At 40.6% G+C, this 96,817-nt stretch carries 109 protein-coding genes, 2 pseudogenes and 1 other annotated feature; of the genes and pseudogenes, 26 read left to right on the top strand and 85 right to left on the bottom strand.

Translation table 11 applies throughout. The features are described 5' to 3' along the window. Window positions 1-172: 172 nt before the first annotated feature. The 14 genes from BMZ58_RS07830 to BMZ58_RS07765 form a co-directional block, all read right to left on the bottom strand. Entirely contained in the window at window positions 173-1,000 is an 828-nt protein-coding gene (locus BMZ58_RS07830) for a CPBP family intramembrane glutamic endopeptidase (protein ID WP_075035988.1), read from the bottom strand. Between the two features lie 208 nt (window positions 1,001-1,208). Continuing rightward, window positions 1,209-1,844: an alpha/beta hydrolase gene (locus BMZ58_RS07825; protein WP_075035987.1), complete on the bottom strand. Its 636-nt coding sequence runs from the start codon at window positions 1,842-1,844 to the stop codon at window positions 1,209-1,211. Window positions 1,845-2,043: 199 nt separating this feature from the next. Next, the gene (locus BMZ58_RS07820; protein ID WP_075035986.1) at window positions 2,044-2,556 is read right to left on the bottom strand and encodes an RDD family protein; all 513 of its coding nucleotides are present in this window, start codon (window positions 2,554-2,556) and stop codon (window positions 2,044-2,046) included. 126 nt (window positions 2,557-2,682) lie between these two features. Continuing rightward, complete coding sequence (locus tag BMZ58_RS07815) at window positions 2,683-2,964, bottom strand: hypothetical protein (protein ID WP_075035985.1); 282 nt, start codon at window positions 2,962-2,964, stop codon at window positions 2,683-2,685. Between the two features lie 287 nt (window positions 2,965-3,251). Continuing rightward, window positions 3,252-3,719: an NUDIX hydrolase gene (locus tag BMZ58_RS07810; protein WP_075035984.1), complete on the bottom strand. Its 468-nt coding sequence runs from the start codon at window positions 3,717-3,719 to the stop codon at window positions 3,252-3,254. A gap of 107 nt (window positions 3,720-3,826) precedes the next feature. Next, the gene (locus BMZ58_RS07805) at window positions 3,827-4,234 is read right to left on the bottom strand and encodes an NUDIX hydrolase (protein ID WP_075035983.1); all 408 of its coding nucleotides are present in this window, start codon (window positions 4,232-4,234) and stop codon (window positions 3,827-3,829) included. A 24-nt stretch (window positions 4,235-4,258) separates the two neighbouring features. Next, window positions 4,259-5,260, bottom strand: coding sequence for a serine hydrolase domain-containing protein (locus tag BMZ58_RS07800; RefSeq protein ID WP_139207312.1), 1,002 nt, complete (start codon window positions 5,258-5,260; stop codon window positions 4,259-4,261). Window positions 5,261-5,423: 163 nt separating this feature from the next. Then, window positions 5,424-5,834, bottom strand: coding sequence for an NUDIX hydrolase (locus BMZ58_RS07795; RefSeq protein ID WP_075035981.1), 411 nt, complete (start codon window positions 5,832-5,834; stop codon window positions 5,424-5,426). Between the two features lie 244 nt (window positions 5,835-6,078). Continuing rightward, window positions 6,079-6,258: a hypothetical protein gene (locus BMZ58_RS07790; protein WP_075035980.1), complete on the bottom strand. Its 180-nt coding sequence runs from the start codon at window positions 6,256-6,258 to the stop codon at window positions 6,079-6,081. 183 nt (window positions 6,259-6,441) lie between these two features. Next, window positions 6,442-7,140, bottom strand: coding sequence for a SurA N-terminal domain-containing protein (locus tag BMZ58_RS07785; protein ID WP_075035979.1), 699 nt, complete (start codon window positions 7,138-7,140; stop codon window positions 6,442-6,444). Between the two features lie 18 nt (window positions 7,141-7,158). Then, complete coding sequence (locus BMZ58_RS07780) at window positions 7,159-7,572, bottom strand: hypothetical protein (protein WP_167360049.1); 414 nt, start codon at window positions 7,570-7,572, stop codon at window positions 7,159-7,161. Between the two features lie 324 nt (window positions 7,573-7,896). Next, window positions 7,897-8,364 carry a hypothetical protein gene (locus BMZ58_RS07775; RefSeq protein WP_075035977.1) on the bottom strand — a complete coding sequence of 156 codons (468 nt, stop codon included), beginning with the start codon at window positions 8,362-8,364 and terminating at the stop codon, window positions 7,897-7,899. Window positions 8,365-9,054: 690 nt separating this feature from the next. Beyond that, window positions 9,055-9,417 (bottom strand): hypothetical protein, encoded by a 363-nt coding sequence (locus BMZ58_RS07770; RefSeq protein ID WP_075035976.1) that lies wholly within the window; start codon window positions 9,415-9,417, stop codon window positions 9,055-9,057. A gap of 207 nt (window positions 9,418-9,624) precedes the next feature. Beyond that, window positions 9,625-10,500 carry an aminoglycoside 6-adenylyltransferase gene (locus BMZ58_RS07765; protein WP_075035975.1) on the bottom strand — a complete coding sequence of 292 codons (876 nt, stop codon included), beginning with the start codon at window positions 10,498-10,500 and terminating at the stop codon, window positions 9,625-9,627. A gap of 217 nt (window positions 10,501-10,717) precedes the next feature. On the opposite strand from BMZ58_RS07765, the gene BMZ58_RS07760 reads away from it, so the two are divergent. Continuing rightward, entirely contained in the window at window positions 10,718-11,101 is a 384-nt protein-coding gene (locus tag BMZ58_RS07760) for a nuclear transport factor 2 family protein (RefSeq protein ID WP_075035974.1), read from the top strand. Window positions 11,102-11,171: 70 nt separating this feature from the next. Here the strand turns inward: BMZ58_RS07760 and BMZ58_RS07755 are convergent, their stop codons facing one another. The 6 genes from BMZ58_RS07755 to BMZ58_RS07735 form a co-directional block, all read right to left on the bottom strand. Further along, a complete protein-coding gene (locus BMZ58_RS07755) occupies window positions 11,172-11,792 on the bottom strand; it encodes a nucleotidyltransferase domain-containing protein (RefSeq protein WP_075035973.1) in 621 nt (206 codons plus the stop codon). 239 nt (window positions 11,793-12,031) lie between these two features. Further along, window positions 12,032-13,282: a tyrosine--tRNA ligase gene (gene tyrS, locus BMZ58_RS07750; RefSeq protein ID WP_075035972.1), complete on the bottom strand. Its 1,251-nt coding sequence runs from the start codon at window positions 13,280-13,282 to the stop codon at window positions 12,032-12,034. A 284-nt stretch (window positions 13,283-13,566) separates the two neighbouring features. Then, window positions 13,567-13,792: a binding site (T-box leader), on the bottom strand. 68 nt (window positions 13,793-13,860) lie between these two features. Further along, window positions 13,861-14,361 carry a GNAT family N-acetyltransferase gene (locus BMZ58_RS07745; protein WP_075035971.1) on the bottom strand — a complete coding sequence of 167 codons (501 nt, stop codon included), beginning with the start codon at window positions 14,359-14,361 and terminating at the stop codon, window positions 13,861-13,863. Between the two features lie 3 nt (window positions 14,362-14,364). Further along, window positions 14,365-14,829, bottom strand: coding sequence for a VOC family protein (locus BMZ58_RS07740; RefSeq protein WP_075035970.1), 465 nt, complete (start codon window positions 14,827-14,829; stop codon window positions 14,365-14,367). Next, window positions 14,822-14,983 carry an alpha/beta fold hydrolase gene (locus tag BMZ58_RS21050; protein ID WP_167360048.1) on the bottom strand — a complete coding sequence of 54 codons (162 nt, stop codon included), beginning with the start codon at window positions 14,981-14,983 and terminating at the stop codon, window positions 14,822-14,824. Before BMZ58_RS21050 ends, BMZ58_RS07740 begins: the two co-directional genes overlap by 8 nt. Window positions 14,984-15,006: 23 nt before the next feature. Further along, the gene (locus tag BMZ58_RS07735) at window positions 15,007-15,228 is read right to left on the bottom strand and encodes a hypothetical protein (protein WP_075035969.1); all 222 of its coding nucleotides are present in this window, start codon (window positions 15,226-15,228) and stop codon (window positions 15,007-15,009) included. Window positions 15,229-15,382: 154 nt separating this feature from the next. Between BMZ58_RS07735 and BMZ58_RS07730 the strand changes: the two genes are divergently transcribed. Then, on the top strand, window positions 15,383-15,805 hold the full coding sequence (locus BMZ58_RS07730) for an RDD family protein (protein ID WP_075035968.1): 423 nt from the start codon (window positions 15,383-15,385) through the stop codon (window positions 15,803-15,805). 46 nt (window positions 15,806-15,851) lie between these two features. Here the strand turns inward: BMZ58_RS07730 and BMZ58_RS07725 are convergent, their stop codons facing one another. From BMZ58_RS07725 to BMZ58_RS20660, 3 genes and pseudogenes are all read right to left on the bottom strand, one after another. Further along, a complete protein-coding gene (locus tag BMZ58_RS07725; protein WP_075035967.1) occupies window positions 15,852-16,046 on the bottom strand; it encodes a hypothetical protein in 195 nt (64 codons plus the stop codon). Window positions 16,047-16,262: 216 nt separating this feature from the next. Next, complete coding sequence (locus BMZ58_RS07720) at window positions 16,263-16,499, bottom strand: hypothetical protein (RefSeq protein WP_075035966.1); 237 nt, start codon at window positions 16,497-16,499, stop codon at window positions 16,263-16,265. Continuing rightward, a pseudogene (locus BMZ58_RS20660) lies at window positions 16,496-16,897 on the bottom strand (transposase); the annotation flags it as partial. The gene BMZ58_RS07720 and the pseudogene BMZ58_RS20660, both read right to left, overlap by 4 nt. Before the next feature lie 86 nt (window positions 16,898-16,983). Here BMZ58_RS20660 and BMZ58_RS07715 point away from each other — a divergent pair. Continuing rightward, window positions 16,984-17,427 carry a hypothetical protein gene (locus BMZ58_RS07715; RefSeq protein WP_075035965.1) on the top strand — a complete coding sequence of 148 codons (444 nt, stop codon included), beginning with the start codon at window positions 16,984-16,986 and terminating at the stop codon, window positions 17,425-17,427. A 68-nt stretch (window positions 17,428-17,495) separates the two neighbouring features. Here the strand turns inward: BMZ58_RS07715 and dnaN are convergent, their stop codons facing one another. The 4 genes from dnaN to BMZ58_RS07695 all read right to left on the bottom strand — a co-directional run bounded on the left by dnaN (window position 17,496) and on the right by BMZ58_RS07695 (window position 21,148). Then, window positions 17,496-18,614 carry a DNA polymerase III subunit beta gene (gene dnaN / locus BMZ58_RS07710; RefSeq protein ID WP_075035964.1) on the bottom strand — a complete coding sequence of 373 codons (1,119 nt, stop codon included), beginning with the start codon at window positions 18,612-18,614 and terminating at the stop codon, window positions 17,496-17,498. A 148-nt stretch (window positions 18,615-18,762) separates the two neighbouring features. Further along, entirely contained in the window at window positions 18,763-19,017 is a 255-nt protein-coding gene (locus BMZ58_RS07705) for a hypothetical protein (protein WP_075035963.1), read from the bottom strand. 15 nt (window positions 19,018-19,032) lie between these two features. Beyond that, complete coding sequence (locus BMZ58_RS07700) at window positions 19,033-19,713, bottom strand: VOC family protein (RefSeq protein ID WP_075035962.1); 681 nt, start codon at window positions 19,711-19,713, stop codon at window positions 19,033-19,035. 148 nt (window positions 19,714-19,861) lie between these two features. After that, complete coding sequence (locus BMZ58_RS07695) at window positions 19,862-21,148, bottom strand: histidine--tRNA ligase (RefSeq protein ID WP_075035961.1); 1,287 nt, start codon at window positions 21,146-21,148, stop codon at window positions 19,862-19,864. Between the two features lie 562 nt (window positions 21,149-21,710). Here BMZ58_RS07695 and BMZ58_RS07690 point away from each other — a divergent pair. The 7 genes from BMZ58_RS07690 (at window position 21,711) to BMZ58_RS07660 (ending at window position 32,203) form a co-directional block, all read left to right on the top strand. After that, window positions 21,711-23,078 carry a TrkH family potassium uptake protein gene (locus BMZ58_RS07690; RefSeq protein WP_075035960.1) on the top strand — a complete coding sequence of 456 codons (1,368 nt, stop codon included), beginning with the start codon at window positions 21,711-21,713 and terminating at the stop codon, window positions 23,076-23,078. A gap of 798 nt (window positions 23,079-23,876) precedes the next feature. Next, window positions 23,877-24,902 (top strand): hypothetical protein, encoded by a 1,026-nt coding sequence (locus tag BMZ58_RS07685; RefSeq protein ID WP_075035959.1) that lies wholly within the window; start codon window positions 23,877-23,879, stop codon window positions 24,900-24,902. A 38-nt stretch (window positions 24,903-24,940) separates the two neighbouring features. Continuing rightward, window positions 24,941-28,684: an RHS repeat-associated core domain-containing protein gene (locus BMZ58_RS07680; protein ID WP_244151514.1), complete on the top strand. Its 3,744-nt coding sequence runs from the start codon at window positions 24,941-24,943 to the stop codon at window positions 28,682-28,684. Between the two features lie 16 nt (window positions 28,685-28,700). Further along, window positions 28,701-29,147: a hypothetical protein gene (locus tag BMZ58_RS07675; protein WP_075035957.1), complete on the top strand. Its 447-nt coding sequence runs from the start codon at window positions 28,701-28,703 to the stop codon at window positions 29,145-29,147. A 208-nt stretch (window positions 29,148-29,355) separates the two neighbouring features. Beyond that, window positions 29,356-29,916 (top strand): recombinase family protein, encoded by a 561-nt coding sequence (locus BMZ58_RS07670; RefSeq protein ID WP_075035956.1) that lies wholly within the window; start codon window positions 29,356-29,358, stop codon window positions 29,914-29,916. Between the two features lie 36 nt (window positions 29,917-29,952). Next, complete coding sequence (locus tag BMZ58_RS07665; protein WP_075035955.1) at window positions 29,953-31,398, top strand: Mu transposase C-terminal domain-containing protein; 1,446 nt, start codon at window positions 29,953-29,955, stop codon at window positions 31,396-31,398. Further along, window positions 31,391-32,203: an AAA family ATPase gene (locus BMZ58_RS07660; protein WP_075035954.1), complete on the top strand. Its 813-nt coding sequence runs from the start codon at window positions 31,391-31,393 to the stop codon at window positions 32,201-32,203. The genes BMZ58_RS07665 and BMZ58_RS07660 overlap by 8 nt, the downstream gene beginning before the upstream one ends. A 244-nt stretch (window positions 32,204-32,447) precedes the next feature. On the opposite strand, the gene BMZ58_RS07655 is transcribed toward BMZ58_RS07660, so the two are convergent. The 8 genes from BMZ58_RS07655 to BMZ58_RS07615 all read right to left on the bottom strand — a co-directional run bounded on the left by BMZ58_RS07655 (window position 32,448) and on the right by BMZ58_RS07615 (window position 38,083). Continuing rightward, the gene (locus BMZ58_RS07655) at window positions 32,448-32,981 is read right to left on the bottom strand and encodes a 2'-5' RNA ligase family protein (protein ID WP_208601408.1); all 534 of its coding nucleotides are present in this window, start codon (window positions 32,979-32,981) and stop codon (window positions 32,448-32,450) included. Window positions 32,982-33,000: 19 nt separating this feature from the next. After that, entirely contained in the window at window positions 33,001-33,375 is a 375-nt protein-coding gene (locus BMZ58_RS07650) for a hypothetical protein (RefSeq protein WP_075035952.1), read from the bottom strand. A 288-nt stretch (window positions 33,376-33,663) separates the two neighbouring features. After that, window positions 33,664-33,921 carry a hypothetical protein gene (locus BMZ58_RS07645; RefSeq protein WP_075035951.1) on the bottom strand — a complete coding sequence of 86 codons (258 nt, stop codon included), beginning with the start codon at window positions 33,919-33,921 and terminating at the stop codon, window positions 33,664-33,666. A 60-nt stretch (window positions 33,922-33,981) separates the two neighbouring features. Then, window positions 33,982-34,386, bottom strand: coding sequence for a DUF2268 domain-containing putative Zn-dependent protease (locus tag BMZ58_RS07640; RefSeq protein ID WP_167360047.1), 405 nt, complete (start codon window positions 34,384-34,386; stop codon window positions 33,982-33,984). A gap of 563 nt (window positions 34,387-34,949) precedes the next feature. Further along, window positions 34,950-35,483 carry a DUF4269 domain-containing protein gene (locus tag BMZ58_RS07630; RefSeq protein ID WP_075035948.1) on the bottom strand — a complete coding sequence of 178 codons (534 nt, stop codon included), beginning with the start codon at window positions 35,481-35,483 and terminating at the stop codon, window positions 34,950-34,952. Then, the gene (locus tag BMZ58_RS07625) at window positions 35,476-36,354 is read right to left on the bottom strand and encodes a DUF4097 family beta strand repeat-containing protein (protein WP_075035947.1); all 879 of its coding nucleotides are present in this window, start codon (window positions 36,352-36,354) and stop codon (window positions 35,476-35,478) included. The genes BMZ58_RS07630 and BMZ58_RS07625 overlap by 8 nt, the downstream gene beginning before the upstream one ends. Window positions 36,355-36,539: 185 nt before the next feature. Continuing rightward, a complete protein-coding gene (locus tag BMZ58_RS07620) occupies window positions 36,540-36,983 on the bottom strand; it encodes a glycosyl-4,4'-diaponeurosporenoate acyltransferase CrtO family protein (RefSeq protein ID WP_083412606.1) in 444 nt (147 codons plus the stop codon). Next, window positions 36,983-38,083: a glycosyltransferase family 2 protein gene (locus tag BMZ58_RS07615; protein ID WP_075035945.1), complete on the bottom strand. Its 1,101-nt coding sequence runs from the start codon at window positions 38,081-38,083 to the stop codon at window positions 36,983-36,985. Before BMZ58_RS07615 ends, BMZ58_RS07620 begins: the two co-directional genes overlap by 1 nt. Before the next feature lie 74 nt (window positions 38,084-38,157). On the opposite strand from BMZ58_RS07615, the gene BMZ58_RS07610 reads away from it, so the two are divergent. The 5 genes from BMZ58_RS07610 to BMZ58_RS07595 all read left to right on the top strand — a co-directional run bounded on the left by BMZ58_RS07610 (window position 38,158) and on the right by BMZ58_RS07595 (window position 41,945). Beyond that, complete coding sequence (locus tag BMZ58_RS07610; protein WP_075035944.1) at window positions 38,158-39,036, top strand: alpha/beta hydrolase; 879 nt, start codon at window positions 38,158-38,160, stop codon at window positions 39,034-39,036. A gap of 102 nt (window positions 39,037-39,138) precedes the next feature. Next, window positions 39,139-39,963 carry an alpha/beta fold hydrolase gene (locus BMZ58_RS07605; RefSeq protein WP_075035943.1) on the top strand — a complete coding sequence of 275 codons (825 nt, stop codon included), beginning with the start codon at window positions 39,139-39,141 and terminating at the stop codon, window positions 39,961-39,963. A gap of 336 nt (window positions 39,964-40,299) precedes the next feature. Further along, on the top strand, window positions 40,300-40,443 hold the full coding sequence (locus tag BMZ58_RS21045; RefSeq protein WP_167360046.1) for a hypothetical protein: 144 nt from the start codon (window positions 40,300-40,302) through the stop codon (window positions 40,441-40,443). 72 nt (window positions 40,444-40,515) lie between these two features. Beyond that, window positions 40,516-40,821, top strand: coding sequence for a hypothetical protein (locus BMZ58_RS07600; protein ID WP_075035942.1), 306 nt, complete (start codon window positions 40,516-40,518; stop codon window positions 40,819-40,821). A gap of 266 nt (window positions 40,822-41,087) precedes the next feature. Then, window positions 41,088-41,945: a manganese catalase gene (locus BMZ58_RS07595; protein ID WP_075035941.1), complete on the top strand. Its 858-nt coding sequence runs from the start codon at window positions 41,088-41,090 to the stop codon at window positions 41,943-41,945. A 62-nt stretch (window positions 41,946-42,007) separates the two neighbouring features. Here BMZ58_RS07595 and BMZ58_RS07590 read toward each other — a convergent pair whose 3' ends face one another. Further along, window positions 42,008-42,517, bottom strand: coding sequence for a GNAT family N-acetyltransferase (locus BMZ58_RS07590; RefSeq protein ID WP_075036008.1), 510 nt, complete (start codon window positions 42,515-42,517; stop codon window positions 42,008-42,010). A 112-nt stretch (window positions 42,518-42,629) separates the two neighbouring features. Here BMZ58_RS07590 and BMZ58_RS07585 point away from each other — a divergent pair, with 112 nt between their 5' ends. Next, complete coding sequence (locus BMZ58_RS07585; RefSeq protein WP_075035940.1) at window positions 42,630-44,042, top strand: glycoside hydrolase family 18 protein; 1,413 nt, start codon at window positions 42,630-42,632, stop codon at window positions 44,040-44,042. A 93-nt stretch (window positions 44,043-44,135) separates the two neighbouring features. Here the strand turns inward: BMZ58_RS07585 and BMZ58_RS21040 are convergent, their stop codons facing one another. From BMZ58_RS21040 to BMZ58_RS07485, 21 genes are all read right to left on the bottom strand, one after another. Further along, a complete protein-coding gene (locus BMZ58_RS21040) occupies window positions 44,136-44,288 on the bottom strand; it encodes a hypothetical protein (RefSeq protein WP_167360045.1) in 153 nt (50 codons plus the stop codon). 79 nt (window positions 44,289-44,367) lie between these two features. Further along, complete coding sequence (locus BMZ58_RS07580; protein ID WP_075035939.1) at window positions 44,368-44,787, bottom strand: VOC family protein; 420 nt, start codon at window positions 44,785-44,787, stop codon at window positions 44,368-44,370. Between the two features lie 11 nt (window positions 44,788-44,798). Next, window positions 44,799-45,344, bottom strand: coding sequence for an AAA family ATPase (locus BMZ58_RS07575; protein WP_075035938.1), 546 nt, complete (start codon window positions 45,342-45,344; stop codon window positions 44,799-44,801). Beyond that, on the bottom strand, window positions 45,341-45,871 hold the full coding sequence (locus BMZ58_RS07570) for a GNAT family N-acetyltransferase (RefSeq protein ID WP_075035937.1): 531 nt from the start codon (window positions 45,869-45,871) through the stop codon (window positions 45,341-45,343). The genes BMZ58_RS07575 and BMZ58_RS07570 overlap by 4 nt, the downstream gene beginning before the upstream one ends. Before the next feature lie 15 nt (window positions 45,872-45,886). Continuing rightward, complete coding sequence (locus BMZ58_RS07565) at window positions 45,887-46,159, bottom strand: VOC family protein (protein WP_075035936.1); 273 nt, start codon at window positions 46,157-46,159, stop codon at window positions 45,887-45,889. A gap of 102 nt (window positions 46,160-46,261) precedes the next feature. After that, on the bottom strand, window positions 46,262-46,426 hold the full coding sequence (locus BMZ58_RS21035) for a hypothetical protein (protein ID WP_167360044.1): 165 nt from the start codon (window positions 46,424-46,426) through the stop codon (window positions 46,262-46,264). Window positions 46,427-46,471: 45 nt separating this feature from the next. Further along, window positions 46,472-47,212: an ABC transporter permease gene (locus tag BMZ58_RS07560; protein ID WP_075035935.1), complete on the bottom strand. Its 741-nt coding sequence runs from the start codon at window positions 47,210-47,212 to the stop codon at window positions 46,472-46,474. Next, the gene (locus BMZ58_RS07555; protein ID WP_075035934.1) at window positions 47,209-48,120 is read right to left on the bottom strand and encodes an ABC transporter ATP-binding protein; all 912 of its coding nucleotides are present in this window, start codon (window positions 48,118-48,120) and stop codon (window positions 47,209-47,211) included. Before BMZ58_RS07555 ends, BMZ58_RS07560 begins: the two co-directional genes overlap by 4 nt. Window positions 48,121-48,358: 238 nt before the next feature. Continuing rightward, window positions 48,359-48,619: a hypothetical protein gene (locus BMZ58_RS07550; protein ID WP_075035933.1), complete on the bottom strand. Its 261-nt coding sequence runs from the start codon at window positions 48,617-48,619 to the stop codon at window positions 48,359-48,361. A gap of 349 nt (window positions 48,620-48,968) precedes the next feature. Then, a complete protein-coding gene (locus BMZ58_RS07540; protein WP_208601413.1) occupies window positions 48,969-49,721 on the bottom strand; it encodes an AAA family ATPase in 753 nt (250 codons plus the stop codon). 118 nt (window positions 49,722-49,839) lie between these two features. Next, window positions 49,840-50,037 (bottom strand): PspC domain-containing protein, encoded by a 198-nt coding sequence (locus tag BMZ58_RS07535; protein ID WP_075035930.1) that lies wholly within the window; start codon window positions 50,035-50,037, stop codon window positions 49,840-49,842. A 232-nt stretch (window positions 50,038-50,269) separates the two neighbouring features. Beyond that, on the bottom strand, window positions 50,270-51,916 hold the full coding sequence (locus BMZ58_RS07530; RefSeq protein WP_075035929.1) for a glycoside hydrolase family 13 protein: 1,647 nt from the start codon (window positions 51,914-51,916) through the stop codon (window positions 50,270-50,272). Window positions 51,917-52,076: 160 nt separating this feature from the next. After that, window positions 52,077-53,360, bottom strand: a complete 1,284-nt coding sequence (locus tag BMZ58_RS07525) for an ABC transporter substrate-binding protein (RefSeq protein WP_075035928.1) — start codon at window positions 53,358-53,360, stop codon at window positions 52,077-52,079. 226 nt (window positions 53,361-53,586) lie between these two features. Then, window positions 53,587-54,579, bottom strand: a complete 993-nt coding sequence (locus BMZ58_RS07520) for a LacI family DNA-binding transcriptional regulator (protein ID WP_075035927.1) — start codon at window positions 54,577-54,579, stop codon at window positions 53,587-53,589. Window positions 54,580-54,715: 136 nt separating this feature from the next. Then, window positions 54,716-55,372 carry a response regulator gene (locus BMZ58_RS07515; protein ID WP_075035926.1) on the bottom strand — a complete coding sequence of 219 codons (657 nt, stop codon included), beginning with the start codon at window positions 55,370-55,372 and terminating at the stop codon, window positions 54,716-54,718. Then, window positions 55,369-56,952: a GAF domain-containing sensor histidine kinase gene (locus tag BMZ58_RS07510; RefSeq protein ID WP_075035925.1), complete on the bottom strand. Its 1,584-nt coding sequence runs from the start codon at window positions 56,950-56,952 to the stop codon at window positions 55,369-55,371. The genes BMZ58_RS07515 and BMZ58_RS07510 overlap by 4 nt, the downstream gene beginning before the upstream one ends. 157 nt (window positions 56,953-57,109) lie before the next feature. Then, a complete protein-coding gene (locus BMZ58_RS07505; RefSeq protein WP_075035924.1) occupies window positions 57,110-57,613 on the bottom strand; it encodes an NADPH-dependent FMN reductase in 504 nt (167 codons plus the stop codon). Window positions 57,614-57,728: 115 nt separating this feature from the next. Continuing rightward, the gene (locus BMZ58_RS07500; RefSeq protein WP_139207308.1) at window positions 57,729-58,232 is read right to left on the bottom strand and encodes a hypothetical protein; all 504 of its coding nucleotides are present in this window, start codon (window positions 58,230-58,232) and stop codon (window positions 57,729-57,731) included. Window positions 58,233-58,307: 75 nt separating this feature from the next. Next, window positions 58,308-59,015 carry a MerR family transcriptional regulator gene (locus BMZ58_RS07495; RefSeq protein ID WP_075035922.1) on the bottom strand — a complete coding sequence of 236 codons (708 nt, stop codon included), beginning with the start codon at window positions 59,013-59,015 and terminating at the stop codon, window positions 58,308-58,310. Between the two features lie 91 nt (window positions 59,016-59,106). After that, complete coding sequence (locus BMZ58_RS07490; protein ID WP_075035921.1) at window positions 59,107-59,592, bottom strand: GNAT family N-acetyltransferase; 486 nt, start codon at window positions 59,590-59,592, stop codon at window positions 59,107-59,109. A gap of 11 nt (window positions 59,593-59,603) precedes the next feature. Further along, on the bottom strand, window positions 59,604-60,125 hold the full coding sequence (locus BMZ58_RS07485; protein WP_075035920.1) for a GNAT family N-acetyltransferase: 522 nt from the start codon (window positions 60,123-60,125) through the stop codon (window positions 59,604-59,606). A gap of 294 nt (window positions 60,126-60,419) precedes the next feature. Here BMZ58_RS07485 and BMZ58_RS07480 point away from each other — a divergent pair, with 294 nt between their 5' ends. From BMZ58_RS07480 to BMZ58_RS07470, 3 genes are read left to right on the top strand one after another with little or no spacing between them, the layout of a single operon-like run. Continuing rightward, window positions 60,420-60,623 carry a hypothetical protein gene (locus BMZ58_RS07480; protein WP_075035919.1) on the top strand — a complete coding sequence of 68 codons (204 nt, stop codon included), beginning with the start codon at window positions 60,420-60,422 and terminating at the stop codon, window positions 60,621-60,623. After that, window positions 60,599-61,012, top strand: a complete 414-nt coding sequence (locus tag BMZ58_RS07475) for a hypothetical protein (protein WP_075035918.1) — start codon at window positions 60,599-60,601, stop codon at window positions 61,010-61,012. The genes BMZ58_RS07480 and BMZ58_RS07475 overlap by 25 nt, the downstream gene beginning before the upstream one ends. Then, window positions 61,002-61,295 (top strand): hypothetical protein, encoded by a 294-nt coding sequence (locus BMZ58_RS07470; RefSeq protein ID WP_075035917.1) that lies wholly within the window; start codon window positions 61,002-61,004, stop codon window positions 61,293-61,295. The genes BMZ58_RS07475 and BMZ58_RS07470 overlap by 11 nt, the downstream gene beginning before the upstream one ends. An 83-nt stretch (window positions 61,296-61,378) precedes the next feature. On the opposite strand, the gene BMZ58_RS07465 is transcribed toward BMZ58_RS07470, so the two are convergent. Then, on the bottom strand, window positions 61,379-62,362 hold the full coding sequence (locus BMZ58_RS07465; protein WP_075035916.1) for a DMT family transporter: 984 nt from the start codon (window positions 62,360-62,362) through the stop codon (window positions 61,379-61,381). Between the two features lie 114 nt (window positions 62,363-62,476). Here BMZ58_RS07465 and BMZ58_RS07460 point away from each other — a divergent pair, with 114 nt between their 5' ends. Continuing rightward, window positions 62,477-63,058, top strand: coding sequence for a helix-turn-helix domain-containing protein (locus tag BMZ58_RS07460; RefSeq protein ID WP_075035915.1), 582 nt, complete (start codon window positions 62,477-62,479; stop codon window positions 63,056-63,058). Window positions 63,059-63,238: 180 nt separating this feature from the next. On the opposite strand, the gene BMZ58_RS07455 is transcribed toward BMZ58_RS07460, so the two are convergent. The 14 genes from BMZ58_RS07455 to BMZ58_RS07400 all read right to left on the bottom strand — a co-directional run bounded on the left by BMZ58_RS07455 (window position 63,239) and on the right by BMZ58_RS07400 (window position 78,348). Next, window positions 63,239-63,805 (bottom strand): DUF4256 domain-containing protein, encoded by a 567-nt coding sequence (locus BMZ58_RS07455; protein ID WP_075035914.1) that lies wholly within the window; start codon window positions 63,803-63,805, stop codon window positions 63,239-63,241. 179 nt (window positions 63,806-63,984) lie between these two features. After that, entirely contained in the window at window positions 63,985-64,590 is a 606-nt protein-coding gene (locus BMZ58_RS07450) for a lysozyme inhibitor LprI family protein (protein ID WP_075035913.1), read from the bottom strand. 273 nt (window positions 64,591-64,863) lie between these two features. Continuing rightward, entirely contained in the window at window positions 64,864-65,115 is a 252-nt protein-coding gene (locus BMZ58_RS07445; protein ID WP_075035912.1) for a hypothetical protein, read from the bottom strand. 247 nt (window positions 65,116-65,362) lie between these two features. Further along, on the bottom strand, window positions 65,363-65,671 hold the full coding sequence (locus BMZ58_RS07440) for a hypothetical protein (protein ID WP_075035911.1): 309 nt from the start codon (window positions 65,669-65,671) through the stop codon (window positions 65,363-65,365). 247 nt (window positions 65,672-65,918) lie between these two features. Beyond that, on the bottom strand, window positions 65,919-66,290 hold the full coding sequence (locus BMZ58_RS07435) for a VOC family protein (RefSeq protein WP_075035910.1): 372 nt from the start codon (window positions 66,288-66,290) through the stop codon (window positions 65,919-65,921). A 211-nt stretch (window positions 66,291-66,501) separates the two neighbouring features. Then, entirely contained in the window at window positions 66,502-69,933 is a 3,432-nt protein-coding gene (locus BMZ58_RS07430) for a hypothetical protein (RefSeq protein WP_075035909.1), read from the bottom strand. Window positions 69,934-70,299: 366 nt separating this feature from the next. Further along, window positions 70,300-71,187, bottom strand: a complete 888-nt coding sequence (locus BMZ58_RS07425) for a TIGR01777 family oxidoreductase (RefSeq protein ID WP_075035908.1) — start codon at window positions 71,185-71,187, stop codon at window positions 70,300-70,302. A 205-nt stretch (window positions 71,188-71,392) separates the two neighbouring features. Next, complete coding sequence (locus BMZ58_RS07420; RefSeq protein ID WP_244151513.1) at window positions 71,393-71,827, bottom strand: lysozyme family protein; 435 nt, start codon at window positions 71,825-71,827, stop codon at window positions 71,393-71,395. Further along, on the bottom strand, window positions 71,803-72,036 hold the full coding sequence (locus BMZ58_RS21325; RefSeq protein ID WP_208601407.1) for a hypothetical protein: 234 nt from the start codon (window positions 72,034-72,036) through the stop codon (window positions 71,803-71,805). Before BMZ58_RS21325 ends, BMZ58_RS07420 begins: the two co-directional genes overlap by 25 nt. Before the next feature lie 64 nt (window positions 72,037-72,100). After that, window positions 72,101-73,123 carry an SLAC1 family transporter gene (locus BMZ58_RS07415; protein WP_075035907.1) on the bottom strand — a complete coding sequence of 341 codons (1,023 nt, stop codon included), beginning with the start codon at window positions 73,121-73,123 and terminating at the stop codon, window positions 72,101-72,103. Between the two features lie 241 nt (window positions 73,124-73,364). After that, window positions 73,365-73,670 carry a type III PLP-dependent enzyme domain-containing protein gene (locus tag BMZ58_RS21430; protein WP_244151508.1) on the bottom strand — a complete coding sequence of 102 codons (306 nt, stop codon included), beginning with the start codon at window positions 73,668-73,670 and terminating at the stop codon, window positions 73,365-73,367. Beyond that, window positions 73,670-74,533 (bottom strand): alanine racemase, encoded by an 864-nt coding sequence (locus BMZ58_RS07410; RefSeq protein WP_244151507.1) that lies wholly within the window; start codon window positions 74,531-74,533, stop codon window positions 73,670-73,672. The genes BMZ58_RS21430 and BMZ58_RS07410 overlap by 1 nt, the downstream gene beginning before the upstream one ends. A gap of 21 nt (window positions 74,534-74,554) precedes the next feature. Continuing rightward, entirely contained in the window at window positions 74,555-76,519 is a 1,965-nt protein-coding gene (locus BMZ58_RS07405) for an IucA/IucC family protein (RefSeq protein WP_075035906.1), read from the bottom strand. Then, a complete protein-coding gene (locus tag BMZ58_RS07400; protein WP_075035905.1) occupies window positions 76,516-78,348 on the bottom strand; it encodes an IucA/IucC family protein in 1,833 nt (610 codons plus the stop codon). The genes BMZ58_RS07405 and BMZ58_RS07400 overlap by 4 nt, the downstream gene beginning before the upstream one ends. 198 nt (window positions 78,349-78,546) lie before the next feature. Between BMZ58_RS07400 and BMZ58_RS07395 the strand changes: the two genes are divergently transcribed. The 3 genes from BMZ58_RS07395 to BMZ58_RS07385 all read left to right on the top strand — a co-directional run bounded on the left by BMZ58_RS07395 (window position 78,547) and on the right by BMZ58_RS07385 (window position 82,593). After that, entirely contained in the window at window positions 78,547-79,293 is a 747-nt protein-coding gene (locus BMZ58_RS07395) for an IucA/IucC family C-terminal-domain containing protein (RefSeq protein ID WP_075035904.1), read from the top strand. Window positions 79,294-79,515: 222 nt separating this feature from the next. Further along, window positions 79,516-81,150 (top strand): acetolactate synthase large subunit, encoded by a 1,635-nt coding sequence (locus tag BMZ58_RS07390; RefSeq protein WP_075035903.1) that lies wholly within the window; start codon window positions 79,516-79,518, stop codon window positions 81,148-81,150. A gap of 9 nt (window positions 81,151-81,159) precedes the next feature. Then, complete coding sequence (locus tag BMZ58_RS07385; protein ID WP_075035902.1) at window positions 81,160-82,593, top strand: aldehyde dehydrogenase family protein; 1,434 nt, start codon at window positions 81,160-81,162, stop codon at window positions 82,591-82,593. Window positions 82,594-82,702: 109 nt separating this feature from the next. Here BMZ58_RS07385 and BMZ58_RS07380 read toward each other — a convergent pair whose 3' ends face one another. The 3 genes and pseudogenes from BMZ58_RS07380 to BMZ58_RS07370 form a co-directional block, all read right to left on the bottom strand. After that, complete coding sequence (locus BMZ58_RS07380; RefSeq protein ID WP_279626122.1) at window positions 82,703-84,010, bottom strand: Glu/Leu/Phe/Val family dehydrogenase; 1,308 nt, start codon at window positions 84,008-84,010, stop codon at window positions 82,703-82,705. Window positions 84,011-84,136: 126 nt separating this feature from the next. Beyond that, a pseudogene (locus tag BMZ58_RS07375) lies at window positions 84,137-85,118 on the bottom strand (cation diffusion facilitator family transporter). 190 nt (window positions 85,119-85,308) lie between these two features. Next, complete coding sequence (locus BMZ58_RS07370) at window positions 85,309-85,935, bottom strand: FMN-dependent NADH-azoreductase (RefSeq protein WP_075035901.1); 627 nt, start codon at window positions 85,933-85,935, stop codon at window positions 85,309-85,311. 296 nt (window positions 85,936-86,231) lie between these two features. Between BMZ58_RS07370 and BMZ58_RS07365 the strand changes: the two genes are divergently transcribed. Then, on the top strand, window positions 86,232-86,417 hold the full coding sequence (locus BMZ58_RS07365; protein ID WP_075035900.1) for a YjzC family protein: 186 nt from the start codon (window positions 86,232-86,234) through the stop codon (window positions 86,415-86,417). A 50-nt stretch (window positions 86,418-86,467) separates the two neighbouring features. Here the strand turns inward: BMZ58_RS07365 and BMZ58_RS07360 are convergent, their stop codons facing one another. Continuing rightward, complete coding sequence (locus BMZ58_RS07360) at window positions 86,468-86,692, bottom strand: hypothetical protein (protein ID WP_075035899.1); 225 nt, start codon at window positions 86,690-86,692, stop codon at window positions 86,468-86,470. Window positions 86,693-86,975: 283 nt separating this feature from the next. Next, window positions 86,976-87,950 carry an aminoglycoside phosphotransferase family protein gene (locus BMZ58_RS07355; RefSeq protein ID WP_075035898.1) on the bottom strand — a complete coding sequence of 325 codons (975 nt, stop codon included), beginning with the start codon at window positions 87,948-87,950 and terminating at the stop codon, window positions 86,976-86,978. Window positions 87,951-88,116: 166 nt separating this feature from the next. On the opposite strand from BMZ58_RS07355, the gene BMZ58_RS07350 reads away from it, so the two are divergent. Continuing rightward, entirely contained in the window at window positions 88,117-89,352 is a 1,236-nt protein-coding gene (locus BMZ58_RS07350; RefSeq protein ID WP_075035897.1) for a Zn-dependent hydrolase, read from the top strand. Window positions 89,353-89,442: 90 nt separating this feature from the next. Here the strand turns inward: BMZ58_RS07350 and BMZ58_RS21030 are convergent, their stop codons facing one another. The 4 genes from BMZ58_RS21030 to panF form a co-directional block, all read right to left on the bottom strand. Beyond that, a complete protein-coding gene (locus BMZ58_RS21030) occupies window positions 89,443-89,586 on the bottom strand; it encodes a hypothetical protein (protein WP_167360043.1) in 144 nt (47 codons plus the stop codon). 44 nt (window positions 89,587-89,630) lie between these two features. After that, the gene (locus BMZ58_RS07345; RefSeq protein WP_075035896.1) at window positions 89,631-90,032 is read right to left on the bottom strand and encodes a hypothetical protein; all 402 of its coding nucleotides are present in this window, start codon (window positions 90,030-90,032) and stop codon (window positions 89,631-89,633) included. A gap of 255 nt (window positions 90,033-90,287) precedes the next feature. Then, window positions 90,288-91,055: an alpha/beta hydrolase gene (locus BMZ58_RS07340; RefSeq protein WP_075035895.1), complete on the bottom strand. Its 768-nt coding sequence runs from the start codon at window positions 91,053-91,055 to the stop codon at window positions 90,288-90,290. A 135-nt stretch (window positions 91,056-91,190) separates the two neighbouring features. After that, window positions 91,191-92,942 carry a sodium/pantothenate symporter gene (panF, locus tag BMZ58_RS07335; RefSeq protein ID WP_083412598.1) on the bottom strand — a complete coding sequence of 584 codons (1,752 nt, stop codon included), beginning with the start codon at window positions 92,940-92,942 and terminating at the stop codon, window positions 91,191-91,193. Between the two features lie 223 nt (window positions 92,943-93,165). On the opposite strand from panF, the gene BMZ58_RS07325 reads away from it, so the two are divergent. Next, the gene (locus tag BMZ58_RS07325; RefSeq protein WP_075035894.1) at window positions 93,166-93,468 is read left to right on the top strand and encodes a hypothetical protein; all 303 of its coding nucleotides are present in this window, start codon (window positions 93,166-93,168) and stop codon (window positions 93,466-93,468) included. Window positions 93,469-93,735: 267 nt separating this feature from the next. Here the strand turns inward: BMZ58_RS07325 and BMZ58_RS07320 are convergent, their stop codons facing one another. The 4 genes from BMZ58_RS07320 to BMZ58_RS21320 all read right to left on the bottom strand — a co-directional run. After that, entirely contained in the window at window positions 93,736-94,446 is a 711-nt protein-coding gene (locus BMZ58_RS07320; RefSeq protein WP_075035893.1) for a polysaccharide deacetylase family protein, read from the bottom strand. 83 nt (window positions 94,447-94,529) lie between these two features. Next, window positions 94,530-94,958: a DUF1801 domain-containing protein gene (locus BMZ58_RS07315; RefSeq protein ID WP_075035892.1), complete on the bottom strand. Its 429-nt coding sequence runs from the start codon at window positions 94,956-94,958 to the stop codon at window positions 94,530-94,532. A 425-nt stretch (window positions 94,959-95,383) separates the two neighbouring features. Then, window positions 95,384-96,505, bottom strand: coding sequence for a D-alanyl-D-alanine carboxypeptidase family protein (locus tag BMZ58_RS07310; RefSeq protein WP_075035891.1), 1,122 nt, complete (start codon window positions 96,503-96,505; stop codon window positions 95,384-95,386). A 124-nt stretch (window positions 96,506-96,629) separates the two neighbouring features. Further along, window positions 96,630-96,817, bottom strand: a 188-nt coding sequence (locus tag BMZ58_RS21320; RefSeq protein WP_208601406.1) for a hypothetical protein, incomplete at its 5' end; no start/stop codon positions are given.

Genomic DNA, 96,817 nt, shown 5'->3' with positions numbered 1-96,817 from the left:
AAAAGGACGCAACGTTCGTAAAGTTGCGTCCTTTTACTTCCCAGCTAATGAACTATTTGATTAGTGTCAAATATTAAAGATTAGCCCCCGTTTCTTTAAGACTCCGTTTCAAGATAAGTTGAACTTAGAAATGTTTTTAAACTAATTATTCAGTTATCTAGAAAAAACTCTCCTAAAGTTGAAGGTGAAATCCTTTTTCCCTTGGATAAAGTTTGATTAATCCAAAAACCGTCGCAAAAAGTAATATACCAGCAATGATAACAATAACAATCAAATCCATTTGGGTAGGTAATGATTGAGTTTCCTCACTCCCCATTAACATAGGTGAAAGGTAGAGTTCATTCATTAAAGCTAAGAGATTCCCAAAAGAGTGTAAGATAATCGGAACATATATTTTACCGGTTTTCAGATAAGCTATTGAGAACAATATAGACATCAAGAAAGCACTAAAGAAACTAAAGGGGTGACCAGTTGTAAATAAGATTGCAGTAAATACCACACCTTTGATACGGCCGTATTTTATAACAAACTTGTTAAGCATCATTCCCCTAAAAAATAGCTCTTCTATAACTGGAGCTAATACAACAGCTAAAGTAATTTTCATCAGAATATTAGAAGGCAACGCTTGGTTCTGCAGTCTTTGATCTGCTAAAGGGACATCACCTATGTCAGGAAATGCAAAAAGAATGGAAACTCCAAGAGTCATAATTAAGGCTGCTGCCGTAATTTTTACTAATGGAACAAAGGAAAGCATTCTAATCCAAGGAATCTTGACATCATTTTTAGTGCTTAATTTTGAAAACCTCATCCCTCTTTTGGATAGCTCAAGGCAAATCCATAAAAAAATAAATATGTATAAAGTAATATCTGCTATCTCAGTAGTTGATTCACTGGGATCGAAACCAATTGAAAATAGCGCATAAGATACTTCCCAAACTAATACGAAAGGTATGATTGGCCATAGTTTTACATTTCTAAAACCTATCTTCTTTTGATTCATCTGTTCCTCCTTTCAAATCTAAAATTATATATAGACTAATGCTTATTATTTCAAAACCCCTTGATATACTCAAGGTAAGATTAAAGGATTATAGTAACGTTTGATTCTCCCTAACCAAGCTTTTCTACTTCTCAAAAATAAAGAAAAGGCGACTATCTTATATTAGATAATCGCCCCCTTTTCTTTAAGACTCGAATTCAAGACAAATTCACTTTAAGTACTCATTTATGGCGTGTATAGCATCACTTAAAACAGAAATAGATCCTATCGTGTTAAATGGTTCAACATCTAAAGAATGGTTAGCTCCTTCAAATTCCTTTACCATAATATTTTCTCTTTGGTTCAAAGCTTCAACTTTTTCTGCAAAATAATGGTGGTCGTTTTTCCCTGTAATCACTAGAAAATTACGGGGACTATCTAGTAAGATTTCCATAACAATGTCGTATTTTAGCAGGGGGGTCAGCAATACAAATTTTGATCCTGAGAATTCATCTAATAATTGATAGACAATGGGGATAGTTCCCAGGGACTTACCCAAAAATACGATTTCTTCATACTCATGACTTGCGAGAACATCCTTAACTATTGGATATACATCATTTATAATGATCTTTGCTAATTTCGTTATAGGGAGATTTAATATATTTTTTGAGTAATTGTAATGGACATGGACTATGTCGACTTTATCTTCTATAAATTTCATAGTTGAATAATAAAATAAAGGCTTGTCATATGTATATCCAGCTCCAGAAAACATGAAGCAAACTTTGTTAGAGTTATTCTGAATATGGGTATATTTATGCTTCTTGTCCCCAATTAAATTTTCTTTTTCCTCTACTTTCAATATTCAGGTCCTCCTCAATATCTTTCCTTTATTTTACTATTCAACTCCACTTATATAAATAACGAAAGGACGATTTCCTCTTGTTAGATAATCGCCCCCTATAACGGAAGACTTGGTTTCGAGATATTGAAGCAGATATCTTCAACAAGTGCTCCCGTTGGTGCAATAAAAAATTTTAAATATCACATAGATATGTTAGTTAGACCTTAACCACATGTGTTTTTGCCACTATATCGTATAGGGATTGTTTCTTTCTCGTAAAAACGGCTGTTAATATGTATGCAAATATAAGTACATAGATAAGCCCCGCTAGCAAATATTGGGTGAACGGTACTTCGCCATCACCTATATAAATGAGTCGATATACAAAGAAATGTGACAACTCCCAAGGCAAAAACTTTAGGATGGTCCGAAAAGTTGCATGTGGCATTGTTAATGCCTCCTCTTTGTTTCCAACAACACGTATACCAACTTTCCTCTTTCCAAAAGACTGTTCAACAACGTTCGAATCACTAATAATAAAATAAAGTGATACAGGTAAAGTTACCAATAAAAAACCTGTTACCTGAGCTACAATTAGTGAACCGGTGAAGAATTTCTGTAAGAATGGAGATAGAAATACACTGAAAATAAAAAGTCCGACTAAATAAATGAGAATAAGTATGTAATCAATTATGAAAGCTTTGAAGCGAAGTGAAAATGAAGCATTCATTAACACGCCCTCTTTCGTTTGGGTTTATAAGTTTACTAAACTGCTACGTTAGAATAATAAGCGATAGCCGCTGTACAGCTATCGCCTCGATAAAGTAAGACCTTTTAAACAATAGCCCCCGTTTGTTTAATTAGCTACCATTATTTTAGAATAAACAAAAGTAAGTAGTAGAGTTAATAAACCAAGAAGAACGATTCCCCCGCCAAAGAATAAAGAGATACCCATCCCTTCCCATTCTCCTACGTACAGACCCCAGTAATGAATTCCTCCCCCTAAGAGGAGGAATACAAATCCAATTAAATATTTTCTTTTTTTCAAGACACTCCAAACAATCCCGACACAAGCAAAGACTAAAACAATAATTGGAACGCTCGAAAGCAAGCTATCCACCATTCCAGAATTCATCATAACAACTCCCCCTCTTTGTTAGGTGAAATCTCTGTTTTGCGTTGATGATCTTTATTTAACTATACCATTATTCATCCAAATAATTCCATAACCGAACAATGCAATCATTTTTGTAATTATCTCGAAACTGAGTCTTACACAATCCTGCCCAAAACATTAAAAATAGGGCAATTCTTCTGTTTCAGAATTGCCCCCGTTTCTGTAAGACTCGAAATTGAGATAAAAACAAAATTCAGCGCTTTTTTCCTTTTCCCCTCGTGTACTAGCTGGATATTATTTCTCTATGTTTACAGCAAGTATCTATCTATGATCAATTCTGCTCTTTCATCAATATTTATTGGTAATTTATCCATAGCGAAGTATTTTAAATTTAAACTCTCTCCGTCAACCATCACTAATTCTCCGTATGTATCCAGTGCTTCATAAATACTTATCACGTTATAAACCTCATCACCATTCGGGTATTTAAAATAAAGTCCCTCACCAGATAGTATATCAATAAACTTAAAGTGCTCAGCTCTAAGTCCTGTCTCTTCAAAAAGTTCCCTAGCAGCTGTTTGTTCCAAATTTTCTCCAGGCTCCATAGCCCCTCCAGGTAACCCCCATTCTTCGGTATCTGAACGTTGCTGTAGTAACAGTTTTTTAGAATTGTTAAATACCAACACTGTGGATCCTGTCACTATTAAGGGTCTACTGCCAACCAATTTCCTAATCTCCATTGTGTAATCTGAGATATAAATCACCTTTCCCTTCATTGATAAATTTTTTAAGGATTAATAATCAATTACTTTATAATGTAGAATGCCCCCGTTACTTGAAGACTCGAATTCGAGGTAACTTTATGTAACTAATAAATCTTTCTCTAATTCCAATATGTAGATTCAAGCTTAATTTTTGGATCTTCGAACAAGTATTTAACACTTTCCAATAACTCTTCAGGAAATTCAGCTTGATTATAGTCCTTTACGAATCGAATCCCCTTAATTTTATTCATTTCATTCAAAGAAGGTGTTCCACTCACTGAATTAGCTATAAAGAAGTGGCCGGTCCACTTAATTCCAGAAAAATAGTATGTTCCTTGGTGTATTTCAAAAAGTTGATTAACTCGAATTCCTACCTCTTCTTTAACTTCCCTTTTGGCACATTGTCTAGGTGTTTCACCTTCTTCTCTTTTCCCACCAGGAAGATTCCATAAGTTATCTCTGTCTTGAACTACTAAGACATCACCATCACTATCTTTGATTAACGTCCTTGAAAAGGACTTGTCCATAAAAGCTCCCCCGTTTAAACTTCTTTACTTATAAGTATCAGATACTATGTTGCTAAATTCTTTTAGATAGTATAGATAGTCCTCATTTCCATAGTTATATCTCTTGTTGTACATTTTTGCGACTACAACATTGTATTTTGGAATGACTAACAAAGTTGGCCCTGTAATTCCTAAGATTTGAAAAGATCCACTTGATACTCGCTCACCTAATTCACTCAATTCTCTAGGAATATCCTGCACAAACCAAAACATACCGTTACGTGGATATTCCTTTGCTAGGCGATCTGGTGTATGTATGCTAATCGCTAGTTCAATTACTTCCTTAGGCACAATTTGCTTGCCGTTTATCTCCCCTTTATTTAAGAAGAGGTTCCCCCAAAGAGCAAATTCACGAGCAGAAACAAACAGGTTGGATTCCATTCCATCTTCAGTAGATCCTGTAGTATCTTCTCCACTCTTATTAGGATCAATTATTACTTTTACTAATTCATCACTGTCTTTAGATTCCCACCATGTTTCCCTCATCCCCATTGGTAAGAACACTTTTTGATACAGAAGTTCTGGAAAGGATAGACCGAATATTTTATGAATTAGTTGAGTTATCAGTTTGATATTGATTCCTCTGTAGGCCCACTTTTCTCCAGGATTAAACTCTCTAATAATCTCTCCTTCTGAATTTTCGTCCAAACCATGTGTATGAGTAACTAAATGGCGAATTGTGGTGTCTTTAAGTATGTATGGGTTTATGTCTTTAAAATACTCACTAGCATAATCATCAAGGCTATGTATTTTCCCTTCATATAAAGCAAAGGCGATACACAACCCTAAATAACTCTTTCTTGCAGAAGCTACATTGAATCTGGATTTATCATTTACAGGTAGTGAGCTTTCCGTATTTGAATGAGATCCACTATAGTGTTCTAAAACAATCTCATTGTCTTTAATTACAGTTAGGGCAGCAGCTGAACTGTTATTTTTCTCTTTTATGGCTTCTACCCAAGATAGCATATTATCGTAATTTGAAATCATTTTAAGCCACTCCCTAAATCATTCCTTACAACTAATTATCCCATACATTCCAGAATCGTTTGCATTGTATAAAGTTAACTGGTCCTTATTTTGGATAAGTCACCGTTTCTGTAAGACTCGATTTCAAGATACTTTCTCTGAACTACTACCAACCGAACTCTTAACCTTGGAATGTATATGGAGCAGATGATCTAAGTAAACTCTCTACCCCACCTTCATGGTAAGGCATTAGCTTGTTTGCGGTATTTTTATCTAGCCACTTAATTTCATCTATCTCATCTTTATGTAATATTTGTAGAGTACCTTCTACAATCTTCGCTTTGTAAGTAATGAACAGAGCATGATGGCCCTTATTTTCAAAGAACGCTTCATTTACAGCAACTATGTTTACAGTTTCTATTGTTAAATTAGTTTCTTCCTTGCTTTCCCGAATTGCTGCCTGTTCAAATGTTTCATCTCTTTCAACAGCACCACCAGGAAGAGACCAACTACTCCCCTTATTATTCACCATTAAAACCTTCTCTTTAATTTCATCAAAAATAAAGACGTAAGCTACATCAACTCGATCCACCTTAAATCACTCCTCCATAATGGTTGTATTTATTTGCTTCATGATAATTAATTATTGCTTATATCAAGCAAACGCCCCCGTTTATGTAAGACTTGATTTCGAGATATCTTGAAGCAGATTTAAACTAAAACACCCATCCTCTATATAATGACAAAAGCCAAACGCCTCCTACCAAGGTTTATGGTTTCACTTATTTTAAGTGGGCTGAAATGAGGAATTTTCACCCCCATTTGATATGTATGCTTTAGTTGGCTATAAATATACCGAATACCCCTATAACTACAGTCAATATGAAACTCCCGAATAAAATGTAACCTAATAATTTAATAGGAAGAGGAAGCTTCCCTCTACTTGTACCAGGATAACCCTCAACATTTTGCTTATGGGCTATGACATCATTAAATGGTTTATCTGTTCCTTTCATGTTAATACCCCCTTTTAAAAAATCACCTAATTAACAAGATACCTTTTCGTTTTGTGATACATTAAGATGCAAATTATTATCTAAGAATTCCCAACTATTATGATAATTTCCTAATATAAACCTAAAAAGCCAGTAATAGCTACTGGCTTTTTAGGTTTTGATCTCTGAACCATTTCAGAGTAATTATTCAATTCCTTGTTCTGAGTCAAATTCTTTTATTTTATTTTTGTTGCCCTCTTTATAATCTTTAATTTCTTCTTGGAGTTTTTTCTGCCATTTTTCTGATTTTTTCACTTTACCACCTGTTTCTTGTTCATAAAGCTTTCTAACAGTTAACTCATGGACCACTTGATCATATTTATAATCAGACCAGAACTCCTCTTTTGTAAGTTCTAAACCATCTAATAATTGATCAAACTTCTCTCCATAATCAACATTTAGTCTTCTTTCAATTTCTTGATTAATTTCTTCCTCACTTACAGTGATTCCTGCTTTTTTTGCTGCTTTATAAGTGGCTTTTCTCTCGATCAGAATGTCTCTTGCGACTTTTTTACTCTCTTTTTTACTCAGTCCTTCATGATGTTGCAATGAGTATGTTAAAATTTTGAATTCATTTTTCTTTATAAGATTATCGGTTTTTTCAGATTTATCGGTTTTTTCGGAATGCTTACCTGAGTTAGTAGATGAAAGTTTGTTGTTCTTTCCTTCTACCAATGCATCATCGTGCACTTCCAAAAGCTCTTGTTTACTATCGGTTAAACTCTTAATATACTTTCCGTAAGCCTCCATTTCACTATCTTTCTGAGAAGCCGCTGTTGTGACAGCTAACACACTTAACAGTAAGACCACTAAGGAAGCTATACTAAATACTTTTTTCTTCATAAATATCTCCTTTCTTTATTACCAATAAAGTGTTACAGGGTAAATATATGTATCTGTGGCGTCATCTGCCCCATACTGCCCAAGAATGAAATCGAGATGATAAACGGATTTGTAAGTTGAGTCTGTCCCTCTATCATAGTGGTTAACTTTTTTTCTAGTATCATTAGAATCAACATCATACCAATCATCCCAAGGTGCGATCTTTTTGTCTTTAGAGCCATTTGTATAGTTGACTGAATCCCAGAATTGATCTCTAGTGGTTGGAGTATAGTAACGCATTTCTGCAGATGCGTATCGAGCTGTCACCATATTATAGGAACCTTCATCACTATAAATATCGGTAAAAGTTACGTCAATTTCCCATTGGTGTGGCGTATCTCCTACATAACCAATGTCAGAATAATAATTTGTATCACTCTTACTACCAGCCATTACAGTGGTTGGTATAATAGTAAGAAAAAATGTTGCGAATAGAAGTGATAATATAATTTTTGACTTATCCACTTTGCTTTCCTCCCATTGTTTTTTGTGGATGTGATCGATCACATCCACAAAATTAACATATATTACACAAACTAGGAAACCCTGTGAGGAAATCGATTCTAAAAATCATACATTCTAGTCTATTATACCTAAAAAATAATAAATATATTATAAATAAAAATTCTTACAGAATATCTTTACCAATCACATGTATACTGTTCTAAAAAATAAAAAAACCTACGGAACTACCGCAGGTTTTGATTCATCAAGTATTTATTTATTCAATGCCTCTTTTAATTCTCCAGCTTGGTTCGAACTAATGTTGTAGTATTCTCCCGAACCATCACTAAGAACAGCGCTTCCATCTTCGTGATACCATACAAACCTTTTTTCTTCTGGAGTATCCTTTTTAGTCCCCTCTGATTTTGTAATCGTGAAAAAGAGGTCAGGGTCTCCATTAACTTTATTTTGGGGTTTCTCAATTTTCTCTGCTGTTCCGATTATCTCTTCAACTTTATCGATTGTTTTTGAATCACTGATTTCTTGATCCATATCCACGCTGGATCCTTCTCCATTTAAATTAGGAGTGCCGACTAAAATTATATTATTTCCCTCATCCGTATTTTCTTCGCTATTTTGAGAAGATGTTTCTTGATCTGTTGACTCTCCATTACTCTCTTCACAACCTAATATGATTACGGACATACTGATAAACAAAATTACCAAAAATAGTTTCTTCAAAAAATCACTCCATTCTTAAGGGTTCGATTCGATATCATTGTGGCATGATAAAATTAGAGAAATCAATAATAAAGCAAGGAAATGATTCTTAGTATCCACTTCATCTGGTAAAATAGACAACCTTTTCTATTTAATAGACATTCATGTGAACTTATCCCTATACAACTATCTTCAATCCTAAATTTGCCTTACAAGTGCTTTGGAATCCTGGAAGTAAATATATATATACAATATTTATTAGTATCTAATAGAGTGAGTACAAAAAAGAAAGTCCTCTGTAAAACTATTAATATGTTTTAGACTTTCATACCTTCTACTAATAGCATTTCAAAGTTGTTACCTACAGTCATAATTACGACGCTAGAATCTTCCTCTAACTTTTTTACACGCTCTTCCATAATTGACCCCCTAATATGGAGATGAAATACCGAAGAGTTTAATCCCCCTAATAACAAATAAGTGGCTCACCAACTTTGGTGGGCCACTTATTTGTTACCTTTTTTATTCCCTTTAGCATACTTCCCTTTATGGCCATTCCGTTGGTTCGCTTGTTTCGTCTTGGATTGACCTTGCTTCCCCACTGAATCACCTCCTTTCATTTTTGACCATAAAAAATACACCTCAATGGGTGTTTGGTTTACGACGCATAAGATTCCGGACACGCAACAATTCCTTTTGATCACCAATAAATCAGCCCGATATATTGAGATGCTTTATTGAATTGTAAGCAATCCCTGAACAAAGTGCTAAAATCCCAATGACGTAAATTGAAATTGGAAAGTCTGGTATCAAAATGGTCAAAGAAAGGATACAAGTAATAAAAAATAACCTTAATGCTTTTTCTTTATAGTTTAAGCCTTCGAATAGTTTCATTTGGCGACCACTCTTTTGTACTTTTTTGCGTTTAAGCTGATTCCATATTAACTCACCAATAACCACGCCAGACAGCCCGCCTATTATGACAATAGTAAAACTGCCTGAGTCCCCTGAAATAAAATATGTGATAATGACAATCACTAAGGAAATTATTAATTTTTTAAATATTTTTTTCATAATTATATTTCCCCCATTAAATCATTCCTCTTATTACACGTACGATAGTAAACCAATTTAGTTTCAAAAATTGAAAAATATCTCGAAACTGAGTCTTCAACTAACCTGCCCGTTTCTGGAAGACTTGATTTCGAGATACTTTACCTTTTGCTCTCTTCTCCCTTCCAAATAACCAACACTTATCAACTCGATGATTATAAATACCAGTCAAAAAATACTTTTCGCATGGGAAGGCAAGGATCTTACTTGTTTCAAATAGCTTGTCATGTTTTCATCGTCCTTTTCCCTATAGGTGTATAAAAAACGCTCTGCTACTTCAAAGGCAAGGGTGCGGAATAGCTCACCTGCAGCAAACATGGCGTCCCATATGTGTTCAGGTTTGCTATCTGAATAAGTGGATTCATACAAATCCCAATACTCAGCAGGAAGAAAATCCTTAAAGTAATTGCCCACTTTTCCTGTCGACACCGTAAAATCTGTCTGCATTCCAATCCACCAGGAAACCATTTGATCCAGATCTCTTCTGATGACACATTCGAACATGAATTTGGCATAGGGGACTTCATCACGCCATAGGCTTTTGGCTACATTTTGCTGACACCACCAAAAATTGTTGCAACAGCCCATGTAGTCCTGTTCCGTGGGTATTTGTACATGATAATCTTCATCCGTCGGTTCTGGTAAATCAGGCAGACAATCGTCTTTGTCCAACAATGGAACCGTCAGTTTATCCTTTCCGTAATGTTCTTTTAAATGGTTCATTGTTTCTATATGTAAGTCGATACGATTGCCATCCGTAAACAGCATCAAATAGCCATAGAAGTCTGTAAAATCCCCACCTGCTCCCTTGTCATTCTTATCAGGTTCCTGCACCATGAGTCTTTCTCCGAACACATCGATCCAGCCCTCATCTTTTAAAAAGGAGTCCGTTTCTGTCACTACGTAAACAATATCGTAATCCTGGAAAATATCTTTGGAAACAGAGCTATTCGTCCTTGAACCGTTCATATAGACGGCGCGAATACGCTCATCCTCTTTTGCCACAGATAAAATTAACTCCATCATTTCCTGCTCATTTCTCACAACCGTTCCTCCTTTAATATTTTCATTCATCTATATACACATGCTATCCCTACCATAGAAAGGATTCCAACATAAAAGGGTATTATCGTCCAGGTCAGGTCTTATCCCGTTATGCCACAGGAAAACTCACTCCCCATCTTCTCTCCCCCTTCTTTTCGATATGTTAGAATGATAATATAATATTTCCAAACACAACCACTTCTCCAGGAGGGCTCCTATGAATCTGTCACTTAAAGAAGAGCTGAAAAAGTTGGAAGAACATCATATCCAGATTGAAACACGCATCTCCAAAGAAAAACTCGACAACATATTAGCTGACGACTTCTGGGAAATAGGGAGTTCCGGAAGGCCTTTTGATAAAAAATTTTGCCTGGAAAAAGGTGTCTCATTGACGGAAATGACTTTACATCATTATGAAATTCAACCGTTGGCTTCTGATGTGGTCTTATCGACATACTACATTGCAGACAAAACAAGAAACCGAAACACGCTGAGGAGTTCCATTTGGAAAAAGATTGACGGACGATGGCAATTGTACTTCCATCAAGGAACAGTCACTGACTTGGATGTGCAGGAATTCCAGAGAGAGGCTGGAAAATAAAGATTTTACTTCTTGCCTCTATAGACCCTGTTCTACCATGCACGAAACCTGGGTTTCCTTTCTCTAGCATTTATAGTTTCTGTAAGTGATCGATCCACGCATCCAATCGTCTTCTGTCACCGGGTCCCTCAAGCAACTTATCATATTTCCGGTATCCCTCTGGGTCATGCTTGGCGAGCCAGTTCAATGACTTTTTCGGTCCGAGGTACCACCTGCCATTCATTTCAAAATAGATTTCCAGACTTTCTTTAATGAGCCAGTAAAATCGATAGCGCCCCTCCATGTCCCCTTTTCTGGATCTTACCTTCATTTTTATCAACCAATCTTTTAAGAACTGCTTTTCCTTTCCTGCCAATTTTCTTGGACCTGCTTGATAAATGGCATCAATTTTTTCTAAAAAAGTCTCGGCCTGTTGTTTCTCATCTAACAAAATTTCCCCCTCTAGAACCTTGAGGAATTGTTCAGGCTTATTCATCTCTTCGGTGGGATGGATCCAAACATCTAACAGTTTGCCTTGAAAAGTTTCCACTCTGTTTTCTGCCTCTGCCACTTCGGAAAAACCAATCAAGTCGACATCACTTTCGTTTGTGTAGTCGCCGTTCTGGTAAGAGCCGTACAAAATAATGGTATGACATTGATAAGTATGGTGCAGATGATCAGTAACTTTTTGAATAAACATCTCTCGTTCCATTTTTTTCTCCTTCCTCCACATTTCCTTTGGACTTATTTTTTTGGCAGCAGGGGGACCTAAAAATGAAGCTGATTCATTCTTTCTCCCCCCTTCATCTCATTTCTAAATGAATGTTTGGCCCAAGACCATCACGTCTACCGGATTATGACTCAGCTTTTTTGCTTGCGACTCCGATTATTTACGTGTGACTCACCTTTTTTACGCGCGACTCGGACTTTTATAAAAGTAGTGGCATCCTTTCATGAGGAAGAAAGGCGCAGACGAATGAACTTCCTTTTGCCAACTTGCAACACTAATCCGTCCTTGACTTCCAAAATGGTGGCAGGATCAGGAACCTTTTCCTGATTGACTCGTATCCCACCATTTTTAATCATTCGTCTTGCTTCGCTTTTTGATGGCAAAAGTCCGAGTTCTTTCACTAAGTCAACAATTGCTACAGTCTGATTCCCATCCCAAACGACTTCAGGCATATCCTCTGGTATTTGATTTTTTTGAAATACATTCTCGAAATCGGCCTTGCTTTCTTCCGCCGCTTTTTTCCCATGAAGCATTGCTACCAAAGCGGAAGCAAGCATCATTTTGGCATCCCTTGGATGGAGGGCCCCCTTCTCCATTTGCTGTTTCACTTCATTGACCTCATCTATGGTCAAAGGCGATACCAGTTGAAAATACTTTAAAATTTGCTCATCTGGAATCGACATCGTCTTTCCGAAAATATCCCTCGGGCTTTCTTCCACCCCAATGTAATTGTTTTTCGATTTCGACATCTTCTCTACGCCATCCAGCCCTTCAATCAAAGGCATAAGCAAAACCACTTGTTTCTCCTGACCGTAATGTTCCTGGATTTGCCGTCCGAATAAGACGTTAAACTCTTGGTCCGTCCCTCCTAACTCGACATCTGATGATAAAGCATAGGAATCATATCCTTGCATCACCGGGTAAAAAAACTCATGAAGGTAAATCGGCTTATTGGCTTCATATCGGTTGTGAAAATCATTCCGCTCGAGCATGCGTGCAACCGTCACGGTGCTGGCAAGTTTGAGCACTTCCGAAAAGTCGACCTGTGACAACCATTTAGAATTGTAATGAAGCTCCACTTTCTCCATGTCCATCACTTTACCGAATTGTTCAAAATAGGTCCTGGCATTGTGCTTCACTTCCTCGTCTGTCAATGCCGTCCGTGTCGCTGTTTTCCCAGTCGGATCTCCGATTTTCCCAGTGAAATCACCGATAATCAATTGAATGGTATGACCGAAGTTTTGAAACTGCTTCAATTTGTTCAACACCACTGTATGACCGAGGTGGACATCAGGGGCAGTCGGATCAAGCCCAAGTTTCACCTTCAATGGTTGTTGATTCTTGATCGACTTGGCAATCTTTTGTTTGAATTCTTGCTCCGGGATGATGGAGGAGACTCCATAAGATAATACCTCCCACTGTTGTTCCAGCTCTCTTTTTTGTTGATCATTCAATAACTCGATAAAATTCATGACTTCCCCTCCATTTTTTGTATAGGACAAAGGCGTAAGCGGCCTGTTAGACACGAAACGCATAAGCAAAACGACTGAGAAAGGTGACTTTTATTTACAGAGGAAGTTTGGTTAAGTTCGCAACGTCCTGTTGCAACACCGAACGACCCCACTTCCTGTGAGGCCCGCAAGACGGATTGCTTATGACGTGAGTGGCTGGGCGCTGGAGCCGGATGTCGCTTTTCGGAACATCCATCCAATTTTGAATTCTACAATTTAAAGACCATAAAAAAGACACATCCCATCATTGGGACGTGCCTATATCACGCGTTACCACCCAAGTTGAAGACAAGCATACTCCTCTTCCACTCAAAAAGATAACGGTTTTCCCGTCTTTTACTAATCACCGACGTTTTCGTAAAAGATGCTCCAGAAGGTAATTCACGAAGAGATGTGGATCGACTCGCACCAACCGCCGACTCTCTGAAAACAGGGACCTCTTCCCTACTGCATTTCTTTCATAGCACTGTTTATTAAATTTAAAATTATGTTACGCGGAAAGGGAAAAGATGTCAACGTATTTTTCGGAAAATTTCTACTTAACTGATATCCTCGATAGACCAGTAGATTTCTCCATCTTCCGTCCGCTCACGGTTGAAGCCTGCTTTTTCCAGAACACGGACAGAAGCAAGGTTCGTTTCTGAACAACTTGCTGTAATCTTTTGCACACCTGGTTGCTGCAATCCCCAAACTACGGCAGCTTGCGCCATTTCAGTCGTATAACCTTTTCCTTGATACGCTTCCATCATACTGTAACCGATGTCCATACACCCCTCATCATCCGGTCCGCCTTTGAATCCCATATCCCCGATGATCATCTGATCGCCTTTATGTATAATAACGCCTTCGTAATCATTTTCTTCGGGGAATTGACGGAAACGCTCCATTTTATAAGGAAAAAATTCTCTATACGCCGCCATCGGATATCCGGGCAAAACATTGTAACCTGCCGCTTTTTTTAATTCTCCGCGAAGTGATGCGTCCATCATATCCGCAGTAAACGTAATCATTCTAAGACGATCTGTTTCAATTGTTGGCATAACCTAGGAACTCCCTTCTATTTTCCTTTCCCATTCACTTAAATACATCCGTCCGCTATGCTTTTCAGGATTTGCGAGTTTACAAATCAATTCCAGGCTGTTTCCATCCGGGTCATTAAAATGAATCTTGGCGTGAGCATGGTGACCAACCGCCATTACAAAAGGTTCAGTCGGCTCAAAACCGAATGCTTCCCTCGGTTCTATAGACCGCGCTTTCAACCATTGCACCGATTTCTTCAAATTTTCTAAAGAGACATAAAAAGCGATGTGCCTGATGGATGGATGATAATCAAGCTCCACTTTTTCCGATTCCCATAAACCGAGCCAGGACTTGTCCTTTTCAATCCACATAAAAGCAAGCCGGTCTTCCACACGATGATCGAACTCTAACCCCAGACGTTCATAAAACGGAATCGATCTCTCCAAATCGCGAACAGGCAAATGAGCTTCATATAGTCCTTCAATCATTGCTTTTTCCTCCGATCCATTCTCTTATTTCTTGAGCCACTAATTCTGGATCCTCACGGTAAAGGTCATGTCCGACATGTTTTATAGGCCGTACATCCAAATGGGGTATTTGCTTTTTCATGTTTCTGATCGCCAAATGACGCATTGGTTCCATCTCTTTTGATCACCATCCCCTCCTCATTCATCATGACCGTCGAAACCATTCCCACCTTGAAAATGCCTGCTTGCTTTTGCTCTGTTCAAATCGATTTGACTGGAGCGTTGATTCTTAGGTGACGGCTTTTGTTTATTGGCGATGGCTCCATAAAATTTATTTCTGTTCCAACCAAAGACATCACGCAAATAACCGAAGAGAAGTGGCAAACCAAGAAGAGCAACGAATCCAATAAGAACCCACATACGATCCATCCCTTCAAAAAGAGTGTTACCATAACATACGAATGAACCAGACCAAATGTTTCATTTTTCCATGCTAGGTAATAAAGATTAATAGCATCGCCACATTCCCGTATGTTAAAGTTTGTGAGAATGGACTTACATAGGAGGTAAGACAATGGAAGTACAAAACCCAGCCGGCTTTTGGAATCGATTAGGAGGGCGGCTTATTGATGCTGTGATCGTTACCGTCATTTTAGGAATAATCTTTTGGATTGTGTACGGCGAATTTTTACGGGATGGCTCCAGTATTTTTGATACTCTAGGGGTTGCCTACACCGTGATTGTGCCAGTCTTATGGTCAGGGTATACGATAGGAAGAAAATTGGTAGGCAACCGCATCGTCCGTAAAGATCATAGGAATGTCGGTATCGGGAAGATGTTGTTAAGAGAAGTAGTTTCTGCTTTCATTTACGCATTTTCGTTGGGGATTGCCCTCATCGTCAGTGCCTTTATGGTTGGCATACGAGAAGACAAACGAGCGATTCACGATTTTATCGCTGGTACGTATGTAACCCACAATCCACCCGGAAAAATGTGATCCACAGAGAAACGTGCACTCCTATAGGAGCGCACGTTTTTTCGTATCAACCATCTCCCCCCATCGGCGGTCCATTTCGCCAACCTTTCTCCCGAGCCACCGCACGTTCGACTTCCTTTTCCTGTTCCGTCTTTCTAATTGGTGGTTGACCTTTACGTTTGTTCTTTTTCCGTTTGTCCATGTAAACCATGAAGATAACAAACAATACTAAGAATAGACCCCATAAAACATTCAAAAGCATAAAACCCTCTCCTTTTCAGGGAATAATTCCCTCGAGGAAAAACTAGCAAACTGGTTTCAAGGTCTTATCTTCCTTTTCCTCTGCCATATCCCCTTATTCTATCCATTTCGTAATCTCATCTAAAGTAGAGATTACTTTTATTAGATTGCCTCTGTTAAAGTTTAGTGTCGATATTTATAGAAATAATAGGAATTCCAATTATATGGAAGTACTATATTATCTTATAAAGAACACTGTAGCCGCAAAAAGCATAACAATTGCACCAACAATATATTTATAGCCGCCCTTATCTTTCCGACCTTTGATAAATTCAACTGCAGTTAGCATATACGTAACAGATAAAAGACCGAGAACAATATATATCGGTATCTTATTCTCCATTAAAAAATAAGATACAAATAGCCCAATTACTATGATGAAGAGGATATCATTTACCCTTCTTAATATATTCATTCATTCTCCCTCCTCCCTTTTATTATCCTATCGTTCATTGTGAATTCATTTCGCTGATATTGGAGGTTCTCTAACACTTGAAACGAGGTAAGATTATTGTTCAAATACTTGGGTCGCCACCCCGTTAAATCGTTGTATCCATCCTTTAAGCCTTCGGTGGTAGTTGTTGATGTTCTGGATGTGATAAAGCCCCTTGGTGCGGATTTTACCGTCGAGTCTAACACCGTATTGGTGAGGTCCGTATTTGTCATTCGACAAGCTTTACAGCGGTATCGCTGTTTCTTCACTTCTTCACCATCGACTATTGTAGAGTATTCCCAAACAGAACGATATTTTCTGAATCACAATCAGGAACAGCGATAACCATCCTTATTCTTACGTTCCGAGATTTTTTGCAGTTCATCTGACATTTAAAATGAAGACTTGAATAAAAAGGATCCATTTGAAATAATTGGAATTATATACCATCAAGGGAGAGGGTAAAATGAAATCAAATCGCTCCATTTGGCTTCTTACTTTTATTCTAAGTATGCTTGTCTTACTTGCCATCTACGGATTCGGTTTCGACTTTCAATTTTTAAAGTATGAAGTAAATGAAAAAAATCAATTGGTCATGTACGAAGGATTAAGCGGTCCAAACCCCATCATAAATTCTGATGTAAGTAACGAGCAGGAAAGTTTGTCGGTGTTAGGAACCCACATGGACCGTTTTAATCAATGGGTGTTGGCAGCGGTTTTGATTACTCCCTTTTTCATCGCTTCCTATATTTTATTATTCAATGAAAAACGGATGAAACATCACCCTAAGAAAAAGAAGTATTTTTCCTGGACTCTGGCCACAAGCTTAATTTTCTTTACCTTATTCATTTTTATATGGATCCGATATATCAAGCTTATTAATGAGGCCTATCATAATGTGTTGTTTTAAAACCAAAAGCGCCATCCCAAAAACAAAAAATCGTGCTGAAATCGACCGGTGACATTCAGCACGATTTCTCATGCACGTACTGGCGAAATCAAATGGACTTGACTTTCATCCCCCTCACCTTGAATGACCATCGGCTTCATAAAATCATGAAAACGAATATCCACTTTCTTCCCATGTATCACCTTCAGGGCATCTAATAGGAAAGTACCATCCACATATACATCGACAAGATCATCCCCGGAACATTTATTAACGCGAATTACTTCTTCAATATTTCCTATTTGGGGCGTGTACGAGGAAATCCGCAACCGATTCCCTTCTATGAACTTCAAGTGTACGTTATGATTTCTCCATTCAGTTGCAAATAATCCAGCTCGGTCAACAGCCTCCATCAGTCGTAGTCTGTCGACAATGATTACAGTTTTCGTTTCATTAGGGATAAGGTCTGCCACATTCGGGTATCTCCCATCCAATAATCGAGAAGTAATGGAAGTACCCGAGGATTTGACCTGTATGTAGTGATCTGTAAACCATATACGGACGGTTTGTTTGCTTGACCGAAAGAGTTTGAGCATCTGTTTTAGTGCCGTTTTGGGGACCGTACAAGAGTTTTCTGTTTCTATGTCGATGTCTTGTTTCACCATCGCTAAACGCTGGGAGTTTGTTGCGACAGCTTGGGCTGTCCCTCCTGAGAAACTTAAGTGAACCCCTGTCAAAATGGGGCGGTTTCCATCAGTCGCAACAGCAAACATCGTTTCCCTGATCATAGAGAGAAATCTTGCTCCATTGATAGAAAAATCATCTCCAGCATCCAGTTCTGGTAATCGGGGATATTCACCTTCAGATAGTACAGATAAAGTCGTCTTGACATCACCAGCATGAATCGTTACACAACTCTCGGAACCTTTCTTCATATGGACATTGCCTGGAAGTTTTTTAACTAACTCCTGAAAATAAGACCCCGGCAGCACACAAGTCCCCGGGTGAATCACTTCTAGTGCAGTCTTTTCAGCTGGAATCTGCTTTTCAACTATAAGGTCGGAATTACTTCCTGTCAGTCGCACCCCATCCTCCGATGCCTCTATTTTGATCCCCTTTAAAATAAAAAGGGTCGACTTTTGAGAGATTACTGCAGCAACATCTGCAACCGCTTCGCTTAAAATCTTTTCATTGATGAAGAACTCCATACACTCATCCTTTATATTTGTCTATACTACTCCTTTCGACAAGAACATATGTACGTCCTTCTCCATACAGAAATTTATTGGCTCCTGAAATGGTATATCTGTAATTTGGCGGATATATGGACAAAAGCTACAGGTAAAGATCTAAAATCTAGCGGATATCCGACAAATACATAAGATCCACTCTCTGCATCCTCCCCGAAACCCGATAATCGTTAGAGTGCAGGCGGAAAAAATGACGCGCCCCTGTATATGTCGTATACCAGAGATTATTTATGATAAGAATTTCTTTCGTTTTCCCTTCCATTTTTATCGGATGAAAGGACGATCCGAAACGCTGGTCTTCCCGTTCAATGACTCCTAGTTCTCCCGTTTGATCCAACCACATTTCTCGAATTCCCTGCATCATTTCTTCCCCCTTTTAAAATGAAATGACCGAACATCGGCCCTGTTTATCTACAGTCAGTGAACCTTTTCCATCCACATAAACCTCTAATGGATAAATCTCAGAAACCTGATCAGAAAAAATCCACCTTCTCCCCCGTTCCACAAGTAAAAGATAACTGTGTGTTCCATTATCTCCCAAAAAATTAAGACATGTCCTCTGTATCGGTTCATTATCCCGAGATTTCAAGCCTGATCTTTCCAGTTCCCCCATTGCTTCCAAAACATTTGCCACAGTCAAACTAACTTCACTGATATCCTTTAAACATCCCGCTGAAAAAGCTTTTTCTTCTAAGTAGCACACATTCTTCCTTGCTATGAATTCAACCATATTTCCAGCTGGATCCCAAAAATAAAACGAACGCGCGCTCAACTGGGGAAACTCAATTTCATCTTCTCCTTCTTCCGTGTTCAACACCATCCGCTCCCTCGCCCACTTTTTGGCATCCGTAAAGAGATGGAATGGAATATTAAACGCAAAATGATAGAAAGGATCATCTCCCTTATCAGCCTGCATGAATTCCAACTCACTCTTTCCTACCTTCAAACGGAAACCTTCTCCCCGCTCCTCCACCAGCTCAAAACCAAGAAAATCTACATAAAATCTTTTCAACTTCTCCATGTCTTTTGTCAGCAAAGTCACTAATTTAATTTCCATCTTCATCACCATCCTATTTCTTACTTTAAAGATAGCGATTCACCATAAATCTTACGTCAGGTAGCAGGAGGATTTTCTCTACAACTTTAGGATGAAAAAGCACGACATCCTATATTCGGTCCGGCGTGCTCCATAGTGGTACTTAGAATCAGGATTCGCTGAACAGAAACCCTTCCTCCCGCTCCTGTCCTGTACGCATATCTTTCCAACGGTACACACCGTTCGCGACTTCTTTTTCTCCCACAATTACTACATTGGGAATGTTTTCTTTGTTTGCTCGGTTCATCGCCTTACCGATCTTTCTATTAGACAAATCAACCTCCACCCGGTATCCCTTCCCTCGTAGTTTCTGCGCAACTTTCAAAGCTTCTTTTAGTGTACCCATAGGGATGATATACACATCAACATCCGCTTCACTTGTTTCCTTTCTCACTAAAGTCATCGCTGTAAAAATGACATCCAAACCGAAAGAAATCCCTACCGTAGAAAACGGCTCCTCACTTCCTAACAGTCCCCCTACCGCATTATCATACCTGCCACCACTTCCAATGCTTGACTTCAAACTCTCGTCACGCATGAAAATCTCATAAATCGTTCCTGTATAAATTTCAAGTCCCCTTGCTAGGAACGGATTGAATTTGCAGTTATTATCAATTCCTAAATACTCGAGATAACCTTGCAGCTCTTTGATTTCTTCCATACCTTCGGCAAGTTCCTTATCTTCACTCACATAGGACTCAAAATAAGAGAGTTCTGTGTTAGTATCATCTATCAAAAATTGTTTTATGGACCGCACAGAATCATCTGGAACTCTTTTTTCCCCTAGTTCATCCAGCACCTTAGTAATCCCGATTTTTTCAAGCTTATCAAGTGTCAAAACAACGTCATCAAGTTTCTCCTCTGGAGTTCCAAATGTTTTCAAAAGCCCGATTAGCATCTTGCGGTTATTGTATTGGATGACAACATCCAGACCTAGCTGATCAAATGCGTCGAGTCCCATCATCATCAATTCCGCTTCGGCAATTTGCGAATCCACTCCGACAATATCCACATCACATTGCGTAAATTCTCTGAACCTGCCTGTTTTAATGGGCCCATCGCGGAACACTTTTCCGATTTCATACCTTTTGAATGGCATCGTAATAGTCGGGTTCATCGCGACCACCTTGGCAAAAGGAATCGTCAAATCATACCTTAACGCAAGATCACGCTCTCCTCTGTCGGTCAGTCGATACATTTCTTCCAATATCTCCGCCCCACCCGCATATTTGGATGCCATCAAGCGAGTATAGTTCAGAATCGGTGTTTCTAAAGGCTTGCATCCATATTTAATGAACACATCCTCAAGCGTCCGCTTCACCCGCCGTCTGACCCTTTCTTCCTCTGGTAAATAATCCTGGGTTCCTTTAACATTCTGATCCTCCAACTTTTTCATTCCAATTCCTCCTTATTTCCTAAAAAAACTCATTGATTCTTATTAAAGCTCTTCGTTCCCCACGATACGAATGGGAAAATGCTTTAACCCCTGTAGTTGTTCAGGGATCTTCCCAGTGGTGAATGTTGATTTCACGGGGCTTTGGCAGGAGTATTAGTCCTGCAAGTTATGGCTAGAGCCCCTCTAAACCATGTAGAAAACCTCCCCGTAATCCCAAAAATCGGAACCATTTTTCCATAAAAATCCATCATAAAATACAAAAAAACCGCATGAGATCAAAGCTCTTAACTCGATCCATGCGGTTCATGATAAATAGCCTTCCTATGTGCGATTCTTTAAAATCGGATAGCAAGACTACTAGTTATGATGATGTAGTTGTGTGTTAACATTTCTTAAATAGATCATGAAGAAACACACCTTTTCCGTTATTGTTATAGACTTTATCAGATACGAATCAAAATATCAATCATCACTCTCAAAAGCATTGTTGCTAAAACATTCATAAGGGAGTAGAATCCATGTATAGTCCAGTTAATTTTCTTTCATTTAAAAGGAGCTCACTATGTTACATACATTAAAACAGAGATTCAATAAGTTCTTTGATCGACTTACTCCTTTTCAAGTCATTGTTCTGTTCTACATAAGTGCTGTTGTGATCTCATCCATTCTGATCAGTCTTCCTTTTCTTCATAGAGAAGGAATTCACCTCAGTTTTATTGATACATTATTCACTGCTGTCAGTGCGGTAAGTGTGACGGGACTTTCAGTAGTCTCAACAGCTGACACATTCAATACACCTGGATACTTTGTACTCATGTTCATTCTTCAGTTCGGTGGCATTGGTGTCATGACCCTGGGGACATTCATATGGCTGATGTTAGGGAAAAAAATCGGTTTAAAGAGGAGAGAATTAATAAAAACCGACCAGAATCGTTCTACATTTGCAGGAATGGTAAAATTAATACGGCAAATTCTGGGGATCATCATCATTATTGAAGCTATAGGAGCGTTAATTCTAGGAATCTATTTTACCCAATACTTCCCCACTTTTAATGAAGCTTTTGTACAAGGCATGTTTGCATCTGTCAGTGCAACAACGAATGCTGGGTTCGATATTACCGGAACATCTCTTGTCATGTTTGAAAATGATTATTTTGTACAATTCATTAATATGCTGCTACTCACACTCGGCGCCATAGGTTTCCCGGTGCTCATTGAAGTGAAAGATTACCTTACACACAAACAGAAGAATTTCATCAATTTCTCTTTATTTGCTAAATTGACTTCCATTACCTTCGGAGCCCTTGTGATCATAGGGACTATTTTAATTTATCTGTTGGATCGCAACCATTTTTTCCAGGGGAAATCCTGGCATGAAGCTTTCTTCTTTTCCTTGTTCCAATCAGTAACAACCCGGAACGGTGGTCTTGCTACAATGGATGTCAGTGAGTTCACTACCCCGACATTACTTGTCATCTGTCTATTAATGTTTATCGGGGCTTCGCCAAGCAGTGTCGGAGGTGGAATAAGGACGACCACTTTCGCCATTTCGCTTCTAAGTATCATCGCCTATGCTCGGGGAAAAAGCAATGTGCGGATTTTCCGACGTGAAATCGATCCGGATGATATTTTCCGCTCCTTCATTGTTATCAATACAGCAATCGCCATCACTGGGCTGGCCGTCGTATTACTGAACTTTTTTGAACCTCAATTTACGCTTATGGAAATTATGTTCGAAGCATGTTCAGCTTTCGGAACCACCGGACTTTCCATGGGGATTACTCCTGACTTACATTTGGCTGGGAAAGTAATTATCATCTGTCTTATGTTCATCGGCCGAATCGGTATTTTCTCTTTCCTATTTATCATTAGAGGAAGAGGGACCAAAGATCGTTATCATTATCCGAAAGAACCTATGATCATAGGCTGAGTATCCTTTAAGTGATCAAGTCCATATGGTTGTAACATTACGGCTATAAAAGAAACAAAGATGCGATCGTCTACCCAAGAAGAATCAACAATCATGGAACATAAATACACCGCATGAAGTAAAGTTCTTCTTTGCTCCATGCGGTTTTTATTATTATTTTCCTGAGATAAATGGTGTGTTATTATTCTTCAACAGATCATTATCTAAAGTTTCCTTGATAACTTAAGGTATGGATTTTATATTTATTTTGCGTTGTTTTAAGAAATATCCAGCGCATCCTACCCTAAATAATGTCAGTCTATATAAGAACTGACACCCAATTGTTAATGTTAATAAAATCAACTTCCCCCCATATATTGAAGATTCAATTTAAGATAAAGCTCATCAAGCTAAAGTACCTTCCTAATGTCTTTCCATCCATAAACAATTTTTAAAGCCAGTGATTAGATAAAACTATTACCTTCCCCTCATTGTATCTCCAACTACATAAACTGACTGTGTAGAAGTTATATATTTCCATTTATTTTCCGGATTTCGTAGGTCTTTTTTTTGATATACACATTAGGTACTATATTCTTGTGTTTTGATTCCAACTATTAACCTGAACTTTTGCTACACCCTATAACTCTGTTACAGTTGCCTTTCTAATCGCCTATCTGATAAATCAATTAATAAGTAATCAGTCCCATACCTTTTTTATTAAATCTATATATAATTAATTTCATGTAATAAAAAAGAAATATTTGTAAGAAATAGAGAAAACAGCATCTAAAATGAGAAGAAAAGAGGGGTTGGGAAGTGTCCATCAAAGAAAGAAATTTTATCAAAAAATGCATTAGTTTACTGTTGGTGTTCACATTGCTGTTATCTTTGTTTCCGGTTGATATTTTTGACAAGGTATATTCTCAAGAAAAAATGAAGGAACCAGCGGAAAATGAAAGCTTTGATAATAAATTAGATAGAAAGGAAGTCATATCACAACGCTCTGAGAACTCAACTACCTATTTAAACATGGACGGAACCTACACTACTGAAATATCCGAAGAGCCAATTCACTACAAAGAAAAAAATGACGAACAGTGGGAACCAATTGATAATTCCCTTATTCCCACCCAAGAAAATGATGGTTACACAAACAGAGCAAATTCTTTTCAAACTTATTTTAGTAAAAACTCTAACGGTAATAATCAATTAATGGAAATTATAGAAGAAGACGTATCAGTTTCTCTAACTCCTGTAGGAAAGGATCATAACGTCCCTTCTTTAGTAAATAATGAACAAAGAAAAGTGCAAGGCAATATCAATAACACCTCAATCTTATATCCGAATCTATATCCTAATGTTGATGTAGAGTATACGGTGTCGCATGACAAGGTTAAAGAGGATATCATCCTAAAGCAAAAACCAGCTTTAGATGATCCTTCTCATTTTTCATTTAAATTAGATTTGCAAGGGTTAGATTATAAGGTACAGGATGATGGTAGTATCATCCTTGTTCATAAAAACTCCAAAGAACCAGCCTTTTATTTAGAGAAGCCGTTTATGTATGATTCTAGTAAACCGGAGGGGTATAAAGAAAACCCTGGTGTTGTAGCATTCTCTGAAGACTCCCTATCGTATGATATTGAGATGAAAGTCCATAAACAGGGTGATCAGTTATTTATCGACCTCCTACCGAATAGGGAATGGCTATTAGATAAAAAAAGGGTTTATCCAGTCGTAATTGATCCCACAATTGGGAAATTCCAACCTCAAGCTGAATTAGATGACACGAATATTAGAAGTTACTTCCCTAATAATACTGGGGGGCAGAAGCAACGGTAGGAGTTGGTACTTACAAAGATTCTGCTCAAACTAATAGTATTCGTTCTTTATTAAATTTTGATCTATCATCTATTCCAGTCGGTTCAAAGGTTGCAGATGCAAGGCTTAACTTATGGTTAGCATCCGTATGGAACGACACAGATATTAATGTAGATTTATATGAGGCAAAAAACTCTTGGACGGAGAATGGTGCAAGTTGGATTAAAAGAGATGGCATCAACAGCTGGTCTAAGGCTGGTGGTGACTACGCAAGCACTCCGTTATCTTCGGTTAAAGGTATAGGACATCTTACTGACCTCTCCATTAACTATAAATGGTCCATACCATCCGGTACAGTGGAAAAATGGATAAATAATAGCCAAACAAACACAGGGTTGTTATTAAAAGCAAGTGATGAAACTATTGCAACTTATAAAAAGTTTATTTCGGGTGACGACAGCTCTTGGAGTAGCAAAACACCGCTACTTTCTATCACTTACTATCCAGCTAGTCGGCTAGGTCTAGAAGATTATTGGAACTATGATCAGCATCCATTGGTTGATGGATATAGCTATACGAACCTAACATCAGGTAATAACATTATTCAATATACGGATTTTTCTGTAGAAGGACAAGGAGATTCCAGTCTAGAATTCATGCGTACGTATAACTCCAAGGCGGTCGAGAATTCACCGTTTGGATTTGGATGGACGTTCACAGGGAATGAAAGCGTACTAGAAGTACATGATAAAAATCAAATCGTCTATTCCGATTCAGATGGGACTGCACATACTTTTGACTATGATTCTCTAACAAATCTCTACGTTTCTCCTAAAGGTAAACATCTAAAAATAAGCAAGGTTTCTCAAGGGTATGAAATAACAGATAAATATGGATATAAAACTTATTTTGAAAAGGACCCCTCAGACAGACATACCAATGTTACCACGGCAAAAATACGCCACCAAGAAAATCTGCGTGGAAAACGCATTACCTATAAATATGATACTCAAGGACGTCTATCAAATATTAGTGACCCATCTGGAAGAAGTCTAAATTTCACTTATAATGCTAATGGGAAAGTTCAAAGGCTTGAATTTGAAGGCAGGAAGTTTGAATACAAGTATGATGCCAAAAATAGATTGATTGAAGTACTCCAATACCAGACAAGCACAGATTATACCAAAACAAAATACGAATATAATAATGATGGTCGTTTGACTGCAATTACCGACCCAAATGGACATCGGACCGATTACACCTATAACCAAGAGTTTTTGCAGAAGGTACAAGAACCGAGTCACGATGGGACATTACCTGATCCAGTTAACCGTCCTGGCACTACGTACACTTACGATATATTAAATAATATTTCCACCATGACTGAACCAGCTGAACCCAATACAACCACCTTCTATTCAAACAACAATTATGTAGTGACAAAATTAGAAGATGCAGAGGGACAGGTTACTCAGTTTGAACTGGATGACGACTATAACCATATTAAAATAACGGATTCGAAAGAAAATAATACGCTGCAATCTTTTGATGACAAAGGGAATTTGTTATCTATCACTGATTCAGAGTTAAATAAGACAAGCTATACCTATGACAGCCTAGGAAATCTTATTTTAGAAACTGATCCTGTTGGAAATGTAACCACCCATCAATATAATTCTTACGGTGATCTTATTTCAACTAAAGACCCTAAAGGAAATACGACTTCTTTTCTATATGATTCTTACGGTAATTTAACAAGTCAAAAAAATCCCGATGGATCTACAGAAAATTATGGGTATGATGAAAAACACAACTATGTTATAAATCAAACAGACATAGCAGGAAACATTATCAGCAACACAACGGATTCAGTTGGGAATACAACGAGTGTAACGGATGCTAAAGGTTCATTGACAAGTTACCAATATGATAACAAGAATCAGTTAACTGAAGTTACTGATGCGCAACTAAAGAAAACCATTTATGAGTATGACAAGTCAGGCAACAGATTAAAAATGGTCAACGCGAAAAACAATTCAACTTCTTACGTATATAACGGCATGAACTTACCTACTGAAATTAGGAATTCATTAAACCAGACAATTAAACATGATTACGATGAAAATGGAAATCCAACTAAAGTGACATTTCCATCGACAGACGAAGTCTCTTATACGTACACCAAGTTGAACCAGTTAAAAGAAACTAGGATTAATGGAGTAAAGCAATGGGATTATACGTATGATGAAAATGGAAATGTAGTGACTATTACAGATTCCAACCAACAAAGTAAATTTTACACGTATAATTCTAGAAACCTTTTATCAAAAATAACGGAAGGTCAACATATTAAAGAATATCAATATAATCCTAACCAATACCTCACGTCTCTAAAAGCGAAAGTTGGAGAAGCAACCTTTTCTCTTGGTTTTATTCCCAATGAATTAAATCAATTAGAAACCTTAAAGCGTAATGACAATACCCTTTCAACATACAAATATAATCAAATGAATTTAATTGAATCAATGACTTTTAGTAATGGAACCAACACAAATTTCGAATATGATACAGCTAATAGAGTAAAGATTTTGACCACTAATAGTCCCACGGGTGACATACTTAGTCAGTTATCATATAGTTACGATAAAAATAACTATATTTCCAATGTAGAAACTAATTACGGAAAAATAGCTTATCAATATGATCAATTAAACCAATTAACCCAAGAATCATTGGTAGATGGATCAACTATTAAGTACGAATACGACAGCGTGGGCAATCGAACGAAAAAGATTATTATTAAGGAAGCGACTACAGATATCACTTCGTACACATATGATGAAGCAGATCAACTTACATCTGTGAACGATGTAGAGTATCAATATGATTCCAATGGAAACTTAATATATGACGGAAGTAAAACCTATGTTTACGACGGGTTAAACCAGCTAATCGAAGTAAAAAACAGTTTAAACCAGACACTTGCTAAATACGATTATGACGAATCTGGAAATCGAACCAGCAAGACTACTTCAACAGGTATAGTTTATTTCCATTACCACGATGACAAGGTTATATATGAAACAGATTCAAACAATTCTATCCTTGCTGAGTACACATGGGATGATAACGGACTTCCAGTGACAATGACAAAAAATGGTAAAACCTATTACTATCATCTGAATGCTCATGGTGATGTGATATCAATTACCAATTCTACTGGAAGTAAAGTTGCTGAATATCAATATGATGCTTGGGGAAATATTTTAACACAATCAGGGACTATGGCTTCTATAAACCCATATCGATACGCTGGATATAGATATGACACAGAAACCAATCTATATTATTTGCAGTCTAGATATTACAATTCAAAAGATGGCCGTTTTACCACAAGAGATGCTTTTCATGGATTTGAAGAGGAACCAATTTCTCAAAATCTTTACACTTATACTAAAAATAACCCAGTAATGTATGTTGATCATGATGGCCATAACCCTGTTCTAATACTTGCTGTAATTGTCATAAGGGGACTAACTAAAAAATTTGGAAGCAAAGTAGCATTATCTGCTTATAAATCCATAAAACCATGGCTGAAAAAGGTTAGAAATGAACCCAGAAAATACAAAATAAAAGTAGAGGAGCCAAATTATAAAGGAAAATTTAGTATAAAAGTATTTAAAAAAGGGAAGTCAACACCAATTTTTAGGTTAGAGTTTCATCATGAAAATGGAAGGTGGGACCTTCATTATCACGAAGGAACTAGGCGTAAATCCCTTTGGAGATCGAAAAAAATCAGATAATTGGGAGGAATATTAATTGAATAATGACTGGGATAGATTGCTTAATATACTGAATTTAACTAAAGAAAGTAGACAAAAAGCCCGATTAGAATTAATTATATCCAATCCAAACTGTGAACCAACCATAGAGGTACTTGAAGAATTGCGAAGCTTTATCGAAAAGGAGTTTTCTACCTCACCCAATAGTTGTTATGTGGCATGGTTTAAAAGGTCTGAAACAAACCCTGATGAATCTTATCTAATGAAAAAAAATATTACATTTAGTAAAATTCCAAAGTTACAAAGTTTATGGAATAAATTAATGGGTGAATATATGATCTTTTTTCCAGATAGAAACAAAAGATTAGATAGTAGTCTTGGTGATGAAGAGGAAATTATAGGGGAAATATTGACTACCTATGATAAATGTTTCATCAAAGCTCCTGATGGAAACGTTATTCTTCACCTATACATGCAACACTAAGCTAATATACTTCATATATTAGTCTGCCAATTAGTTGAAAACTGGATTTAGAAAAACCGTATCAAAAATGAATGTTTTTGATACGGTTTTTCTTGTTTCCCTTTTCTTTTTAATTTCATAAAAAATCCGTCTTAAAATATTGCTCAAAAACTACGTTTCATATACCACCCTTTATGATAAAATTTTATTGAAAGGGTGGTATTTTTATATGAATCAATATATTTATGGGTACGCAAGAGTGAGTACCCGGCAACAAGAATTATCACGGCAATTAGATTTATTGAAAAATTACAACTGTAATGAAATTTTGACAGAAAAAATGACTGGTACAAAATCACACCGACCAGAACTCGACCGTTTAAAAGATAAATTAAGACCTGGAGATATTGTCATAGTAGAAAGCTTTTCAAGATTAGGACGAAGTACAAAAGATTTAATTGATTTAGTTAATTATTTTGAAGAAAAAGAGGTGAAATTGATCAGTATTAAAGAAAATTTCGATACTGCTACACCACAAGGCCGACTAATGATGACCGTTTTTCAAGCTTTTAGCCAATTTGAACGCGATTTGATCGTAGATCGAACAAAGGAAGGTTTAAAAAGTGCTAGAGCTCGCGGAAGAAAAGGTGGAAGACCAAAAGTAAGGGAAAAACATGTAATTAAGGCTATGAACCTTTATAACACTGGAGAGTATAGTGTGAAGGAAATCGTAGAAATGACTGATATTAGTCGTGCAACATTATATAGGTACTTAAGTGCTTTGAAATAAAGGTTTTTAATTTATATTGATAGGGAGTGATGACCCATGAATGGTAAACTTCCCCCTCTTTCTTCTTCCTCAGAAAAAAAGAGACTAGATGCAATGAAAAAGTATGAAATTATAAAGCCTTATATCTTAGAACAAAAGCCAATTACTTATATCTCTAAAGAGAAACACATACCAGTCCGAACACTTCAATCATGGGTTCAAAAATATAATCATCAAGGATTGAAGGGACTTATCAGAAAAGAACGATCTGATTTTGGAAAAATAAGAATTAACAAAGATATTTCTGGTGAAATCGAAAGACTAATATTAACTAACCGAAGAGCCACTATTACTTCAATCCACCGAAAAATTTGTAAATTTTGTGAGAAAAGAAATTTAGAAAAACCTAGCTATACTCAAGTTTACTCCACTGCAAAGTCACTTTCCCCTGCTCTAAAGCAACTAGCACATAAAGGAAGAAAAGAATATCAAAACTCATATGATCTTGTTCATCGGTCAGAGGCAACCAAGGCAAATGAAATTTGGCAAGCAGACCATACATTGCTAGATATTTTGGTATTTAATGAAAAGAATAGACTAGAGCGCCCCTGGTTAACCATTATAATGGATGATTACAGTAGGGCAGTCGCAGGATATTTCCTTAGTTTCAATGCTCCTTCTGCTATTCAAACATCTTTAGCCTTACATCAAGCTATATGGCAGAAAGAAAGAAAAGATTGGAACGTATGTGGCATACCAGAAAAGTTTTATACGGATCATGGTAGCGACTTTACTTCAAATCATTTAGAACAAGTAGCCGTTGATTTAAAAATGAACTTAATCTTTTCAACAGTTGGTGTACCACGAGGTAGAGGGAAAATTGAGAGATTCTTTTTGACTATTAACCAACTTCTACTACAAGATCTTCCTGGATATATTGGAAATAATTCTACGAAAAGCCATCTAACCTTACAAGAGTTAGATGGTAAATTAAGTGATTTTATTGTAAGCATTTACCACAATCGTTCTCATGGAACGACAAAAGCTGCGCCAATAGATCGTTGGAGACAATCTGGTTTTCTGCCGCAGATGCCTGAAAGTCTGGAGGACTTAGACCTTTTATTATTGAACGTCGCTAAAGCGAGAAAAGTACATCCTGACGGTATTCGATTTCAAGGGCTTAGATATATCGACACTAACTTGGCAGCCTACGTTGGGGAAACAGTTATCATTCGTTATGACCCTCGAGATCTTGCTGAGATCCGTGTGTTTTATCAAGATAAATACCTGTGTACCGCCATTGCTCCTGAAATATCTGATTACACAATTGACCTAAAGGATATTGTTTCAGCAAGAAATAATCGTAGAAGGAATCTTAAAAAAGAACTAACTAGCACTCAAACTGTGGCTGAAAGCATCGTAATGACGAAACAAAACAAAGTAGAGGGACCATCAGAAAAAAGTAAACCTAAGTCAAAACTGAAGAGGTACTATAATGAATAAAACTAAGGGGTTTATTGAGACAAAAGAATATAAAAGGTTCGCTGAACTTTGTGATGCTTGTATAAGGTATAAATACATTGGTATTTGTTATGGATTGCCCGGTGTTGGAAAAACGTTATCGTCCAGATACTACTCTAATTGGGACTATGTAGAGCAGCAAATCTCTTATAAAAAAGGAAAAGAACTTGGTGAAAATGCAGATGGGAAAATATTGGATTGTCGAACGATTTTTTATACTGCTCCGGCTGTACGAGCAACAAAAATGACCGACAATATTAGTACCATAGGTGGTTGGCTTGAACTAGTAAAAGCTATATATAAGGTTAACAAAATGAATCAAGAAGAAAATTATTCGTTTGCATGGGACGAGGACCTAGATTTAGTTATAGTGGATGAAATCGATCGTTTAAAGATGCAAAACTTAGAGCAATTAAGGGATATTTATGATCAGAATGATATTGCCATGGTATTAATTGGAATGCCAGGAATAGAAAAACGCTTAGCAAGGTATCCTCAATTATATTCTCGAATTGGTTTCGCACATGAATTCGATAAATTAAGTAAAGATGAAACCCACCATATATTACAGTATAAATGGGAAGAATTAGGTTTCTCCATTAAAATGGAAGACTTCTCTGATTATGAGGCAATCTCTAGTATTATTAGAATAACGGGAGGTAACTTTAGACTTATACAAAGACTCTTTTCTCAAATTGATAGAATTCTGGAAATAAATCAGTTAAATACGATCACTACAGAAGTAGTTGAAGCTGCACGGGATAGTTTAGTCATTGGAATTAAATAAAAAACTACCTTGAAGTAGTTTTTATTTGTGTCATTTAACGCAAAATAATATCCAAAACTACGCCATTTAAATAATAAATTGATAAACTTAAGGAGAAGAACTCCTATTGAGAGAACCAATAAACAAATCAAAACAAAGACAGGACTGATCCAAAGCGAAGGAATAAGATAGCCTACTCCGACAATTACAACAAACCAGCCGAGGACAAAAGAACAGCTTGCTATTATATCCAACAACGTTTTCATTATGATCCCAAAGGTAAATCCACGAGTTTCTCGTATTTATTCGGTCCGGCCTCCTTAAACACTCGGATAAAATGAACATCGAAAGACGGATATGGACTCAATAATTTCGTTGCTGCCTTTTCCATCTCTCTTAACTCCTGTCCACTTATTCCATAACTCGTCTTCGCTAACGTCATGTGGGGTACATAATCATCCAGTTCAAAATATTTTTTTAGCAGATGCGGCGCAGGACCGATCGCCTTAACTATCCTGGCATGGATTGCTTCAAGTTTTGAAGATTTCATGCTCAAATATAAAACATCCTCACCAAAGAATGAAGGCTCACCGAGCATTATTGTAAAAGGGCTGGACGTGTTACAAATCCTTTCCACCTTACTCATCCAATTCTGGTCTGGAGTCAACCCGCTCTGAGCTTTCAAAGTAATATGCGGCTCGACTACTGTTTGTTTTTCATGGAACTTCCATTGGTTTTGAAAATCTATCACTCTTTGTTTATAATCCTTTGGTGGGACAATTCCTATGAAAAATCGCAAAACATCCCTCCCCCGATATCTAATGAAACTTATAAACCAATAGGACATCAATCACTAAGAGCAGCACACTTAGTATGGCACTCCCATATATCCACTTTTGTCCCTCTCTCGCCCACCATAATGCTAGAGACGTTATGGAAAAAAACAAAATTCCTGCCTGTAAATGTTGGATTCTCCTTTGTTTTTGAAAAATGTCCAACGCTTCATTGGAATCACCTTCAGATGCTTCCCGTGTAATTGCCTCTCCGTAGAAACGATAAGAGATTATTTCATACCCGCCTTCCTCTTTCACCTCTAGTTTTTTGTAACCAAGGACAGGCATATCAATGGAAAAGGAAAATAATAGCACCCCAATGATAACAAGGAAAATCTTAGCTATCACACTTCTCTTCAATATATCCCCCTTCCTTATCTTCACTTTGAAACCACTTTGATATCTGTAACTAAAAGGGTCAAAATTACCCCTTCACTCCTATAAACAGAACAACTAAATATTCAGGGAAGAGTCTTGAAAAGGTGTATGAAACAATGCAAAAATCATAAACGGACAAATCGTCCTTCCTGTAACAACAAACCGAGTAGGCAGAGTTACTTCATGTTCCCGACCACAAAAACTACAGGACTCCTGTCCATATAAAAAATCAGCCTTCACCATTTGCCACCAGGAATCCAACACGTAAAATCAGCGAATACCAGGGATTATTAAGGAATGGTCGATAAATATTCTACAGTGTATCCTCAATATCCCACCGAGCGTCACCTTCACTGGTTTTGTTTCCCCATTGTCATATTTCAATTCACCAGTTAACGTCCCTCTTAACGCAAGACCCAACCTCTCATCCTGTAACTGCCCATTCATATATAGCCGTTCGCCATGGAACCAAGTATTTTCCACTGTAATCGTATGGCCGTCATAAATCGTTTCAAAAATCTTTTTCATAGAAAACACCCATCATCATATTAAATTTCCAGGTTGCCAATTTCATCCTCTAAATCCTCTTCAGAAAGGACTCTCTTCGAGCATTTCCTCTGAAGAGATGTTCGTCCATTCTTCAAGCATAGCATCCGGATTTTCCTTGATATAACCTTTTACAATTTGATAACCGATCCGGTACATCGCTAATTCCGGAATCCCTTCGCCAGGATAACCGATTTGAAAATCTCCATGGACGACCGGGTCTGTAGAATCTAAATGGTTTAGAAAAATTTCCACTGTCCCCTTTTTATAACACCTCTTAACGGCTCTGTTGAACGGCTTTTCACATCTGCATAGATCATCTAAATCCTGGATCCCGTTTTTGATCGTTTCTAACATAAAATCCTGATTCTCTGTAAGATAGGATAGAGTTTTCTCCAGCGATTCTTTATTTTCCGGTGGAGTAAAATGCCAATCATTCGCACTCACCAGTGAATATCCTCTTTCATCTCCGAAGGCTTGTGTGCGTAATGACTCCAATACGCTTGAATGATACATAGCATTTAGATCAACCGTATCTCCTAATTTGTGAGGTAATCTTTAAATTCCTCTTCCTATGTAATTATTTCAAAGTTTTGGCCTTTGTAAGTAAGCGACTTTAAATCATGGTCCGGGACATGAGCTCCTTCCTCTTTCCCTCCCCCACAACCAACAAGCAAAGCCAGGATTATTATAAAAAACCATCATGCAGACTCTTGAATTTCCTCATCCTCCATTAAACGGTATACCTTTTCTACGATCCCTTAAGAATTACGTTTCAAAAAGTCATAAGGAATTGAATTTAATCCATCGCCTAATAGGGGAATAAACGAAGGATCTGTAAAAAAGAATAACTGACAGCCAACAATCCGGCTCCTGCTACCACCGATGTCAGAAACCGTTTCTTGTCCGTCCCTTTACGTAGTTCCCAAATGCTGGATGCAAGGAAATATATTCCGACTAAGAATAAGGTGAATCGCAAAAAATACCACAGAAAAAACACACTATCCCACCTACCGTTTTAAATTCATCTCTTCCCCATACAGGGTTAACCCCCGATAAGGATCACCTTCGATTCCCAATAGTTCACAAAAAGCTTGTTCTGTTTTAAAGCCTCTCTTCCTCAATTGGAGCACTTCTTCTCTCAACCTTGGATTTCTCCTCATCAACTCTTCTTCAATAAGCATATGAACATAGGCATTTTGCTGACCTACTGGCTGAGGTTGGCCAAATAGTTCAAACTGGAAGCCTTGAAAATGAAAATTCGCTTTTACAACTGGTCGGTTTCTGATGCTTTTCTTTTTCATAGAAAAGCCGTCCAAATCACCAAAATACGCAAGCAGTCTCCTTTCGAATGATAGACAATCATAAACTTCCATTATGATATCAATATCGGAATCCTTTACATCCAGTCCAATGGGAATTGTTCCACAAATAACAGGTTGATAGGAGTTGAAATCCTCAAGGACGTGCAAATTCCCAATGACTTTATAGGCCTGCCGCTGTTTAGGTGTCCCGTTTTTCATACGCTCATAAAGTTCATTCATTTCCCCTCACCAGTAGATCCCCCGAGCTCGATTCAGCGACTACGGAAACTTTACCTTCTGCCTTTTTGCCAAGTACTTCATGGTTCTTCCTCACTTCAAAATCCATTCCCTCTAACACCACATCCACCTCGCCGGAATTAGATTGAAAATCAACAGAAACAGAATCTGGTGGTTCCTCTACTATAAAATTAAAATCTCCACTGGATGTAGAGGCTTTCATATCCCCTGACAATCTTTTAGACTTGATAGATATTTCCCCCGAGGATGTTTCAAACACACCCGTTCCTGGATCAAAGTGCTCCCCAATCACTTCCCCGCTCCCTGTGGATATTTGAGCATGATTACTCTGTACACGGTTCAGAAATACATCTCCGCTGGAAGTCTGGATTTTCATGTTCGTGTGTTCCAAACCTTGAATTGTCAGATCTCCTGAACTGGACTCGTATGTCGAGTGACTTGTGCTCACTCCTTTCACATCGATATCTCCCGATGATGTACGGACCATTAAAGATCCTAACCTTTCTTGAGGAATTTCCACTTGAAGGGTTACATTTTTCCAAAGTCCCACACCGAACCGGGTATCTTTTTCGATTACTTCAATCCGAAGGTCTTCACCCTCATGGTTCGTTTCTAAATGGAACCGATCTTGGTCTTTCCCTTTCACCCCGCCCGATAATGTGACTTTAACGTCTTCCCGCTCGGCTTTCATCAGCTCCACATCCACAGACATCTTTTCCAGTAGAATATTCCGCACCTCTTCAGGAAAAATCCGTTGTTCATGTATAGAATGCATGCCTTTTAATGCTGAACTTTGGTAAACCATTATGCTTGCTATAATCACAACGATTAATACAATAAATAGATATTCCACAACTTCCTGCTCCTTTTCACCCTCTATTATCGCTCCATTTAAAATTCGCCATTTTTTGCTAAAAACCTTCCTTTTTCATCCAAATAAAAAACCTGATCACCATCTATGATCAGGGGGTTGCATCAATATTCCGATTCTTTATTTCAGCACAAAAAACCACTAATACGTCAATAAGATAAATCTATCTAACTCCGCCTCTTCTGCTTTACCTGCTCCACTCTCGCACGATTGTACCTTTGCACCATAATGAAAGGGCAATTGAACAGGATCGCATAAGCCACCATCACCCAACCTGCCCATGGAGGATTGAATAAAAAGAATAACGGAGCCGGCAGCATTTGCAGCCAGTGCGATAATTCCGAGCGGTTCGTCTGCCACTCGAATATATATAAATATTCCATTTTCCTAATTTGTGCCACTGTCTTCTCGCGACGGAACCATTTCCGCGCCTCCGGCAAACGCCCTTTCCACACTTTGACGCCCAGCCGCTCATACACACGCCCGTTTCGCTCCCAGTTTTTCAATCGATATAACCACCGAAAGTTTGCAACAAATGATCGCGGAACGATAGAGACAAGACCACTTACCCCCAGATGAATACATAACAATAAAATGATATTAATGAGCACTAGGACGATCTCCTTTTCTTATTGGCGATCGTCCGCCCTTTCCAGGTGGTTTGCTTGAGAAAAAATGAAGTGACCAAGGAGTAAGAGAAGACACCTACAAAAAAGACAAAATGTACAGGGAAAATCACCGCATCATACCAGCGGAAACAACCGATATCTATTAAAATCCGGTACAACCAAACGACGAGGAACAGGTACCCAATAAGCCCCCACCACCCTAGATCAGGCAAGTTGATCAAAAAAGAGACGACAGCAGTAATCCAAAATATATTTGCAAGCGAAAACCAGGGGGATGCTGTAGTGGCTCCAGTTGCGAAACTTTTCCCCCACCCCTTGATGACATTTTTCACATTCGCTTCATACATTCTCATCTTCAATACCTCACGACCACTATAAGCATACGTAGGAAAACCTTTCACAGCTGCACGCCTTACAAAAGCCAGGTGTTCGACGATATCACTCCGGATCGATCGGTGTCCGTCCAGCTCCCAATACGTTTTTTGATCAATGATCAAACAGGGGCCAAACCCTCCTTTTTCACTCTTGAAAACCGCTGTAATTCCTGAGGAAGCAATGACGACTAAATGGAACACGGCAGATAATTTCTCCCGAAAGGAACGCATCTCGTGATAGGGGTGGATGGTCATTACAGCTGCTGAACCTTTTTGTTCAAATACTTGCATCAATCGCTCGGCCCCATCTTCCACGAACCATGTATCGGCATCGAGGAACATAAGTGTTTGACCATTCGCCACTTTTGCTCCGTTATAACACGCCCATGACTTGCCCATCCAATCTTTGGGCAGCGGTGGATTCTGCACCACTTTCACACCATAAGACTCCGCTACACGTTTTGTCCCGTCCTCAGAATCATCATCCACGACAATCACTTCTCGATTGGGAGAAGGAGAAGATAATAATGATGGAAGCAACCGATTCAAGTTCTCTGCCTCATTGCGAGCTGGTATGATAATTGTGTACATCTTTGTATTCTTACATTGTTCAAAGGGAAAAGATATTTTATGCCAAAAAAGGACGAGAGTTAATGTCATAGCAGCGATTGTGATCCACAAACCGTTCACCTCCCAGCGTACTTCCATTGTCACCTCTCCAACTATTGATTATACGTTTCTATCAGCGGGTACAATATATAAAAAAAGAGAGAGGTTCCTCCATGTTTAAAATTCTGATAGCACGATTACTTCGCCTTTTCCCCAATCAAGCGGAAAGTAACCTGATGGTCCCTTTCCTACAGGTTCACAAAAAAGAAGACATTTTAATCGATACAACGGTTCAACCTGCATACATAAGCTGCTATTACCCTTCCAACCCATCTGGAAAGCAGTTGCCGGTATATATCAACCTCCATGGCGGGGCTTTTATCATGAATGAAAAAAAGATGGACGATCCTTATTGCCGTTTCCTTGCGAATCAAACAGGCTGTGTAGTCATTAACATCGACTACGCGAAAGCACCGGAATATCCTTTTCCCCACCCTATAGAGCAATGCTATGAGATTTATCTTTGGCTTCGGTCCCATGCCAGCGCGCTGCATATCGATGGTGACAGAATGATGGTCGGCGGCCAAAGCTCTGGGGGCAATATTGCAGCCGCCCTCTGTCTTCTTCTTAAAGAACGGGGCGTATCGCAGCCACTGCTGCAAGTCCTGGGTTATCCAATGCTCGATTTTGTCACCCCTCATGGGGACAAACCGGAACCGAATAAATGGCGGGCAGAATATCCCCAGGTCGCCCATTTTCTAAACCGTTGTTATGTACCAGGAACAAACGATGCGGCACATCCGCACGCGTCTCCTGTAAAAGCGGAAAATATAGCAGGGGTTGCAAAAGCGTTATTGATCATCCCAGAACATGACGCTTTTTCTATGGAAGGAAAGTTTTATGCTGAAAAGCTGGAGAATGCTGGTGTTGAGGTGAACCTTCATATATTCGATGGCTGTTCCCATGCATTCACCCACCTTGGCCCTCGCGAAAAAGCAGAAGAGGCATGGCTGCTTATCGCTGAAGAAATTAAAAATATTATAAAAATGTGAAATAATTTTGTCGAAATCTATTATTCTTTGTCGCCTTGCTCCATATCGATTATAATAACGAGGGATGTACGTACCACTCATAGCAAAAAAGCAGGTGATCTCTTGTTAGAATATAAAATAATCGGTTCCGATCCTTCTAAAGAATATGTCCTCTTCCTTCACGGCATCGGAGGAAGTGTCAATATCTTTTTCCCTCAATTAAAATCATTTCGGAAATCATTCAACATTCTTGTGGTGAACTTACCAGGTCATAAAAATTCACCAAGCGTAACCAGTTACGAAAATGGATTCACTTTCGATCATGTAACAGATGAAATAGTAGAGGTTCTTGATGAGATAGGGATAGAAAAAGTACATGTCGTCGGAATCTCATTAGGCTCCGTCGTCATTCATAAATTACTGTCTGTTGTGCCACATAGAATTTCAACGGCAGTCCTGGGCGGAGCGATCACACGTATCAACCTTTTGGAAAAAGCGCTGCTCCTCTGGGGAAGCTTATTGAAAAATGTCACGCCTCACCTATGGTTATACTCCCTTTGTGCACGAATTTTAATGCCAAAAAACAACCATAAAGATTCCAGGGATGCCTTTATCAAAGAAGCCGCTCAGATGAAACGAGAAGATTTTTTAGGGTGGTACAATATTGTCCAAACCGTCCCTGATACCTTCAAACATGTAGAAGCCAAAGCTTCCCATATACCAAAACTTTATGTGACTGGCGAAGATGATCATATGTTCAAAAAAGATGTCATCAAAGATACCCATCTTTTAACGAATACAAATCTAATTATCCTTCCAGAAAGTGGACATGTAGTGAATTTAGACAACACCGATGCTTTCAACGAGTGTGCGATTTCTTTTATCCGTTCCAAAGGAGAATTCAACCCTCAACACATAAAATCACATGTTCACTCTCTCAAGTCATAATACTCTTAAAAAACCACTCGCCGGAGTGGTTTTTTTATCCTCCTATTTGTGGCTCCACCTAATAGAGCTCAAACCCTCTGCCAATTCAGGAAACAGGGAAATCTTAAGCTGAATCCTGTGGGCAAATGGAACTGTCACCTGCGTTCCCCCTGCGTTTGTACGCGATTCAATTCCTGAGCTCAGATCAAGTCCTCTCATTGGTTATAGATAAGTTAGACCTTTTCATTAATTCTATTATTAAGGGCAAATGTACAAGCGCATTTGCTAGATTCTCATAGAGTATTTATGTAAGAGACGTCTCCTACACGCATTTCTTGTGATGAAGGAGGGAGATTTATGAACTTTTTAAGAAACCTGGTTGCTGTGGTAATTGCAGTCCTGTTCTTGTTGGCACTAGTGGTAGCTGTTCTACTAGGATCAAGTGAACAACGCCAAATTGTCATCAACTGTATTGATGAAATCCTTGCCACTATCAACTAATTAAAATTTAAAGGGCTATGGCCATAGCCCTTTAAAAACTTTAAATACTAAGTAGAAAGGGGAAAATACTTTATGAACTTTGAAGAGATTCTTGGAAAAAGCCAAAAGGAAGAAAAAAGTTCTTCATCTGGTGATTTAGACTTCGATAGCCTGCTAAAGCTTGCCTCTAGTTTAACCAATCAGGATACATTATTCGATAAACTCTCTAAATCCAACGTAACGAACGAATCCAATGGAGTTGATTTTTCGAACATCGTTGAAAAAATTTCTGCAGCAACTCCTCAGACATTCAGTGGGTTAGAGGATGAATTGAATGAAATTAAAACAGAACTGAAAAAATTGAACGAGAATATTGAAGCCCTACTCAAAAAGGAATAGCGAACATAAAAAAGGTGGATGTGGATCAGCATTCCACCTTTATTTTTTGTTAAAGCCTTCAAGTACATACCACATTATTTTCAACAATTTTCTAACTGGGAATAATTTTTTTTACTAAATAAAAAAAGAGTTACCAGGTGTTTGACGTAAATACTGCAGTCCTTTGCCTCCCGCCAGCGCATCGAATTGCAACGGAAAGAAGAATAAATACTTTTTCAAACCTAATAATAAGCAAGATGATTTAACCCTTATAGGAGTGATGTTGTTTGTTTTACCATGTAAAAGAACTTCAATATAATGCGAAGCCTTCGCAACCAGATCCCGTATATGCAAAAAAGCTGCAGGAAATATTAGGCGGACAATATGGGGAAATGTCTGTCATGATGCAATACCTTTTCCAAGGTTGGAACTGCCGGGCGGAATCCAAGTATAAAGATATGATTTTAGATATAGCCACAGAAGAAATTGCCCATGTAGAGATGATAGCAACAATGATTGCACAACTCCTGGATGGGGCTCCCGCAAATGAGCAGGATGAAGCGGCGAAAGACCCTGCTATTGAAGCTGTTCTTGGTGGAATGAACCCACAACATGCCATCGTTAATGGTTTGGGAGCACAACCGAATGACAGTGTCGGTTACCCATGGACAGCCCGCTACACGATTGCCAGCGGAAATCTTTTAGCAGACTTTCGCGCTAACTTGAATGCAGAATCTCAAGGACGTTTACAAGTATGCCGTCTTTATGAAATGACTACAGACCCTGGTGTCCGCGATATGCTGTCTTTCTTGATCGCCCGTGATGCCATGCACCAAAATCAGTGGATGGCAGCGATCGAGGAGCTGGAAACCACTCAAGGCGCCGTTGTTCCAAGTACCTTTGACCGTAAAAATGAAAAACAGGAAGTTTCTTATACCTTCTATAACTTCTCTGAAGGAACAGAAAGTCAACAAGGCCGTTGGGCTGGTGGTCCTACTTTGGATGGTCAGGGAACTTTCGAATATATTACAAAGCCAGAACCAATGGGGCAAATACCTGAACTGCAACCAGGGCCGCCATATATTCACGGCACCCCACCATTATCCATGAGACAGAACCAGAACAATCCAAAGCCTTTTCAATAAGCAATGGCAAAGCGAACTTTCCTTTAGTGAGTTCGCTTTGCTGCGACTACATAAATTACTATTTAAATCTTTCTCACGTAACGCAGCGAGGTGTAGTGTGCTGCTTCTTCACTTCCATATCCCTTACTTTCATGGGAAAAGGTAAACCCTCGAGCTTCATAAAAAGGGATTCCTCTGTCATTCCCTTTTTGCACAGATACCCACTGCTCTGTTGCACCGTAACGGTCTATCTGCTGCTTCGTAAACGCATCTAATAATTTGGTACCAATCCCCTCATTCCGGCGGGCAGGATCCAAATACATGACATACAATTCTGTAGCACTCTGATCGATCATCCCTCCCCCACAGGCACCAACCACCTGACCGTCCTCTACGGCTACAATGTAACCTCCCCATTCCCTGCCTTTATTTGTTACTTCATCCAACACCCGTGCAGGGTTATAAAACTGTTCAATGATTTGCTCGAGATAACTTTCCGTATATAGATCTGCATATGTCGCTCGATTGGCTTTTGCACACACTTTGCAAATACCTTCTACATGAACTGGACTTGCTGTCTGGATTTTTATCATTGTTTTCGTTCCCCTTCTTTCCATCTAACTTTTCACCTGCGATGACACTTCGTACATAAGGACAAACAGATGGTGCATACCTTCATAAAAAGCCCACAGAAGGAGGGATGAGATGATCATTCATGTCGTACAGCGTGGGGATTCATTATGGAGTATTGCCCAACTATACAGAGCAGACCTCCAGCAGATAATCCTTTTGAATCAACTGAACAACCCTAATATCCTCGTCATCGGCCAGGCTCTCGTCATCCCGGAACCAAATAAAGAATATGTCGTCCGCCAGGGAGATACTCTATGGAATATAGCGAATCGTTACGGAATTGGTGTCCAGGATTTGGCGGAAAAAAATAACATAACGAATCCATCCCTTCTTTTCATCGGTCAAATGCTCCTTCTACCCTACTACAATTACGTCGTCCAACCGGGTGACAGCCTATGGGAGATCGCCAACCGTTTCGGTACTTCTGTGTCCCAAATCGCTGAGGCCAATAATATCGAGAACACTGGAATGATTGATGCCGGCATGTTCTTAGGCATCCCCTCTCCCCAAAGACCAGTGAAAGAAATCAATGCGTATATAACCCAGACCCAGGTAGAAGGAGCTCAGGAAGTGGCTGCTCTCGGCAGTCATTTCACCTATCTCTCCCCCTTCACTTACAGTATTAAAGCAGACGGTACGCTTACAGATTTAAACGACCAGGCTGTTTTGGAAGCAGCAGACAAAAATAATGTCTCGCCATTGCTTGTTATCACAAATTTCATCCAGGGGGATTTCGATTCGGATCTTGTTGCAACCTTTTTAAGGGATCCTGATATTCAAGACACATTTATCGAAAACCTGCTTGCAATCATAAATTCTAAAGGCTACACAGGGGTCAACTTCGACTTTGAATACGTCTACCCGGAAGACAAAGAAAATTACAATGCATTTCTTAGAAAAGTTGTCAGCCGTTTGCGACCATCAGGATTAACTGTCTCCACAGCGCTCGCCCCAAAGGTGAGGGAAGATCAGCAAGGGTTGTTATATGAAGCACATGATTATAAAACACAAGGGGAAATCGTGGACTTTGTCGTAGTAATGACGTATGAATGGGGCTGGGCTGGAGGCCCCCCTTTAGCCATTGCTCCCATAAACAATGTACGGGAAGTATTGGATTATGCCGTCACCGCCATTCCCCCGGATAAAATTCTTATGGGCATCCCATTATATGGACGCAAATGGGAAATCCCATGGGTGCAGGGCACGACTGCACAGACAGTCAGCACCCAACAAGCAATTCAGCTGGCTGCCAGGTATGGAGTAACTATTGAGTACAACGAAGAATACCAATCCCCGTTTTTCCAGTATACAGATGAGAACAACCAGCGACATGAAGTGTGGTTTGAAGATGCCCGCAGTGCCCAGGCTAAGTACGAAACTATAGAGGAATACGGCTTAAGAGGAGGCAGCTATTGGGTCCTCGGCATTCCTTTTCCACAAAATTGGCCGATTTTACAACGTAATTTCAAAGTGAGAAAGCTATGATTGCTCCCCCTCCGCCTGTTCAACACATCCGGAGGGGATGGATATCCATTTCCCATATCCTTTGCCATGGGACCCCTCGACAATCAAATCATTCTAGTTCTCCTTGTCAGCTAGTAAGCTCTTCACCTCTTGCAACAATTCATTTTGCTGATCTTGTTTGTCCGTAATTCGTTTACCTATCTTCTCTATTGTGTTAGTGATGGACCATAACGATAAAATAATCACGATACTAATCAAAATTGCCATATGTAATACGCCCCTTTAAACAACCTTTCCTAAATAAATAAGTGCCTCCCATGAACGTTGGCAGACACTTGATCATCTTTCAAGTCATCCCGTCCTGCTGTTTCTTGACGTTCTCTTTATGATAAGGAGATTGAGGATCTTCATCCACCACGCTAAATGTGTTGTTATCAGGATCAAAGAAATCAAAACACCTCATTGCCCCAAAACTTTCGATTGCTGTTGTCCTCACCCCACCAACGTTCAATTTTTCATGTGCCGCTTCGATATCCTCCACGACAAAATTAAAATAGCAATTGTTGTTGCCTTTTTCTATGACGAATTCGGTGGGCTGTGACTCTGTTACTTCAATCAAACCAAATTGGACGAACCCTTGTGGAAAGAAGAAACCAGCTCCTCCCTCCCATGTATCAATTTCCTTTACTCCTAGATGATTCTTATACCAATCACGGGCCTTTTCCAAATCCGTAACAGGGACAAAAACACTTCCTACTTGAAACATGAACATTCCTCCTATTTTTGATTAATCAGGCGAACAATGCTTCGGACTATCCGCGGCACTTCTGCAGGATTTTTGATGACAAAATAATGATCCGCTTCCTTACTACCAGCTTCATCTGCATCCCTTTGCTGCCGCTTCAGCACTTCCGAAAAAGTGGAAGCCGTCCGTAAAATATTCAGATTCCGCTTACTCTTTGCAATTCTCTTCTCTAAAATAGAATCTGCTATATCAAAATGGACCAAAATACTTTCCAACCCATTGTTTGAATGATAACGAAGCAGTTTCCTTCTATTCTCCGGATTGAGATTAGCATTAGCCATAATCAGGTGTTGTGCGGATTCATGCAATGCATATTCGATAATTGTTTCTGCCAGCCTATATTTAATAAGGTTCGGACCGTCTGTCGGCAGCAGTCGAGGATAATATGCAGCTAAAAATTCTGCATGGCGATCTTGGTCCACTACTACCGAATCAGGGAGCTTTCTTTCTAAGTCTTCCGCAAACGTTGTCTTGCCACTATGCGTTTTCCCGACCGTCATAATGAGGAACCTTTTCATATGTGGCCCTCATTTAAAGTTTGACTGGACCACCGATAATGGACAAACCTTTGTTCTTGTCCATGCATAGTAAAAGTGTCGTCACTTGTACCTATATACGTAAAACCATTCTTCTTTAATACCTTTATAGAAGCGATGTGAGCAGAGGTTGTTTTTGCCTCCAACTGTGAGATTTTTTCAGATTCCATTCTTTCAAGCAGTAGCGCTAACGCTCGACAGGCAACGCCTTGCCCCGTAAAATCACATCCCACTCGATAGCCAACCTCTCCCACACCTGTAGATGGATCCAGGCTGACATTCATACGTCCCATTATGGATCCTTGCTCGTCTTTGATTAAATAGAAGAACCCTTCCCTCCGGCTTTGTTCATCCAGCAAATCATTGTACTTCTCATGAAATATGTCGCTCACATAATATTCATCCCCTCGACCGGGCACCATTCGCTCAAAAAAATCCCTGTTTTCGAGTTCAAATACATATAAAGGCTCTGCATCCTTCTTTGTTAATGGTTTAAGATACACTTCCATGAACTCTCCTACCTTTCACTCAAAGAAACACACTTGCAACCGGTTTTCATCCGGATCATAAAAGTCGAAATAGCGGTTCACTCCGTCCTGATAGATGGCACTCAAGGATACCTGTTTAGTTTTCAACTCCTTATACGTACGATCAATATCATGAGAAAAGAAGATAGGATAAGCTTGATCCTTTTTTGTCTCCCCCTCCCCTTCTTGCAAAGTCAACGGCACACTTCCCTCACCTATGCTTAATACTCGATAATCTTCTCCCCGGAAAGTAACCGTGAACCCTAACACATCCAGTACAACATGGACGCCTTCTCTACATCACGCACCATCAAACACAGCGTATCAATTCGATCAATCAAACTTATACCTCCTTTACACTGGGACATACCTTCAGTAATTTTCTATAAAAGCAGAAAATTGAATCGTAAATCCTACTAACAGTACAACACCGATGACTAAACAACCGATATGGATCACTCGTTGAAACATTGTTTCTTCTTTCACCTTTTTAATCGTGGCGAGCGGGAGTAAGGTGAGCAGCACGCCAAACAGCAAAGCAAGGTCGATAGAAGAACACCCCCTCTGAAAAAATCAAGTTCCTTATCGATCGCTCCAGCGGAAAAAACGGGAGGCTAACACAATCGATACTACGGCAATACCGAGTAGAATACCCACTTCTAAACCGTACTCCGTAATTGGTGCCTCGTTCCACGTGCCACGAAGCATTTGTATCACATAATAAAGCGGCAGAACTTTCGAAACATATTGTAAAATGGTCGGCATCATTTCTACAGGGAAGGTAGCTCCAGATAAAAACAACATCAAATTCAGAAACAACGAGCTGATTGCTGCAGCCGATTGCGTGTTTTTCGCTAAAGAGGTAACAAACAAAGCAAAAGGGAAAAATGCCACGATACTGATCAATAACGCGAGCAACGTGCTTCCGATATACAAGGGAGCTTCCAAGTCATACATGACCATCCCGAAAATCATAAGCAGAAGTGCGGAGATGATAAAAATCACTGTCCCCTGCACCGTATGTGCGGTGAGGATTTTCCACGGTGGGAGCGGCGTCGACTGGTATCTGCGTAACACTCCTGTTTCCCTGTAACCAGCAAGTACCGTGCCGAGCGTAAAAAACGAAGTGGTAACAATATTCACACCGATCCAAGAAGGAATGAACAGCTCAGCAAAAGAAAACGGTCCCGCCATATTTCCGCTGAACATCGAACCGAAGAGCCAAATCATCACTACAGGAAAAAGAAATGTCCAAAACACGCTAAGACGATCACGGAAGAACATCCTCGTTTCTATGTTTGCGAGCTTAATAACTGTATTCATCCCGTTTTCTCCTTTTCTGAATACTGAACAAATAAATCATCAAGTGAACCTCGATCAAACTTGAAATTCCTCAGCACAATACCCTCTTGGTGACAGTAAGTAAAGATCTGATAAGCAGTATGCTGGAGGTCTTCACTAAACACTTTGAAATGATGATCCTCTTTTTCTACATGAGCCACGTCCCTTAGTGTTAACAGGAAATCATAAGAGACCCCCTCACTCTCAAACCCGATATAGTGGGTGGCCACATCATTCAGGAGTTCGTCCGGCGTGTTCACTGCTTTCAGTTCTCCGCTGTATATCATAGCGACACGATCACAAAGCTTCTCCGCTTCTTCCATATAGTGAGTGGAAAGCACAATCGTACTTCCTTTATCTCTTAAGGACCGGATCATCCCCCACATCTCCCGTCGGGCATGGGGGTCAAGACCCATACTCGGCTCATCAAGGAACAATAGTTCAGGCTGATGTAAGGTGGCGAGAGCGAGAGTGACCCGCTGCTTCCATCCTCCCGATAAATCTTCAAAGCAAACATCCAGCTTTTCACCTAGATCGAGTAATGCAATCAGTTCATCCTTTTGTGTATCACCTTTATAGAAAGTGGAAAACAAGTCGAGCGCTTCTTTCACTTTCATTTTCTTTTGGATCGAAGTGGCTTGAAACTGGACGCCGATTCTGTTGTTAAGTTCCCGCAACTGTCTACTCGGAACAAGACCGAGTACCTCGACCTCTCCGCCAGTAGGCTTTTGAATCCCCTCCAGGATTTCAAGGGTGGTCGTTTTTCCCGCTCCGTTCGGGCCGATGATTCCAAAAATCTCCCCTTTTTTCACTTGAAAAGAAAGACTTTTGACAGCTTGAGTAGAACCAAAAGATTTCGATAAATTCATCACGGAAATAACATCCTCCACTGATCTCGCTCCCCTTCAACAAAATGATCTCCTTTTACATACGTGTTATTTTTAGAAAAGTTCCACAATTATGTAAGGTAAAAAAAACTCTCTTCTGATTTTATCAACAAGAGAGTTTTTTTAAGGCATGTAAAAGGACCATTGCTCGTTCTGGCAAAAGAAACACTATAGAACGACACGCCTTACCTTTTCAATAATCTAGTCCTTCGCCATCAGTATATTTTATATGATGGAAAAATCAACCTTCTTTTTGTGGTGCCACCATATACTTTGTAAAATATGCCCCTATAGCAAGTAAAAAGACCGTAATCATCCAGCTATAAAGCCCGATTGCATCTAACCAGTAAGCAACCAGATTCGTAATGACAATCAAATAAAAGCAGATAGACGTTAGTGCTGTTTTGACACCGGTAATTCCCGCTTTTTTCCTTTTATATATCAAACTTATAATAGAAGAAATTAATGCAACGATCATAAGTACGGATAAAACTATTTTCATCTATACCTCCACCTCCTTTACCTCTTCATAAACCCCAGCTCTGCGTATTAGGAATGGTCCTTTACACAACCTTTTATAGCAGACAGGAAAAACCTTAAAGAATTTAGTAATAGAATGCTGTTAAACTAAGAGAAACGTTCCACAGATTTAGATCTATGACTCCTCCTATGATAAAGATAACCCCGAGTAGAATAAAGACTGATCTCGCGGCCTGAGTACTTCTTTTTTCCTTTTTAAAGTCCTTGATCCCCATCAACGGAAAAGTCAAAGTACATAAACCAGCCAAGAATATGAAAGAAAACATTCTACTCATCCTTCCGCTTGTTCACCCAATAAAAATGGTGAAACCTTACTGGAACAGGTGATGGAACAAACGATTTTTGTCCTCAAAAAACTGTTTCATGATCGAATAATGGCTTGTTTCCTCCAATGTCGTTTCCTTCATTCCGTCCTCAGTCAGTTGGATTATTTTCGCCTTTGGATAGGCCATTAATATCGGAGAGTGGGTGGAGATAATGAATTGAGATCCTTCCTGCACAAGGTCATTGATCCGTGCCAACATCGACATCTGCCGCAGTGGCGATAAAGCTGCTTCTGGTTCATCCAGTATGTATAAACCTTGTCCACGAAAACGTTCAGTAAAAGCTGCAAAGAAAGACTCCCCGTGTGATTGTTCATGCAACGATTTCCCACCAAAGGAGTCAATGACCTTTCCACCACCAAGTGGCTCCTTATCCAACTCCTCGATATTTGTGGCAACATTATAGAAGCTCTCCGCCCGGAAGAAAAAGGAATCTTTTGCCCTTTGTACCCCTTTGACCAAACGCAGGTATTCATCAAGGTTCGAATGGGAGTCATAGCTGGAGAAGTTAAAATTAAGTGTGCCACCTTCAGGGTTGAAGCCTAATGCGACTGCGATCCCTTCCAGCAACGTCGATTTTCCCATCCCGTTTTCACCGATAATATAAGTCACGTTTGGATGCAGCTTCAACTCTTCAAAGTTCCGGATCACCGGAAGATGGAGCGGGAATTGCTGATACGAGGAAATCTGCTCTCTTTTCAGATCGATGGAGCGGATATATTGTGTTTGCCCATTTAACATTGTCATAAGCGATCCCTTCCTATTTTTCATGGATGAAGCTTCATTTATCGAATAACATGCCATAAGTCCCCACTCATCTTAACATAAAAAAATAAATGCAAAAGTTACACACGATGTATTATTTTAGTAACTGTTTATCTGTCGGTATGACCATTGCCGCAACAAGGTAAATCAACCATGTAATGCCACCTGTAAAGAATCCGGATACCACTAAGATAATGCGGAGGATACTTACATCGATGTTATATAGCTCACTCAACCCTCCAAGAACGCCTGATACCTGCTTCTCATCTGTAGATCGATATATTTTTTTCATAAAAAAACCTCCTGCCCTGTATTACGAGAGAATCCTGGGATTTGTTTCATCAAAGGGCAAAACTCGTTACACTTGTAATACCTATGATAGTTTTAGTTAAAGAGAATGGAGGATTGACACGGGATTCCCAGGGGTGGGAATAGATGAATAAAAAGATATTACGTATTTAACTGTTTTATAATTTCTTAGCCGACAAAAAGACTGAACCATTTACAGTTCAGCCTTTTACCTTTTATCTGAAGTTGTACACTCGCGCCTCATAAGGACGCAAAAAAGAAGAGTCTATAACTCCAGGGTAATTGCCTAGACATAGGTGAGCGTCCTCGAACTCACTTGACAAGTCGAAGCTGACTTCTTTTTCGGACAAGTTCGTTAAGATAAGATATTTTTCTCCTTCATACCTTCGCAGATAGCTGAAAATCTCGTCATGTTCTTCTAAATATGGGGTGTAATCTCCGTAAATGAGCGCCGGCTTCTGTTTTCTCATTTCAATCAGTTTTCGATAATAATGAAAAATAGAATCCTCACTTTCCTGCTCTCTTTCGACATTGATCTCCTTGAAATTTGGGTTCACTTTCATCCATGGGGTCCCCGTAGTGAATCCAGCGGAAGGGCCTGCAGACCATTGCATTGGGGTTCGCGAGTTGTCTCTTCCTGTCCGCCATATCTCGTCCATCACTTCTTCGTGCGGTACTCCCCTCTCCGTTTCCTGTTTATAATAGTTTTTAATGGCCACATCGTCATAATCTTCAATGGAAGGGAACTGGACATTCGTCATCCCGATTTCCTGCCCTTGATAAATGAATGGAGTTCCTTGCATAAGGAAATATAAGGTTGCCAGGCATTTGCTGGATTCCACTCTATAAGAATCGTCATCCCCTAAAATCGAGACTGTCCTTGGAAGATCATGATTTTCCAGAAATAATGCATTCCAGCCTTTCCCATCCAGTGCCGTTTGCCACTTTGTGAACACATCCTTCAACTCATGAATATCTACTCCATCCTTACTATTCTCCCAGAGCCCGACATGTTCGAATTGGAATATCATATTGAACTTCCCATTTTCTTCGCCAACCCATTCGTCAGCCTCTTCCACCCCGACACCATTGGCTTCTCCGACCGTCATGATATCATAATGAGAAAATGTCTCCTCCACGAGTTCATCAAGGAATTCCTGGATTCCTTCCTGGTTTCTGTGGCCTTCCAGGGAAGGTACGAACGTCCTCCCCTCTATCTCAGGAAGATCGGGATATCCAGGCGCTTTCTTAATGTGGGAGATGGCATCAATCCGGAAACCATCGATGCCTTTGTCTAACCACCAGTTCACCATGTGATACAACTCTTGCCTTACTTTCGGATTTTCCCAATTCAAGTCCGGCTGTTTTTTGGAAAATACATGCATATAGTATTCCTTTGTCTTCTCATCGTACTCCCAAATCGACCCTTCAAAAATCGATGCCCAATTGTTCGGCTCTTTGCCATCTTTGCCTGGATGCCAAATATAATAATCACGATATGGATTTTGCTTAGAAGACTTCGATTCTAAAAACCACGGATGCTCATCGGATGTATGATTGATGACTAAATCCATGATCAGCTTCATCCCCCTGTCATGGACTTCCTCTAACAGCAGGTCAAAGTCTTCCATTGTCCCAAATTCACTCATAATTTTTTGATAGTCACTAATATCATAGCCATTATCATCATTCGGAGATTCATAGACAGGCGAAAGCCAGATAACATCAATGCCAAGGTCCTGCAAATAGTCCAGTTTGCTCAAGACCCCTTGCAGATCCCCTGTTCCATCTCCATCCCCATCCATAAAGCTGCGCGGGTAAACTTGATAAACGACCGCTTCTTTCCACCATTGTTTTTTCATAACCTTCCCTACTTTCCTACGGCTCCTCTATCATTCTTTTAGAAATACCGTCCATCTTTTGTTCTCAAGGAGTAAAAATTATTTACATACAAACAGCCTAAACTAGAAAAGCGTCTAACAATCCAGGTCAGCACTGGATGTCAGGCGCTTTCTTAAGAACCTACGATTGGTCCATGCTCGTCCATTCTTCCTTCGAATCTTCCATCAATTCGTCCCAGGTCATTTCACCGTTGAGGTATTTCTGAACATTAGAGCCCAAATAATCTCCCCATGTTCCCGGATATCCCAGGAAGACCCATCCGGAAGTTTGATCATTCGAAGCATATTCGTAAATTTCTTTAGACAATGGATCGGAGATTTCCTCTGTATCATAGCCTTCATAAGCAGGAATGAACTTGAACTCATTCAGCACATATTCCTTCCCTACATCCGAAGTATACATCCAGTCAAGAAATTCTTTAGACGCCTGAACCGTTTCTTCATCGCTATTCTTGTTCACTGCCCAGTAGTTCGGCACTCCAACAGGAAGTTTCCTTTCCTGTCCTTCAACTGGTATAGGGAGAATCCCCATCCCCTCTGCTGCAAATTCAGGATCCATTTGTTCTACAGATGGATAGATCCAGTTTCCTTGCTGAATGATCGCTACGTCTTGCAAAGAGAAATACTGTTCCACTTGTTGGGAGTAATCAAGACTTAACGTCGGTTGAATCGAATAATCATTTTGTAAATCAATCATCCGCTTGAACTCTTCATTTCTTTCAAACTGTACTTCTTCTGCTTCATAAGCGTTCAACACATTTTGATCGAATTCAGGGGCAAGGTAGACATTCGACAAGTGATTGCCAGGCACCCATTTCTCTTTTGCAGGGAAAGCGAATACAGCCTCTATTCCTAATTCTTCTTTCTTGCTATCCAATGTTTCTACCGTTGCTTTCAAATCCTCATAAGTTGTAATTTCATTAGGATCAATTCCAGCCTCACTGAACATTTTCTTATTATAAATCAACCCGTATCCTTCCTGATTGAAAGGAAGGCCATGGACTTCCCCATTTTTGGTAACAGGGTCCAATGTCCCTTCCAATGCCATGTCAGCAAGTTCTGTTTCGGAAAGATCCGCTAAATATTGTTCATAATTGGCAGCCTCGGTCGGTCCAGCAATGCTGAATATTTCCGGCTCCTCCCCAGAAGCGAACTTTGTTTTCAATGAGCCCGCATAGTCGGAACCACCACCAACAGTCGTAATTTTAATATCAACGCCCGGGTTTTCTTCTTCATATTTCTCCGCTAGTTCGTTAAACTGGTCATTAAACTCCACTTTCCCCTGAAAAATCTCAATCGTGGTCGCATCTTCTGAACCTTCCGATGACGAACCAGAACCAAAGGAACAACCAGCCAGCACACCTGCAAATAAAACAGATACAAGAGTGATACGTCTCTTTTTCATAAAATCCTCTCCCTTTGTGATATCGGTTTCACATACAATAAAAAAATATACCTACCAAAAAGCTTACAAACTGAGCGTAATTATCCACCCGCATAGCATATGATATCGGTTTCACAATTAATTAAAAAAAGATTGGCAATACAAACTCCAAGCACCTAATCCCTTTTTAATTAATTTTCATTATATACAAGTATGATAACGGTTTCAATGATTATTTATTTATTTTTTATGTGGAAGACCTTATGACCAGTTCCACGGACAGTTCTTTTTGGCGTTCTGCAAGTGGCTCATTCTTAAGTAAACTCAGAAGCATATCTACAGACTGAACACCCATTTCCTTGACCGGTTGACGAATCGTGCTCAAAGCAGGATCAATCATTTCAGCAATCGGTTGATCATCGAATCCGATAACGGCTAGATCCTCCGGGATTTTAAACCCTAGCGATTTGGCTTCCAATACAATACCAGCAGCAATTTCATCACTTCCGGTAAAAATAGCATCAGGCCTGTAGTCCATATCACTGATCTGCTGCATGACAAGTTTGCCGTCTTCTATCGTATGTTTATTAATGAACACCCAGCCAGGATTAATCTCGATTTCATATTCGTTCAACGCCTTCTGGAAACCAACATTACGGTCCTTATCTTTTCCATCGTCTACAAATAAACCACCAGTACAATAGGCAATATTTCTATATCCCTGATCGAGCAAATGTTTCGTACCCATATAAGCGGCCTTTGTCTGGTCGACCCTGACTACTGGCATTTCCGACTGACTTATATATTCATTACACAAAAGAATGGGACCGAACTTTGTATAAGATTCGATCACTTCCCTATCACTTTCAATAGAAGTCATGATGATCCCATCGACTTGCCTTGTTTTTAATAAATTTAAAAAGTAAAGTTCCTTGTCTTTCTTTTCATCACTCTGAAACATGAGTACCTGGTAATTATGATCATAAGCCTCTTGTTCTAAAGCATCTACTAAATAAGAAAAGAATGGATTGACAATTCTCGGAACAATAACTCCGATCGTATTAGTCAATTGCCCCCGCAGCCTTCTAGCGGACGGGTTTGGTTGATACCCAAGTTCCTCCATCGCTTTATAGACAAGTTCCCGCTTTTCTTTCGAGATGTATGGATGATTGTTTATTACCCGGGAAACCGTCGCTTTTGATAATCCTGACTTCTCCGCCACATCTGATATCGTCGCCATATCGTTCACTCCATTAATTATGAAATCAGTTTCACAATCATCATATCCTATTTCAGTAAACAAATGCAATTTTCATAGAATTTCCTTTATTTCGGAACTAGCAGCCACGCCCTCTCTTTTCCTGACATTATATGAATCAACTGGAACGATCGGCAAACAAGTTTTCCTTCATCGCATAAATCGCGGCCTGTGTCCGGTCCTGGACTTGTAGCTTACTCAAAATATTGCTCACATGCGTCTTGACCGTCTTTTCTGTTATGTAAAGATGGGATGCGATTTCTTTGTTACTTTTTCCAAGAGAAATTTGATACAAGACATCTTTTTCGCGGTTGGTCAACTTGAAATGGGCACCTGGATCTTTCTTTTCCGCCCCACCATTCATTTGCTCGAGCAGAAGGTTCGTCGCTTTCGGATGTAAGAGCTTTTCTCCCTTGTTGGCTGCCTGAATTGTTTTCACGAGTTCTTCAGGATCGATGTCTTTCAATTGATACCCGACTGCACCAGCTTGCAGAGCGGGAATGACATGATCCTGATCTGAATAACTGGTAAGAACGACAACTTTGGCATCTGGATGTCTAGCGATCAACTTTTTCGTCGCTTCGACCCCATCCATGACGGGCATCATTAAATCCATAAGGACGACGTCTGGCGCCAATTCCTCATACTTTTCCAATGCTTTTTCGCCATTTTCCGCTTCCCCGATCACTTCAATCTCAGGCTGTGTATTCAAATAGAACTTCAAACCTCTTAATACGACCAAGTGATCATCAACGAGCATCACCTTCATTTTCATGATTGATCCCTCTCTCTTTCTTTTTTATAAGGAAGGAATATCTCGACATTCGTTCCTCTCCCATGTGCACTTCTTATCGAAAAGTCTCCTTGTAACAAATCTACGCGTTCCCTCATACTCGTTAAACCAAGTGTTTGCTTTCCGTTGCTTTGCTTGTCGCTGAATCCATCCCCTTCATCACTCACCTGCATGCCGACTCCCTGTTTTGTTTCATCGATGCGGATATTTACTTCTTTGACGTTTGCATGTTTTGAAACGTTGTTCATCGCTTCCTGACCGATTCGCCATAATGTTTCCTCGATTTGCCTTGGCCAGTCTGGCAACCGTTCCACATCAAAGTGAACCCTCAAATCAAGATGATCGGCATACTTTTTCAATGCAGAAAGCAGCCCTTCTTCCAAACCAACAGGTCGAAGCTGCCAAATCAATGAACGCATTTCTTTTAATGACTGTTGGGACATCAACCACATATCATCCATCAGTTCTCCGAGCGACGCATCATACTTGCCGACGATTTCTTTCGCTCCTTTCGCTGTTAACGATAAAGAAAACAGCTTCTGATTTACAGAATCATGCAAATCCCTGGCCAGGCGCTTTCTTTCTTCATGCAACAGCAGCTCCTGACGCTTTTCTTGTAAAGCTATGCTTTCATACACTAAGGACAAATGCCGTGCTAGTGCTTCCAACATTTCTTTATCACTCTCACGGAAAGGGTTCTGAAGAGGAGCCCGGATTACAACCACTCCTAACACCTGTTGGTGACGGATAATGGGCAGTTTTCCACTCGAACCATCCCGCGACAGCTCTATCTTTTCTGTTAGAATTGCTGAATGCTCACTTGTGCCGAACGTAGAAGGAGAACCGACGTCCTCTTCTGATTCTGAGGCTATCAAAACGAACGTCTCTTCTTCTCTTATGTAAAAATTTGCATAGGACCACTGGAAAATTTTCTGCCCTTCTTCCACTAGAAGCTTTGCCAACTCCGTAAGTTCAGAAGCCGACCAAAGTGTACCCATCAGCTCATTCAATTTTTCATAGTTCTCCGCTCGTCTTTGCTCTTCCTGATAGAGCCGTGTGCGCCGAATCGCTGTGCCAATTTGGTAGCCAAGAGACTGAAGCAATGTCAGCTCTTCCTCTGAAAACTTTTCTTTTCTCGGTGAGGCAACATTCAACAGGCCGAACGAATCAGCACCGTCACCCAGCGGGATGGTTGCATGGTGAGTGATTCCATATGTCTCTCCCCACGATTTTTCGATCGCATCATTCAGCCGCTTACATTCAATGATATTTACAGGTTCGTTCAATTTACCGTTCCTATACCGGCTCAAACAGTAACAATCTCCGCTGCACATCGGTTTTTGATTCCCCCAGGACAATGCAGGTGGCAATCCATGATAAGCGGCCAATTGGTATTCCGGTTGATCATCCACCAGGAAAATCCAACCTGCTTCCAGCTTTGTAAGCTGCAGCAATTTTTCCAATACGGTTTGCAGCATCACCGTCAAATCATTACAACGGTTCAGCGTTTCTGCGATGACTTTCATGATATTCAGTTCTTCCACTCTTTCATACCCACTCATAACACACTTCATCTCCCTATGGAAAAATCACTGCCAATCCAGGATTCCTAAAGTATAATTCTCTAATTATAGTGTCGGATTCTTAAACTTTGGTGTCGAATACTTAAATACTAATGTCGGATTCTAAATTAACGCCCGGATTCCTCCAAACACCGTCTCACACTTGTACCGGAAAGAATCCGCTCAGCACTTCTTGCAGCTTCTCTTCACTTTCTCTACTCAAGCGCCCATCCCCAATAAAATCATCTGGATCAAAAATCATTTGTTGAGCTGCAACATCCGCATATAAACCCCGCCCAATCGTACGCATTTGATTAAGGGCATTGATTCCACCTTTACCGCCGCCGGATACAGCAAGCAGTAAAGTCGGCTTTCCTTTGAAATGATTCGACCCCAGGTAATCCAGCGCATTCTTCAGTGCTCCGCTCATACCATTATGATATTCCGGCGATACCCATACAAATGCCTCGGCTTCTTCGACTATTTTTCTTAACCATTGGACAGTCTCGTTTTGCCCTTGAGCATCCTCCCCATTAAACATAGGTAAACTCCCTTCACTCAAATCGACTAACGTACCGTCCAATTTTTCCGCAACCTCTTTGGCTACCTGCCGCGTCCGTCCATGCTTTCTTGGTGTTCCACTAAAAATAACGATACTCATTCCTCATAACCTCCTTATTCTACAGATTACGGGAATGGAGTCGAATCGGTATCAGAGAAAGGGAGGAATGTCATATACAACTTTGGACGGAAAACGTACGTTCGAGGCAAACCGTTTACGGAAGAGGAATGATGTCATCAGAATGGACTCCATCAGCTGGAGGGATTGGTTGAACATCTCCTCCTTCCCCTGGTGGGAGGGGCTCTGCTTTCCTTTCAGCTTGGAAAAGAGCAAAGAACTTTCTTCGTTCCATGAAGCTTGTCTTTTCTTCCCACTCGAAAAGAACGGAAGATCGATCTTTCGAATAATGAATAGCCATCCACTTATTTTCCTTTAATTCGAGCGTCCCCAACTTTTCTCCTTTATCCTCCGTCCTATCGGTTTGATTTGCATTTTCTATCGCTTTCATCACTTCGAAGACAGCAGCTGGATTTGTTATCTCCAACCTCTCTTCAGCCTCCGGACCCAATAACACCAATTTTGCAGGCAAATCCCTGTCCCCATTTTCTTCCTTAGAAGGTTTACTTCCCGGATTTTCCTGAACAACATAAGCGGCAGACGGTTGAGCACCTGTGACCAGGAGGACGAAAAACAAGGATACTACCAGTTTGTACATCATCTCATCCCTTCTTCATCATGAGTATATGATACAAAAAACACTTGAACCCCAACCGATTCAAGCGTTTCCCTTGGCCTATTTACGGAACAAGGAAATAAGCTTCCCTAATGTCCCTCTCGAATGTTTGACCGTATTTTCCAGTCGTTCATTAAAATCATTTTGCGACTGCCATTCCTTCTTCTGTTCTTCCCGCATCTCCTGGATCTCTTTCTGAAGGTATTCACTCTTCTCTTTCTCCCGTTGCAATAACTCTTCGTACTGCTCTTGTTGCTGTTGCATCATCTTGTCCATTTTCGTATGCGTTTTTTGAGAAAAATTACCGACACCAGAGCTGATGACATGGTGATCCTGTTTCAGGCGGGAAACAGTCGTTTTCAGTTCAGTCATATCATTCTGCAATTGCACATTCATTTCACGTGTTGCCGCCAATTCATTGACAAGGATGCGGAACATCTCTTTCGTCTGGTCCGGGCCTTGCAGTCCAGATTGGTATGTATCCGCTATGGCTATTTCACGGGAATTATATCCAGCCAGCATTTCCTTTTGTTCTTGGACAATTTCTTTCACCCGGTCTTCTTTCGGCATGTCCGCATCACGGATATCTTTCAGCACTTCGACATCAGACTTTACGAAAATCCGACGATCCCCATCTTTAAAAAACTCATAACCGTTCTGTTCTAAAAGTTGCCCATACCGCCTTACAGTCGTCGTTGCGATGCCGACCTCTTCGGCTACTTCTTTTGTAGAGTAAGCTCGTTCATTCGGTTGTATATCGTGTCGCATTTCGGGCCTCCTTTTCTACCAATATGAAGGGTTCTCTATCATTTTGCAAACCTTGTTCTCTCTATTATAAAAGTTTTTGTCCAAATACACATCATCCATCTGGTTGATTTAATACTTTTTTAAACAAAACGCGATGCCCGCCCTCTCCATCATAGTTGAGACTAACCGGAATCCCGTCGATTACTCCGTCCCCCGATTGGATTTCAAACCCCATTTTCTTATGGTAAGCGATCGAGGCTTTGTTTACCGGAGAAGTGATCGCTCTAACAATTGCCCTTCCTTCTTTCATGGCCTTGTGAAAGAAAGTTTCATATAATTGACGTCCAATGTGCCGCTCTCTATATTCAGGAGCCACACCGACGAAATGAATATACGCCTCGTCTGGCTCGCTCTGAGATAGAAAGCCGACGAGAAAACCGACCATCGTATGGTCTTCTTCTATTATAAAACCAGTATCGTGGAAATGGTCAAAGAACAAACGGGGCATCATGGATGACATCTGCCTTCCTCCCCACCATTCATTGAGCTTTGGTGACACAACCCGGTGATCTTCTCTTCTCATTTTCCTTATTTCCACAACGTCCCCTCCTATAAATGCTTTTCCATACGAATGTCCGCCCACATGCTTCCATCTTTATAGGTGAAGTCCGGGATTCTAGCAACCTCTCTATAGCCGAGTTTCCTATACAACTTATGCGCAGTTTCATTAAATTCAAAAACCCCTAACTCGATCCGCTTCAGACCACGAGCAGCGATTTCCTTTTCCAAAAAACGCATCGCCTGATAACCGGCACCTTTTCCCCGCCCATCCGGTTCACCAATCGTTATTCCGATCCAGGCGGTATCCTGCCTTTTATCAAACAAATGGCCAGGATTCACTATATAATTCATTTCTCCGACTAACACACCTTCCACATAAATAAGAAAAACCTCATGATCCTGCAGCCGTTTTCGCAGATTTTCTGCAGTCACAGTATATCTTTTCCCAGCTGCCTCTTTATCCTTGTTTGGGCGGATCATAGGAATAAGATCCGGATCGTTTTCCCACTGGTTATAGGATTCAGCGATCTCTCTTGTTGGTTCGGTAAGCTTTTCAAACGTAACAGACATTGTCATTATCTCCTTTTTATAATCCTCTGCACCGCCATAAAACAGCCGCGATACTGATTAACATGAACACTGTTCCGAGCTACACATATAAGTGCGGGAAAATAGTACTAGCGGTGGGCCCATTGGTAACATACTAAAGATGGAAAAATCCAACTGCTCCTATTCATCTATTTATCATCATAGAGGATTCAGAAAATTTTTGTCACTATTTTATAGGAAAACTACGCCATTTCTTCCCACCATTCCATGACTGCTTTATAATAACTTCGTATGACAATCTGAAGGAGGAACAATGTGAAAGTGAAATTATGGATACTTCCTGCTTTTTTACTCTTGCTCATAGGTTGCATGGAAGAAGAGTATCCTGAACAGACAAATGGGGAACAAGATGAAACAGCCGAAGAGGGTATGCAAGAAGGTGAAATCGCGAAAGAAGAAGATCCGAGAGAATATACAGCAGAAAACGTCTATCAGTGGCTCAAAACTCTAATCTTTTAGAGGGTGAACCAGAGAGCCCGGCTGATCACATCCAGGACCATCCAGCCTTTGTTGACGGGATCTCCACCAAAGATATTGATATCATAGAATTCGAAACTGCCGATGATGCAGCACAATTCAAAGATGAACCGATTGCTCTCGTCCATGAAAATATTGTACTGATTTTCTTAGGATCCATGAAACAATTGGATAGTTTTCAATCCGTTCTCGAGGCAAGGGAACCGGTGGAAGGACTTTATAAAGCCTATTATAACTCACCAGAACAGCAAAGATTTCGTGCACAAGTTCAGAAACGGAAAGATTGGTGGATTCCAAGGAACTGTCGACTCCTTTTACGATCTGGAGCCATCCCTGAAATCTGCCACCTTTGTCCGCTTTATGTACAATAAAGAAGTAACATGGGAAGGGGTTCTTGTACAAACTTTTCCTGATTTCCTCGTCGTTTATGGGGGCGAGTCGTATAACGGGGAAAACTGGTTGAACATGGAAACCAACAGCACCGAAATGTTACCTTACACATTTGTCGTCGAAACTCAGAATCTAGAAGGGCAATCGCTGGATTTGAATATCGACCGCGGCGACCCAATCAAGGTGAAGGGGAAAATAAATAAGCAAGGAAGTTTGGAAAAGGAATCTCACTGGAAATTAACCGATGGACTTGTAATTCAGTAAAAGGAGGGCATAACATCTGCCCTCCTTCTTACATTGATTATAACCGTTTCGTCATTATTAACAAAGCCTTCGCCATAAATGTGTCATAGTACTTTTTTTCTCACTTTCGGCAAAGCTCCAGTTTTGCTAGCAGCCCCTCTCACACTAAAACTATGCATAATAATACCGAAAATAATAATTCCGATCCCGGCCATCGCCACATTTCCTGGTAAAGGACTGGCTAAAAGCAGGCTTTCACCAACTACTACAAACAAGACTTGGGTAGACTGTGTGGCTTCGACAGCGGCAAGCTTCCCTTGATGGAGCCTTACACGATCTGTCGCAATAAAAAACAGTGTTGTTGCAATGACCCCAGAGCAAACAGCGACAATGAACGATTGGAAAAGCTGTCCCTGAGAAGGAGCACCTACACGGAACAAAGCGACAATACATAGAATCAGCCAGAATGGGAGACTCGCAATGGTCATTCCTAACACTCGCTGAAACGTATCCAATCGCCCGTCACAAAGGACCATCATTTTACGATTGCCGAGCGGATAGGCAAAGGAGGCTACTAACACAGGAAGAATTCCAGCTAACGCCTCACTGAAAGTCAAATCGCCCATCTTTTGAAATTGAATCAGCATAACTCCAATAAGGATGATCGTTGACACAAGCAGAGCCTTCTTTTGAATTCGATGTCGTTGCTTTAGCGGACCGGTTTCGGTTTGCACTGTATAGTAGAACAGAGGAGCAACTAATATTCCCCCTAAAATCGTCACCTGCCACGTACCTGCTACAAGCCAGCCAGGTCCATACGCAGCCGCATACGTTAACGGCGCATAAAAAAGCACAAATCCTACAAAACTCCACCCCAGCCACGGAAGGGGAGCCTTTTTCAATTCTAGAATCACTTGTTTTATGTTATGTCTGATTAGTACAATGAATATTAAAAAAGGAACCATGAATATAAAGCGAAGGGACGAGCTCCACATCCAGCTTCCACCAGCCACCTCCATGGAACGGTTCAATACAAACGTAACGGCAAAAAACATAGACGCTGTAATCCCGAGTAAAATTTCCTTCATTAAAAAAGTCCCGCCTTCCCCCTAAAAAGTATATTAAAGTTTACTCAAAGTATAACATAGTATACAGAATATTTTGTGAATCAAGGAAATAAAACGAAAGGGAGAGATTCAGTCATGGATGAGCAGAAAATAACAGAAGCAGAAAAGCTCAATCGACAAGTAGGAATGAGGTTAAGAGGCATCAGGAAATCCCAGGGCATTAGTTTACAGGAATTAGCTGATCAAACCGATGTAAGTAAATTAACGTTAGGAAAGATTGAAAGAGGGGAAGCTAACCCTTCCTTGACGGTTATTTGGAAAATTGCCAACGGTCTGGCTATTCCCATCTCGGCTTTACTCACCGAGAAACAAGAGGTGGTCCTTTCAAGAAATAACGAAGGAAACAAAATTTTAAGTGCAAATGAAAATCTTACCCTAGAGCCTATGTTCACAAATAGTGGCTATGGATCATTAGAAACCCACCGCGCTACCTTAAATCCAGGCGGCGAGTATTTCGCAGATCCGCACCAGCCAGGTGTCATTGAATATGTAACCGTTATGGACGGAAGTGTCACCATCCATATACAAGATGAGGTCTATGATTTGAATACCTATGACTCCATTAAATTTCACGCAGATCAAAGACATGGATATGTAAACAATGATACTGATCCAGCCGTCCTGCATTTTGTCATGATTTATTCGAATCAAAACTAAAGCATATACGGCCTTTCCCATCAAACACAAAAACTTCATTAAAAAGAAAGCTGAACATGCGGCTCAGCTTTCTTTTTTCTCTTCAAACGATTCCCCATGCTGAATGAATGACTTCCCCCCAAATTACGCAAAAGCATTTAGAAGGCCCCTATCCATTATATAACTTGCTGACCGTGCTAGTTAAACACGCAGCGATCCCCGAAACCCCCTGGACGCGTAGTAGGATTCCGCTCCATTGTGATACAGGAAGACATGACCAAAACGAAAATCGCAAAATAACGCTCCGCCACGGCTTCTGATATCTTCAGGTGTTTGGACCCAACTCGATGTTTTCTTATCGAAATGATCAAGTTCCTGCAACGCTCGATATTGTTCTTCTGTCAAAAGTTCTATGCCCATCGCAGTTGCCATATCCTGAGCGCTATTTCCGGGTTTATGTTTTTTTCTGGATTCGAGGGCTTCCCGGTCATAACAGACACTTCTGCGGCCTTTAGGGCTTTCTGCTGAACAATCATAAAAAATGTATTCGTCTGTCTCTTTATCATAACCGACCACATCCGGTTCGCCCTCAGTGATTTCCATTTCATTAAGCGACCATAACTTTTCGGTATTGGCCTCCAACTTTTCCTGAACTCTCGCCCATTCCATCCCTTCATGGCGGTTCATGTTGTTCTCAAATCGTGCTTGCAAAGTATTGATTAATTCCTCGCGTTGTTCTAATGACAACTCCTTATTAAGTTCCGTCAATTTTTTTTCCTCCTATTAAATAGCTGATTTCCTACGGTCCGTGAACCACAGTATCATCATTCAGTCCAAGGATTTGTTCCATTATGTAATCTGGATCTTGAAGAATGATAATCGCCATCCTAACCTGAAATACTTCTTACCAATTTCTTTCATCTATGAACACAATAAAAGCTGAACAATTACTCCATATAATGGGCAACTAACTTATAAGCCCTTTCTTTCGTAAGGCTTGCTTGTGCAGCCACATATTCTAAGGATTCCATTGAACCACCCTTATATTCGAGGGACGCTTCTTCAGCCGCTTCATCTCTGTATTTTATCCATTGTCGCTGCTCTTCTCTTAATTGATCCATCTGTTCTTTACTGAGCTGTTCCTTCAACACTCCGTAGATTTCATTTAAAGCTTCATCCCACTTTTCGTATCTCTGCTTCTCTTGTTCCTCCATGTCTGCCATGGTTGTTTTAGCCTCTGCATGTTTATCTGCTTCTTCCATGTCATTCAGATTTTTAAGATATGCTTCCTTTTTACTGTTATTGGAAGGATTTTCTTGGTCATTTTGCTGTATGTCTTCCGCAGCTTCTGAAGTATTTTCTGTTTTACTCTCATTTTCTCCTTTATTTGTCATGTCCTCATTTGATGATTCACCATTCATGTTTTGAGTCGAATCACTACTTGATGACTGGTTGTCCGATGTAGCTTTTGACACATCAGAAGAGTCGCAAGCAGCCAAAAGCATAAACAACACGGATACCATGACAAAGAAAAAGTTACGATATTTTTTCATTCCCTTTCCCCCTTCGTAAACCCTCACCAATTCTTTAACGTCCTATTGACGCCAGCCCCCTGTGTACTATATAGCAGGGTACCCGCTGTCACTCTGATAAAAATCTAAAAAACCACCCTTCTTATAAAAAGAAGGAGCCTTTACAATATCTTCCGTCCCCAAAAGTTATCAGTTCAGTCGATTCATTGTTTTTCTCCTCTCTCTTTCATTCATTACTTGTAAGTGAAGAGTTGCTTCTTAACACTTCTAATTCATAACTTACTTCCCTCTGATTTACGGTTGGTTCCATAAAAATGTCGTTACGAAAAATGGCAGGAGAATGGCGAAGAATAGGATCATTCCATTCCCAAACGCTCCAATCTTCTGATAAACAGAACTAGAAGCAAACAAGGACAACATGAACCCTACGAAAGCTAGTACGACACCCACCCTTAATAATTTTTCATAACCGAACAAAGTAAATAGATAGGTTAAGATTCCAGCTAAAAATAAAACGGTAGATAATACTCCTACCATATTTCTCATTTAAGATCTCTCCCTGGTTTTACTAAAGTAAGCGGATAATAGAAGAAAAATCATGGATACAATTAACCCCTCTGCCGCCCTACCAAGAATAAGAGAAATGGGCATGGTTATAGCTGCCAGAAAAAACATCCATTTCCTATTCCATCATCCCCTCCACTACGCTTCTTACTCACCTCCATCTTAACACAAAAATTTCCAAAAAACTGAATAGGTCACTGACTTGAACCAGTGACCTTCTTTCGTATGATTACCACCAGTATGGATAAAACGGCCCCCATCTACGAATGCCCCAGAACGGAAACCCGAATAAACCGAACGGGCCGAAAAACGGGAAGAACAAACGACTGTCATTCCGCTGATTTCCGGATTGTTGTTGATTCGTCGGCATGATCATATACATCTGTTCATCATCAAAACTATGCAGGATCCCTGCATGCATCTGCCCGTCATTCATCTGAATTTGGACCATTTGATAAAGGTTATGATGACAAAAATCATGGATGTTTTGTGGCTGTTGACCGGCCCCTTGCATTTGGGGGTTCCCCTGATTACTCATTCCATCACCCTCCTTCACTCCCTCATCTTATGCACAGAGCCCAGAAAGGTGAAACTTCCTTTTCCGTTTAAAGAAAAGAATGTAACTTTTACACGAGATCTTTTTCAGATGGTTGGTAACCCTCTTAATGGTAGAACCTCCTGACGAACGTATAGGCGTCAACCTGGATATACAGATGACGCCCATAAACGATTATTTTTAAGCATGGTTGTTAAAAATCTTGTATGTAGTTTCTAAGTCTATTTTTTCACCTGTGTTGATCTACGAGGATAGGATTACCATCAGGATCTTCTATTGTAAAATGTGCCGGACCTTCTTTTGATGCCTCTGCTCGAGAAATGATTTCAATCCCTTTTCCTTCCAGCTTACTTTGTAACTCTCTGATGTCTGTAAAGGATTCAAGGTTTTCAGCATTTTGATCCCATCCTGGATTAAAAGTCAGGTTGTTTTTTTCAAACATTCCTTGAAAAAGCCCAATGATACAATCTTGATTTTTCATAATGAGCCAATTCTGAGTAATATCTCCACCCAAGACTTCAAACCCTAATTTTTCATAAAAGGATTTTGAGGCATGAATATCTTTTACATTTAAACTTAAAGAATAAGCGCCTAGTTTCACCCTTACACCTCCTTTTTTTTGTAAACGATAATATTAGTTAAATATAACCGAGTCCGGGGGATGGAACAATTCCCATTCATGACCTTCCCACTTTTCAACCGCATTCCAAAGCGAAAGTTGAAAGCCATTTTTTCAACTAACTTTTGCGCCATTGTCTGAGGATCAATAATCAACTTTCAGGAAAGTCCGATTGATGGAGATGGCTGCTGCATTAATTCCATTTTTTAAATGCTGCCCAAACCTTTTTCCACTTTTGCTCTACAGGTTGTTCCGAATCCGAACGCTGTTTTTTCCATTCATTATAGCTGGCGATCCCAATCAAAACGAGGCCAGCAATAAGCAAGTATACCCACCATGGCATCTGTCCCCAGTACGGGCGGGTTTGGTAGATGACATTAAAAATCAACACCCCCATTCCCACGAGGAAATACGATTTGATGCGGAGCTGCATTCCGATGACCATCGAAATTAACGACAACCCTCCAATCACCCATGCATCCCAAATCGTGTGGCTTTGAATCGCATCTACAACGAGGTAGCCTGCAATAAACAAAAGCAGAGCAAACTGCACATGATTTAGCACAGAACGATAATCCCACCATGTTTTTCGCTTAAGAGCTACAAGTACACCAAGTAGTGGCAACACTTGAAGCTCAGCAAAGATTAGATCAGGGATCACCTCTGCATATTCTTTTAAAACCATCAGATAAGCACCATAGATACTGGCAACTGCCACTGTGTAGAAACTTTTGGTGATGATGTTTTCTTTCCAACGCTCTGCCCCCATGAACAACCACAATCCAACGAACAGGACTGGAATAATTCGGACCCATACACTTTCATCCCCTATGGTGTAGAGACTCAGATAAGCGATATACACAAGGGCGGTCCATGAATAGGCGTCCACCATTATATCGGGGCCTATCAGCCGGCTATGGAAATAACGTCCTGCTGTTAACAGTACTACAGTGCAAATAATCAGGGCTATTATCATTTGGGGACGGCTCCAGACGATGCTCATCTGTTCCCACAGATGGATAGTCGACAAAAGTGGAGCAAAGCGGACGATTGACCAATTTCTCCGGTGCAAAAAGAATAGGATAAGTGCAACATAACCAAGATTCCACCCCCATTCAAAATCCCCTGTCATTCGGGCCTCGACAGTGATGGTGAAAAGGCCGAAAATAGAAAAAGGTATCCAATACCATTCGATCCGATGCCTCCATTTTTCTGAGACTAGTATCCATAATACTGCTATCAGCACACTGGCCAATAAAAAGGCGTATTCTGCCTGAACAATGTCCCAGAGTCCATGTTCTCCCGGGACGGCATAGGTAAGGAGGAAACCTGTACTCAAGGCCGCATAAAGCATGGCTTTGATTTCCCATTCTTTCTTTGCAACGAGAGAACTGTAGATATAGACTCCCAATGGAAGAATCAAAATCAATGGATGGATATTCCCCTCCCCTATTTGATTCAGCATCACGAGTCCAATAATCAAGGGCTGGACGAGATGTGCTAACCAATAGAAATAAGGACGTAACCCGGACCATTTCTTTTCACCAACCTCCGCGAGAACGACGAGAAGTATAGGTGCGAATATCACATACGTGAGAGTTCCCTGAAATGACTCGATTGGCAGGGGTTCAAGGAGTGACAAATAAAAAGCAAGCACTACCACAGAAACGAATCCCCATAAATAGGAGTGGCCGACATACCTCACTAGTAAAAACATCATGCCAATACCGGCAAGCAACATCAGCGGCCTTACTACGACCGGATCCACACTTACATTCGCCATCAATAAAAACATTGCGAGTACATAGGAGCCCTGGGCCACATAAAACGAGGAATCGGCAATGTCCTTTTGACCGAACTTTTTCCATCCATAATGAATTCCTAATAGAATGATAGCCGTCAATGCTAAGTGGAACGGCATCGCGTAACCATCTTCGTAACCTGGCGCCCAATCGATCAACTTCTGATAAAACACAGCCGATGCCAAAAGCCAGGCCAGTGGCTGGACCCAGATAGCCGTGTTGTTTATTACAGATTCCCGGGTATTTGCCGGAACGAAATAGGCAGCAATTCCAAGCAAAACCAGCATTAGCGCACCATAACCATATTGAAGATCAGCCAAACCGTAATAAAGACTTCCGGTTAAAACCAATAACGATACGTAGAAACTGCTCTCTTTAACCGCTTGCAGCCATAATACTTTCGTCCATAAACCAACATACAAAAGGATTATGGAAGCTGTTATGAATAGGAAAAAGAACCACGGACCCAATCTCCATAAATCCCACAATTGAGCAACCGTTACAAAAAAGAAAAACGGTGTAAGATAGGCAAATACATTGTAAGAAGTCAAATGAGACAGGACCAAATAATTGATTGTAATCAACCCATAAGCAGACAATAAAAGCCATGAACTTGCCTCATTCTGAATGAGTATTCCTTCATAACTGATATAAAGAAATGCCAAAAAGGATACGATTCCGCTAGTGTATCGGAACATTCTTTCTATGAAACTATGGTTGCGGAACGCATAAGCTAAACCGATATAAAGCAAACCGACCAGGGCATAGACGAGCGAATCCAGCGATTGCATCGGCGTATGCTCAACGAGCTGGTAAACGGCATAAACGATCATCACCGAAAATACGAACTGATACTCTTTCGTTTTATAGACAAACACCATCGCCATGTAGATGCTTGCAGTCAAAAGCAGATTGAAGCTATAGAATACTTCACTCTGGAAGAAAAATAACATCAATAAAGTAGACACGACGAGGTTCAACTGTGCGAACAAGGGGAGCTCCCGGATAAACAAATGAAGATGATCGTTCTTTCGCAAACGAATATAGCTGATGAGTAAACAAGCATTATACAACATCAACCCAAAGTAAAACGCATCAACAGTTACAGGCAGCGCACCTATAGCAAATCCTGCGGTAAGCGTCAAAAACAATAAAGAGATCCACACATACAACCGTGACTGATGAACAAAGGCGTGACGGACGTATAACGGCAGAGGTAACGACGCTCCAATCAAACCGAGCACATACCTTCCTTCTCCAAATAGCGATAAGTAAGAACCAAAAAGTTCAAAATAACCAATAGCGACGATAACAATTGGGATCAACAAACTACCAAGCGTTAAAAAAGCAAAAGCCGTCTGCCGGATTTTCAGGAAACGTCCGGTTCCGTAACTGAGGGCAAAGAAAAATAGGGAAACACAAGATATAGAAATCACTTTCGTGGCTGCCCCCATCTGTTCCCACTGACTTGTCGCGACAATCAATCCGGTGATCAGTAGGATCGACACTCCTAATATGAGTGTCCATGTAATATTGCGCTCACGAATTTGTTCTGGTGTTTTCTGTTTCTTCTTTTTCACAGGCTTCGTTGCTTCCGACTTCCCGACCGGCTGAGGTACTGCCGATAAATCTTCCCGTAGGTCCTGTGTATGGGCAGCCATAGTCTTTGCTGCCCTTTTTTCAGATTCAAAATCTTCCATATACTCTCTGCGTGCATTTAAAAGTCTTGTATATTCGTCGAATGTTATGTATCCATTATTTCTTAGATGCTCCAATTCTTCTTTGAACACCTTCTGCTTTTCTTCTTTCGATAAAAAAGCCATCTGTCCTCCTCCTCCCCGAAATATATGTGTAATTTTACACTAAACGGGCATTAAGTACAACCAGTCACTTTCCTTCTTTTTTTGGCAAGTAACCAAAGTGATTTTTCTACTAATTGTATTATCCTTTATTCTAAATCTTGTCATAAATAAGAATTAGACCAGTAAATTATTGGTATATTTTTCTAATTGCATTGTAACATGGATATGCGGATGCTTTGCTATAATTCCTCCTGATAAATTTTTGTTAAGTATTATCTTGGAGTATTGAGGCAAAAACATAGTCCAGCCTCTTCCATATTTGATTTAAATCGTGATATTTCATCATTTCCCGGAAAATAAAAAATCTCCCCTTTGAAGGAGAGATTTTCATAAGAGAATATGATCAAACGTTTCTTGAAGAGTGGGATATGTAAACGAAAAACCGGCTTTTTGTAATCGCTCAGGGAGTACCCAGCGACTTTTCAATACAAGTTCTGTTTCCGTACGGATCACTGCCGATCCCACTTCAAGCATCCACTTCGTTGCAGGTAAACCAAATGCCCGGCCCACCTTGTTCCTCAATAACCGCATTAACTCATCATTTCTCACAGGGGTGGGGGCGGAACAATTGAATACACCGTCCAGGTCTTTTCGCTCTTTTAAAAAAAGGACAATCTGTAAGAGGTCTTCCACATGGATCCAGCTGAACATTTGTTTTCCGGAACCTTGCTGGCCACCAAGACCAAATTTCACTAAGTTTTTATACGGCGTCATCACGCCCCCTTCTTCTCCGAGTACAATCGCAGTACGGAGGGCGACTTTCCTCGTTTCCGGCAACTCAAAGGCAAAAAAATTCTCTTCCCAGTTGGTTGCTACATCCACGGAAAAACCAGAACCGATTTCCCCATCCTCTTCTGTCATCGGGCGGTCTTCTGCATGACGGTAAATGGTTGCAGTGCTGGAGTTCATCCACACCTCCGGAGGCTCGTGACATTTGAGAATCGCCTCACCTAAAATGTTCGTGGTTACGACTCTTGATATCATTATTTCATTTTTATTCTTGGCATTATAGCGACAATTGACAGATTTTCCTGCCAAATTAATCAGCATATCTGCTCCTTCAAGTGCCTCTATGATGGCTCTCCGATCGTTCCACGAAATAAATTCCGGCCGTCTTGAGATGACTTTCACTTCATAACCTAGTTTTCTGAACCGTGACTGAAAGTATCCACCGATAAAACCAGTCCCGCCAGCAAGCACTACTTTTTTCATTATAAACCCCCATTCTCATACGGACTTTAACCTTCCCTTTTATTTTAGATAATTTCACAAAAATTGTACAATTTTCCATTACTTTTAACACAATTATTTATTGAAAATAGCTGATTCTAAAGACGTGCATTAGTTCGCCTTTCTACCCTAATTCAAAGCTTGAGAAAATGAAAAAAACCTCTCAAACAAGTCATAGTTTGAAAGGCCTTTAGGAAGCCAAAAGATTTTCATCCGATTCATAATAAGAAAGCACTGCATCCACGTAGTAAATATCCCCATAACACGCCCCATACTGCTCTGCTTCTTCACGGATACAGTTATATTCACCCGTATGCTTCAATTCATCATATTTTTTAGAAGAAAATTCAATCGCTAACTCTTGTGTATATTCCCCACCACGGTCCATAACAAAATCAATGAATCCTAAGCCGAAGTTGTACGATTGCAATGCTAGTTTCACATCACCGTTTGCCCGCTCTAATGTATTGGCAAAATAAGAAACCCCTTGTTTGATCGAACGTTCCGGGTCTTCAATACAGCCGACAGACCCACACAACGATTCAGAGGCCTGCATCGGATCGCTGCCTCTCCCGCCGGACTCCTGCATCATCAGTGCCATTAAGACATCTGTATATTCACCAATGTCTTCTCGCTCCGCATATGTTTCAATTTTTTCTTCATATTGTAAAACCTGTGCAGAAACGGACGGAACTTCCTTTTTTCCGAAGTACTGCTCATCATGCCATCACCAAGCTGAGCTTTCATAGATAAATAGACTAAAAAAAGGAGAAGGACAGGTAGAAGGATTGATCCAAAAGGCAGCCCTTTTTTTCTACTATTCTTTTTCTGCATAAAATTCCATCTCCCCCTCTCCTCCGACGTTTTTCTATTTTCATAGTACCATGCTTTCTGAAGATTAGCTTTCAGGATGCATGTCCAAACGCTCGGACCGGGTGAAGGAAGCTCGGCCCCATAAAGCTATTTCTATGATCAGAGCGAACATGACTACCCATGCCCACGAGATGAGGACAACTTTCTGTACTTCTATGAAGCTCGTCGTATACTTAGGAATATCGAGCATAACCATTGTAAAAGCATAAAACATGCCAAACGTAAAATTACGTGACCACTGACTGATATGGTAAGTGAATACACCCTGTATCCAACCACGCTTCTTCACGCGGACAAACCCTCTCCATAGTTCCACCGTTTCGATCATCACCATAACAAGGACGACCATCAACCAATACCCAAGGACGAACGTTGCTGAAAACATATTTACAGATACGATTGCAAGTCCTGTAATAGATAACGCCCCATGGATAATACAGTTCGTGTTGGCCCAGTCCTCGTCCAATGACCATTTTCCCCTTTTGTAACGAATCACAATGAGGGCCAATCCATTTAGATAAAAAAAGATTCCAAGAATAAGAGTTCCCAAGGCAAGAAAACCTGGTAACACTGGAAGTACGCCTGCCCATAAAATAACAATGGCCTGGGTAGCTACGGTAGATAATAATACAACCCCATGAGTGGCATGGAAGTTCGGACGCTGCCACAGTTGTTTAAAGTTATGGACGCAAATGATCAAAAAGAAAATCCATAAAATTGTGGCCCCTATTGTCCCAACTAATACAAAGTTCCTTAGAGAAGGGAAATACTCAATCAGCACCTGGCACAAAACTGACAGACCCGCAATCCATGAACCGAAGACAAAAGAGTTGACGGGATTACGCAAAAACAGACGCCAAAAGTCTTTTTGGAAACTTTGACGGATGAGCATCGTAAAAATGAGTAAAGAAATGATCAAATACACAAAAGCGAAGATTTCTCCATGATCAGAAAACACTCGCAATGCTCCAAATAAAAATATACCGAGCGCCATAACAATAGCGCCAGCCGCTGGATTAATGATTTTCTTACTTTGTTCCAACATCATTGTCTTTCCCCTTTTTCCTATGAGTGCAACTTCTAATTGTACGATGATTGCCCGAAGATGAAAAGGCTTGTTTACTCAACTAGCATCAAATCGAGCAGAATCTTAAATGAATCGATCCATTCCTCACGATAATCGAGCAATGTCATCCCATTCACGCCGCAATTCAGCATAACCATGCCGTCTTCCTAACTATTTAAATCAACAGCCTTTCCCCAAGTAAAAAACCCGACCTCCGGAGAGATCAGGCCTCATCAATATAGACAAAATCCGGCTGAGGATGACTCAAAAACTCATGATGCGATATAGTCCACGCATAAGCTCCGGCATAGTCGAAAACGACCACATCTCCTGCTCTCAATCGCTCAACATGTTCGTCACTTACAAGGACGTCATTCGGCGTGCAGAGTTCCCCTGTGATCGTCACCCTTTCATCCACTACTTCCGGCCGGGCGAAGGGGTAATTCCATTTTTCCGTAGGGTGAACGCGAAAAGGATGGCTCATCTTCCAGGCAGCAGGCAATCTCAAATGATGGGACCCACCGCGCACTAATGCAAAAGCCTTGTCATGATTTTTTTCACATCCACCACTTCCGTCACATACGAGCCGCATGCTGCTGTCATATAACGACCAATCTCAAGCACCAGGGTCAGTCCTTCCATTTGTGCTTCTAAGGAGTGGAGCCCATATGCCAATATTCCCCAATCGAAAGCATCGTCTGGCTGCCAATAATTGATTCCGATTCCTCCACCAATATCAACCGTTGATACCGATAATTCGTACCGATCGCGCCATATTTTCGCTTTTTCCAAACACAATTCCACAAAACGTACGTGCGCTCGTGCATCAAGATTATTCGACATGGCGTGAAAATGAAAGCCTTCTACCGAAATCCAAGATGTATCTAATATTTTTTCCATCACCTGAGGGAGATCGCGCTCATCTACACCAAATTGAGTCGGGACCCCTGACATCATATGATGGCTCTCCGGAACATCACTGCTTAAATTGACGCGAATCAACACAGGAACCTCCACCTGTTTCTTTTCTGCTGTCAGGGCGATTCGATTTAAGTCGTGAAGACTTTCTACATTGATCGCCTCTACTCCGCGGTCGATTGCAGCAGCAATTTCCCGATCTTTTTTGGCAGGGGCCCCGAAAAGCATGGGGCGATTCAAAGGAACCTTCTCCATCTCTCCTTCTGAAGCGACTTCAAAGCCGTCAACAGTCGAAGCAAGCGTCTGTAACAAACGTCCATCCGGGTTCGCCTTTACTGCATAGTAAAGACGGCAAAAGGATGGCAGGCTTTTTTTAAGCGACTCTGCATGATTTCTCAACTTTCCGAGGTCATATACATAAGCACATACCGGTTCCCCGCCCAATTGTTTTTCTATAAATTTTTCTACATTCATAACGTATTCCTCCGACATTATTTAAGCGAGCGGGTTTGGGACTTCATTATATCCGTATCCCCTGCTATCTGTAAGACGCATTTTAGTCAGCGACTTATGCATCACGGTTCCTTGGTACAAAAACTCTCGATCCTCTTCCACCTGGCTTGCGATGTCTTCCTGCTGTGATAACCGATCGAGCACATCCTCACAGACCGATTTCACTACTTTCCAAAAGGACGATTCATTCACGCCAGAATAGGAAACCAATTGACAAATCATCTCGCCAAAATGATTTTGAAAAACCGTATAGTAGAGCTTGTTATGCATATCCGATCGCTGATTCGTCACACTTACCGAGTCTGCGGCAAACTTTGGCTGCAACCCTTGATTTCTCAATCGTTCCGTGTAAATACGAGCCCCGCCCCAATCACGGAAAAAGAATTTGCACAATCGCCCTTTTCTGAATACAGGCACACTGTTCTGCAAATGACCTTCAAGCGCTACTCCATATTTCACCATCAATGTTAAATACCCGGGCAGAACTTTCTCTACATAGTCTTTAAAAAATTGAAGGGAAGCTTCTGCTGGAAGGAGCTTCTCTGTGTCAGCAAACTGATCGACAACTTCGTGTAAGACCGGCTTCCCGCTCACAGGGGACTCGGCATATAAACTCATCCCTGCAATGGCGATTTCATCCTCCCCTACTTTTTCGTCGACTGCTTCCCGCACAAGCATCGTCAAGTTTCGGCTTTTCAATGAATCAGAAGATTGAAAAGCCGCTCCGGCCCACTCATTGAGTGGTATGAACATAGAAAATTGGGGCTCTTCTTGTAAAATATCTTCCATCATCAATGAGAAAACCGAAGAATTCAAAGCGGTCTGCGGTGATATTGACCGGACCGTTGAGGTCATTTGACTATTCACAGCAAGTTTCAGCACTGGCGCCCCTGCTTGTTTTGGTGCCAAAGTCCGAAAAGAAGACGTCGCTTCAGCAGGAATTCTTGTTTCTGATAAGAGTACAATTGCCTCCGACTCGATTTCCTCTTTATATAGGACCTGGATCTCGTACTCGTACTGCCACGGGTGAACAGGCAGAATGATATAAGTATCTGAAGAATAACCCAAAGCCTCGAGCTCGCGCCTGGCTTTTTGTGAAATATCGATAAAGTAATCCTCGAAGGTTTGATCTGTCGTCACCATATCCTTGCATCTCACAGCCACCAACCGGATTGGAAAGGTTTGATGAAACTCAGGAGAATAACGGACGACGTTGTCATAGGAGAGCCCAAGCTTTGTTTTTGCACCTGGATGAAGATGGTGACCTTCCACCACCATCTGTTCAAAAAATAAACTTGGTGAAAATCCGGTGCTTCGCTTGTGATCGACGTAGTCCAAACTATTCCTGACCCCGATTTGTTCCGCTTCTCTTTGAATGTTCTCTTTCCACTCTTCATGGAAGGAATAAGCAAGGGTTAAATTCACCGTTCCATTGTTCAGCTCTTCGATGAATTTATCCCTATTTTTATAATCCTCTGTACGGAATAACCAGTAAACAAGCTCTGCTGCAGATGATATTTCCCATACATCACTCTCACCGATCCATAAAGGGGCACCTGTTTCGACCAATTGAAACGCAGACTCCTTCTTAATAGGAAAAAGAATGCCATAGCCGGGTTTCAGGACAAGTTTGTATGTTGGATATTCTTTCAATAAAAGGGTGGATAGATTCTTATAAATGCCGGACCATGGCATAGGGTGACCATCTACCAAAGTGATCCCGTTCTTTTTTTCAACCGTATGGGACTGGACGTAATGACCATCGATATTTTCTCTCAAAACCGAATCTGCCAATTTATTCAGAATACCTTTTCTTCCTTCTTCTCGTTTTTCAAGAAAGCGGGTAACAAGTCCAGGATGTTCAGATTCTAAAAAACGGATACAGCGTTCTTCTTCCAGCATGGGGCCCGGGATCGTTCCATTAAAATGCTCGGTTACAGAAGTCATGCTTTATGCACCTCTTTTCTGTGGGAAAACGGGTTCTGGACATCGACATATATATTATCTGTAAACTGATTGGATAGACGCATTTTCACTAGTGACTTCATCTTTGCCGGACGACGGAGCAATGCCTCCAAGTCCGATACCGCATCTTCACGAATACGGTCGTCCTGCTTCAGTTGGTCATAGATCTCTTTCATGACCTTCTCCACTTCTGACCACAGCTCCGATTCGGTTACAGAGGAACGTCTCGCTAAAGCGACGATGATTTCTCCGAAGTGATTATGAAGGAGAGCATGAGAGAAAACATTCAAAAGCTCTTCCCTATCTTCGGTCAGCAAATTCGTACTATGATCGATCGGCTGTTTTTCAAAGAAGCGGTCTAATCGATCATTCATGATGCGGATTCCACCGACATCGCGAAGAACTGTACGTTTCGGAGCGCCATTTTCACATATGATGACACAGTTTTGTAAATGGGCTTCCATACTAATCCCGTACTTCGTGATCAATGTAAGGATTCCAGGTAATACAGTTTTGGCATAATGGGTTATGAATGTTCGCAGTGAGTCGTGTTTTTCTGCCATTTCCTCGACAATCAGCTTGCCTGTCACCGGAGACTCTGCGATTAAAGCAGCAGCTGGAATCGCAAGTTCCCTATCCGCTAAGTTTTTTTCCGGATTTTCACGGAGGATTGCAGCCATGTTTTTTTGTAAAAAATGACGATCATTCGTCTCTCCGGGTTCATAATGGATCCCGACGACATCCTTCATCATCGTTAAAGAATGAGAGATTGTTTCGTCCTTTGCAAAAATCTCCTGAAACAGCCGGGATACGATTGGCCCGTTTTTCGTTGAGGCAGCGGAAACCGTCCGCACTGCACTCGTCATCTGGACATTGACCGCTGTTTTTATATGGTGATTGACCTTACTACCAAGAAGAGGAGCTAATGTTCGAAAAGATATAAGAGCTGCTGTCGGAATCGAAGATCCTTCTATTGGAAAAAGCGTTTTATTTTCTAAAGCTTCCCTATAATAGGTCAACACCGTATGTTCGTACTGCCACGGATGGACAGGAATGATTTCATAATCATCTGGACTCCGTCCGTGTTTTTGACAACTGTCCTTAAATGCTTTTTCTAAATGAGGGTAATCATTAAACATTACAGACTTCATCGATTCTCCATTAATAGAATTCACTCGGCATATGCTTTTGTGGACTGCTACCGGTTGCACCTTTGGCTGCCCTTCCCATTCCGGAGCATAGCGAGTGATTTCTTCCGGGGATATCCCGATGCGTGTCCGGGCACATGGATGAATCGTATGCCCTTGAATCACCCATTGCTCAAAAAAGGTGAGCGGACTTTTTAAAGTTTCTGCATAGGTGAACGTATCCTTTTGTTTTTTCTGAAAAACTTCCTTACGCTTTTCCGCAATTGTTAAAGCAAGTGCATAATTGGCCACACTGTTCACCACTTCTTGATAAAACGGAGGTTTTTGTTCGTGCGGAAAACATAGTTCCAGAAAATCAGACGTCGTTTCGACCGGAGACTGCTTTCCATCATGATCGGTAAAAGTCATAGACCCGGCTACATCGATGTGACCTAATATGTAAGTATTGGCTATTGGTATAAGTAACTCTCCAGAATATAAAGAAAGACTGACCATTCTCTTATCGTCCGACCATTCATGCTCGAAAACATGCTCTCGGATCACAGCCTGAACCAATGAATGGAGAACGGTTCTGTCTGCTACAGGCAGATTCGAGGCGTCACTTTCGTCCCGATGGGGAAACTCCTTTTGTATAAATGTTCGTGCTTGCTCTATATCATTCATTTTCTCTCACCTCAAAGGTCGTCATATGTTTATTGTATGAGTGCCTATTCCCTAAATCAATCGATAGTAATCCATCGGGACATTACCTTAGCTTACTCCTTAAGGCCTGGCTATTATGCTCCTGTTGTTGTGAAAGGAAAAATAGCTTATAATTGATAACAGTTATCATTATAAAACTGAAATGTGGGAGTCATTCATATGAATACTACATTGAAACAAGTAGAAAATGATCATAAAATCGTGATTGGGAACGACAAGGAAAATCGAGTTCATTTCTTTGCCGATCAGTTAATACAAAAGAAAGATACAGTAAAAGAACTGCTTCACATACAGACAAACCAACTAGAGGCTCCGAACCAATCCATAACAGGATTGTTGTTCGGGAAAATGTATTCCGTCTATACAATGGGGCTATTTGAAATCCTTCTTAACCATGGATTAATTATTGATTCTACACCAGCGAATATCGGGATTGAATTAAAAGAGAAGAATGCGATGAACTATATCGTAAAAGAAGACGATGTGCACGCAATGGAAAACTTGACAGAAGAAGAAATTAAAGCGCATATTTACACGTTCCTCGTGGATCACTTGCAGCCATTGTTCCAATCTGTCGCTCAAGTATCCGGTTGTAAATCTACCCATATGCGGTCCATCGTTTCCCACAACCTCCACCAGCGCAAGTGTGCTTTAATGCGGACCCATGAAAACAAAAAATTGGTGGAAATCATTTTCCGATGGTTCACCTCCCAAGAACTGTTCAAAAGAAACACACGCAACCCATTAAACTTCCATTTCCGCTACTACAAAGCAGACAATGGCAAAGAAACATACGTGCGCAGACATTGCTGTATGAAATATATGCTCCACGATGCCGATAAATCAAAATGCTGTCCAACATGTCCACTCATTTCCGACGAAGAGCGTGATGATCGCATGAAATGAAGCCAGGAGTCCCAAGCTCCTGGCTTCATTTTTGCGCATAATTGGAATATTTTGTATGACCTGGTCACCCAAATAATGGGTGACCAGGTCATACAAAATTTGGAAATTCATCTCCGCAATGATTTTTAGTGAGAATCAGCGAATGATACACACCTTTTCCATTTACCTCCTCATAACTTTCTCTGACTTGACGCAAAATAATAGCGATAAGGAGGCAAAGAAATGAACGCTGCACAATTACTAGTCAAATGTTTAGAAAATGAAGGCGTCGAATACATTTTCGGTGTTCCTGGTGAAGAGAACATCGATATAATGGACGCATTACTAGACTCATCCATCGAATTCATCACCACCCGTCATGAAACGAGTGCCGCATTTATGGCTGGAACTTACGGAAGGCTTACCGGAAAACCGGGAGTGTGTTTAGCGACGCTGGGACCAGGCGCTACCAACCTTCTAACAGGGGTGGCGAATGCCAATATGGATCATTGCCCACTAATCGCCATCACCGGCCAGGCTGGTTTGAACCGGCAGCACAAGATTTCTCATCAGTATTACGATCTTGTCGATATTTATGAGCCTGTGACCAAATGGAATGCCCAAATCAAAACAGGTGAAATTGTTCCGGAAGTTGTAAGAAAAGCCTATCAAGTGGCAATGCAGGAGAAGCCAGGCGCTACCCATATCGACCTTCCTGAAGATGTGGCGAGCATGGAAGTCAATGCCGAACCTCTCCCAATTTCCGACCACTCACTTCCGCAAGCAGACGAGAGTGTCATCCGGGATGCTGTCGCATTAATCACAGAAGCGAAACACCCAATCATTTTAGCAGGAAATGGCATCACACGTTGCCAGGCGACAACGGAATTGAAAGCCATCGCAGAAAAAGCAGACATCCCTGTTGTGCACTCCTTCATGGGTAAAGGGGCGCTTTCGTGGAAACATGATTTAAGCTTACTTACCGCAGGCATTAGCGGGAAAGATCATATTACATGTGGATTCGAAAAAGCGGACCTGATCATTCCCATCGGTTTTGATATGGCTGAAACGCCACCGCAAAACTGGAACCCGACAGGAGACACTCCGATTTTGCATATTGATACGGAAGAAGCGGAAGTCGACGCTCATTATCCAGTGAAGCTCCATGTTGTTGGAAATATCAAAGAGAATTTGAAACAGTTGAACAATCTAATCCCAAATCAGAACCGCGATCTTCAATGGGCTCATTCCATTCGTAAAAAAGTGCTCGATGAACTAGAGCAATACAAACAAGACGAGGGATTCCCGGTTAAACCACAAAAAATCATTGCAGATTTAAGAGAAGCGATGAACGATGAGGATATCGTCATATCGGATGTCGGTGCCCACAAAATGTGGATGGCACGTATGTATCACACAGCCGAACCTAATACATGCCTAATATCGAACGGCCTCGCATCGATGGGTGTCGCTCTTCCTGGTGCTATTGCGGCAAAAATGGCAGCCCCGGATCGAAATGTTGTTGCCGTTTGCGGCGATGGAGCCTTCCTTATGAATGGAGCAGAACTGGAAACGGCCGTTCGCTTAAACGTTCCAATCATTATTTTATTATGGAGGGATGACGGTTACGGACTTATTGAATGGCATCAAATGAAAAAATTCGACCGACCTTCCTACATCGAATTTGGCAATCCAGATTTTATTAAACTCGCCGAATCGTTTGGGTTTGATGCGATCAAAATAGACAGCGCAACTGATTTGAGTAATGCTTTAGAAAAAGCGATACAATTGAATAAGCCCGCCCTGATCGATTGTCCGGTCGATTACAAAGAAAATATGAAGCTCACAGAAACCCTTAAAAATATTTCATGCGAGTGAGGTGATGATATGCGAATCGGTTCCATCATTAATGGTGAAGAATATAAAGAAGAAACTCGCGAAACAATGACCGCAAACAACCCTTACAACGGGGAGGCAGTCGTTGATCTCGCTCTTGCGAAGGAAGAAGACCTGAATAAGGCGATTGACAATTGCTACGATACTTTTCATCGAACTACGAAAAAAATGCCGGCCCATGAACGTGCTGACATTTTGTTGAAAGCATCGGAACTCATGGGAGAACGGCTGGATGACTTTGCCGAAACCATAACGAAAGAAGCAGGAAAACCACTTCAATTCAGCCGCGCTGAAGTAAAGCGATCCATGCAAGTCTTACGCTTTGCTGCAGAAGAAGCTAAACACATACAGGGCGACGTAATTCCGATGGACGCTGCCATTGGAGGAGCGGATCGGTTAGGCTTTACTAAACGTGTGCCTCTGGGAGTAGTAGCAGCTATCACTCCTTTCAATTTCCCTTTGAACCTTACGTTGCATAAGATTGCCCCTGCGATCGCTGCAGGAAATACGATCGTTTTGAAGCCAGCTGAAAAAACACCACTGTCCGCCTATAAACTTGTCCGGCTGCTCCATGAATCAGGCCTTCCCAAAGGTGCGCTGAACCTTGTGCTCGGTACAGGGAAAGAAATTGGTGATCCTCTGGTCAAACACGATAAAGTTCACAAAGTAACGTTTACAGGAAGTCTGCCTGTAGGAAAACAGATTCGGAAAAATGCTGGGTTTAAAAAGGTGACGCTCGAACTGGGATCCAACTCGCCAAACATTTTATTTGAGGATGCAGATTTAGCTTACGCCATACCAAGTCTCGTCAAAGGATCTTTTGCATTTTCCGGCCAGGTCTGTATATCTGCCCAAAGAATTTATGTCCACCAGAACATTTATGAACGATTTTTAAAAGAGTTTGTCCGACAGACGGAATCTTTAACGATTGGTGACCCGATGAATGAAGAAACGGATTTCGGGCCGATGATTAACGAGGATGAAGCAAAACGGGCAAAGACGTGGATTGATGATGCGGTCAATCATGGTGCAAACGTCGAAACAGGCGGGGAGCAGGAAGGAACCATGCTGCAACCAACGATTATGACAAATGTCAAAAGTGATATGAAGATCATTGCTGAAGAAGTTTTCGCCCCCATCGTTTCGGTTATTCCGTTCACATCTGAAAATCAGGTGATCCAGAAGTCGAACGACTCGACCTACGGGCTGCAAGCAGGGGTTTTCACCCAGGACATCGACCGTGCCTTCCGGGTCGCTGATCAACTCGAAATGGGCGGAGTATGGATCAATGAAATCTCTACTTATCGTCAAGATAATCACCCATATGGTGGCGTGAAACAAAGCGGCATCGGACGAGAAGGTGTCAAATACGCTTTAGAAGACATGACAGAACTTAAGTTTTACGGGATTAAACGAAATAGCTAAAAAAGCTGGCGACCTAATACCAATCAGGGCGCCAGCTTTTTTCATTTTGTCGTTTTAGGGCTACAGGAAACGGCTCGCTTTCCCATCCACCCCTGAAACTCCAGATAATTTACAACTTCTCTTGCTCTCCAATCCAACCTCTAGCATCCATCGCTTTGACTAAATGACTAATACCCACCATATATGCCGCATCTCGCATCCGGCAATCTTTCTCTTCTCTCATTTTGATTACTTTTTCAAAACCAGCCAGCATCTTTTCTTCGAGTTGTTGGTTGATTTCATCGACCTTCCAGTAGTAATTCATATTGTTCTGCACCCATTCAAAGTAGGAAACGGTAACGCCTCCAGCATTGCATAGAATGTCTGGGATGACGAAAATTCCTTTTTCCTCTAATATTTCATCCCCATCAGGAGTTGTTGGTCCATTAGCGGCTTCTGCAAGGATTTTCGCCTTGATGTTCGGTGCTGTTTCTTTCGTGATTTGATTTTCAACTGCCGCTGGGATAAGGATATCTACCGGTAAAGCGAACATTTCTTCATTATTAATCGGTTCAGCCTTCTCATAATTGGAAGCATAATTCTCTCCTTTATTAGTGAAAGCTAATAGATCTGGAATATCCAGACCATCCTCTTTGTATATGCCACCTTTTGCATCCGTGACAGCGACAATTTTCACTCCTAGTTCATGCAGAAACTTAGCAGTCATACTACCAACATTTCCAAACCCTTGAATAGCTGCTGTCGCTTCCCCCAAATCAATGCCGAGAACTTTGCAGGCTTCTCGTATTGTGAATACGACTCCGCGCCCTGTAGCTTCCAAACGGCCAAGCGAACCTCCAAGCACAACCGGCTTTCCAGTTAACATCCCTGGAATATTGTATCCGCGGAGCTGGTCGAATTCATCAATCATCCATCCCATTACTTTCGGATTTGTGTTTACATCTGGAGCCGGTATATCTTTTTGTGGACCGATAATTGGAGTGATACTCTTAATGTAATTACGGCTTAACACCTCCAGCTCCCGTTCAGACAATTTTTCGGGATCAACAATTACGCCACCTTTACCTCCGCCCAAAGGAAGGTCGATAATAGCAGATTTTAACGACATCCACACCGAAAGAGCCTTCACTTCATCAAGGTTCACAGCAGGATGAAATCGGATCCCCCCTTTGGTTGGACCTAAGATATCAAGGTGTTGGGAACGATAGCCTGTAAAGTTCTCAATCCTGCCATCATCCATACGGACAGGAATAGAGACTTCAAACACTCGCGTCGGTTTTTTCAGTAAATGATAAATGTTTTCGTGCAAGCCAAGTCTTGACACAGACTCTTTCAGAAGATCTTTAACAATTTCATATGGATTTTGGTCGTGCGTCATAATATCCGATTCCACTTTGTCTTTCTTTTTCTTTTCCATTAATTCCACCTCACCATTTCGTTTTCCTTATAATAGAATTCCAAAAAAAGCCCAACATTATGCCAAACACATCCAGAGGAAATCACTTCCATAAACCACCTGACCAGGTCATACAATTTATTCCAGTCAATCTTCTATATCTTTGCTTTCTGGGTCCCAGGTTTGTTTGTGATCATCTTTATCTGACTCGATGATTACTTCTGTAACCCCTCGCTGACTTAAAATTTTCTTCTCGATTCCATGTAAAACTCCATCAACTTTTTCTATCGACATATCAGGATCAAATTCGATTTTCAATTCGACGTGCAGCTCTTCGCCTTCCTTCATAACCATCAACTTCTTTATGTCCTTTACATGAGGGTCTTCAAATACGAATTCGCCTATTTTCTCTTCCATTTCTTCATCCGCTACGCCAAGTACTCCTGCAGCATTATCTAAGAAAATGCGAGCAACAACGTAAAATAGCATCAGACCAATAAGTACAGAAGCATACCCTTCTGCCGTATGAAAAGGGGTGTAGGTAGCAATAAGGATGGAAATCATAGCGATCACTGCACCAGAGGTAGCCACCATATCTTCTAGAAATACAAGTTTAGTTGCAGGCTTGGCACTCCCGATGTTAGCCATGCTGACCTTTATTACCCCCCCAACCTTTCACTCCCTCTTGCCCGATATCCGCGACAACCTCTTTCATTGCCTTGAATAAAACGAAGGACTCAAGAATCGCGGCAAGTCCCAGAACCGTTAAATTCAACCAGATCCACGACCCAGCTTCCGGTGGGTGCAAAATATGATGGATACCTTCTTTGATCGTTTCATAGGCTAAAATGCCGACGATAATAACAGCACCCAAAAGAACCAGGTTTACTAAACGTGCAAAACCATTTGGAAACCGATCTGTCGGTGCTTTTTTACTCAAAGCAGAACCAATAAATACGAAAAACTGGTTAGCCATATCTCCAATGCTGTGCATTGTTTCAGCAAACATTGCAACGTTTCCTGTTATGAAATAGGCGATCCCTTTGATTAGAGCGATAGTGGCATTAATGATACTCGCCCACAAAGCAGGCTTATTGCCTTTCTTTAATAATTGAAATAACTCATTCATCATGAACCCCCACTTTCTTTCAACCTTCCGCTTCTCCCTAGTTTCCCAAGAAGCCAAACAATTCATTCCAAAAATTGTATGACCAGGCCTTACAATTTCTTCCGTACCAGGTCATACAAATATTTCCATAAATTCAATAAAAAAAGCACCCTCGTTTGGAGGATGCCTCTCTTACATTTATTTATTATTTTTAGAATGAAGCCGCTGTTGAAGCTGCTTCTTCCAGTCCATTTTCCACAATTTCCGAAGCGCGATGCGGGAACTGATTGTGACCTTCCACGACAAGCGTCGTAATGTCTTCAACACCCCAGAAACGTAACATATTCTGTACATAGTTAACCGCCATTTCTGCAGCCTGCGCTGGACCTTCGGAATACACCCCGCCCCGTGCATTTAAAATGGCAACTTTTTTATCAGGCAGTAGCCCGACAGGACCTTCCTCTGTATATCGGAACGTCTGTCCCGCTTGCGCCAAGTAGTCAAAATACGTATGGAGCACAGCTGGGATTGTGAAGTTCCAGAGAGGGAAAGCAAAAACAACTTTATCAGCTGCTAAAAACTGCTCCAGGTAAGTCATAACAGTATTAGACGCTTCCACCTCTGCTGGTGTCAATTCCATTCCTTTGGATTTCTTGAACATACCGTTGATTTTATCGTTATCGTAATATCCCAGGTTCTCTTCGAACAAATCGAGCTCTTCGATTTCATGATCCGGATGCGCCTTTTTATAGTTGTCTAAAAAAGTGTGATACAGCTTGACGCTCACAGACTGTTCCATGGGACGGGAATTTGCTTTGATAAAAAGTACTTTAGTCATATGGGAACCTCCATTATATTTTTATTAGTTGCTACAACAACAAATATATCAAATTATTGTCAGAACTTTCTTCGAGCCTTTTTAAAAAACGTCCTTCTTTCAAGATGTTGCTATACAAACTATGTGACGTCACTAATATTATAAATTTCTCAAGTAAATGTCAAACCTTAAAACTTGATAAGTGAAAACTGTACGAATGTGACTCTTTTTACAAAAAGAGGTTTATTATTTTTCTTTCGGGATATATACCTTATGTACGTACAATCAAAAACAAATTCGAAAGGATGTTTATGAGCATGGCTGATCGTTACAAAACAGGTGAAAAGGCTCCGGAAGCAGGTACTTACGAATTTGATGGTTTAGTTGATGGTCGTAAAAAAGATAATGTAACGGAAGATGAGAAACAAATCGAACTGAGCAATGGCGATACGTTCCCTCCTCTTCGCTCCAGTAAGGAAGCGGCATATTGGAAGAAAGCTTAGTCAACTCCACCAAAAAAGATCCTGAGCACCCTAGCTCAGGATCTTTTTTATCATTTCTTCTTCCCATCAATCAATTTGAATTTCGGACTTTGATAGTCATCCGGGTGCTTTTCAAACGAAGTGATGGTTGCTCCGATGCCGATTGTAAGCGAACCGTCTGTCTCTACACGGAACAACGTACCGGGCTCTTTGACGCGAATCGATTGGACATTATGTCTAGCAAAGACTTCCTGCAAGTCACCAATCAGTTCATCTTTTCCATATGTGAAACCCATTCTGTCACTCCCTAAGTTATCTCTAGTACTAGTAGGATATGTAAAAACAAACAGAAACATGCCCTCTTCATAAAAAAGGTTATAGCATCCCTTGGAAAGATCTTTCTCAATAAGAGTCTCCTTGTATCCAGCTGGCGGAGCAATGATTTACAATATGGCGGCGAATGGGGTTGGAGTGTCATTCGCTCTCTATGGAATAGGGGGAACCTCCATAGACTCATTCCACCTGCCGGATAAAACTATTCTTTTTCCTTCCACTGTTTTTTAAAAGATAAAATGGACTCTAGCCATATAGCAAACGATATTTTCGGTATGCTTGCAGATGGATTTTTTCCGCCCGTTTTTGAGTTTTCTCCTTCACTTCTGGCATCTCTTCTGCTTCTACATAATCAGCCAAAACATCAATGACCTCATCTAATAACTTTGCCCGGAAATATAAGGATAACCGCTCTACTGTTTTATCACCTGCTACCTCACTTACTCTTTCCTCCCACTTCTTAGATTGTGCAAGTGGCCAAAGCAAAGAGGTATAATCCATGGCAGCATCCCCCTGACACGACAAGTCATCCCAATCGATGATACAAAACCTTTCCCTGTTCACTAGGATATTCTGTGAACTCAAGTCATTATGAGTGACATCTCTTGCTATTGCCTGAAAGCTCTTCATATTTTTCACTTCTTTTTCTAATCGATCTACTTCTTCATGAAACCATTGGTAGGTCTCTTTTGTTACAAAGGAAAGTAAATATTGATGACCATCGATAATAGAAAGATCTTCACGGAATCTAGTTATGTAGGTGTCTATGAACGAATCAGCATAAGTAAGTTCATCTCGGCTTTCCAATAGGTTACCGAGGTCCTTATCCTGATGTAATTGTGATACATTCTCCAATATTGAAGTAAGGATAGTGCCCTGTTCCTGTTTGGTCTTTAGCGCCGCTCCATCAAAATACTCCGAAACAAGACCATAAGAAAACCCTGGTATGACCTCTTCTTCTACTTCCTTTATCAGTTTGGGAGCATGATAATAGGTATTCAAGTAATCACTAACTCTGGACCACTTCCTTAGTTCCGACTCATGATTGGATTCAGCAAACTTCACATGTCTTTTTACTTCCCCATCTGTTAAAAAGTAGGACTGGTTAACAAATCCACCAGGATTCCAAATGTATACGACATCTTTTATGTCTTTCGTAAATCCAAGGTCGGTTCTCACATCATCTGCCCATTCTTTTATAATCTTCTCGTTTTTATTCATTTTCACCCCCCCTTATTATCTAAAAAAAATCTATCACTCTGATTCATACTCACCATTTTTGCAAATAGCAGAAGCTTTCATGTAATCATGTATATTTAACACTATGTCAATTGTCAGATAATTGGGAACTTGGTATAGTTAGTAAAAAGCGAGGAGGAGAAGTAATTTGCAAATCAATCAAGATAGATTCCAAGAGCATATAGACAGTTTAGCAAAGATCGGTAAAATCGGCGAAACTGGTGTATGCCGTTTGGCCCACTCCAAAGAAGATCGTGAAGCTGTAGATGTCGTCAGAATCTGGATGGAAGAAGCAGGTCTTGAGACGCATATTGATGGTTTCGGTAACTTGATCGGACGACTCGAAGGAAAAGATAAAGACAAACCTATCTTATTGCTAGGCTCTCATATCGATTCGCAACCTTATGGCGGCCGCTTTGACGGAACGGCTGGAGCTTTAGGTGCGATTGAAGTCGTACATACGATGAAGGATCAAGGAATCACACCGAACCGCACAATTGAAGTGATTTGTTTCTCTGACGAAGAAGGTTCGAGGTTCAATAAAGGCGTCTTTGGGGTCCGAGGCATTATCGGTCAATTAGAAGAAGGAGAATTAGAAAGAAAAGATAAAAATGGCATCAGCCGCCTTGAAGCATTACGAGAGTTCGGTGTAGAACCAGATTTGAGCCAAAGTCCTGTATACAAACCCGGAGATATCGAAGCTTTTCTTGAACTCCATATCGAACAAGGACCGGTCTTAGAGTCGCAGGACAAGCCTGTAGGGATTGTATCCGCTATTTCAGGACCGATTTGGCTGACGGTCACATTAGAAGGTTTTGCCGGGCATGCAGGTTCTGTTCCTATGAACTTGAGACAGGATGCTTTTCTTGGCGCATCGATCATTACGAAAGAATTCAATGAACTGATCAGAAAAGAAGGAACACCGAATACTGTTGGTACGGTTGGCAGTGTGCAAACATTCCCAAACTCCCGTAATATCATTCCTGAAAAAGTTGAATTCACCATCGACCTTCGAGATATCGACCTGGAGGCACGCACTAAGCTGGAAAAGGAACTCTATGACATCATTGAAAAAACAAGTAAAGAGCTCAACCTCGACTACTCCATAAGCGAAGATACCAGAAGTGACCCACGTTATTGTGCAGACTGGATAAAAGATATTATGAAAGAAGAAGACACAAAACTCGGCTATGGTTCACCAACACTCATGAGCGGGCCATTCCATGACGCTTTATTCATGTCCTATATCTGCGACTATGGCATGATTTTCGTCCGCTGCGAAAAAGGAATCAGTCATAATCCGCTGGAATATGCAGAGATGGAAGATTTGCAAAAAGGAGTCAATCTTCTCTACCACACAGCTATGAAAATTGCTCAATCCTAAGAGTAAGGTTCTTCCCTTATCTAAAAACACACGCAGAAACACAAATAATGGGTTCAGGGTCCAGCTCGACCCTGAGCTTTTCCTTTTCGATTACAAGAACATATTCCCTATTAATCCAATCGAAAGCATGGGGATAAAGGAACGAACCTTAATTGGAAGTTTCCGTCTACGCCCTGTTGGATACCCTTCGACTGTTTGCTTATGGTCTATTACATCGTTAAATGGTTCCCTCATCCACCCACCTCCTTATGTAAACTTTCCCTTGGAGCAGGGTTCTTCTACTTTCTTTCCGCAAACTCTTTATCCAGCCTCTTTGCATACATCGTAACCGTTAATATAAAGTAATAAAGGAGAGAAGATCCGGTCATTAATAATAGGATTGGTTGATAGTCGCCGGTATCCAAACTGGCTGACCATACGAATACACCGCCTACCCCTAAGCCGGCAATGGTGAATAACAATATTTCCGTTAAGAACCTCTTCCAAACCCTATCCATTTTTTTCGTCATCTGTTTGATCAGAATAGACACAGGTATGCCTATAATCAAAAAGACAGGTAAGGAATAGATGAATACCACCAAGGAAAGGTCAACACCTTCAGGGGTGATGAATACATTTATAGCAATTGCTAATACGATAGGCGAGATAATGGCTGTCAATATGTTTGCAAATAATTTCAAATCCAAATTCCCCCTTTGGCCGTTTCCTCCAACATTGTTTCATAAGAAATTAACGCAGTATGCTTTCTTCCTCATAATAACCCGATACCCTTACCCATTCAATTTATAAAAAAGCACGGCACCTCCCCGCTTTCTATCTTGTTCAAGCCATGGTTCATAGGATGATCAATAAAGCCAAAACACTCCAAAAAGCATACTATTACAAAAGCTTTCGTTTCCTTTTCTTGCTCTTTAAAATGGTGGTATGTATAAATCTTAAAAATCACCTTTGACAGCTCTTAGGAAGGAATTAAATTTATGGTGGACTCTTGATTGAAAGCAAGAGTAAAGATGCTTATCGCCAAAGACGACTTCCTTTTCCACCTGCACACCTTTGGATTTCAAAAGTTCATATATTCGCTCATTAGATTGTAAAAAAGCTTCATTGATGAAAGGTTTTTCTGACTCCGCAGTTCCCCAATCCATATAAATATGCTCCAACTGCGATAAGTCTGACCTTCTAATTAATCCTTCCAATTCTTCCTGATTTCTGAAAAAGGCAGAAGAGAGTACCATAATATTTTGGTAGATATGAGGGTAGATACATCCGGCATAAAGAGAAATAAGTCCGCCTAAGGATATACCGGCCATTGCTGTACGATTCCTTCGTGTCGGATATTGGTGATCGACCCACGGCTTCAATTCATGGGTGATAAATTCAATATACTCTTTTCCATCTCCGCCACGAACACTACGTTCCCCTAGCATCCTTTCGCAAAATCTCCCATGGACCCAGGGACAATATTCATCAGCACGACATTCAGGGATCTGATCGATAGCTACAACAATTACTTCCGTTTTTTCATCTAAGTGCTGTTTTAGTTGAAGAGAGACTCCTCCGATTGCATCTTCATCACAAAATACATTTTGCCCATCATGCATGTAAAGAACAGGCAACGGTTTGTTACTGACATCTGATCGAAAGATCCGCACCCTCCGCTCTTGATTAAACCTTCGACTGGGAAAATCAATGACATCTATCATCGTAACTCTTCCTTTCTCCACCCTTTACTTCTTGCTAAACTATTGATTCTTTATCTTCCGCATTCTTCCTCCCTTAAATTTGTCTTTTTTTCACAAGTTAAAAAGGGACAGAACCACCGTTCCATCCCCCAGTAATTAAGAACTCCATAATTTTTGAAACACCTGCTTCTGAACTTCTGCGTGTTGCTTCACTGTCAGCAAACTGACGCCAACATATGCTAAGAAGCTCAAAACGACAGGAAGCACGACAGTGTGCATCCCAAACGCATTCGGCATGAAACTATGAAAAACGATATAACTCCCTACCCCCGTCACAATGGAAGCCATGGCCCCGCTCGCATTCCCCTTCTTCCAATATAGCCCCATGACTACCGGCCAGATGAACGCCGCTTCTAACCCTCCAAAAGCGAACAAGTTCAACCAAATCAACAAGTCCGGCGGTTGGATTGCCATAGCAAACACAAGCAGACCGATTACTGTTGTCACCGTAATACTGAAACGTTTGACTGTCTTGTCATCCGCTCCCGGCTTAACATAATTCAAGTACACATCTTTTACGACTGCTGAACTGACGAGCAACAACAAGGAATCGACTGTCGACATGATCGCCGCCATAGGAGCAGCTAATACGATCCCTGCAAGCCAGCCTGGAAGGACTTCCATCGCAATGCGCGGCATGACCGTATCACCAACTTCAATACCAGGCAACACAGGGCGGGCGAATACACCTGCTAAGTGCATGCCGAGCATAATGAAGCCAACCACGGCCGTGCCGATGATCAACGCCCGGTGCATGCCTCGGGAACTTTTATAACTCATTGCACGGACAGCGACTTGGGGCAAACCGACAACACCGACACCGACTAGAATCCAGAAAGAAGACACGTACAATGGTGTAAGCGATCCATCTGCCCCATAAGGCGAAATTAAGTCAGGATTTTCCGCAGCTAAATCGGACACGATATTCTCCACGCCCCCACCTGCGATAATGGTACCGATAAGGATGATCAACGTGCCAAAAAACATAACAACTCCTTGCACCGTATCTGTGATGGCAACAGCCCGGAAGCCGCCAATGATGACGTAGACAAGGACCGATACGGCAAATATAAACAATGCGGCTGTATAAGAAAGCCCCGTAAGCGATTCAATTAACCTTGCCCCACCGACCCACTGGGCAGCCATTGCAGAAAAAAGAAAGATGATGATACTAGTGGCAGACAAAATGACGACCCACTTGCTTTGATAACGCTCCTTCAAAAAGTCAATCAGTGTCACCGCACGGATTTTTCTTGCCATGATGGCGAATTTTTTCCCGAGCACAGACAGGACAAAATACCCTGTCGCAAGTTGTGTCATCGAAAGCAAAACCCATCCGAGCCCCATCGTATAAGCGACACCTGGCCCTCCCACGAAGCTGCTTGCACTTCCATAGGTCGCGACCATTGTCATCGCGAGAATGAAGCCGCCCAATTGACGGCTGCCGAGAAAATACTCCTGAAGAAAATCTGCGGTTGTCTTTAAATATTTCGACGCATAAAAACCGATAAAAAAGATAATGACAAGAAAAATCAACAGTGGAATGACGACTTCCCAGTTCATTTCCCTCCCCCCCTCTTCATCCTCAAGTGGAACTTCTTTGAATAAAAAGACGACCGAGAGAATAACAAGAATAAAGATGACGATGGTCACCACAATACAACTATAAAAAAACCAGGCAGGAAGACCGAATATGTAATTGTATTCTTCTACAGGCCCTGAACCGAGCCCATAGGCGAATCCATACCACAAAATAAAGTTGAGCACGACGAGACCGACACCGATAAGTGCCTCCTTATTCGCAACTTTATATCGTGAGTCCTCTTCCCGCCTATTTTCATGATTCATCTACGTACCTCCTAACAAAACCCTTCGAACTCTATGGAAAGTTCTCATATCAGCTTACCGAAAAATTAAGTATCTGTCTTCACCCATTTTCACCACACCAAGGTACTACTCTTTTCATCTCCTGCATAATGTATCAAAGAACTTCAATCGACAGCCTTTTCTCTTGCGATTTTAAGTTCATCATGTAAAATGGATATATTCATAGAATAAGGGAGTGCTTTGTATGAAAAGACACTTAACCTTTGGAATCGTCTTCCTGTTTCTCCTATTATCGTTGCCTTTTACACATGGCGACCAACACAGCGGCTATTTCAAAGGTGACGTTCAGGAAAGCACTCTAGCTGAATACTCACCGAATACAGATGATCATTCAGATAAAAAAGCAATCATTAGTGCTTTCGCTGTCTTTATCCTATTAGTGAGTACCGTGGTTCAAGAAACAAGCAAATCCGGACGTCCTTTTCGTAAGTTATTTTTCCTGAACCCCACCTTTTACCAATCGAATTACGTGATTCATAACCTTTGATGTTGCCAATTCAAGCAAACAATCAAAGGAGGTCACACCAATGATCTGGTTCAGAATGATTATGATTGCAATGTTCTCACTGACAGCATTATCTTTGCTGTCATATCAAGGGACAGAAATCTATCATGCTTTTCTTGAGTTTTTCCATAAAAAATAACCCTCTCCCATACGCAAGGATGCGTATGGGATTTTTATAAAAAATGAAGGGATAGAGCCAGACAAGAAAAAATTCCACTCTAAATATTATTGATCTAAGTAATTATCCGGTCAATCATCTTGCTCCTCTTTTTGTAACTCATCCACAGTGACGAATGTATACCCTTTTTCTGATAACGTTTCGATTATACCTTCAATTGTCGAAAGCGCTGATTCCACTTCCATATACATCGGATGGAACAAAATGATAGATCCTGGCTGAATGTTTTCTGCTACAAATGAAACTTTCCCAGTTGAAGACGTGTGGTAGGTATCTGGTTCTATATCCCACATGATTGTATCCATACCTTGTTCTTTCAAGTAATAAGGTAAGCCGGCAAGCTTCTTCCCATAGGGAGGTCTAAAATCGATTTTCTTTTCATAACCTGTTCGGCGGATCAGCTCATTCGTCTTCTGAACTTCCTCTTTATAAAAAGAGTACCGCTTGAACACCATAGGTTCATGGGAATATGTATGATTGCCAAGTTGATGTCCAGCCTCATTGATCTCTTTTCCTATTTCCATATTCTCCTCAAGATCTTTCCCATTCACAAAAAAAGTAGTTTTCACATCATATTCTTCTAACAATGACAGGATTTCTTGAGCGTTTTCTGTTGGTCCATCATCGAATGTTAATGCAACAATTTTCTTCTCTGTTTCCACTCTGTCAGTCACCCCACCAAACAGTTGGAAACTCCGGGCATTCATCCATTCATATGTACCATAAAGGAGCAGGAGAGTGGACACAAGGATGATTCCACCGATCAACCATTTCTTTTTCATATCATCCCTCTTTTCATAGACCTGCCTATAATAGCATAAAAATAGCATGGTACCAGAGCCCATGCTACTTTTCATTAAGGAGACTAACTCTGCGGATACGTCTTTTGTAAAAATGCAACCGATTGACGAATGAGTTCACGTAAAACCTCCTCATCAATATCATCCACTTTATTAATGTACACACACGCTTTACCAGATTTGTGCTTACCGAACTTATTCAATAGAGCTTCACGGTCCGGATCTCCTGTGGCAAAGTAAAGACTAATGTTCGCTTTGCGCGGAGAAAAGCCGACAAGTGGTGCATCTCCTTCATGGCCGGTCTTATATATATAATGGTAAGAACCGAATCCAATGATAGACGCCCCCCACATTTTCGCTTCATACACTGTTGTCACTGTGAAAATATCTAATAATCGATAGGCATCCTCCCGTTTTTTAGGTTTGTCTACTGCCGCCTCAATGAACTCAAGGACACTTCGATCGTTTTCTTTCGTTTTCAGTTCATATGCCATCATGCCTCTCACCTTTCATAGGATTCTAGTAAACTATTTCCACTTTCTCAGCCACTTCTCCTCTTTTCCATATCTATTAACACAGATAAAACCTCGAGTTCTTTATTTTCCCTTTAGAACCTGGTCCCCTTATTCTGCAAACCAAGAACTCCAAGGGCTAAATGCTCAAGCGCGCGGACAGACAGGAAGCATAAAAAGACCAGGCGGAAGAAAATGATCTCCCCCCATAAGACGGGCTGCTTTACTCTAGGTTGGATCCGAATGTCGCTATGCAGAACCTATCACCCGCAATCATGAAACATTTCCTAGATGAAAAAAAAAGAACCTCCCAACAATAGGGAAGTTCTAATCAATAGAATACCAGAGAATGAAATCATATATACTTGTGATCCCAAGTACACGTTTCCCTTAGTCTCACCATCCGTCTAATATAAAACTTCTGTGATCAAATAATCTTTAGGAAAAATAAAATAAGGGAGGTACTCTTTCCACTTTGGTTCTTCTACCTCTTCTTTTATTTGGGGTTCTCTTTCCTTTTGCACCTTCTCTAATTGTTTAGAGATTCTTTCCTCGCCATCTTCATAAATGACCATTTGACCATTTTCCTCTAACTTCATCTCGACAGCCGATTCTTTGAGATGAGTGAAAGGAACCTCCTGCGGGAAAATAAAATCATCTTTTGCCTCCTGGAATTCTTTCGCCGGCTCTATATTCGTCGTCTCATAGTGTTCGAATCCATAATCAAGTAGTTTCTCCGTGTCCTCATAAGATTGGTCTTTCAAGGCACTTTTCATCGTGATGACGATAAGATTCGTATTTTCACGGGTCGCGCTTGTAGCTAATGTAAAGCCGGATTGTGGAACAAAACCTGTCTTTCCACCCGTTACCCCTTCATAAGGATCCTCTCTCATTAATTTATGATGGGTATAAAGAGTAGCATCCCATTTCTCTCCGTCCCATTCCATTACCTTTGCACCGTACATTTCATTGAACGTTTTATTCTCCATCGCATGCTTTGTAATGAGAGCTAAATCTTTTGCAGTTGTCCTATGTTCGGGGTCAAACAAGCCGTGCGGATTTTCAAAATGGGTCTGTTGTACTCCGATTTCATTTTCCAGATAATCATTCATATCTTCAGAAAATTGTTCCACACTCCCACTCATATGTTCTGCAATGGCTACTCCGGCATCGTTCCCGGAATTGAGTAACAAACCAGCAACCAAATCCCGCATTTTTGCTTCTTCCCCTTCTTCTAAATAGAGGCTGGATCCACCAGTATTCCAGGCTTTCTCACTGACAGTAACCGTTTGGTCTAAATCACTATGTTCTATGGCATAAATAGCTGTAGCAATTTTTGTCAAACTGGCAGGATACAATTGAGTTGTTGCATTCTTTTCATATAATACTTTTCCTGTATTAGCTTCGAGGACGATCGCCGCATCGCTAGCAATAGTCGGAGTTTCTGGTTTAGTTGCCCCCAAAACAAAGGTAGGGTATATAAGTAATAGTGTGCTTATTATAGTCATCCATAAAATCATTTTCTTCATCTAATAACTCCCCGTGTCTGTGTGATAGTAATAGTAATTACTTGTAAAATGTCGAAATGTCACCTTTTTTGCCACTTACAAGTATATAGAAAACATACACAATTGCACGGAATGAAGACTAATCTTAAATGAATTGTAACTTTATCGTAAACTTATTGGCTTTCCCTTGTAATTTCTTTAAAATTTTGGAAGTGCCCCTATACACAAAAGGGGCAATACGGCGCCATGCGCTTTTCTTTTTGTCCAGCTCCTGCGCCCAGACACTCGCGTCATAAGCCATCCGTCTTGCGGAAGGAAAAAACACCTTCCTCC

The organism is Halobacillus dabanensis (assembly GCF_900114165.1).
GTDB lineage: Bacteria > Bacillota > Bacilli > Bacillales > Halobacillaceae > Halobacillus > Halobacillus dabanensis.
Note: the sequence above shows the minus strand (reverse complement) of the source record. Positions and strands in the feature narration are given on the sequence as shown.

What these genes read in the sequence shown, in the direction of transcription:
- BMZ58_RS07830 (WP_075035988.1), bottom strand. Translation starts at nt 1,000, where the DNA reads ATGAATCAAAAGAAGATAGGTTTTAGAAATGTAAAACTATGGCCAATC.
- BMZ58_RS07820 (WP_075035986.1), bottom strand. Translation starts at nt 2,556, where the DNA reads ATGAATGCTTCATTTTCACTTCGCTTCAAAGCTTTCATAATTGATTAC.
- BMZ58_RS07815 (WP_075035985.1), bottom strand. Translation starts at nt 2,964, where the DNA reads ATGATGAATTCTGGAATGGTGGATAGCTTGCTTTCGAGCGTTCCAATT.
- BMZ58_RS07810 (WP_075035984.1), bottom strand. Translation starts at nt 3,719, where the DNA reads ATGAAGGGAAAGGTGATTTATATCTCAGATTACACAATGGAGATTAGG.
- BMZ58_RS07805 (WP_075035983.1), bottom strand. Translation starts at nt 4,234, where the DNA reads ATGGACAAGTCCTTTTCAAGGACGTTAATCAAAGATAGTGATGGTGAT.
- BMZ58_RS07790 (WP_075035980.1), bottom strand. Translation starts at nt 6,258, where the DNA reads ATGAAAGGAACAGATAAACCATTTAATGATGTCATAGCCCATAAGCAA.
- BMZ58_RS07785 (WP_075035979.1), bottom strand. Translation starts at nt 7,140, where the DNA reads ATGAAGAAAAAAGTATTTAGTATAGCTTCCTTAGTGGTCTTACTGTTA.
- BMZ58_RS07780 (WP_167360049.1), bottom strand. Translation starts at nt 7,572, where the DNA reads ATGGCTGGTAGTAAGAGTGATACAAATTATTATTCTGACATTGGTTAT.
- BMZ58_RS07770 (WP_075035976.1), bottom strand. Translation starts at nt 9,417, where the DNA reads ATGAAAAAAATATTTAAAAAATTAATAATTTCCTTAGTGATTGTCATT.
- BMZ58_RS07760 (WP_075035974.1), top strand. Translation starts at nt 10,718, where the DNA reads ATGAATCTGTCACTTAAAGAAGAGCTGAAAAAGTTGGAAGAACATCAT.
- BMZ58_RS07755 (WP_075035973.1), bottom strand. Translation starts at nt 11,792, where the DNA reads ATGGAACGAGAGATGTTTATTCAAAAAGTTACTGATCATCTGCACCAT.
- tyrS (WP_075035972.1), bottom strand. Translation starts at nt 13,282, where the DNA reads ATGAATTTTATCGAGTTATTGAATGATCAACAAAAAAGAGAGCTGGAA.
- BMZ58_RS07745 (WP_075035971.1), bottom strand. Translation starts at nt 14,361, where the DNA reads ATGCCAACAATTGAAACAGATCGTCTTAGAATGATTACGTTTACTGCG.
- BMZ58_RS07740 (WP_075035970.1), bottom strand. Translation starts at nt 14,829, where the DNA reads ATGATTGAAGGACTATATGAAGCTCATTTGCCTGTTCGCGATTTGGAG.
- BMZ58_RS21050 (WP_167360048.1), bottom strand. Translation starts at nt 14,983, where the DNA reads ATGGAACCAATGCGTCATTTGGCGATCAGAAACATGAAAAAGCAAATA.
- BMZ58_RS07735 (WP_075035969.1), bottom strand. Translation starts at nt 15,228, where the DNA reads ATGTGGGTTCTTATTGGATTCGTTGCTCTTCTTGGTTTGCCACTTCTC.
- BMZ58_RS07730 (WP_075035968.1), top strand. Translation starts at nt 15,383, where the DNA reads ATGGAAGTACAAAACCCAGCCGGCTTTTGGAATCGATTAGGAGGGCGG.
- BMZ58_RS07725 (WP_075035967.1), bottom strand. Translation starts at nt 16,046, where the DNA reads ATGCTTTTGAATGTTTTATGGGGTCTATTCTTAGTATTGTTTGTTATC.
- BMZ58_RS07720 (WP_075035966.1), bottom strand. Translation starts at nt 16,499, where the DNA reads ATGAATATATTAAGAAGGGTAAATGATATCCTCTTCATCATAGTAATT.
- BMZ58_RS07715 (WP_075035965.1), top strand. Translation starts at nt 16,984, where the DNA reads ATGAAATCAAATCGCTCCATTTGGCTTCTTACTTTTATTCTAAGTATG.
- dnaN (WP_075035964.1), bottom strand. Translation starts at nt 18,614, where the DNA reads ATGGAGTTCTTCATCAATGAAAAGATTTTAAGCGAAGCGGTTGCAGAT.
- BMZ58_RS07705 (WP_075035963.1), bottom strand. Translation starts at nt 19,017, where the DNA reads ATGCAGGGAATTCGAGAAATGTGGTTGGATCAAACGGGAGAACTAGGA.
- BMZ58_RS07700 (WP_075035962.1), bottom strand. Translation starts at nt 19,713, where the DNA reads ATGGAAATTAAATTAGTGACTTTGCTGACAAAAGACATGGAGAAGTTG.
- BMZ58_RS07695 (WP_075035961.1), bottom strand. Translation starts at nt 21,148, where the DNA reads ATGAAAAAGTTGGAGGATCAGAATGTTAAAGGAACCCAGGATTATTTA.
- BMZ58_RS07690 (WP_075035960.1), top strand. Translation starts at nt 21,711, where the DNA reads ATGTTACATACATTAAAACAGAGATTCAATAAGTTCTTTGATCGACTT.
- BMZ58_RS07670 (WP_075035956.1), top strand. Translation starts at nt 29,356, where the DNA reads ATGAATCAATATATTTATGGGTACGCAAGAGTGAGTACCCGGCAACAA.
- BMZ58_RS07665 (WP_075035955.1), top strand. Translation starts at nt 29,953, where the DNA reads ATGAATGGTAAACTTCCCCCTCTTTCTTCTTCCTCAGAAAAAAAGAGA.
- BMZ58_RS07660 (WP_075035954.1), top strand. Translation starts at nt 31,391, where the DNA reads ATGAATAAAACTAAGGGGTTTATTGAGACAAAAGAATATAAAAGGTTC.
- BMZ58_RS07645 (WP_075035951.1), bottom strand. Translation starts at nt 33,921, where the DNA reads ATGAAAAAGATTTTTGAAACGATTTATGACGGCCATACGATTACAGTG.
- BMZ58_RS07630 (WP_075035948.1), bottom strand. Translation starts at nt 35,483, where the DNA reads ATGAATGAACTTTATGAGCGTATGAAAAACGGGACACCTAAACAGCGG.
- BMZ58_RS07615 (WP_075035945.1), bottom strand. Translation starts at nt 38,083, where the DNA reads ATGGAAGTACGCTGGGAGGTGAACGGTTTGTGGATCACAATCGCTGCT.
- BMZ58_RS07610 (WP_075035944.1), top strand. Translation starts at nt 38,158, where the DNA reads ATGTTTAAAATTCTGATAGCACGATTACTTCGCCTTTTCCCCAATCAA.
- BMZ58_RS21045 (WP_167360046.1), top strand. Translation starts at nt 40,300, where the DNA reads ATGAACTTTTTAAGAAACCTGGTTGCTGTGGTAATTGCAGTCCTGTTC.
- BMZ58_RS07600 (WP_075035942.1), top strand. Translation starts at nt 40,516, where the DNA reads ATGAACTTTGAAGAGATTCTTGGAAAAAGCCAAAAGGAAGAAAAAAGT.
- BMZ58_RS07590 (WP_075036008.1), bottom strand. Translation starts at nt 42,517, where the DNA reads ATGATAAAAATCCAGACAGCAAGTCCAGTTCATGTAGAAGGTATTTGC.
- BMZ58_RS07585 (WP_075035940.1), top strand. Translation starts at nt 42,630, where the DNA reads ATGATCATTCATGTCGTACAGCGTGGGGATTCATTATGGAGTATTGCC.
- BMZ58_RS21040 (WP_167360045.1), bottom strand. Translation starts at nt 44,288, where the DNA reads ATGGCAATTTTGATTAGTATCGTGATTATTTTATCGTTATGGTCCATC.
- BMZ58_RS07580 (WP_075035939.1), bottom strand. Translation starts at nt 44,787, where the DNA reads ATGTTTCAAGTAGGAAGTGTTTTTGTCCCTGTTACGGATTTGGAAAAG.
- BMZ58_RS07575 (WP_075035938.1), bottom strand. Translation starts at nt 45,344, where the DNA reads ATGAAAAGGTTCCTCATTATGACGGTCGGGAAAACGCATAGTGGCAAG.
- BMZ58_RS07570 (WP_075035937.1), bottom strand. Translation starts at nt 45,871, where the DNA reads ATGGAAGTGTATCTTAAACCATTAACAAAGAAGGATGCAGAGCCTTTA.
- BMZ58_RS07560 (WP_075035935.1), bottom strand. Translation starts at nt 47,212, where the DNA reads ATGAATACAGTTATTAAGCTCGCAAACATAGAAACGAGGATGTTCTTC.
- BMZ58_RS07550 (WP_075035933.1), bottom strand. Translation starts at nt 48,619, where the DNA reads ATGAAAATAGTTTTATCCGTACTTATGATCGTTGCATTAATTTCTTCT.
- BMZ58_RS07540 (WP_208601413.1), bottom strand. Translation starts at nt 49,721, where the DNA reads ATGTTAAATGGGCAAACACAATATATCCGCTCCATCGATCTGAAAAGA.
- BMZ58_RS07535 (WP_075035930.1), bottom strand. Translation starts at nt 50,037, where the DNA reads ATGAAAAAAATATATCGATCTACAGATGAGAAGCAGGTATCAGGCGTT.
- BMZ58_RS07530 (WP_075035929.1), bottom strand. Translation starts at nt 51,916, where the DNA reads ATGAAAAAACAATGGTGGAAAGAAGCGGTCGTTTATCAAGTTTACCCG.
- BMZ58_RS07525 (WP_075035928.1), bottom strand. Translation starts at nt 53,360, where the DNA reads ATGAAAAAGAGACGTATCACTCTTGTATCTGTTTTATTTGCAGGTGTG.
- BMZ58_RS07520 (WP_075035927.1), bottom strand. Translation starts at nt 54,579, where the DNA reads ATGGCGACGATATCAGATGTGGCGGAGAAGTCAGGATTATCAAAAGCG.
- BMZ58_RS07515 (WP_075035926.1), bottom strand. Translation starts at nt 55,372, where the DNA reads ATGAAAATGAAGGTGATGCTCGTTGATGATCACTTGGTCGTATTAAGA.
- BMZ58_RS07510 (WP_075035925.1), bottom strand. Translation starts at nt 56,952, where the DNA reads ATGAGTGGGTATGAAAGAGTGGAAGAACTGAATATCATGAAAGTCATC.
- BMZ58_RS07505 (WP_075035924.1), bottom strand. Translation starts at nt 57,613, where the DNA reads ATGAGTATCGTTATTTTTAGTGGAACACCAAGAAAGCATGGACGGACG.
- BMZ58_RS07500 (WP_139207308.1), bottom strand. Translation starts at nt 58,232, where the DNA reads ATGATGTACAAACTGGTAGTATCCTTGTTTTTCGTCCTCCTGGTCACA.
- BMZ58_RS07495 (WP_075035922.1), bottom strand. Translation starts at nt 59,015, where the DNA reads ATGCGACACGATATACAACCGAATGAACGAGCTTACTCTACAAAAGAA.
- BMZ58_RS07485 (WP_075035920.1), bottom strand. Translation starts at nt 60,125, where the DNA reads ATGTCTGTTACGTTTGAAAAGCTTACCGAACCAACAAGAGAGATCGCT.
- BMZ58_RS07470 (WP_075035917.1), top strand. Translation starts at nt 61,002, where the DNA reads ATGTACAATAAAGAAGTAACATGGGAAGGGGTTCTTGTACAAACTTTT.
- BMZ58_RS07465 (WP_075035916.1), bottom strand. Translation starts at nt 62,362, where the DNA reads ATGAAGGAAATTTTACTCGGGATTACAGCGTCTATGTTTTTTGCCGTT.
- BMZ58_RS07460 (WP_075035915.1), top strand. Translation starts at nt 62,477, where the DNA reads ATGGATGAGCAGAAAATAACAGAAGCAGAAAAGCTCAATCGACAAGTA.
- BMZ58_RS07450 (WP_075035913.1), bottom strand. Translation starts at nt 64,590, where the DNA reads ATGAAAAAATATCGTAACTTTTTCTTTGTCATGGTATCCGTGTTGTTT.
- BMZ58_RS07445 (WP_075035912.1), bottom strand. Translation starts at nt 65,115, where the DNA reads ATGAGAAATATGGTAGGAGTATTATCTACCGTTTTATTTTTAGCTGGA.
- BMZ58_RS07440 (WP_075035911.1), bottom strand. Translation starts at nt 65,671, where the DNA reads ATGAGTAATCAGGGGAACCCCCAAATGCAAGGGGCCGGTCAACAGCCA.
- BMZ58_RS07430 (WP_075035909.1), bottom strand. Translation starts at nt 69,933, where the DNA reads ATGGCTTTTTTATCGAAAGAAGAAAAGCAGAAGGTGTTCAAAGAAGAA.
- BMZ58_RS21325 (WP_208601407.1), bottom strand. Translation starts at nt 72,036, where the DNA reads ATGCAGAAAAAGAATAGTAGAAAAAAAGGGCTGCCTTTTGGATCAATC.
- BMZ58_RS07415 (WP_075035907.1), bottom strand. Translation starts at nt 73,123, where the DNA reads ATGATGTTGGAACAAAGTAAGAAAATCATTAATCCAGCGGCTGGCGCT.
- BMZ58_RS07410 (WP_244151507.1), bottom strand. Translation starts at nt 74,533, where the DNA reads ATGAATGTAGAAAAATTTATAGAAAAACAATTGGGCGGGGAACCGGTA.
- BMZ58_RS07405 (WP_075035906.1), bottom strand. Translation starts at nt 76,519, where the DNA reads ATGACTTCTGTAACCGAGCATTTTAATGGAACGATCCCGGGCCCCATG.
- BMZ58_RS07400 (WP_075035905.1), bottom strand. Translation starts at nt 78,348, where the DNA reads ATGAATGATATAGAGCAAGCACGAACATTTATACAAAAGGAGTTTCCC.
- BMZ58_RS07395 (WP_075035904.1), top strand. Translation starts at nt 78,547, where the DNA reads ATGAATACTACATTGAAACAAGTAGAAAATGATCATAAAATCGTGATT.
- BMZ58_RS07390 (WP_075035903.1), top strand. Translation starts at nt 79,516, where the DNA reads ATGAACGCTGCACAATTACTAGTCAAATGTTTAGAAAATGAAGGCGTC.
- BMZ58_RS07385 (WP_075035902.1), top strand. Translation starts at nt 81,160, where the DNA reads ATGCGAATCGGTTCCATCATTAATGGTGAAGAATATAAAGAAGAAACT.
- BMZ58_RS07380 (WP_279626122.1), bottom strand. Translation starts at nt 84,010, where the DNA reads ATGGAAAAGAAAAAGAAAGACAAAGTGGAATCGGATATTATGACGCAC.
- BMZ58_RS07370 (WP_075035901.1), bottom strand. Translation starts at nt 85,935, where the DNA reads ATGACTAAAGTACTTTTTATCAAAGCAAATTCCCGTCCCATGGAACAG.
- BMZ58_RS07365 (WP_075035900.1), top strand. Translation starts at nt 86,232, where the DNA reads ATGGCTGATCGTTACAAAACAGGTGAAAAGGCTCCGGAAGCAGGTACT.
- BMZ58_RS07360 (WP_075035899.1), bottom strand. Translation starts at nt 86,692, where the DNA reads ATGGGTTTCACATATGGAAAAGATGAACTGATTGGTGACTTGCAGGAA.
- BMZ58_RS07355 (WP_075035898.1), bottom strand. Translation starts at nt 87,950, where the DNA reads ATGAATAAAAACGAGAAGATTATAAAAGAATGGGCAGATGATGTGAGA.
- BMZ58_RS21030 (WP_167360043.1), bottom strand. Translation starts at nt 89,586, where the DNA reads ATGAGGGAACCATTTAACGATGTAATAGACCATAAGCAAACAGTCGAA.
- BMZ58_RS07340 (WP_075035895.1), bottom strand. Translation starts at nt 91,055, where the DNA reads ATGATAGATGTCATTGATTTTCCCAGTCGAAGGTTTAATCAAGAGCGG.
- panF (WP_083412598.1), bottom strand. Translation starts at nt 92,942, where the DNA reads ATGAATCATGAAAATAGGCGGGAAGAGGACTCACGATATAAAGTTGCG.
- BMZ58_RS07325 (WP_075035894.1), top strand. Translation starts at nt 93,166, where the DNA reads ATGAAAAGACACTTAACCTTTGGAATCGTCTTCCTGTTTCTCCTATTA.
- BMZ58_RS07320 (WP_075035893.1), bottom strand. Translation starts at nt 94,446, where the DNA reads ATGAAAAAGAAATGGTTGATCGGTGGAATCATCCTTGTGTCCACTCTC.
- BMZ58_RS07315 (WP_075035892.1), bottom strand. Translation starts at nt 94,958, where the DNA reads ATGGCATATGAACTGAAAACGAAAGAAAACGATCGAAGTGTCCTTGAG.
- BMZ58_RS07310 (WP_075035891.1), bottom strand. Translation starts at nt 96,505, where the DNA reads ATGAAGAAAATGATTTTATGGATGACTATAATAAGCACACTATTACTT.